The following is a 111,718-nucleotide window of genomic DNA, read 5'->3' on the forward strand; positions in this document are numbered from 1 at the left end:
CGGGCCAGCGCGCGGGCAATCTGCGCCACCTCGAGCGAATGGGTTAGCCGGGTGCGATAATGGTCGCCTTCATGGAACACGAAGACCTGGGTCTTGTATTTGAGGCGGCGAAAGGCGGTGGAATGAATCACCCGGTCGCAATCGCGCCGGAACGGGCTGCGGGTCTTGCTCGGCGGCTCCTCAAACAGCCGTCCGCGGCTGCGGTCGGGATCGCTGGCAAAAACCGAACGAGGAGCAGCCATTCCGACCGACACGGTGTAATAGTCTCCCTGGGGTTTGATTCCGGCGCCAAGGGCACTTAACTAGACTTCAGCGCCGGATACCAAATAATTTGGGTATAGGCCGACGATCGGAGCGAAGTCATGACAGCAGCCAATGTCGCCATCAGCGAGCGGGCGGCCCGCCGCATCGGGGAAATCCTCAAGACTGAGGGCGAAGGTGCGATGCTGCGCATCAGCGTCGAAGGCGGCGGCTGCTCGGGCTTTCAATACAAGTTCGATATCGAACGCGCCAAGGCCGAAGACGACCTGGTCGTCGCGCGCGACAGCGCCGTGGTACTGGTCGATCCGGCCTCGGTGCCGTTTCTGGCCGGCTCCGAAGTCGATTTCGTCGACGACCTGATCGGCGCCTCGTTCCGGGTGGTCAATCCCAACGCGACGGCATCCTGCGGCTGCGGCACCAGTTTCTCGATCTGAACGCCTCGAACGCGTTCGGTCTCCCTTGCCTTGTCTAGGCGACCTGTGCGCTATCGGCTTCGAACTCCCGGCGCATCTTGCGATAGGCGTCGTCGAGTTGCAGAACCGCATCCCGCAACTCGTCGGCGCTGATCACCCAGGACGGAGTTGACGCCAATGACCCCGCCCATCTGTTCGACGATGCGGCGGCTGATGGCGCCGAGTCCGGTGCCGCCGAAGCGGCGATTGATGAGGGCTTTCGGCAGTTTCGGATCGACCTCGACCTTGACCGTCAGTCCCTCTCCCTGCCCCTTCGGCACATTTGCGCCTTTTTCTAAACGGTTATCACGGCCCCGACGCCCGTGGTATGTCATGGAAGCGAAAATGTCGGTTTAGGACCGGGACCTTTTTCATGCGTATTGCAACGTGGAACGTCAATTCGGTCCGGCAGCGGATCGATCACCTCGTGACCTGGCTGAAGGATTGCGCGCCCGATATCGTCTGCCTGCAGGAGATCAAATGCCTCGACGACGCCTTTCCCCGGGAGCCGCTGGAAGCGCTCGGCTACAACGTCGTCACCCACGGCCAGAAGACGTTCAATGGCGTCGCCCTGCTGTCGAAGCTGCCGTTCGAAGAAACCCAATCGGGGCTGGCGGGTGACGACGAGGACGCCCACGCACGGTTTCTCGAGGGCGTGGTGACGCTGAAACATGGCGTGCTGCGGGTCGCCTGCCTCTATCTGCCCAACGGCAATCCGCCGGAAACTGAAAAATACCCCTATAAACTCAAGTGGATGTCGCGGCTTCGCGAGTATTCGAAGCAACGGCTTAAGGCGGAGGAGCCGCTGGTGTTGGCGGGTGACTTCAACGTCATCCCGAAGTCGGCGGACGTCCATAACCCGGCGGCCTGGGTCAACGACGCGTTGTTCCGGCCGCAAACCCGCGAAAGCTTCCAGTCGCTACTTGGACTGGGGCTCACGGACGCACTGCGCGCCGTCACCGACTTGCCCGGCCAGTACACGTTCTGGGATTATCAGGCCGGCGCCTGGCAGAAGAACTGGGGATTGCGGATCGACCATTTACTGCTGTCGCCCCAAGCCACCGACCGCCTGATCGATGTCGGGATCGACAGTTATGTGCGGGCCTGGGAAAAACCGTCGGACCACGTCCCGGTATGGGCGGATCTCGATCTCGAGACGGCGTGAAGCACGACGGCTTGCACCCGGCCGCGCGTTCGCGCGACCCGTTGGCTTTGCCCGCCCTGCGGACTTCGGATTTTGGACCTCAGTCCCTGCGGCCCTGCACCCAGTGCTCGAGCATCTCCAGCGCCATCGCACGGTCATCGTCCGACGCCCTGGCAATGGCCTTGTTGTAGCTTTCCTTGATCCAGGCCTCGTCGGGTCCAGCGCTGTCGCGCGCCAGCGTCAGCCACATCAGCCCGCGCGCTGCCTGCCGCGGCAGCTGGTCGCCGTTGAACAGCATCTGGCCGAGCAAGGCCTGCGCCTCGTGCTGCCCCTTCTGGGCGGCAAGGCCGAGCCAGCGCGCGGCGTAGCGGAAATCATCGCGCGAGGTACCGGCGCTCTTGAGATAGAGCCGCGCAAGATCGTATTGCGCGTCCGCATTGCCGAAATAGGACGCAGCGTAGGAGAACATCTCCCGCGCCCGATCCGGATCCGACTTGATCTTGGAGTTGGGAATGCCGTTGAGATAATACCGCCCCAGCGCCACGAAGGCGTTGGCGACGATCGCCGCCTGCGGCGCGGACGGGCTGTCCTCGGCATGCGCATTGGCGATACGGCTGAAATATTCAAACGCGCGCAGGTCGTCCTGGGTCACGCCATCGCCGCTGGCATACATCCGCCCCAGCTTCCATTGCGCGACGGGATGGCCGCCTTCGGCGGCGTATTGCAGCGAGGTCAGCGAGGTATCCGGGGTCGTCGGCGGTATCGCCTTCTTCAGCGCCGCGGCCGCCCCTGGCTGGGCGGCGACGACGGGAATGGCCGCATCCGAGTTCGCGGGCGCCCCGTCGAAGGCGAATCCGGGCCCGGCCACCGGCGTGGCCCCTAAAATCAACGCAAAAATGGTACGCTTAAATATCCGCATAACACTGTTTCTCATGCGCGCCGCCTGGATGGGTCACCGCGCCATCCACTGCTGGCCCTACCTGTTGGGCGTATTTCCAAAGCGCTCCTGATGTATGGTTAGTCTCCCGAGGCTTCCATTTGGTCTTGCGTTCATCGAGCTCGGCGTCGGTCAACTTTACGTTAAGAGTCCCGACGACCGCGTCGATTTCGATGATATCGCCGTCGCGGAGCAGCGCGATCGGCCCGCCTACGGCCGCTTCCGGCCCGACATGGCCGATGCAGAACCCGCGGGTCGCCCCGGAAAACCGGCCGTCGGTGATCAGCGCGATCTTGCCGCCCATGCCTTGCCCGGTCAGCGCCGCCGTGGTCGAGAGCATCTCCCGCATGCCGGGACCGCCGCGCGGCCCCTCATAGCGGATGACGATGACCTCGCCCTCTTTGTAGGTTTTTTTCTGGACCGCCTCGAAGGCGTCCTCTTCGCGGTCGAAGCAGCGGGCCGGCCCGGTGAATTTCAAGTTCGACATGCCCGCGACCTTCACGATCGCGCCCTCAGGCGCAAGATTGCCCTTCAGGCCGACCACACCGCCGGTGACGGTGATCGGCTTGTCGGCGGGCCGCACCACATCCTGGTGCGGATTCCATTTAACGCTTTTGAGGTTTTCGGCGATCGTGCGGCCCGTGACGGTTAAGCAATCCCCGTGCAGGTGGCCATTATCGAGCAACGTTTTCATCAGAAGCGGTATGCCGCCAACCTCGAACATGTCTTTGGCGACATAACGACCGCCCGGCTTCAAATCCGCGACATAAGGTGTCTTTTTGAAGATTTCGGCGACGTCGAACAGGTCGAACTTGATACCGCATTCATGGGCGATCGCCGGCAGGTGCAGCGCAGCATTGGTCGAGCCGCCGGACGCGGCCACAACCGCCGCGGCGTTCTCCAGGGCGCGGCGGGTGACGATGTCGCGCGGGCGAATATTGGACGCAATCAGCTCCATCACCTTCTCGCCCGCGGTCATGCAGAAGGCGTCGCGGATCTCATATGGCGCGGGCGCGCCCGCCGAATAAGGCAGCGCCAGGCCGATGGCCTCCGATACCGTCGCCATGGTGTTGGCGGTGAATTGTGCGCCGCACGCACCGGCCGAGGGACAAGCCACCCGTTCGATCTCGTCGAGATCCTCGTCCGACATCTCGCCGACGGAATGCTTGCCGACCGCCTCGAACATGTCCTGCACGGTGACCTGCTGGCCACGGAAATTACCCGGCAGGATCGAGCCGCCGTAGATGAAGATCGAGGGCACGTTGAGCCGGACCATCGCCATCATCATGCCCGGCAGCGACTTGTCGCAGCCGGCCAGGCCAACCAGCCCGTCATAGGCATGGCCCCGCATGGTCAATTCGACGGAGTCAGCGATGCATTCGCGCGACGGCAGCGACGAGCGCATGCCGTCATGGCCCATGGCGATACCGTCGGTCACGGTAATGGTGCAGAATTCCCGCGGCGTGCCGCGGGCGGAGGCGACGCCCTTCTTGACCGCCTGGGCCTGCCGCATCAGCGAGATGTTGCAGGGCGCGGCCTCGTTCCAGCAGGAGGCGACGCCAACGAAGGGCTGGTGGATCTGCTCAGTGGTCAGCCCCATGGCATAGAGATACGACCGATGCGGCGCCCGTTCCGGCCCCTCCGTCACGTGACGGCTCGGCAGTCTCTTCTTGATGCTGGTCTTGGCGTCCATCACGACCCTGTTTCCCGCAGCCATCTCTTGTCGGACCCGGAAGGGATTTTCCTTCGCCTTCGCGAGCGCCGTGGCTATCAGCCTACGAAGGATGATTTCATGGAGGGGTGTGGCTAAAAAGCGGCGCGGGCAAGAACTGGCTGCGACGACGGTTAAATCTTCGCTTAGTGTTGCGAAGAGGCAACAATTGTGACACTGCGGCAACCATTACCGGGCCCAGCGAGCGCGCCGGAAACGCTTCCCTCAATCAAAGCGTGTACATTCCGGATCGCCTATCCGCCACACGAGGAGCGCTACGATGGCTCACCGGGTCTAACCGGCAGGCGCTCGATTGCCTTCAAGCCCGGCCGCTCGCGCCATTCAACCTCGGACTCGTCTACCGCGAGCATCAATTTCGGCCACCGCTGAAACAGGGATTTCAGTGCGCATCTGCCTTCGACGCGCGCGAGCTGATGGCCAAGGCAGAAGTGGATCCCGGTGCCGAAGGAGATGTGCCGGTTCGGTTTACGCTGCAAATCGAGTCGCGCAGGGTCGGGATTGGCTTGCGGGTCCATGTTGGCGGCTGCGAGCATGACCATCACCTTCTCACCCTTCCTCAATCCGACGCCGCCGAGTTCAATATCTCTGCGCACGTAGCGCGGCTTGGTGAATTGCACCGGCGTGACGAACCGCAGAAATTCCTCCACGGCGAGATCAACCCGGCTCCAGTCCTCTTCGAGCCAGTCGCGAAGACCGGGATTCTTCAAGAGCTCGAATACCGATCCGCTGATCAGATGTGTCGTGGTCTCGTGCCCGGCAAACAGCAACAGGAACACCATCGACACGATTTCGTCGGGGCTGATTTGTCCGCCATCCGCCCCGAGCCGAACGATCTCGGCAATCAACCCTTCCCCACCCCACCTGCGAATGGTCTCGATATGGCGTCTGATATAGCGCTTCAATGCCAGGAGATTCGGGATCGCGCCGAAAAATCCGAGCGCTCCGGTGAAGCGGGTAAAACCGCTGGCCCATGCAATGAATTTAGGCCGGTCGGCGAGGGGCAGCCCGAGCAGTTCGCAAATCACCGATAACGGCAATTGGCGCGCATAGCGCTCGACCAGATCGGCCGGACTTCCCTTGGCGAACAGCTCGTTGGCGAGTTCGTCACCGATGGCCTGAATGTGAGGCTCCATGCCCATCACGGCGCGGCGGCGAAACGCTTCGTCGACGATATCGCGGAGCCGTTTGTGATCGGGATCGTCCATCGACAGCATATGCCTGGCCAGCGTGCGGACGATGCCCGGCATCCACCAGCGAAAGCCGGCAACGGTGCCGTCCTCCTTTCGAATGGTGAAGGTGTCGGTGTCTTTGAGCACCTGATCGGCCAGCGCCTGCGTCGTCGGCGTCCAGACCCGGCCGACGATCGGAAACCGCACTTCCACGACCGGACCGGCGGCGCGAAGCCTTTCGATCACGGCCGAGGGATTGCGAAAGTAGTCCTGACTGGCGAAGTCCGCTTGCAACGTCATGCGCCATTTCTCCTGAAGTCCGAACATTAGATATGCGAAGCACGTCACAACAATTCCAGATCAGGCGGCACGTCACGCTCGTGGCTTTGGTCGGAAGGGATTGCACGGGGATCGCGGAACCGCGTTCCCGCGGCGCGACGCGTCCGGGTTTTGACCAACTCTTGTCCCCCTTCGAGAGCAGAGGGCGCAGGGAAAGCCGGGTGCACGCTGCACCCGCGGTCTCGCGCGCAAGATGGTGTAGAGAAACGCACACGAGCATACAGGTTCAGCGGAAGCAGTCCGGCCTTCCCTGCGCAATGGTTTTACGGCTTATAACGTACTCTCCCCGGTGACCGGGCTTTCTTGCCACCGTCGCCTGCGGATGTTGCCGCAAACTTGATGCCAGCGTCGGGGCATCAGGACCACCGCCTTCGCCGTCCGCTTCAAGCGCTCTCGTCAGGTGCACCGTCAGCGTCCACCGCATCCCGCTCCGCGTTCGTGACGTTGCGCAACGCCCCTCTGTGTGGAACGGGACGGGCCGGATATAGAACTGATTTGCTGTTTCGGAAAACCAGAATATTTTGTCGAATGGGGCTGGACAGACCTCGTGCGGCGAACGAATTGATTTGCCCGTCAGGCAGACTTGCGGTGACGTCAAAGACGACGAGTTGCGTCCCGGCCGCTCTATTCGACCTTCACATTGGCGGCCTTGATCATCGGCCACCATTTCGCGATTTCGGCCTTCTGCCAGTCGCCGAGTGCCTGCGGCGAGAGCTTGTCCCTGGGCGGCATCTGCAATCCCAAATCCTCGAACTTCTTGCGCACCGCCGGATCGTTCATGGCATCGACCGCCGCGGCATTGAGTTTAGCCACGATATCCTTCGGGGTGTCTTTCGGCACCCAGAGCCCCGACCACAGCGTCATGTGAAATCCGCTCAAGCCCCCTTCGTCGGTGGTCGGAACGTCCGACGCCGACTCGACACGCTTGTCGTCGGTGACGGCATAGGCGCGGATGGTGCGGGCGCGCACCTGGGCGATGGAATTCGAGGTCTGGTCGATGATGATGTCGATCTGCCCCGCGACGAGGTCGGTCAGCGCCGGCGCCGTGCCGCGATACGGCACGTATTGCAGCTTGATGCCCGTGACGTTCTCGAAATAGAGCCCCGCGATGTGGCTTCCCGAACCCGCGCCCGCGGTGCCGGCCGTGGCCGGGCTCGGCTTCGCTTTAAGCCATTCGATCAACTCTTTCAGCGTTTTGGCGGGGACCGCGTTCTTGCTGACGATGATCATGGGATTGCTCGGCAGCAGCACGACCGGCTCGAGATCGGCCACGAGGTCATAGCCGAGCTTGTAGATCGCGCCATTGGCGACGTGGGTGCCGAGATGGCCGATGCTGACGGTGTAACCGTCCGGCGCCGCGCGCACCACGCGGCCGACCCCGAGCGAACCGGCAGCACCGGTCACATTCTCAATTACGAGGTTCTGACCGAGTGTCGTGCGCATATGGTCGGCCAGAATGCGCGCCATCGCATCGGTCGGCCCGCCGGCGGAAAACGGCACCACCAGGGTGATCGGATGCGACGGGTAGTTTTCGGCCAACGCGCTGCCACCGAATGCAAGCAGCGCGGCGAACGCGACCAAAATTGCTTTACGCATCACACTCTCCCCAAACAACACAACCGTCATTGCGAGCCAGCGGTCGCGCGAATGCGCGCCCGATGACAGGCTCCGCGAAGCAATCCAGCGAGCGGCATCGGAAGCATGGATTGCTTCGTCGCAAGTGCTCCTCGCAATGACGATGGTTCTCTTAAAGCTTGGCGTAGTCGATCGGCGCGTGCCGGTCGAGCGTCCGCGTCACCGGCGGCAGCGGGTATTTCAGCCCGGTCGCGCAATTGAACAGCATCACCCGATCGTTTTTCGTGACGCGGCCGTCGGCGAGGCTCTGCTGGTAGGCGGCGTAGGTGGCCGCGCCCTCGGGACACAGCAGCAAACCCTCCTCGCGCGCCACCTCGTTCAACGCAGCAGAAATTTTCTCATCGGGCACCGCGATCGCAAAACCTTTGCTCTCCCGCACCGCGCGCAGAATCAGAAAATCGCCGACAGCCTGCGGCACCCGGATGCCGGATGCGATGGTGTGGGCATCTTCCCAGCGCGGGGCATGTTCGGTGCCGTTCTCGAACGCCCGCACCATCGGCGCGCAGCCCGAGGCCTGCACCGCCACCATCTGCGGCCGCTTGGCGCCGATGAAACCGATCGCCTCGAGTTCGGCGAACGCCTTCCACATGCCGATCAGGCCGGTGCCGCCGCCGGTCGGATAGAAGATCACGTCAGGCACGTCCCAGCCGAGCTGTTCGGCAAGCTCCAGCCCCATCGTCTTCTTGCCCTCGATGCGATAGGGCTCCTTCAGCGTCGAGGTATCGAACCAACCGGCTTTTGTCTTTCCTTCGCCGACGATCTTGCCGCAATCGTCAATCAGGCCGTTGACGCGATAGACGGTCGCGCCCTGCAGCTCGATCTCGCTGACATTCACTTCCGGCGTATCGGCGGGGCAGAAGATCGTGGTCCTGATGCCGCAGCTCGTGGCATAGGCCGCGAGCGCTGCGCCGGCATTGCCGTTGGTCGGCATCGCCATGTGCCTGATGCCGAGCGCCTTGCCCATCGACACCGCCATCACCAGCCCGCGCGCCTTGAACGATCCGGTGGGAAGGCGGCCCTCGTCCTTGACAATGATCTCGCCGCCGCCGATTTTCTTCGCAAGCTTGGGCAGGCGGATCAGCGGCGTCGTCACTTCACCGAGGCTCACGATGTCAGCGACTTTCCGCACCGGCAGCATCTCGCGGTAGCGCCAGAGATCGGCCGGCCGCTCCCTCAGCGCATCCTTGGTCAGAGCCTTCTTCACGCCGGCGAGGTCATAGCGCACCAAAAGCGGCTTGCCTGCCTTGGAGAGGTTATGGATCTGGTCGGCAGGATAGCGATCGCCTTCCATCGCGCATTCGAGATGGGTCACGAACGTCGGACGCTCGATGGTCAGATTGTCATTGTCTTTCACGGATTTTTTCTTTCTTGCTTTGCCGTTGGAGCATCACCGGGCTCGTGCCCCCCGCTCTCATATGTTCAGCACGCGGCCAAAGGCGTCCAGCACCGCTTCCTTCATCATCTCCGACAGGGTCGGATGCGGGAACACGGTGTGCATCAGCTCTTCTTCGGTGGTCTCGAGATTCATGGCCACCACGTAACCCTGGATCAGCTCGGTCACCTCGGCGCCGATCATGTGCGCGCCGAGCAGCTGACCGGTCCTCTTGTCGAAGATCACCTTCACCAATCCCTGGTCCTCGCCGAGCGCGATCGCCTTGCCATTGCCGACGAACGGGAAGCGGCCGACGCGGATCTCGCGGCCGCCTTCCTTCGCTTTTGCCTCGGTGAGACCGACCGACGCAACTTGCGGGTTGCAATAGGTGCAGCCGGGAATGAGGTTCTTGTCCATCGGATGCGGATGCAGGCCCTTGATGGCCTCGACGCAGATGACGCCTTCGTGCTCGGCCTTGTGCGCCAGCATCGGCGGCCCCGCGACGTCGCCGATGGCATAGATGCCGGGCACGCTGGTCTTGCCGTAACCGTCGATTACCACGCAGCCGCGGTCGGTTTTGATGCCGAGTTTTTCAAGGCCCAGATTTTCGATATTGCCGACCACGCCAACCGCCGAAATCACCCGGTCGAACTCGACGGCCTGCGGCTTCTTGCCATCGTCGATGGTGGCGATCACGCTGTCGCTCTTCCTCTCGAGTTTTGTCACCTTGGTGTCTGTCAGGATCTTGATGCCTTGCTTCTCGAACCGCTTGCGGGCGAGGCCCGCGATCTCGGCGTCCTCGACGGGAAGGATCTGCGGCAGCACTTCGACCACCATGACGTCGGCGCCCATCGTGTGGAAGAACGAGGCGAATTCGATGCCGATCGCGCCGGAGCCCACCACCAGCAGCGACTTCGGCATCTTGTCCGGCACCATCGCCTCGAAATAAGTCCAGACCAGCTTCCCGTCGGGCTCCAGCCCCGGCAGTACCCGCGGCCGCGCGCCGGTGGCGAGAATGATATGTTTTGCGGTGTAGGCGCCCTCGCCCAGCGTGCCCTTCGGCGCCTCCGCGTCGGATTTTGTCACCGTGATCTTTCCGGGGGCGTCAATCACGGCCTTGCCCCAGATCACCGTGACCTTGTTCTTCTTCATCAGGAAGCCGACGCCGTCGTTGAGGCGTTTTGACACGCCGCGCGAGCGTTGCACCACCGCCTTGGGATCGTAGGAGACATTGTCGGCGGAAAGCCCATAGTCTTTCGCGTGCTGCATGTAGTGAAAAATTTCCGCCGAGCGCAGCAGCGCCTTGGTCGGGATGCAGCCCCAGTTCAGGCAGATGCCGCCGAGATATGATTGCTCGATGATCGCGGTCTTGAAACCGAGCTGCGCCGCGCGGATCGCGGCGACATAGCCGCCGGGACCGGAACCGATGATGATGACGTCGAAGGAGGTGTCGGCCATGAAGGTTCCCGTCTAGCTCGAAATCGCTGTGCCGCGCGCACGGCGGCTGATGATAAACTTTCTTGTTCCCCATTTCAGCAAGACGATCAAAGCCATGATCGTCATGCCGGTCAGCACGATCGGTCCCCAGATGTTTCGCGACAGTGCTTCATTGGCGAAGAATGCGGCGTGGATCACATCGATGGCGAGGGGATTGAGCGCAATGACGGCTGCGAGCAGCGTCGACATCCAGGGCCATTGCGTTCGGACCTTCAACGTTGCGACCCCACTGGCGCACCCGTTACACCATCATCATGACAGGGTTTTCGATCAGCCGCTTGAACTCGCCGATCAGTTCGGCGCCGAGGGCGCCGTCGACCGCGCGATGGTCGCATGACAGCGTCACGCTCATAATGTGGGCGATTTCGATCTTGCCGGCGCGCACCACCGCGCGCTCCTCGCTGGTGCCGACCGCGAGAATGGTGGCGTGCGGCGGGTTGATCACGGCGGTAAAGTCCTTGATCCCGTACATGCCGAGGTTGGAGACGGCCGTGGTGCCGCCCAGATATTCCTCCGGCTTGAGCTTGCGCGCCCGTGCCCGCGCGGCAAAATCCTTCATCTCGCCCGAGATCGTCGACAATGATTTGGTCTCGGCCTTGCGGATGATCGGGGTAATCAGGCCGCCCGGCATCGCCACGGCAACCCCGATATCGGAATGCTTGTGCTTGAGCATGCCACTTTCAGTCCAGCTCACATTGCAATCGGGAATACGCTGCAGCGCGATCGCCATCGCCTTGATGACGAAATCGTTGACCGAGAGCTTGTAGAGCGGCTTCTTCTCCTTGTCCTTGGGCGCCGAGGCATTGATCTCCTCGCGCGCCTCCAGCAGCTTGCCGATGTCGCAGTCCATCGTCAGATAGAAATGCGGCACGGTCTGCACCGACGCCGTGAGCCGTTGGGCAATGGTGCGCCGCATGCCGTCGTGCGGCACGATCTCGTAAGAGCCCGGCTCAAACAGCGCGAGGATCTGCTTGTCCGACATCGCCGGCGCGATCGCGGGTGCGCCGGCGGGAGCAGCCGCAGGAGCCTTCAGGCCCTTGCCGGATTTGGCGTCCTCGACGTCGCGGGCGACGATCCGGCCATGCGGACCGGAGCCGTTGATGCGCGTAAGCTCAATGCCGGCTTCCTTTGCCAATCGTCGGGCAAGCGGCGACGAGAAGATGCGGGCGTGTCCGTTGGTCTGCGGCGCAGACGCTGCGGCCTGGGGCGCGGGCGCTGCAGCAGGGGTCGCGGCCTTCGGCGCTGGCGCTGCGGCCGGTGCAGGCGTCGTGGCAGGCTTTGGCGCCGGCGCCTCGGCGGCTTTCGGCGGCGCGCTGGCAGCAGCCCCCGCTCCCGCCGCCTTGACGTCCTCGCCGTCGCCAGCGAGCACCGCGATGACGTCGTTGACCGCCACGTCCTGAGTGCCCTCGGGCACCAGGATTTTCGCAATCGTGCCCTCGTCCACCGCCTCGACTTCCATGGTTGCCTTGTCGGTCTCGATCTCCGCGATGACGTCGCCGGACTTGACCTTGTCGCCCTCTTTCTTGAGCCACTTGGCAAGGTTGCCCTTTTCCATCGTCGGCGACAGCGCAGGCATCAGAATGTTGATTGGCATTGTCAGTGACCCTGTTGCGACCGCGGCGTGGTAGAGCCCATGTCGGTCGGCCGCGCGATTTCGGCTTCGAACATGTCGATGATGCGCGTCAGCGCTTCTTCCTCGGTGTACTCGCTTTCGCGCGCATAGGCGCGCGCGGCATGGCGCGCGATATCGACCAGCAGCAGACCCCACATGTCCGGCTCTTCGAAGGCGCGCGTGAAGGCAATGGAAAGTCCGCCATCGAGCACGAACGCGCGCAACACCTCGACGGCATCGTCACGGCCCATCACGTCGGGCGGCAGCGGTTGCTCCTTGGGACCAGCCATGTGTCACCGATAGCAGACGGCTTTGGCGGCTTCGACCACCTCGGCCACCGTGGGCAATGCGAGCTTCTCGAGATTTGCCGCATAGGGCATCGGCACGTCCTTGCCCGACACCCGCAGCACCGGCGCGTCGAGATAATCGAAGGCATGTTCCACAAGGCGGGCGGCGATTTCGGCGCCGACGCCGTTCTGCTGCCAGCCCTCCTCGACGGTGACCGCGCGCCCGGTCTTCTTCACGGAGGCGACGAGGGTGTCGGTGTCCATCGGGCGCAGCGTGCGCAGATCGATCACCTCGGCTTCGATGCCTTCCTTCGCCAGCTCGTCGGCGGCTTTCAGCGCGTAGGACATGCCGTTCGACCAGGAGATGATCGTGACGTGGCCGCCGGAGCGCACGATCCGCGCCTTGCCGATCGGAATCACGTAATCGTCGAGTTTCGGCACCTCGCCGGAATGACCGTAGAGCATCTCGTTTTCGAGGAAGATCACCGGATTGGGATCGCGGATCGCGGCCTTCAACAGGCCCTTGTAGTCGGCGGCCGAGAATGGCGCGATGACCTTCAGCCCGGGGATTTGCGAGTACCAGGCGGAGTAATCCTGGCTGTGCTGGGCGGCGACGCGGGCAGCCGCCCCGTTCGGACCGCGGAACACGATCGAGCAGCCCATCTGGCCGCCGGACATGTACAGCGTCTTGGCCGCGGAGTTGATGATCTGGTCCATCGCCTGCATGGCGAAATTGAAGGTCATGAATTCCACGATCGGTTTCAGGCCAGCCATCGCGGCACCCACGCCGACACCGGCAAAGCCGTGTTCGGTGATCGGCGTATCGATCACCCGCTTGGCGCCGAATTCCTGCAGCAACCCCTGGGTGACCTTGTAGGCGCCCTGATATTCGGCGACCTCCTCGCCCATCACGAAGACGTCGGGATCCCTGCGCATCTCCTCGGCCATGGCGTCACGCAGCGCTTCGCGGATGGTCATCGTGACCATTTCGGTACCCGCAGGCACTTCGGGATCGGGCTCGGCGACGGCCTTCGGCGCAAGCGGCGCGGATTCGTTCCTGGACGCGGGCGCGGATTTGGCTTCCGCCGCGGGCGGCGCTGGTTCGGCGGCCTTCTCCTGCTTCGCCGGCGCGGCTGCCTTGCCGAGATCGGCGGCGCTCTCTCCGTCAGACAGGATGGTCGCGATCGGGGTGTTGACCGCGACGTCGGCGGTGCCTTCCGGGATCAGGATCCTGCCAAGGGTGCCTTCATCGGTGGCCTCGACCTCCATCGTCGCCTTGTCGGTTTCGATCTCGGCGATGACGTCGCCCGATTTGATCGCCTCGCCTTCCTTTTTCAGCCATTTCGAAAGGTTGCCCTTCTCCATGGTCGGCGACAGCGCGGGCATCAGCACTTGAATTGGCATGGTAGCTCCGGAAAATTCACTCTTCAGGCAGGAATGCGCGAGCGACGCTCAGCGATAGACGTCAGTCCACAATTCGGAAGCATCGGGCTCGGGGTCATGCTGCGCGAAATCTGCGGCGGCGTTGACGATCTCCCGCACCTCGGCATCGATGGCCTTCAATTCCTGCTCGCTGACCTTTGCCGCCAGCAGGCGGGTGCGGACCTGCTCGATCGGGTCCTGGTCATGGCGGACCTTGTCGACTTCCTCGCGGGTACGATATTTCGCCGGGTCCGACATCGAATGGCCGCGGTAGCGGTAGGTCTGCATCTCCAGAATGTAGGGTCCCTTGCCGGCGCGGCACCATGCGACCGCCTTGTCGCCGGCGGCCTTCACGGCGCGGACGTCCATGCCATCGACCTGCTCGCCGGGAATGTTGAAGGAGATGCCGCGCTTGGAGAAATCGGTCTGCGCCGAGGAACGCGTCACCGAGGTGCCCATCGCGTAACGGTTGTTCTCGATGATGTAGATCACCGGGAGCTTCCACAGCTCCGCCATATTGAAGCTTTCATAGACCTGGCCCTGATTCGACGCGCCGTCTCCGAAATAGGCCAGGCTGACGAAATCATTGCCGCGATAGCGGTTGGCGAAGGCGAGCCCGGTGCCGAGCGACACCTGCGCGCCGACGATGCCATGGCCGCCGAAAAAATTCTTCTCCTTGCTGAACATGTGCATGGAGCCGCCCTTGCCCTTGGAATAGCCGCCGTGGCGCCCGGTCAGTTCGGCCATCACGCCCCTGGCATCCATTCCGCAGGCCAGCATGTGCCCGTGGTCCCGGTATCCGGTTATGACCTGATCGCCCTGCTTCAGGGCCATCTGCATGCCCACCACGATGGCTTCCTGGCCGATATAGAGATGGCAGAAGCCGCCGATCGCGCCCATGCCGTAGAGCTGCCCGGCCTTTTCCTCGAACCGCCGGATCAGCAGCATGTCGCGCAGCGCGCCCAGTTCCTGTTCCCGGGTGAATTCCAGCGGCTGGTCGGCGCCGTTACCCTTTTCCGGGCCTGTTTCTTTGGTGGCGGTTTTCTTCGGTGCGGCCATGGCTGATCCGGATGAGAGAGCGAATAGCCCTCTCTATCCCAACTCAAACCGCCGTGAAAGGATTGCGTGACGTCGGGAAAGTCTTGCTATGCCGCAGTGCAATGCGACGCGACATTTTCGAAATTGATTTTGTCATGTTTTGAAATTTGCGGACCGACGCGCATCAAAAGCCGTCCTGTCCAAAGGACAAGCCGCCTTCGGCGAGCCTCGACGGCACGTCGCGGTCCGTCCTTCAAGGCGCGCAACCGCGCGCCCCAAGACGACGCCGCTGCCCGCCTCCACGGTTCGGATTCGGTTCAATTCGGAGTGTTGATCCGAACCAGATCGTGCGGATTGGCGTAATCGAGCTGGTAACGCGCGCGCTCGTCCAGCATGTCCGGGTCGACCCGGTCGGACCTCAACAGCGACACGCGCTGCTCGCCCTCGGCGCGCTCCCGCTTCAGCCGCGCCAATTCGGACGTCAAGGCGACGATCTCCTGATCGAGTTCCTGGCGCGCATTGAGCCCATACTTCCCGGTATAGGCATTGACCCCGAAATAACCGATCATCGCCGCCGCTATGGTGTAGAGGGCGAGGCCGGTCAAAAAGGATTTGAGTCGCGAGCGGGAAACCATGGCCGCCAAGATGCGACGGCCCGGTTAACGGAATCCTAAGGGTCGGCCGGCAGTGCCCGGCCCGACCTCTGCCTATTTATGTTGCTTTTCGACGAAGGCGGCAAAGGCGCCGAGATATTGTTGCAACACCGTCTGCAGCGATTCCTTGGTCAGGTTGCCCTTGTCGTCGAAGGCGTCGCCGACGCCGTTCAGATAGATTTCGGGTTGCCCAAGGATCGGGCCGGAAATGCCCGGCAGGATATTCTGCAGCTGCTTGGCGGCACTGACGCCGCCAAGCGGTCCGGGCGAATTGGAGACGATGCCGATCGGCTTGCCGAGGAACGAGCTCTTGCCATAGGGCCGCGATGCAACGTCGATGGCGTTCTTCAGCACGCCCGGGATCGAGCGATTGTATTCGGGCGTGACGAACAACACCCCGTTCGACTTCTGCAGCTTCTCGCGGAACGCCACCCAATCGGCCGGCGGCGCCGCTTCCAGATCCTGATTGAAGAAGGAGATGCCGTTCAGGGTGGTGACGTCGAGTTTCAGGGCAGCCGGCGCCAGCTTGGCCAGGGCGTTGGCGACCTTGAGGCTAAAGGCCTCTTTGCGAATGCTGCCGACGATGACGACGATATTATATGGAGTGGACATCAGATTTCCTTTGGACGCGGGCGCCGGATCGGCTTGGCCGCCACCCTAGCCATGTCGGCAAACGATGCAAGTGCATGAAAGTCCGCTAACCGGCGAATTTTATCCGGCGTCTGGTATATTTGCCGATGCGTCCACCTGCAGGCAGCGTCGAAACTCCGCAACGGCTTGATGGGTCAACCATACGGCCTTGGTCGACAGGCCGCCGAAACGAAAAAGGCCGCCCGATGTCGGCGGCCCGTTCCGCCGAACGATGTCGGTCAACGCTCAGATCACCGGATTCCACGCAATCGGGACCAGCCGGTACTTGGCACCGTCCTTCTCGACATGGCCGATCGAGGGGAAGGTGAAATGGAAGCCCACCACCATCGCCTTCTCGGCCGCCGCCATGTCGTAAAACTTGTGGCGGGTGGCCTGGGCCAGATCGGGATCCGTATCGTAGACGACATGCCAGTCCGGATTGCGCAGGAAAAATTCGGGAATGTTGGTGACATCCGACTGAATCAAAACCTTCGAATTGCCGGAGGCAACGGCGAAGGAGGTATGTCCGGGAGTATGCCCGGGCGTCGCAATCGAGGTGATGCCGGGCGCGACCTCCTTGCCCCATTCATACTGCGTCACCTTGGATTCAATGCCGGCGAAAGTCTTCTTCACGTTGGCGAAGTAGTTCTTCATCATCGTGTTAGATTCGGCCTTGGCGGCGTTCTCGTCGCTCATCCAGAATTTCCATTCGACCGCCGGCACCATGATCTCGGCGTTCGGGAATGCCATCGAGCCGTCGGCGGCACGGATGCCGTTGGTGTGGTCAGGATGCAGATGCGATAACAGCACGATGTCGATGCTCTTGGGATCGGCGCCGGCGGCGGCAAGGTTCTGCAGCGTGCGGCCGACCGCGCCCTTGGTCGGCTCGAGATTGGCGATCCCGTTGCCGGTGTCGATCAGCACCAGCTTGCTGCCGGTATTGATGAGCTGCGGGTTGAACGGCACCGTCACCATGCCCTGCGGCATGTAGGAGGCTTCCGCGGCAGCCAGCGCCTCGTCCTTCTTGACGTTGGTCACGAACGTGTCGGGCAGCGGGAACGAACGCGCCCCGTCATTGATCGAGGTGCATTCGTAGCTGCCGACCTTGTAGCGATAGAAGCCGGGCGCCTGGGCGCCGGCTGGCGGGACCGCGGCACGCGCCGGCGACGCGGCGAATGACGAAGTCAAAGCGGTTGCCGCGCCGGCAGCGGCTGCTCCCGCTAGAAGTTGACGGCGGTTCAGGTCGATCATGAAAGTTTCCCCCTCGGTGTATGCCGCGTTTTGGGCCTGCGAATTCGGCGCGAATGTTCCCCCGCAGCCGGAGGAACGCAAGACCATCTTTGGTTCAATTATCCAACTAGTTTCCGGAACGCCCCGACGACGGCTGTCAGCCCTTGTTCGGGTTGATCAGGTACTTCTCGCCGGTCGCGCGCCTGGCGTAGACGGCAATATGGTTGAGCTGCAGCGTCTCCTGCAGCGACACCACCTGCGTGTAATGGCTGGCGAACGTTGTCTTGAGTTCGTCGACCACTCGCTGGCGCAGTCTTGCTCCCTCGGCCGCCCCGATCTTCATCAGGAACGGAGTCAATAGCCAGCCTCCGATACCCCAGGCCATCCCAAACGCGCGGTTCAGCTCGGTCGGCCGCAAATCGAGGCCGCCATAGATATAGACCTGCTTGTGCACGCTCGATCCGTATCGGCTGTAGACCTTTGCGGTCTTGTTGATTGCCGCCTCCATGCAGGTGAGAATCTGCCCCACCAGCTTGCCGCCACCGATGGGGTCGAACGCCAGCGTCGCGCCGGTTTCCACCAGCGCATTGGTCAGGTCGTCCATAAACGTTGCTGCGGTGGAATCGACGACATATTTCGCGCCGATCTTGCGGAGGATATCGGCCTGCTCCTTGCTGCGCACGATGTTGACCAGGCCGATGCCGTCCTTGAGACAGATCTTGTTGAGCATCTGCCCGAGATTGGAGGCGGCCGCCGTGTGCACCAGCGCCTTGTGGCCCTCGCGCCGCATGGTCTCGGTCATGCCGAGCGCTGTCAGCGGATTGACGAAACAGGAAGCGCCCTCGGCTGGGGTGGTGCCGGCGGGCAGCGGCAGGCATTCGGCAACCTTCAGGCAGCGATATTGCGCATACATCGCGCCGCCGATCATGGCGACGGTTTTGCCCATCAGCGCTTTCGCCGCATCCGACGATCCGGCCCTGATCACCACGCCGGCGCCCTCGTTGCCGACCGGCATGGATTCGTCGAGCCGCGCTGCCATGGCTTTCATGCCGGCTTCCGGGACTTTTGCGGTGATGACCGGCAGGTCCCCGGTGCCGGACGCCCTGGCGGTCGTCATATCGGCAGCGCCGACCAAAAGACCGAGATCCGACGGATTGATCGGCGAAGCCTCGACGCGCACCACGACTTCATCCGGACCAGGCTCGGGCGTCGGCACATCGACCAGCGATATCTCGAGTTCGCCGCTCTTTTTTATCAGCGAACGAAGTTGCAGCCCGGTCTTGGTGTCGGCGCTCATCTTGAACCTCCCTGTTTTCGGCCTGGCCGAATTTGGCCGGCAGTGTTCTCACGTTGGCAGGGAAACGCAAGCCTCAGCGGCTTACACAATTTCGTTTGTTTTTGCTCTGCTGTGCTTTGCGAAATTGGGCGCTCCGGGGTTATGTTACGCGCGGCGCTGAAGGAAATTGCAAATGAGCCAAAGCGAGATCGACGCGGTCCGCGTGCTCCTGGGCTCAAAGCCGCGCCCGGTCGGCTGGCATCAACGTCGTCAGCGCATCGAGGAAGTCGGGGCGGTGTGGCCGGCCGCCAGCGACGTAAAATTCGAAGAAGTGGATATTGCGGGACTGCGGGGCGAGTGGTCGATGGCTCCCGGCAGCGACGCATCGCGCGTCCTGCTGTTTTTTCACGGTGGCGGTTATTGCTCCGGCTCCATCCTCAGCCATCGCAGGCTGGTCACCGAGGCCGGCCGGGCCGCTACGACAAGAACGCTCGCGATCGAATATCGGCTCGCGCCTGAACATCCCTTTCCTGCCGCGCTGGATGACACCTTGGCGGCATGGAATTTTCTGCGCCGATGCGGCATCGCGGCCGAACATATTGTGGTCGGCGGAGATAGTGCCGGCGGAGGCCTGACCATCGCTCTGATCAACCGCCTGCGAGCAACAGGAGAACACACCCCCGGCTGTGCGTGGCTTCTTTCGCCATGGACCGACCTGACACTGTCCGGTTCGACGCTTGCCACCAAGGATGCCGTCGACCCCATCATTCATAAGGCGTATCTGGCCGAACTGATCGAGGCTTATCTTCCCGCCGATGTCGACCGCAAAGACCCGCGCGTTTCTCCGCTCTATGCCGATCTGAAGGGTTTTCCGCCGACGCTGATCCAGGTCGGCGCGTGCGAAACTTTGCTTGAGGATTCCACCCGTTTTGCAGCGGCAGCAGGAAGCGCCAACGTTGCCGTCACGCTCGAGATATGGCCGGATATGATCCACGCCTGGCCGATGTGGAACGCCCATCTGGAGCCGGGACGACGAGCGCTTGCAGACGCCGGCGAATTTGTTCGCCGCCACCTGTTCAAGTTTTGACGGCGGTGCAATCTTATCGCAGCGCCTTCAGTGCCGCCTTCCCCGCATATTTCGCCTGCGTGCCCAGTTCATGCTCGATCCGCAGCAACTGGTTATACTTGGCGGTGCGGTCGGAGCGCGCCAGCGAGCCGGTTTTGATCTGGCCGCAATTGGTGGCGACCGCGAGGTCGGCGATGGTGGAATCCTCGGTTTCGCCGGAACGGTGCGACATCACGGCGGTGTAGCCGGCCTTGTAAGCCATCTCGACCGCGCTCAGCGTTTCCGTCAGCGTGCCGATCTGGTTGACCTTGACCAGGATCGAATTGGCGCGGCCGTGCTTGATGCCGTCGGCAAGCCGGGTGACGTTGGTGACGAACAAATCGTCGCCGACCAGCTGGCATTTGTTGCCGATCAGGTCGGTCAACTCCTTCCAGCCGTCCATGTCGTCTTCGGACATGCCGTCCTCGATCGAGACGATCGGATAGCGCGCAGCCAGATCGGCGAGATATCTGGCCTGCTCGGAACGCGAGCGGGTCTTGTTCTCGCCACCATAGACGTAGTTGCCGTCCTTGAAGAATTCGGTCGCCGCGCAGTCCAGCGCCAGCATGACGTCGGAGCCGGCCTTGTAGCCGGCCTTGCCGATCGCGCCCATGACGAATTCGAGGGCTGCGTCCGCCGACGGCAGGTTCGGCGCGAAGCCACCCTCGTCGCCGACATTGGTATTGTGACCGGCCTTCTTTAATTCCGCCCGCAGCGTGTGGAAGATTTCCGATCCGCAGCGCAGCGCTTCGGCAAAGCTCGCGGCGCCGACCGGCATGATCATGAATTCCTGGAAGTCGATCGGGTTGTCGGCATGCACACCGCCATTGATGATGTTCATCATCGGCACCGGCAGCGTCCGCGCCGAGGTGCCGCCGACATAGCGATACAGCGGCAAGTCCGAGGACTCGGCGGCGGCCTTGGCGACCGCGAGCGAGACGCCCAGGATAGCGTTGGCGCCGAGCCGGCTCTTGTTGGGCGTGCCGTCGAGCCCGATCATGGTGTCGTCGATCTGGACCTGCTGCTCGGCGTCCATGCCGCCGACCGCGTCGTAGATATCGCCGTTCACCGCGTCGACCGCCTTCTGCACGCCCTTGCCGAGATAGCGCGCCTTGTCGCCGTCGCGCAGTTCGACCGCCTCATGCGCGCCGGTGGAGGCACCCGACGGCACAGCCGCGCGGCCCATCGAGCCGTCTTCCAGCACCACATCGACCTCGACGGTGGGGTTGCCGCGGCTATCGAGAATTTCACGGCCGATGATGTCGATGATGGCGGTCATGGGTCACCTCTTTGGGAGCGTCGGGATCGGGTGGTCGCCGCTGCTTCTACAGCAAGGATTCAGGGCGGAAAAGGCCGCCTCCCGCGTGACGTCGACGTGACGATTGTCTATTACGCAGGCAACGGAGACCGCATCATGTCGAAAAAGCCTGGCAAAGCCTCGAAATCGGAACCCCTGCAGCTCGGCCGTGCCGTGGAATGGCCCAAAACCCCGGGCGAGGCCAAACTCGACCGGGTGTCCAATCCGCAAAAGGATACGGATTACGTGGTCCGCTTCACCGCGCCGGAATTCACCTCGCTCTGCCCGGTCACCGGCCAGCCGGATTTTGCGCATCTGGTGATCGATTACGTGCCTGGCCCGTGGCTGTTGGAATCGAAGTCCCTGAAACTCTATGTCGCGAGCTTCCGCAATCATGGTGCGTTCCATGAGGACTGCACGGTCATGATCGGCAAGCGGATCGCATCGGAGATCAAACCGAAATTCCTGCGCATCGGCGGCTACTGGTATCCGCGCGGCGGCATTCCGATCGACGTGTTCTGGCAGACCGGCCGGTTGCCCAAGGGCATGTGGATGCCCGACCAGGGTGTCGCGCCCTATCGCGGGCGGGGCTGATCAGTACGCGCTGAGAAGATCGACCTTGGCATTGGCGAGGATCAGCCGCCGCGCCAACAGCGCCGACAGATTGCGCATGATCTTCATCGCGATCTGCGGATGAAGCTGACGGTAGTCGGCAAATGCATCAAGCGGAAGCTCCAGGCATTTGATCGGGGTATCGGCCCAGACATCGGCGCTGCGCCGTTGCTCAATGATGGCCATCTCGCCGAACTCCATTCCGGGTCCGAGCGAAGCCAGCCGCACGCCGCTGGGTAATTTGACGCCGCTCTGCAGAAAGAACAGGGAATTGGCGGGCTCCCCGGCGCTGACGATGCGCTGGCCGACTTCATACCAGCGCTCGGTCGACAGTTCGGCCAGAGCAGCTATTTCGTCCGCGCCCAATCCAGCGAGCAGGGCCTGCTCACCGAGATGGGAGGTTTCCTTTACGGCGGTGAAGCCGCCATACCGATAGATAATCTGATCCTCTGCCCATTCGATAGCTTCATCGAGCAGCGCGAAGCGCCGCAACCTTTGCGGCTCGGCCGTCCGCGCGAAAACCGCGGTCCAAACCGACGAAAGTGCCTCGACCCCCGTCAGTATCGCAGTGACGCCGGTGTTGCCGAGGGTAGCGAGTTTTTCGCCGAGCAACTGTGCCCCCGCCGCCGTGATGTCGGGAACGCGCCGGAAATCCAGAATCAGAAGCGGCGCGTTCGGCGGCGCGCTGGCGAGCCGCCGCGTGACGTAGTCTATCGCCGCAAAATTGAGCGCACCCACGAGTTCGATCACGCGAATGTCGCTGTGACGATCGTCGAGGATCTGTTGCTCGTGGGGCTGGCGGCTGCGGCGCGAGGAAATGCCGAAGATATCGTAATCGGCGATGATGCAGGTGCGCACATCGGCGCTCCGGTTGAGCATATGCAGATCGAACCGCGCAGACAGCGCCTCACATACCCTAAGCCCCGCGCGCTGTTACCATGGCTGTCGAGGAGCGGCGAGAAAGTGCCCAGTCCGAGTTGCGAAGGCAGCGCCGCGACGATGCCGCCGCCGACGCCGCTCTTGGCGGGCATGCCGACGCGATAGATCCATTCGCCGGCGTAATCATACATGCCCGAACTCGTCATCACCGAAAGCGTGCGGGCAACGATGTGCGGCGTGATCACCTGAACTCCGGTGACCGGATTGATGCCGCGGTTAGCCAATGTCGCCGCCATGACCGCGAGATCGCGCGCGGTGACCAGCACGGCGCATTGCCGAAAATACGTATCGAGCACGGCGTTAACGTCGCCTTGCAGTACCGAGTAATTGCGCAGCAGCCAGGCGATCGCTCGATTGCGGTTGCCGGTGGCGACCTCCGAGGCGTGCACGGCATCATCGACGCCGAGTTCGCGGCCAGCAAACTGACTGAGCTTCTCCCGGATGCGTTCGAATGCGTCAGCGCCATCGACCTGATGGATCAATCCAGAGCACGCGATCGCGCCGGCATTGACCATGGGATTGAACGGCCGGTTGTCGTTGGTGAGCCGGATCGAGTTGAAAGCCTCGCCGCTGGGCTCAACGCCGATCGCGGCGGCGACGCGCTCCTCCCCGACCGTCTCGAGCGCAAGGGCAAACACGAAGGCCTTGGAGACCGATTGAATGGTGAAAGACACGGCGCTGTCGCCGGCTTCATAGACGTGGCCATCGATGGTGACGAGCGCGATCCCGAATTGGGCCGGATTGGCTCTCTGCAGCTCAGGGATGTAGTCGGCAACCGCACCGGTATCATCTGTTTTGAACTCCTCGTAGCAGCGGGTCAGAAATCGCTGCAGCGGGGGTTGTGTGGCGTATCCGGCATTTCTCGCCTTGACGGCGCTGCTGACCTGAAGCGTTACTTGGGCGTCCACGAGTTCATCCTTATTTCGTAAAAAATGAAGCAATCCCCGTGCCATGGATGCCACTCGACTGTGCGCATCAGGCCCATCCCAACGAGACCGTGTGCGTCATCCTGACGCTGCTCGGCAGGTCCTTACCCGGCACCTGAATTGCTTATGGTGAGGAGGCGATTGGCTTGGCCGGAAATTCGACTGCGCATGGCCGAATCCACCGCTGCATCGGTGCGGGGTGTTCGAATGGCGATCAGGAAATTAAGAGAAGCGTCGCCCTTGTGGGTGTGGCTCGCGATCGTGCTGCTGGTTTGCGGCGCCATCGCCTATGTGGCGGCCGTCTCGATCATGGAATATCTCATGGCAGCCGGGACCTGACCGGTTTGGCCTGCGGGTTCGCTGGCAAGCATTTGACGCGATGTGCCGCGGCAAAATTGCCCGCCGGATTTGCCAATCCCGGATCAGCCCACTCAGCGCTTGCACAACCCGCTTTTGAGCTCCCAGCGATCGCCTGTGCGGGCGACGGCGACGATGTCGAAATACAGGCGCTCCTCCGGATCGGCCTTCGATATGAAGGTGACTTCGCAGAGAAATCCGCTGATGGTCGTGCTGCATCAGACCAGATTTGCGATGAACGGCAGCAATGGCGGGGTGTTGCAGGACAACTTTGCTCTCGGCGTTGCGGCGCCCGACGCTTCTATCGCCGACCAGGTGTCCAATAGCCAGAATGGCGTCTGCACCATCTCGCAATGGCGCAGCGGCCACTGCGCATCGCCCGCAAAAGCCTTCGACATCCCGTTCGCCGAACTCGGGGAATTCGTCTACCACTGCCATATCCTCGAACACGAGGACGGGGGCATGATGGCGCGGGTAAAGGTCGTGCCCGCATCCAACTAGGCGAACGCGTGTTTTTGGCGCGGGGCATCCCCCACGCCAATCTTGCCCGCGCCGTTTGGCCGGCTCGTCGTCGGGACGCGGCTTAAGGCTGAACGTCCGGACGCGCGGCCGCGTCGGCCGGCCTCTGCTGCCGCAGCAGTTGGGTGCAGGCGATGCCGAGCGCGACCATCACGGCTGCGGCTGTCAGCAAGGTCGTTACCTTGCCGGCATGTTGAATGCCGAAGCCGTAGGCGATCGGGCCGACGGTCTGGCCCATGAAGAAGAAGAACGAATGCAGCGACAGCGCGGTGGCGCGGGCCTCCACCGAGAGCTCGCTGGCAAACACCTGCATGCAGCCGTGGATCATGTAGAAGCCCCAGCCCATGAAGAGCAGGCTGAGCGCCTGGATTTTCCAGCCGGGGCCGAACGCGATGACGGCAAGTTGCGAGGCGACCAACGAAGCGCCCGCGATCATCATGCCGTTGACGCCAAGCCACGGCAGAAAGCGCGAAACCGTCAGCGTGTAGAACAGCCCGCCGACAGCGAAGCCGGCAATGACGATTCCGGCGATCGAAAGGCTGGTTTCGCCGAGTTCGAACAGGAACGCCGCGAGGTACGGAAACAACCCCAGTACGCAGCACCCCTCGATGAAGACAGCGGCATAACAGACCGCGTTCGGATTGCTGAAGATGGTGCGGTAGCCGTGCCGGAGCGCTTTCAGATTGGTTCGAGGCGGATGCACCAGCGCCGCGCCGCGAAAGCCAAGGGCAACCGCTACCGAGGCCAGAACGACGAGGCCGCCGAGCACCGACAACACCCCGCGCCAGCCGAGGAAGTCGCCGATCAGGCCGGAGGCCGAGGCGCCCAACAGGTTTCCCGTCATCGAGCCCGCGAGCGTCCGCCCGATCGCCACTTGCCGCTTTTCCGGCCCAACCAGATCGCTGGTCAGGCTTAGCGCGATCGGAAACACGCCGCCGGCACCGATGCCAGCCAGAATGCGTGTCGCGAACAACAGCGGGAACGACGTCGACATCGCGCCCAGGATGTTGGCAAGGCCGAGCAGAACCAGGCAGCCGATCATCAGGCGCACCTTGCCGAACAGGTCGGCAGCGGCTCCGAGCACCGGCTGCACGATCGCAAAGGTGAAGGCGAAGACGGAAGCGAAACTGGCCGCCGTCGCGATCTTGATCGTCAAATCCTCGGCAACGTGCGGCAGCACCGGATCGAGCGCCCGGGCCGACAGGCTTGCGGCAAAGGTCGCCAGCGCGATGATGTTCAGGGCCGGCGGCAGGCGCTGCTCATGCGGCCGCAATCCCTTCCGCGGCATCAACGCGCTGCGTTCTTGTCGGGATGCTTCTGCAGGTTCTTGGCGATCGCGTCGAATGCCATCAGCGTCCGCAGCAGGGGTTCGAACTCGCGCAGCGGCACCATGTTGGGTCCGTCCGACGGCGCATGGTCGGGATCAGGATGGGTTTCGATGAACACGCCGGCGACGCCGACGGCGACCGCGGCGCGCGCCAGCACGGGGACGAATTCGCGTTCGCCGCCCGAGGACGTGCCCTTGCCGCCGGGCTGCTGCACCGAATGGGTGGCGTCGAAGATCACCGGCGCGCCGGTTGTGCGCGCCAGGATCGGCAGCGCGCGCATGTCCGAAACCAGGGTGTTGTAGCCGAACGAAACGCCGCGTTCGGTGACCAGCACATTGGGATTGCCGGCGCCGGTGATCTTGGCGACGACATTGGCCATGTCCCAGGGCGCCAGGAACTGGCCCTTCTTGACGTTGACGGCCTTGCCGGTCGCCGCCGCCGCCAGCAGCAGATCGGTCTGCCGGCACAGGAACGCAGGGATCTGCAGGACGTCGACGGCCTGCGCCACTTCGGCGCACTGCGCGGCCTCGTGAACGTCGGTCAGCACCGGCAGGCCGAGCGAGGACCGAATCTCGGCGAAAATCGGCAGCGCCTGTTTCAATCCGATGCCGCGCGCAGCCGCTGAACTGGTGCGGTTGGCCTTGTCGAAGGAGGTCTTGTAGACGAGCCCTAATCCGAGGCGGCTCGCGATCTCCTTCAGCGCCGAGGCCACCTCGAGCGCGTGCGCACGGCTCTCGAGCTGGCACGGACCCGCGATGATCGAAATCGGCAAGCCGTTGCCGAATTTGACCGACCCAACGGCAACGACCGGCGCGGCAGCAATGTTGGCGTTCAAGGGCCCTGTCCTGTTTAAGGCGCGACCATGCCGGGCAGCGGCGGGCCGATCAACCCCGATTTGATGTCTCGAATATCAGGGTTGCGCCCCGGCCGATGCCCGGCGATGCCACGAAATGCCGGTTACTTCACCGTCGAGAAGGCGGTCGGTACCAGCATTTGATTGACGATGTTGCCGACGATCTGGCCGTCTTCCTCGGTCTTGGCGCGCGCCGTGAGCCATTCCGGATCGGTCGCAAAGGCGTTCCACTTCTTCTCGCGCTCGGCGAGCGATTCCCACGCCAGAAAATAGGTCAGTTCCTGATTGGATTCGCCGACCAGCGTGGTGAAGAACCCGGCCGGCCGGATGCCGTGCTTCTCCCACAGCTTCAGCGTCGTCTGCTCGAAGCGTTTCAACAGCGCCGGCAGCCGGCCCGGCACACAGCGGTAGACGCGCATTTCGTAGATCATCGGCTTTGCTCCCTGTTCTATTTTTCTTGCGGTATCGGGAGCGATTTGTCGCAATAATCCGCGCGCTCGTCAAAGGCCGACGATGCAGGGCGTCTATACCAGCCGCGACTGCACCATCGCGGCCTGAATGAACGACGCGAACAAGGGATGCGGTTCGAACGGGCGCGATTTCAGCTCGGGGTGGAATTGCACCCCGATGAACCAGGGATGGTCCTCGTACTCGACGATTTCCGGCAATACGCCGTCGGGCGAGAGCCCTGAGAACTTCAGCCCGTGCTGTTCCAGCCGGTCCTTGTAGGCGGTGTTGACCTCGTAGCGGTGGCGGTGGCGCTCCGATATCTCGGTGGCGCCGCCGTAAACCTCCGACACCCGGCTGCCGCGCTTGAGCGCCGCGGGATAGGCGCCAAGCCGCATGGTACCGCCGAGATCGCCCGATTTCGTCCGCTTCTCCAGCTCATTGCCGCGCAGCCATTCCGTCATCAGGCCGACCAGGGGTTCCGGCGTCGGGCCGAACTCGGTGGAATTGGCCTGTTCGATGCCGACCAGATTGCGCGCGGCCTCGATCACGGCCATCTGCATACCGAAGCAGATGCCGAAATAGGGCACGTCGCGCTCCCTGGCGAACTGCGCCGCGCGGATCTTGCCCTCGGCGCCGCGCTGGCCGAATCCACCGGGCACCAGGATCCCGTTGACGTGCTCAAGGAACGGCGCGGGGTCTTCGTTCTCGAACACCTCGCTCTCGATCCAGTCGAGATTGACCCTGACCTTGTTGGCGATGCCGCCGTGCGACAACGCCTCGATCAGCGACTTATAGGCATCCTTCATGCCGGTATATTTGCCGACGATCGCGATGGTGACGTCGCCTTCGGGATTGCGAATCCGCTCGTTGATCTCGCTCCAGCGTAGCAGCGCCGGCGGGATTTTGGGCGCGATGCCGAATGCCGCCAGCACCTCGTCGTCCAGTCCGGCGGCGTGATAGGCCTCCGGCACCGCATAGATGTTGTCGACGTCACGGGCCTCGATGACGGCGCTTTCCCGCACATTGCAGAACAGGCCGAGCTTACGCCGCTCTTCCTTGGGAATCGGCCGGTCGGTGCGGCACAACAGGATATCCGGTTGGATGCCGATCGAGCGCAGCTCCTTGACCGAGTGCTGGGTCGGCTTTGTCTTGAGTTCGCCGGCGCTCGGGATGAACGGCAACAGCGTCAGATGGATGTAGATGGCGTGTTCGCGCGGCAGGTCGTTCTTGATCTGGCGGATCGCCTCGAAGAACGGCAGGCCCTCGATGTCGCCGACGGTGCCGCCGATCTCGCACAGCACGAAGTCGAACTCATCGTTGCTGTCGAGGATGAAATCCTTGATGGCGTTGGTGACGTGCGGAATCACCTGGATGGTGGCACCGAGATAATCGCCGCGGCGCTCCTTGGTCAGGATGTCCTGATAGATCCGCCCCGTCGTGATGTTGTCGGCCTTGCTGGCGGGGCGCCCGGTGAAGCGCTCGTAATGGCCGAGATCGAGGTCGGTCTCGGCGCCGTCGTCGGTCACGAACACTTCGCCGTGCTGGTACGGCGACATCGTTCCGGGATCGAGGTTGAGATAGGGGTCGAGCTTGCGAAGCCGGACCTTGTAGCCACGGGCCTGCAGCAGCGCCCCGAGTGCCGCCGAAGCCAGACCCTTGCCGAGCGAAGAAACCACGCCGCCGGTGATGAAGATGTACCGCGCCATGGGACTTAACCTTTAAGGCTACCGGCTCGATTCGCCAAAGCGAATCGCCAGACGGCAGCGAACATTTTGTTGAGCTGTGGGTGACTGAGAATTTAAAGCGTTATCAGCAACTTGATGGGGATTTCTGATGCAGGACGCCAGATGCCGTCCTGCATGGCCCCCCTGCTTTATTGCGAACGCGGCGCCTGCGGCCCCGCCGGAGGCGGCTGATTCTGCTGCTGCTCGTCGGCTTTCTTCAGCGAATCCAGGATGCCACCCGAGGTCGGCGGGGCGACCGGGGCTGCTCCGCCCGCCGGCTGCGACTGCGAGGCCGGCGTCGCGCCAATAATCGAACTCGGCTTGCGGTCGTAGCTCGCATACCACGATAGGAAAAGGCTGGTGAGGAAGAAGCCGAACGCCAACACCGCCGTGGTGCGGGTCAGCAAATTCGCTGTCCCCCGGCTCGACATGAAGCCGGCGCCGCCGCCGACGCCTAGGCCGCCGCCCTCGGATTTCTGCAACAGCACCGTCGCGATCAGGGTCGCAACGATCATCAGGTGAATTACGATAGCAACAGTCTGCATCTCGACCTTCCGTCACAAACCGAGAGCGCCGGGGTCCGGCAATTCAGGCGGTTTGCGGGGTTTGAAGTGGCGCGGTGTTACACGATCGGGAGGGGCATTGTCACCCCCAAGGGACTACAAGGGGACGATCATCCCGGGAGTATCATCCCCCCCGCACCGCCTGGCCGTTAGTTAAGGGCAACCGCGCGCAATCGCAAGGAAATCGGCCGCTTTCAGGCTGGCGCCGCCCACCAGCGCGCCATTGACGTTGGCCACTGCCATCAACTCCGCGGCGTTGGAGGGTTTTACCGAGCCGCCATAAAGGATCCGGATCCTGGCCCCCTCCCCCTTAAATCGAGCAATCAGGAGTTCCCGGATAAATCCATGAATTTGCTCGACATCCCACGCGGTGGGGGTCAGCCCGGTACCGATCGCCCAGACCGGCTCATAGGCCACCACCAGATTGTCCGATCGCGCCCCATCCGGCAGCGAGATGTTGAGCTGGCCGCGGCAGATATCGAGCGTTTGGCCCTGATCTCGCTGATGCTGGGTTTCTCCGATGCAGACGATCGCCGTGAGGCCGGCGCGCCAGACCGCTTCCGCCTTTTGCCGGACCTCAACGTCGGTCTCGCCGTGATTGGCGCGCCGCTCGGAGTGGCCGACGATGATGGCGCTGGCGCCGGCGTCCGCCAGCATCTCGGCCGAAAGATCGCCGGTATGGGCGCCCGACGGCTTGGCGTGGCAATCCTGCGCACCGACCCTCAGCGACTTGGAACCACGGGCCCTTTCCGCGAAACTCGCAATCAGGGTTGCCGGCGGGCAGACCAGCAGGTCGGCTTTATCAGCGACATCTGAGGCCCCCGCCAGCATGGCCTCGAATTCGGCCAGGGAGGATTTGAGGCCGTTCATTTTCCAGTTGCCGGCGATCAGCGGCCGGATGGCATCGGTCATGTCGGAATTCCCTAAGGGAGTATGTGGGTCACGATTGCGCTAGCAGAGCCCGGCGGCAAGTTCCAGATACGCACCTGCGGGGCCTTGAGCCGTTAACCGCTTCAATTGGCCTCCCCACGATGGTTGCGACGCCGCCGTTGCCACTTTATGATGCTTTCTCAACCCGGTGATGCCCTTTTGCGGAATTCGATCCCGAATTTCCCTTCGGCGCGACCCGGTTCCCTCCTGCAAACAAGTTGGACCCATGCTTCGAGGAATGCGGAAAGCCTCATCAAACTGGCTCGGCAAGACGATTATGGCCGTGGTGATGGGCGTATTGATTGTCAGCTTCGGCATCTGGGGCATCGCCGACATATTCAGGGGCTTCGGTCAATCGACGCTGGCCACGATCGGCCACACCGAGATCTCGATCAACGAGTTCCGCCAGCTCTACACCGAAAAGCTGCAGCAGATCGGCCGCCAGTTCGGACGGCCGCTGACGACGGACCAGGCCCGGGCCTTCGGCATCGACCGCCAGGTTTTGCAGCAAACCATCGCGGAAGCCGCCCTTGACGAGGAGGCGCGCCGGCTCGGGCTCGGACAATCCGACGCCGAGACCATGCGCGTGATTTTGAACGATCCCAATTTCAAAGGCGTCAACGGCAATTTCGATCCGCAGCGCTTCCAGGCCGTGATCCGGCAGTTCGGCTTCACCGAGCAGCGCTATCTCGCCGACCAGCGCAAGGTATCGCTGCGGCGTCAGATCGCCGGCACGATTTCCGCCGGACTCGAACCGTCGAAAGCGATGATCGAGGCGCTCAGCCGCTTCCAGAACGAGCAACGCGGAATCGAATACGTCAAACTCGACGCCGCGCAGGCCGGAACCATCGATCCGCCGTCGCCGGAGGCGCTGGCCGCCTATTTCGACGACCACAAGGCCCAATTCCGCGCGCCTGAATATCGCAAGATCGTTTTTGTCGCGATCACGCCGGAGGAAATCGGCAAATGGAGCGAGGTCTCGGACGACGACGCCAAAAAGCTGTTTGAGCAACGCCGCGATCGCCTGGGAACGCCGGACAAGCGCGAAGTCTCGCAAATGGTTTTTCCGAACGTGGAGGAAGCCGCCACGGCGCGCAGTCGTATCGCGTCGGGCTTGTCGTTCGACGATCTCGCCAAGGAGCGCGGGCTTGCCGCTGCCGACGTCGATCTCGGCATGGTCGCGAAGTCCGAAATTATCGATCCGGCGGTGGCGGTCGCGGCCTTCTCGCTCAATTCCGGCGACGTGAGCCAGCCGGTGCAAGGCAGGTTCGGCGTCGCTTTGGTCAAGATCGGCAAGATCGAACCCGGCGCGCAACCGACCTATGAAAGCGTGGCCGCCGGCCTGAAGAAGGAGATCGCCACCGAGCGCGCGCGCACCAAGGTGGCCGAACTGCGCGACAAGATGGAGGACGAACGCGGCGGCGGCGCCAGTGTCACCGAAGCCGCGCAGAAACTGGGCCTTGCCGCCGTCACCATCGACGCCGTCGATCGCTCCGGCCGCCTTCCCGACGGCCAGCCGGCTGCCAACATTCCCGTTGGTCTCGATGTCGTCTCCCAGGCGTTCAACAGCGACGTGGGCGTCGACAACGATCCGATTCCGTTCAAGGGCGGCAACGTCTGGTACGACGTTCTCGGCATCACGCCTTCGCGCGAGCGCAACCTCGACGAGGTCAAGGACCAGGTCGAAGCGCGCTGGCATGACGACCAGATCATGAGCAAACTCAAGACCAAGGCGACCGAAATGGTCCAGAAGCTCGATCAGGGCGGCAAGCTTGCCGACGAGGCCGCAACCGCGGGGGTCAAGGTCGAAACCGCCAGCGGATTCAAGCGCGATGCCTCGCTGCCCGGCGTACCCGCCGGGGTGATCGCGGCGGCGTTTCGCACCGCCAAGGATGGCGTCGGACAAACCGCCGGCGCCGCCAACAACGAGTGGATCGTGTTCCGCGTGACCGACGTAACCGTGCCGCCGGTCGACTTTGCCTCGGACGACATCAAGAAACTGAAGGAGAGCGTTCAGCGCAGCCTGACCGATGAACAGATCGCGCAATACGTCACCAAGCTCGAATCCGATATCGGCACGACGATCAATCAAGCCGCCTTCGCGCAGGTCACGGGCGCAAATAACTGAGCATGATCCGGAAAAATGGGCACCGGGTTTCCGAAAAGAGCATGCTCAAATAAATAAGCATTTCGAAAGTTCGCGATGGACGACCTCAAATCTATCATCGGAAAAGTCGCCACCGGCGCGACCTTGTCGCGCGATGAGGCGGCATCCGCTTTCGACAGCATGATGTCGGGCGAGGCCACCCCTTCGCAGATGGGCGGGCTGTTGATGGCGCTGCGCGTCCGCGGCGAAACCGTCGACGAAATCACCGGCGCGGTGTCGGCGATGCGCTCCAAGATGCTGCGGGTCACCGCGCCCGCCGACGCCATCGACGTGGTCGGCACCGGCGGCGACGGCTCCGGCTCGGTCAATGTTTCGACCTGCGCCTCCTTCATCGTCGCGGGCGCCGGCGTTCCCGTCGCCAAGCACGGCAATCGCGCCTTGTCGTCGCGCTCGGGCGCGGCGGATGTGCTGTCGTCGCTCGGCGTCAAGATCGACCTCAGGCCAGAGCAGGTCGGCCGCTGCGTTCAGGAGGCCGGCATCGGCTTCATGTTCGCGCCCTCGCATCATCCGGCGATGAAGAACGTCGGCCCGACCAGGGTGGAACTGGCGACGCGCACGATCTTCAACCTGCTGGGGCCGCTATCCAACCCGGCCGGCGTGACCCGGCAAATGGTCGGGGTATTTTCAAGGCAGTGGGTGCAGCCGCTGGCGCAGGTGCTGAAGAATCTTGGCGCCAAATCGGTCTGGGTGGTGCACGGCTCCGACGGCCTCGATGAAATCACCCTCACCGGCCCGACCTTCGTCGCGGCCCTCGAGAACGGCAATATCCGCACTTTCGAGGTGACGCCGGAGGAAGCCGGGCTTAGCCGCGTCGGCGGCGAGGCGCTGAAGGGCGGCGACGCCGGCGCCAATGCCGTCGCGTTGCAAAGCGTGCTCGACGGGATGCCGAGCCCTTTTCGTGATGTCGCATTGTTGAACGCTGCGGCGGCCTTGATCGTGGCCGGGCGCGTCACAAATCTCAGGGAAGGCGTGGCGCTCGGTATCAAGTCGCTCGACTCGGGCGCAGCGCTGGAAAAGTTGAAACGTCTGATAGCGGTCTCCAACGACTGACCGCAGGGATCGCGATGTCCGACATCCTGACCAAGATCGAAGCTTACAAGCGCGAGGAGATCGCGGCCGCCAAGCGCACCCATCCGCTTGCGAGCGTCGAAGCGCTGGCGAAGGCCGCGCCACCGCCGCGTGGCTTTGTGAGCGCTATCCGCAAAAAGCTTGGTGACGGCGAATACGCACTGATCGCCGAAGTGAAGAAGGCGTCGCCCTCCAAGGGAATGATCCGCGCTGATTTCGATCCGCCGGCGCTGGCGAAGGCCTATGAAGCCGGTGGCGCCGCGTGCCTCTCGGTGCTGACGGATCAGCCGTCGTTCCAGGGCCATCTCGATTTCATGGTGGCGGCGCGTGCGGCCACCAGACTGCCGGTGCTGCGCAAGGATTTCATGTTCGACACCTATCAGGTCGCCGAGGCACGCGCCCATGGCGCCGATTGCATCCTGATCATCATGGCGGCACTCGGCGACAGCGCCGCCCGCGATATCGAGGACGCGGCCTGTGCCTATGGCATGGATGTGCTGATCGAGATCCATGAACGGGCCGAACTCGATCGCGCCTTGAAGCTGCGCTCGCCGATGATCGGCATCAACAACCGCAATCTGCGCACCTTCGAGACCACGCTTGCGACCAGCGAGACACTGGCGCCGCTGATTCCGGAGAATCGCCTGATGGTCGGCGAGAGCGGCATCTTTACGCCCAGCGATCTGGCGCGGCTTTCGCGTGTCGGCATATCGACCTTCCTAGTCGGCGAAAGCCTGATGCGGCAGGCCGATGTGACGGCGGCGACCCGTGCGCTGCTTGAGCGCGGCGCCGCGTCCGGCGCCACCGGCACGCGCTGACCGATGGCGCGAAAGGTTTCCAGGACAGGGTCCGCCCTCACCCACATCGACGCCAAGGGCGAGGCGCGGATGGTCGATGTCTCCGCCAAACCGGCGACCGAGCGCACCGCGGTCGCGGAAGGCCGCGTCGTCATGAGCAAGGCGACGCTCGAGCTGATCATTTCCGGCAATGCCAGGAAAGGCGACGTACTGGGCACCGCCCGGCTCGCCGGCATCATGGCGGCCAAGCGGACCTCGGATCTGATACCGCTGTGCCACCCGCTGGCGCTGTCGAAAGTCACCGTCGATATCACCCCCGACAGCAAGCTGCCGGGCTGCATCGTGCGCGCCACCGTGAAGGTCACCGGCCCGACCGGGGTCGAGATGGAAGCGCTGACCGCGGTGTCGGTGGCATGTCTGACGATCTACGACATGGTCAAAGCGGTGGAGCGCGGCATCCGCATCGAAGCCATCCATCTCGTCGAGAAAAAGGGCGGCAAGTCCGGGCACTATCGCGCCGGCGATTGAGCCATGGCGTGCGCCTTCAGGAGCGAGCGGGCTCGCCGTTAAATTCCTGTTAACCCAACTTCCTAACCCGACTTCCATTTGCCCGTCGTAGCTATGTGCTGGGCCGGGACATTGCGAAACTGCTCCCGGCATTCGGCTCTGACAATGATCAAGACCAATGACGGCAAACGGTAGCGCCACCTTCAACGTCAAAGCCTCCGTCAGCGACAATCCGATCCGCTGGCTCGTCGGCGGCGGGGTGCTCCTGATCGCGGCGATCGCCATCGGCGCCACGATCATGGTCGGAAATTTCCGCGAGCGCGCGCTGGACAACAGCAAGCGCGAGCTGGAGAACACTGTGCTGTTGCTCTCGCGCCACTTCGATCAGCAACTCGATGACTTCGGAGCCGTTCAGAACGACCTGATCGCCTATATGCGATCGAGCGGGGTCGATAGCATCGAGCGTTACAAGTACCGGATGTCCAGCCCTGAGATCCATCTGATGCTCAGAGCCAAGCTGAGTGCGTTGTCCTATGTCGGCGGCGTCAACGTTTTCGATTCCGACGGCGTGCTGATCAATTCGTCGTCGGTCTGGCCCGTTCCGGCGGTCAGCGTTGCGGACCGGCACTATTTCAAGACCTTCAAGAACGACCCGCAATCGCCTGACATGCTGCTCGAACCGGTCTACAGCCGGATCACCGGCGTCTGGACCACCGTGATTGCGCGCAAGATCACCGGACCCCGTGGCGAGTTTCTCGGTGTCATCGGAAGAGGGATTGAACCGGCCAATTTCGAGAAATTCTTCGCCAGCCTGGCGCTCGGCGATGGCGCCGCGATCGCAATGTTCCATCGCGACGGGACGCTGCTGGCCCGTTATCCCCACGTGGATTCGCTGATCGGACAGAATTTCGCCGACGGTCCGTTCTTCCAGAGTGTCTTTTCGAAATCCGATCACGGAACCGTGCGTACGGTCAGTCCTGTCGATGGAAAAGACCGGCTGGGTGCGGTTCGTGCGCTGAGCGAGTTTCCGATCATCGTGGCAGCGACGACGACCGCTTCGGCCGCGCTCGCCGACTGGCGCGCCCAGATCTGGTTTCTGATCGTAGCGGCCGGCCTCGCGATGCTGGTGATCACGGTGATGCTGTATCTCGTGGTGCGCAAGCTGTCGCATCAGCACCGCCTGTCGGAGCAGCGGCTGCGGCTGGAAAAGCAACGTCTGGATACCGCCGTCAACAACATGACGCAGGGCCTGTTGCTGTTTGCTTCATCGCAGCGGCTCATCATCTGCAATCAGCGCTATATCGACATGTACGGCCTGTCGGCGAAGGTCGTGAAGCCGGGCGCGACTTTCCGCGAGGTCATCGCGCATCGCAAGGCCACCGGGTCGTTCGTGGGCGACGTCGACCTGTATTGTTCCCGCGTGCTGCGCGACATCGGGCTCCGGCAGACGATGACCATCCAGACTCCCGACGGACGCTCGATCCAGGTCGTCAACGAACCGCTGGCCGACGGCGGATGGGTCGCGACCCACGAGGATATCACCGAACGCACCCGCGCCGAGCAGCGCATCACGCACCTGGCGCATTACGACGCGCTGACCGACCTGCCGAACCGCGCCCTATTTCATGGACGGCTGAAAGCGGAACTGGCGAACATCGCACCCGGCGGGCAATTGGCGGTGCATTACATCGACATCGACGAATTCAAGAGCGTCAACGACTCGCTCGGCCATTTGATCGGCGATGAGCTCCTGAAATCGGTGGCGGCGAGCCTGAACCGATGCGTCGAAGCTTCCGATTTCGTCGCCCGGCTGGGCGGCGACGAATTCGCCATCGTCCAGACCGCGGTCAGATCCACCGCCGAGGTTACCGATCTCGTTGAACGGGTCTTCGACGCGATCCGGGAGCCCTTTGAATGCCTCGGTCACCAATTGAGCACCGACGCCAGCATCGGCATCGCGCTGGCTCCCGAGCATGGCGTCGACCTCGACCAGATTCTCAAGAACGCGGATCTGGCGATGTATGCCGCCAAATCGGCCGGCCGGCGGACCTATCGTTTCTTCGAGCCCGAGATGGACGCGCAGGTCAAGGCGCGCCGCAGGCTGGAACTGGATCTGCGGCAGGCGATCGCGGACCAGGCGCTGGAGGTCTATTACCAGCCCTGCGTCAGCCTCGCCGACAACACGATCACCGGCTGCGAGGCGCTGGTACGCTGGCGACACCCCGAGCGAGGCATGATCTCGCCCGCCGAATTCATTCCGATCGCGGAAGAGACCGGCCTGATCAACCAGCTCGGCGAATGGGTGCTCGAGACCGCCTGCGCGGAGGCCACCAAATGGCCCGACGACATCAGGCTCGCCGTCAACGTTTCGCCGGTGCAGTTTCGCAGCGGCACGCTGGCGCTGAGGATCGTCGCCGCACTGGCGCAGTCCGGCCTGCCGGCGAGCCGGCTGGAACTGGAGATCACGGAGGCCGTGCTGATCCGCGACGACGATGCGGCGCTCGCCATCCTGCATCAGCTGCGCGGCATCGGGGTCCGGATAGCGCTCGACGATTTCGGCACCGGTTACTCCTCGCTGAGCTATCTGCAGCGTTTTCCGTTCGACAAGATCAAGATCGACCGCTGCTTCGTCAACGACATCGCCGAGGCGAACGGATCGTCCTGCATCGTGCGGGCGGTGGTGAACATCGCCACCGAACGCCACATGACGACGACCGCGGAGGGCGTCGAGACACGGCAGCAGCAGGAACTGCTGCGCGCGCTCGGCTGCTCGGAAATGCAGGGCTATCTGTTCAGCCCAGCGAAACCGGCCGCCGAGATCCGCCGGATGTTTCTCCAGGCCCGCGAGCGGCCGGCGGCCATGCCGCCAAGCCCGGGGCGCAAGCGCCGGCGGCTGCCCTCCACGGCTTAAGGGCCTAGTTCGGAACCGCCGCCTTGGGCGGCGCCGGAACATCCGCATTGACGGTGACGCCGCGCAGGAAGTTGTAGGCCGCGGCCAGCGCCTTGTCGTCCTTCTCGTCGGGCGGAACATAGGCTTGCGACCCCGTCGCCTCCACACCCTCGGCGGCGAGATGGCCGCGCATCGAGGCCTCGCCCTTCAGTTCGACACGGTCCTTCAGTTCGTCCGGCACGGTCTGCAGCACTTCGATGTCGGGCTTGACGCCCTGCGCCTGAATCGAATGACCGGACGGGGTAAAGTACCGTGCCGTCGTCAGCGCCAGCGCGCCGTTGCCGCTGCCGAGCGGAATGATGGTCTGCACTGAGCCCTTGCCGAAGGAACGCGTGCCGATCAGGGTCGCGCGCTTGTGATCGTGCAACGCGCCGGCCACGATTTCGGAAGCCGAGGCCGCGCCGCCATTGATCAGGACCACCAGCGGCTTGCCCTTGGTGAGATCGCCGCCATGCGCGGTGAAGCGCTGGGTTTCTTCCGGGGTGCGGCCGCGGGTCGAGACCACCTCACCGCGCGGCATGAAAGTCGACGCCACCGAGACCGCCTGATCGAGCAATCCGCCGGGGTTGTTGCGGAGATCGACGACATAGCCGGTCAGCTTGTCCTGCGGGATCTGCTTTGAGATATCGGCGATCGCCTTGTGCAGGCCGTCGGTGGTCTGCTCGTTGAACGAGGTGATCCGGATATAGCCGATGTCGCCGCCATCGGTGTGGAACGCGACCGGGCGTACGCGGATTATCTCGCGCTTCAGCGTGACGTCGATCGGCTTGTCGACGCCCTTGCGCTCGATCTTGAGGTGGGTCTCGGTATCGACTGGGCCCTTCATCTTGTTGACGGCCTGCTCCAGGGTCAGCCCCTGAACCGCGTCGGCGTCGATCTGGGTGATCAAGTCGCCCGAGAGGATACCGGCTCTCGCCGCGGGCGTGTCGTCCATCGGCGCCACCACCTTGACCAGGCCGTTCTCCATCATGACCTCGATGCCGAGCCCACCGAACTCGCCCTGGGTCGTCTCCTGCATGTCCTTCCAGGCCTTGTCATTCATGTAGCGCGAATGCGGGTCCAGCGCGGAGATCATGCCGTTGATGGCGCCTTCGATCAGCTTGGGGTCGTCGGGCTTCTCGACATAGTCGGCCCTCACGCGCTCGAACACCTCGCCGAACAGATTGAGCTGCGAATAGGCATCACCGCCGACCGCGGCCTTGGCGATATTGACCGACAGCGCGCCCTGCGGCGTCGTGACGAGCAAGGTCAGACAGGCGCCTGCCGCCGCCCCGAGGAAAAACAACATATTCTTGCGCATCGTTCCAGGAACCTTCTCGCTATCAGTTGTCGCCCGCCACGGACCGGCGCTTCAGTGTCCCGCCATTCGGCTGAATCTACGCCGCAGAATCACAACACATTTCCGGTATCTTTGAGGCCATTTTGCCAAGTTGACGGCTTTGTGCCGAAACCACGCTTTGCGCGGGTGCCCAGCCACCAGCCGAACTGCGGCGGTACTGTTCGAAATGGCCCCTCGATGCCCAGTTTCAAGGCAGCATCCAGCGGCCAGTTTGGATTGTTGAGGATTTCGCGCCCGACCGCGATCAGATCGGCCTGCCCGTCCTCCAGGATCTGCTCGGCCTGGTCGCCATGGATGATCAATCCGACTGCCATGGTCATGATATCGGCCTGGCGGCGGACATATTCCGACAGCGGAACCTGATAGCTGTATTTGATTTCCTTGCCGAGGATCGGCGCCTGGTCGGTGATGCCGCCGGAGGAACAATCGATCACGTCGATGCCTTTGGGCTTGAGGATTTTTGCAAGCCGCGCGCTCTGTTCCGGTCCCCATCCAGCACTGTCTTCCACCGACAGCCGCACGAACAAGGGCTTGTCATCGGGCCATTGCGCACGCACCGCTTCGGTGATCTCGGTGATGAAGCGCATCCGGTTCAATTCGGAGCCGCCATATTCGTCCGTGCGCTGGTTGGAGCGTTCCGACAGGAACTGGTGCACGAGATAGCCGTGCGCGCCATGCAGCTCAAGCACGTCGAAGCCGGCCTCGCGGGCGCGCCGCGCCGCCTGGCCCCAGGCCTGCACGAGGTCCTTGACTTCCTGGCGTGCCAGCGCCTTCGGCACCGGCCATTTGTCGCTGTGCGCGATCGCGCTCGGCGCCACCGGCGACCAGGCGTCCCAGTCCTCGATCTCAGGGGTTTGCTTCAACGGCCCGTCGCCTTCCCAGGGGCGGTTGGCGCGCGCCTTGCGGCCGGAATGGCCGAGCTGGATTCCGGCGACCGAATTCTGCTGCTTGATGAACTTGACGAGACGCTTGAGCGGTTCGACGAAGGCGTCGTCCCAGATGCCGAGATCCCCCACCGTGCCGCAGCCGCGCCGCTCGACCTTGGTCGACTCGACGATGACGAGTCCGGCACCGCCCGCTGCGAATTTTCCCGCATTCATCAGATGCCAGTCGGTCGGGAATCCCTTCACCGCGGAATACTGATGCATCGGTGGCACCACGATGCGGTTCTTCAACTCGACGCCCCGGATCGTCAGCGGCGAAAACAAGAGCATTCCCGTCATGATCGATTTCCTCGTGCGGCGTCGGACGGCGGTGACCCGGTCGCGCCCCCGGTGTTCTCGTGCCGCAACGATATCGCGCAACCGCGCTGCGGCAAAGGCGGAATCCCGCAAGTTTGATGAGCAATTTGTAATGGGAGGCACTCAAGGCGAGTGCTCTCAATGACGGCCTTTGGACATGCGTATAACTCCCGCGGCGCGAGGCGCCCGAGGCTTGCATGTATCTCTCGCCCAAAGAGGGCGTGGGGAATGCCGGGTGCCAGCGCACCCGCAGCCGCGCGTGTAGTGTAGAAAGCACGCGCGTTAGTCACCACGGTTGCGCCGAAACACCCGGCATTCCCGCACGCAATGGTTTTAACGGTTTCCTTCGTACTCTCCCCGGTGATCGGCCTTTCTTGTCACCGTCATCCCTGAGAAGCTTGCTTCTCACGAACTTGACGCCGGCGTCGAGGCGTCAGGACCACACGACTTCTCCGTCCGCAAGCAAAACGCTCTCGTCTCAAGCGCCGCCCGCGTCCATCGCATCCAACCCCGCGTCCGTGACGATCGCGATACGCCCCTCGAGTGGGGGTGGACGGCGGAGGTTATAAGGCGATTTGCGATTTCGGAAAACCAGAATATTTTTTAGAGAGGGACTGGACAGGTAGAAACAGCTTGATCCGCCTTGGGAAATTAGATTTTACGCGCAAATCTCTGGGGGGCAGAGGCCGGCAGCCTGGATCACGCCGAGGTTGGCCCGACGCGCCGAGACGATTGAGTGCACCGTAACTCCGGAAGGCGCGCGACATATCCGCGACGAATTCGTAGCCTGGCATTCGGGCTTCATCCTTAGCTGCCACCTCCCGAACGATCATTCCATCCTGGAATAAGCGCTATTCCATCAGGCCGTCCGGCTGCTGACAGGATGGTGGCAGCAGAGCGCCGCTAGATAAGGTCCTATTCAAGGGAACGGCTCGCACCGGGCCCGACTCCAGCGAATAAGGAAGCAACGATGTCGAGATTACAAAACAAGGTCGCCGTAATTACCGGCGGCACCAGCGGGATTGGATTGGCAGCGGCGCAGCGGTTCGTCGCTGAAGGAGCGTTCGTCTATATCTTCGCCCGCCGTCAAGACGAGTTGGACAAGGTGGTCGCTTCGATCGGCCGGAACATCGTCGGCGTGCAGGGCGACGTCCGCAAGCTCGAGGATCTCGACCGTCTCTATGCGAAGGTCGCCTCCGACGGCCGCACGGTCGACGTGGTGGTTGCCAACATCGGCGCCGTCAACAGCGTGAAGCTCGCCGATGTCACCATCGAGAGCTTCAACCACAATTTCGATGTCAACGCCCGCGGCGTGCTGTTCACGGTGCAGAAGTCGCTGCCGCTCCTGAGCAATGGCGCGTCGGTCATTCTGACCAGTACGGTCGCCTCCCTGCGCGGCTTCCCCGGTCGCAGCGCCTACGCCGCATCCAAGACCGCACTGCGCTCCTATGCCCGGACCTGGACGATGGAGCTCAAGGACCGGGGCATCCGGGTCAATACGATTACTCCCGGTCCTTGCGACACGCCGCTGATTGACGCCGAGGTCAGTTCGCCCGAGGAGGCGGCCGCCGTTCGCGCCAAGCATGCCGCGAACATCCCGCTCGGCCGCATGGCACGGCCCGAGGAGATCGCGGCGGCGATGTTGTTTCTAGCCTCCGAGGACAGCAGCTTCGTCGCCGGCAGCGAACTGCTGGTCGACGGCGGTATGTGCTCCGTCTGAACCAGCCCCAGGCGATCGTTTCCGGCGCGCTCCAACCGTCCAGCGCGCCGTTCTCCCGACAGGCTCAAGGCGCGGCCGTTCCTATCTTGTAAAGAGGATTTAAAATGCCAAAGCTCCAAGGAAAAGTTGCCCTCGTCACTGGTGGCAGTAGCGGAATGGGTCTCGCCACCGCCAAGCGCTTCGTTGAAGAGGGCGCGTTCGTCTACATCACCGGGCGCCGTCAGACGGAACTGGACAAGGCGGTATCGGTGATTGGCCGCAATGTCGCTGCAGTGCGGGGTGACGTGTCCAACCTCGCCGATCTCGACCGGCTCTACACCAAGATCGCCAGCGAGAAGGGCAAGATCGATATCCTTTTCGCCGGGGCGGGCATCGTCGATCCTCAGCCGCTCGCCGAGACGACGGAGGAAAGCTTCGACAAGGTCTTTGCTATCAACACGCGGGGTGTGGTCTTCACGGTGAAGAAGGCTCTGCCGCTTCTGAATGACGGGGGGGCGATCATCGTGATCACCTCGATCGCCGAGAACAAGGGCATCCCCGGCTTCACCGCCTACAGTGCCACCAAGGCGGCAGTCCGCTCCTTCGTCCGCACGTGGACGGCGGAGTTGAAGGATCGTCGCATCCGGGTCAATGCGATCAGCCCGGGGCCCATCGACACGCCGATTTTCGAGCAGCAGGCGCCTACCAAAGAGGGGGCCGACCAAAGAGGGGGCCGACCAAGCCCGCGCGCAGTTCGCCGCGGCCGTTCCGTTCGGGCGGCTCGGCCGCCCAGAGGAGATCGCGTCGACCGCCTTGTTCCTCGTTTCTGACGAAGCAAGCTTCATCGCAGGCGTGGACCTCCCGGTCGATGGCGGCATGACTGCGATTTGAAACCGTCGGCGCAAGCTGGCACCACCATACGTCGGCTCAGGGCCATTCGCGACCGGGCCGAGCCGGCGACAACTCCGGCCATGTCCGCTATGCCACGCTGAAAGCGGAAGTATATTCAGATCCTTAGCGGCTCCGCGACCGGCCATTGCGGCGACAAGTCGGGAATTGGCGTCTCGCACCTGATCTTCAGCGGCCGTAAAGTCCGGTCAGCGTCGCCTTCGCCAGCGTATGGAAGTGCAGATCGAACCCGACCAATGCCGCGGAAGCCATGTCGTTCTTGGCATCCGGCAGCTTGTCGACATCGACCGCAAAAACCGTGATTTGGTAGTGGTGCGGCTTGTCGCCGGCCGGCGGGCACGGGCCACCATAGCCATCGGCGCCGAAATCGGTCCGGCTCTGGATCGCGCCCTTCGGCATCAGCTTCTTCTTCCCGTCACCGGCGCCCTTCGGCAATGACGTCGTGGCTGCGGGAATGTTGAACACAATCCAGTGCCACCAGCCGCTGCCGGTCGGCGCATCCGGATCATACATGCTGAGCGCGAAGCTCTTGGTGCCCGAGGGCGCGTCGCTCCAGTTCAGCACCGGCGAAAGGTTGCCACCGGTGCAGCCGAACCCTTTGAACACCTGCTCATTGGCAATGGTGCCGCCTTCCCTGATGTCGGCGCTGGTCAGGGTCATGGTCTGCGCGTTTGCGGTGCCTACGCCGAGCAGGCTCAGGCCAAACGTCCCCCATAGGGCCAGTCTTGTCATGGCATTTCCTCCCCATCGATGGAAACCGGGATTTCTGCGTGCTTCCCGTTGATACCTGCCATAGCAAATTTCGGGATGGCGCGGAAGCTCGGGAAACGATAGGCGAATGGCTAACGCAAAACTGCCAAGCATCCCCGGGGAGGACATGATGAACGAAGCAACTCGCATCCAAGCGCCAACGGTCGAACTCGGCGCCAGCGGCGAGGAATTCCAGAACCTGCACGAGCTGATCCGCAGGGCCCGCGCCAACCTCAACCAGAATTCCTGGGATTACATCGTCGGTGCCGCCGAGACCGAGACCACCATGCGCCGCAACCGCATGGCGCTCGACGAGATCGCGTTCCGGCCGCGCGTGCTGCGCAATGTTGCAGAGGTCCACGCCTCGGTCGAGCAATTCGGCCGCCGGATGCGGCTGCCGGTGGTGATCGCGCCGGTCGGCGCGCTCGAACTGTTCGATCCAGGTGCTGCGGCCAGCGTCGCCCGCGCCGCCGGCACTTTTGGGGCCGCCCACATGCTGAGCTCGGTGTCGGAGCCGGGCCTGGAAAAAACCGCCGAGGCCGCCCCCGATGCGTTGCGGATGTACCAGCTCTATGTCCGCGGCGGCGACGCCTTTGTCGAGGATGTCGTCAGCCGCGCGGCCGCCAGCAACTACTCGGCGTTCTGCCTGACCGTCGACACCGCCCATTACAGTCGCCGCGAGCGCGACATCGCCAAACGTTATGTCCGCGCCAGCCGCGTCCGTGCCACCGGCGGCGATTTCCAGAAGGGGCTGGAATGGCGCACGGTGAAGCTGATCAAGGACAGGTTCAAAATACCGCTGGTGATCAAGGGCATTGCCACCGCGGAGGATGCCCAGATCGCGCTCGATCACGGCGTTGACTGGATCTACGTGTCGAACCATGGCGGCCGCCAGCTCGACCACGGCCGCGGCGCCTTGCATGTGCTGCCCGAGATCGTCGACACGGTGAAGGGTCGCGCGAAAATCATGGTCGACGGCGGCTTCTGCCGCGGCAGCGACATCGTCAAGGCGATCGCGATGGGCGCCGATCTCGTCGGCATCGGCCGCCTGCAATGCTGGGCGCTGGCCGCCAAAGGCGAAGAAGGCGTGCGGCGCATGCTGGAGCTATTGGAAGACGAAGTGATCCGCTGCCTCGGTCTGCTCGGCGTGAGAAACTTCGGCGAGCTCGACAAATCCTATCTGCACCAGGCGGCGCCGACCAACCTGCCGCATGTGTTCAGCGCGTTTCCGCTGCTGGACATCGAGCCGTACCGGTACTGAGCGGAAGTCCGCTCGGCTGCGGCTTCGTTTTCTTCCCAGAGACATCACCGTCAGATCGGTTACTTCCAGAGAGTGCCCGGACCGGAAGCGCCTCCTGCAGATTGGCGACGCCGAGCGAGATCCCTGTCGTGCGCCTGGTCCGCGCCCAGCGGCGCGAACACGGCCACGCAAGGGTTCCGCGTTTGCATCGCGATCAGAAACCGGGCGCGCCAGTCGCCTCCGTTAACTACAATCCGGTACGGCACTCGACGAAATCCTGTTTCCGATTGCCGATAAGAAAAAATTAAGGTTGATTGAACTCGTTCTTTACCGTCGCGAAGACGCGCGATCGAGCATCGGGGGCGAGATTGACTAGGACGGTCTGGATCGCGGCCTTTAGCCTGGCACTTATTGGCGGGTTGTTCGCTACCAAGGTGACGGCATCGATGGTCGCCGGCGAAGAGCGCGAGCCTGATCCAACGACGGTGAGCACGATCCTCGGGCAGGACACCCTGACGACGTCGGATAAAGGCGCTGCCGCATACGACGTTCCTCCCGCAAATGCGAATTTAGTCCTGCCGATCAGCTCGGCGGCGGTTCTTGAAACCAGGAAGTTCGTGGTCAGCCGAAGCTCGCGGCGGCTGACGGCCCTGAATGCAAATCGAGGCGCCGTGAAGCTGCCCAAACCGCGACCCACGATCAGACTGTCGAAGAAAAACAATCCGGCTCAGAATGGCGACGTGAAAGGTTGTACTCAACCGGACGGCTTGGGTGGCATCTTATTGTCGTTGAGCGGTTCGCTTCGCTGTGGCTGACGAACCGCCGTATGCGTTCAGCGCGTTTCCGCTGTTGGACATCGAGCCGTACCGGTACTGAGGGAAAGCAGGCAGCGACTTCCGTCGCACGCACGACCACAGCCAAGCAAGCTCGCACCGTCCCTTCCCATGGGTCGATCGCCGTGGCGGTCAGCCCTGTGCTTTGGACTTGTTCAAAGTAACCGCGGCGCGGATGAGCGCCTTCAACGCCTTTTCATCGATCCGGTCATCCTCATGGATGTCGATGGCACGCCTGGTGTTGCCTTCGAGACTGGAATTGAAGAGCCCCGTGGGATCCTCGAGCGAGGCGCCCCTGGCGAAGGTCAGCTTTACGACGCTCTTGTAGGTCTCGCCGGTGCAGATTATTCCATCGTGATACCACACCGGCACGCCTCGCCATTTCCAATCCTCGACCACAGAGGGGTCCGCCTGCTTGATGAGAGTTCGGACCTTCGCGAGCATCTCACCTCGCCAATCACCGAGTTCCTTGATTCTGGCATCGATCAGCCGGGATGCAGAGTCTGTTGCTTTTCCTTCTTTCGAGCCGCTCGTCCTCGTTTTCATCGTTCTCGTCATGGTTAGCCGCTCGCTATTCGCTCGGGTATCGTTGGCCATTGGTTCATTCTGATCCGCCGCATCATCCGCTGCGCCATTTGGCGGCATACGGCAGCACGAACAAGTATAGGCCGGTGACCAGGAGAACGGCGAGCGGCAGCAGCGCCAACAGGCCAATCCAGACGGCTTGTTCCTTTTGTACCAAGGCGAGGAAGTTGACGATGACGGCCACCGTAAAAGCAATAGACAGCCAGCGGTGAAGCTGCCGAATCCACGTGTTCCATTTCAATGTGACCTCCTATCGGCGAGCCGCCGGGCGGCGGACTTCCTTGCAACCTTGTGACTCACTCCGTTCGCGCCAGGGCCTGCTCCAGCTTCGCGAAGAACTGCTGCCAGCCGGCCTTGGCGCCCCCAAAGGCCTGTTTCTGATCCGGCCGGAAGCCCGACTGCTCCATGCGCAGGTGGGTGCCCATGCGCGTTGGGGTGAGCGTAAAAGTCACCACGCTCTTTAAATTGTAGGCCGCATCTTCGTGCGCAAAATTCCAGGTGTAGGACAGGGTTTTGTTCGGCTCGACGGCGAGAACCTCGCAGTCCAGCACGCCGCCCCAGTCTCCGCGCAGATTGAAACGGTGGCCCACGACGGCCTCGAAGTCGTTCTTCATGAGCCACTCCTCGATGAGGTGTGGTTGCGTCAGCGCGCGCCAAAGCTTTTCGGGTGGAAAAGGTACCTCCCGCTCGACAACAACAAAGCGCGTTTCAGCCGATGTTTCGTTCATTGGTCCATCCTTTTCAGCAGATCTTCAAGGCGGTCGAATCGATCCTCCCAAATGCCGGCCATCTGGCTCGTCCAGTCGATCAGCGGAGCCAGGGCGCCAAGTTGTGCGCTGTAGTGCGTCTGGCGACCTTCGTGGCGGTCGCGCACCAACCCGGCTTGCTTGAGGACCCCAAGATGCTTCGAAACGGCCGGCTGCGAGACCCCGGCCCGAGCCGTCAGAGCTCCGACGGTCTGCTCTCCTTCGCGGCACAGTCGCTCGAAAAGCGCCCGCCGGGTTGGATCGGCGAGCGTTCTGAAGAGCTCATCGTGAGTCTTAGGCACTTGAGTCTTGGGCACTTGAATCTTGGGCATTTGGGATCAATAACCTGTTAGCTATGGATAGATGTATAACTTTGGAATTATGTATATGTCAAACGGGAAAATGTTCGGCGTAATGATCCTTGCACATGGAACATTACACATCGAGCATCGGGCTATGTGGGTGCCTGTCATCGGTTGAGCGCGGCGACTTCCGCAAAGGATCGGAAAGCGGACGTCTGGTTATTGGCCACACCGGTAAAGCGGCGCGCAAATTGTGTCCAACCTCACTTCTGCGCAACGTCGGCTCAAGCTATTCTGAAGAGCCTGGGGTGGAGAAGAGCCTGGGGTGGAGAATTTGTAGCATGGCGAAGCTCGTCTTTGGAATGAACCAGTCCCTGGACGGTTATGTCGACCACCTTGAAATGAGACCAAGCCCCGCGCTCTTTCGTCACTTCATAGAGCAGGTGCGCGGCCTGACCGGCAGTGTGTACGGTCGCCGCATGTACGAGGTCATGCGCTATTGGGACGAAGACCGTCCTGAGTGGGGCGCGGAGGAACGCGACTTCGCGGCGGCGTGGCGGCGCCAACCGAAGTGGGTCGTGTCGCGCTCGTTGAAGTCAGTCGGCCCCAACGCCACTCTTGTCGAGGATGACCTTGAGGCGGTGATAGGTGGGCTGAAGGCTCAGCTCGTTGGGGAGATCGAAGTCGCCGGACCAGACCTGGCGCGAAGCCTGACCGACCTTGGTCTCATCGACGAGTATCAACTCTACTTCCACCCCATCGTGCTGGGTCGCGGCAAGCCATACTTCGCGGGCCCCCGGCCGCCGCTCCGCCTTGTGGCCAGCGATCTAATTGGCGAGGACGTGATCAGGTTGACGTACGTTCCTGCATGATCGCGCGACTTGTTCGACGGACTGCGCCGACGCATCAGGTCCGCTTTGGGTCCAGGCGGTGTGAAAACTGCACTGGCAACTTTTGCCCGCATTATCGCGCTTGAGAGGTATCTTTCGACAGAACGTTCACGCGTTTGACGGGCTTCTTCAACACGTTCTCCACGATAACGGCGACGTGCCAGCTATACTCGGTGCCGACGACCGCTGCGGTGTCTCCATCCTTCACAAACACCTCGACCGTATCATCGGTCAGCCCGCCGCAGGCAAAACCGAGAAACCATCGATCGTAGGTGTCCGCGCCCAAGACAAAGTTGAGCTTCGCTTCGATAGCCTGTTGCTGGGCTTTCGTGGGGAGCATGGCGGCCCGTTGTTGTGACATCGACCGCTGCAGCTACGAATGACACCCATTTCCGGTTTCAGAAGATCAACCGGAAAATTCAAGCCTCCTTCGGCCGCGGAATCCGGTCGACCCTTCCGACGCGGTTTCTTCACGCACACCGGTTTCCACGCCACTCGAAAGCGCTATAATTCACGTTCGCCGGTGGGTTCAGGGCACATGCAATTCCGTCGACCGTTGTCGTTGCTCGCTCTCGCGCTGCTCGTCGTCGGCCCGCATCCAGTGCGGGCGGACGCTCCCGCGGCAAAGGATATCGCTGTTATCGGCGACTGCCTGCGCAAGCAGGACAAGAAGAGCGGCTCGCAGGAAGCCGACGAGGCGGTCTGCCTCATGGCAGTTGCGAAGCCTTGCATGGGCGGCGATGAAACGGCGGTGACCGCAAGGCGCCAGATCGACTGCCTGGATCGCGAGCGGCTGGTCTGGGACCAGATCGTCAACGATTCCTACAAGACCATGATGAACGCGCTCGAGCCCGATCAGCAGGCCAAGCTGCGCGAGATGCAGCGATCATGGATCCAGACCCGCGATCTGACCTGCGCCTTCTGGTACGATTATTTCCAGGGCACCATGGCCAATCCGATGATCGCGTACTGCAACAACCGGGAGACCGCCCGGCGCGCGATCTTCCTGCGGATATTTGCCGCTGACATCGCGGAGCGGAAATAGCGGATGGCTGGCCCGGTCCACGCCGGCGCATGCCTGACGGATCCGAGACTTATTTTTGTAGCTCTCTCGAACCGGTTTTGATCTGGCACCGTCGAACTCTTGCGCGGGCCATTCCGGTTTCGCCGAACCAGGGGGAATGGAGAGCTCAGATGTCGATACCATCAAAACTATCAGCGACTGCCTTGATTACTCTCGTTGCCATGAGCGCCATGGCAGAGAGCAGCGCCAGCGCTTTTCCGCCGCTCTATCCGAAACCAGTTCATGCCGGGCCGGAATTTCCCGTCGGTCCAGTTTCCACCACGTCCAGGTTTTGTGATGGCGCGGTATCGCGGTCGGCTTGCGGCGACCATCTGGAATATCTGCAGACGCTTCGTTCGCGCCGTCTGGCGGACACGTCGCCGGCTTACATGAGAAACCTCGATCCTCGGTCCAATCAGGCCCTGCTTAATGCCGGCGGTGGAGGTGGAGGTGGTGGCGGGGGCGGCGGAGGTGGTCGGTAGGTCTAGCTGATTTTGCATCGAGCATAACGCCGCCGGCGCGATCCGGCAGCGTTCGAGACGCACGTGTGAAATACGCCACAAGGCGCCTCGCGCACCCGGTCCACCGGGCTTCCGACGCGGTGCCCGGCTTCTGCCGCCCGAGCGATCTCAGCGGCCGACCCTTGCCTGAAGGTGCGCGGGATACCGCTCCCCCTGCACCGTCACCCTGGCGAGGACATCAGCGATTTCGCCGAGATCGCCGGACGTCAGTTCGACGCCGGCCGCACCGATGTTCTCTTCCAGACGATTGAGCTTGGTGGTGCCCGGGATCGGGACGATCCACGGTTTTTGCGCCAATAGCCACGCGAGCGCGATCTGGGCCGGCGTCACTTTTTTCCTGACCGCGATCTCGCCGAGCAGATCGACCAGGGCCCGGTTGGCTTTTCGCGCTTCCGGGGCGAAGCGCGGCACGACGTTGCGAAAATCGGTGCTGTCGAATTTCGTGTTCGCACTGATCGCGCCGGTGAGGAATCCCTTGCCCAACGGGCTGAACGGGACGAAGCCGATGCCAAGCTCCTCGAGCGTCGGCAGAATCTCCTTCTCGGGCTCTCGCCACCACAGCGAATACTCGCTCTGCAACGCCGTGAGGGGCTGTACGGCATGCGCGCGGCGGATGGTCTGCGCGCCGGCTTCGGAAAGGCCGAAATGCCTCACCTTGCCTTCCCCGATCAGGTCCTTCACGGCACCCGCCACGTCCTCGATCGGCACCTCCGGATCGACGCGGTGCTGATAGAACAAGTCGATGACGCCGGTCTTCAACCGCTTGAGCGCGGCCTCGGCGACCTCCTTGATATGCGCCGGCTTGCTGTTGAGGCCGGCCTCGACCTTGCCGGATTCAAAACCGAACTTGGTTGCGATCACGACCTTCTCGCGGAACGGCGCCAGCGCTTCGCCCAGCAGTTCCTCATTCGCGAACGGACCGTAAGCTTCCGCGGTGTCGAACAAGGTGACGCCACGCTCGAAGGCGGAGCGGATCAGCGCGATCGCCTGCGGCCTGTCCGTCGCGGGGCCATATCCATAGCTCAGTCCCATGCAACCGAGCCCGATGGCCGACACTTCCAGGCCGCTATTTCCCAATTTGCGCTTCTGCATTGTTTCTTCTCCTTTTCGCTGAAATCGAAAGAGCCCTCAAGCCCTGGCCCCGTATTGCTCGTCGCTGACCTGCTCCATCCAGTCGACCGGGCTGCCGTTCAGCGCTTCCTGAATGGCGATATGCGTCATCGCCGTGGTGCGGGTGGCGCCGTGCCAGTGTTTCTCGCCGGGCTCGAACCACACGACATCGCCGGGCCGGATGTCCTCGACCGCTCCGCCCCAGCGCTGCACCCAGCCGGCGCCCGACATCACGATCAGGGTCTGACCGAGCGGGTGCGTATGCCAGGCGGTGCGCGCCCCCGGCTCGAACGTGACGCTGGCGCCGCGAACGCGCGCCGGATCGGGCGCCTCGAACAAGGGATCAATACGGACCGCGCCCGTAAAATATTCCGCCGGTCCTTTTCCGGAGGGCCGTGAACCGCTTCGCTTGATTTCCATGGCGCTTTGTTCCTTCGCCTTCCAGCCCAGCCTTGCCGGCTGCCACGGGCTGCAACTTAGGGCGCGCGAGGGGGAACAATTAGATGGTATAATCGGCATGGACTTATTAACAGGATTCATGAATGGCCCGCCACCCGATCGATGATCTCGCAGCCTTCCTGGCCGTGGCGAGAGCGCGCAGTTTTACCCGGGCCGCGGCGAAGCTCGGCGTCTCGCAATCCGCCCTCAGCCACACCATTCGCGGGTTGGAAGAGCGGCTTGGCGTGCGGCTGTTGACCCGGACCACCCGCAGCGTCGCACCGACGGAGGCGGGCGAGCGCCTGGTCCGCACTGTCGGTCCGAGGCTGGAGGAGATCGACGCGGAGCTGGCCGCCTTGACGGAGTTGCGGGAGAAACCCGCCGGCAGCATCCGCATCACCGCCGGCGAGCATTCGGCCGAAGCGATCCTCTGGCCGGCACTGGCAAAACTGCTGCCGCGCTATCCCGACATCAAGGTGGAGCTCATCATCGACTACGGCCTCACCGACATCGTCGCCGAGCGCTACGACGCCGGCGTTCGATTGGGCGAGCAGGTGGCGAAGGACATGATTGCGGTGCGCATCGGACCCGATTTCCGGATGGCGGTGGTCGGCGCGCCCTCTTACTTCGCCAGGCGGCCGCGGCCGAAGACGCCGCAGGAACTCACGGTCCACGACTGCATCAATATCCGCCTGCCGACCTATGGCGGGATCTACGCCTGGGAATTCGAGAAGCGCGGGCGCGGCCTGAAGGTCCGGGTGGAAGGGCAGCTGCTGTTCAACAACACCGCGCTAAGACTGAAGGCAGCACTGGCGGGCCTGGGCCTCGCCTATCTGCCCGACGACCAGGTGGAGAAGCACCTCGCCGACGGACGCCTGATCCGGGTGCTCGCCGACTGGTGTCCGCCATTCCCAGGCTATCACCTCTATTATCCGAGCCGCCGGCAGCCGGCGCCGGCCTTTGCGCTGCTGGTCGAGGCGCTGCGCTATCGGCGGTGATGGATCGCAGGGGGTGGAAGCGCTGACATCCTTCACCGTTGCCTGCCTCCGCTGTTTTTCGTAAACCGCCGCCATGACAAAACCCCTGCTCGCTCCAGGCTCCGCCGATGCGTTGCTGTTCGATCTCGGCCGCGTCGTGCTCGACATCGACTTCAGCAAGGTGCTTGCTTGCTGGGCCGGCCATGCCGGCTGCGAGCCGGCGCAACTCGTCGAACGATTTTCGACGCGCGAGGAATTTTATCACCGGCACGAGACCGGCGAGATCAGCGACGCCGAGTTCTTCGGCGCGTTGCGCGCCTCGCTCGGCGTCGGCATCTCGGACGCCCAGTTCCTCGAGGGATGGAACGCGATCTTTGCCGGTGAAATGCCCGGCATCGCGCCGCTGCTAAAGCGCGCCGGCAAGCGGCTGCCGCTCTATGCCTTCTCCAACACCAACAGCGCCCATGTCGAATATTTCTCGGTCGCCCATGCCGATGTGCTCGGCCATTTCCGTGAATTGTTTTTGTCGTCGAGCATCGGACTGCGGAAGCCGGATGCCGAGGCCTTCGACCATGTGGTCCAGGCGATCGGCATTCCCGCCTCCCGCATCGTCTTCTTCGACGATCTCCCCGAAAACATCGAAGGCGCCCGCGCCCGCGGGCTCGCCGCGGTGCACGTCACCTCGCCCGCCGACGTCGCCGAGACGCTGGCCGCGCTCGGGATTTGAGGACCGTCAACTTCCGACTGCGCAGGCTTTGGCGGACGTCCGCCCCGGTGCGGATGATGGTCTCGAGAGTCGGCCGCCGCGCCGGATCCGAAAGCCTCATTTCCAGACGAATGCACCGCAGCAACGGAGCGAGCCTCCGATGGCATCCGATCTTGGTTAATGGTTATTTAAGATTTGGCCCCGAGGATCGAACCGCACCTTCCCAGGAGCGGGCCGACCAGCATGAATGAGCCTGATATCTTAAGCCGCAAGATCCGAGAGCTGAAGGATTGGCAGAGTGTCGCGTGGCGGCGGATTGCCGATCCCTTGATCACGACGATCGAACGCCGCGAAATTCGATACCATCTCAAAGAAAGCGACGGCGAATTGCGCCGCTACCTGGCGATGATGTCCGAACGGCTCCGCTTCCGGCCTGGCCCGCCGGAAGAAGTCGGCGATAGTCTCGCCCAACTCGAATTCCGGCTTCTCGGCTAGCTAACCTTCGGGAACCGCGATCACCAGCGGCCCTGCAGACGCAGGCTCTCGGCGAGATCTTCGACACGACGGGCGTGATCCGCCAGGCCGAACTGGTGCGGCCGTTGCTGCAGAAGTGATCCGCGACGCTTGAATTTTCCAGGTTTCCCAAGGCCTGCGCCTTTTGCCTCCGCGCGCGCTCTCCGTTAGAACGCACCCGACGATCCGCCGCGCCAGGTTGGGCGCCCTGCGGACCGAGGAGACACGCCGTGGCACTGATGCCGGTTACTGAGGCGCTGAGCGCGGTTCTCGCGGGCGCCGAGCCTTGCCCAGAGGAAAAGGTCGCGCTGGACGCGGCCTTTCACCGGGTGCTCGCGCGCGACGTTCCAGCGCTCCGCACCCAGCCGCCGCAGGCGATGTCGGCGATGGACGGCTATGCGGTGCGCGCGGCGGATGCGTCCCTCCCCGGGACGCGTCTTGCGGTGATTGGCGAGGTCGCGGCCGGCCGGCCGTTCGATCAGGCGATTGGCGCAGGCCAAGCGGTGCGGATCTTCACCGGCGGCCTGGTCCCCGAGGGCGCCGACGCCGTCGTGATCCAGGAAGATACCGTGGCGGACGGCGGCCACATCACCATCACCGAGGCCGCAAGGCTCGGCCGGCATATCCGCCCCGCCGGCATCGACTTTCGCGAGGGTGACGTGCTGCTGGCCGGCGGGATCCGCCTCACCGACCGCGACCTGTCGCTCGCCGCCGGCATGAACCATCCCGAGCTTCCCGTCCGCCGCCGGCCCAAGGTCGCGCTGCTCGCCACCGGCGACGAACTGGTGATGCCGGGCACGATCCCCGGCCCCGGGCAGATCGTCTATTCCAACGGCTACGCGCTGCGGGCGCTGGCCCGCCACGAGGGCGCCGAGGTCGTCGATCTCGGCATTGCCGCCGACACGCTGGAGGCTACCGTCAGGGGTATCCGCCGCGCCCGCGACGCCGGTGCCGAGATCCTTGTCACGACCGGCGGCGCCTCGGTCGGCGACCACGACCTCGTCAAGCGGGCGCTGGAGGCCGAAGGCGTCACCATGGCGTTCTGGAAGATCGCGATGCGACCGGGCAAGCCGATGATGCACGGGCGGCTGGGCGCGATGCGGGTGATCGGCCTGCCCGGCAATCCCGTGTCCTCCTATGTCTGCGGCTTCCTGTTCCTGGTGCCCCTGATTCGTGCTTTGTCCGGGCGATCGGCGGTCCGGCACGTCCTCGAGACGGCGTTGCTGGGACGCGATGTCGGCGCCAACGACGTCCGCGAGGATTACTTGCGCGCACGGCTGGAGCGGCGCGGCGACGGCGCGCTGATCGCTATTCCGGTCGACCACCAGGATTCCTCGCTGCTTGGAAATCTCGCTGCGGCACGGGCCTTGGTGATCCGTCCGCCGTTCGCGCCGAAGGCTTTGACCGGCTCTGCCTGCGACATCCTGCGGCTGCCGGCCTGACGTTTCAGAGTGGGTGCGAACGGGCGCGTCCACGCGAGATGTGGATCTTGTTGACCGGAAATTAAGTGGTTGCGGAACACATATGGAACATATAGTGTCCGTTCATGATTTGTTTCGAGTGCTTGTGTCTGGAAACGAGAGTTACCTTGCTCCGGAGTCCTGATTTCGAGTTTCGAAATCGAGCGGGCACCTGGCAGGCTTGAGGAACGCAAATTAGGGATATGTCGAGATGCTCACGCGCAAACAATATGAACTCCTGCGATTCATCAGCGAACGCCTGAAGGAAAGTGGCGTTCCGCCCTCCTTCGACGAGATGAAGGACGCGCTGGATCTGCGCTCGAAGTCCGGAATTCACCGCCTGATCACCGCGCTCGAAGAGCGCGGCTTCATCCGCCGCCTGCCCAATCGCGCCCGCGCCATCGAGGTGATCAAGCTGCCGGAGCTGTCGGGGGGCGCTGGCGGCAACGGCAATGGCCGCCGCGGCTTCACGCCCAGCGTCATCGAGGGAACGCTCGGCAAGGTGCGCACCTCCAGCGCCGGTCTGGAAAACGATGGCGAGCGCCCGGTTGCGGTGCCGGTCATGGGCCGGATCGCGGCGGGCACGCCGATCGAGGCGCTGCAGACCCGCAGCCACACCATCAGCGTGCCGCCTGACATGCTCGGTTCCGGCGAACATTATGCACTCGAAGTGCGCGGCGATTCCATGGTGGATGCCGGCATCCTCGACGGCGACATGGCGCTGATCCAGCGCAACGAGACCGCCGAGACCGGCGACATTGTGGTGGCGCTGATCGACGACGAGGAGGCAACCCTCAAGCGCTTCCGCCGCCGCGGCGCCTCGATCGCGCTGGAACCCGCCAATACCTCCTATGAAGTCCGCATCCTGCCGCCGAACCGGGTGAAGATTCAGGGCAAGCTGATCGGGCTGTATCGGAAGTACTGATTTCCTTACCCCGGGCCCTTTTCACCCGACCGTCATGCCCGCCACCGGGTCTCGCCTTCGGCGAACCCGATGAGAGGCTCCGGCGGGCATCCAGTATTCCGTGACGATCGTAGGGATCGAGATGCCGGCGTTTACTGGGCCACCCGCTTTCGCGGGTGGTGACGACTTCGGGTGTTCAGCCTTCGGCGAATTCGACGCGGCTGCCCCACCCCTCCAAAAACGTATTTGTGATTTGGGCGCGGCGGGTGGAGCCGCACAATTGCCCACAAGCAGGCAAAAACTCGTGCTTTACTGTCCACTCTGATAGAGGCCTGCGCCTCTAAGCGGCGCGGGTTTGCTATCTCGAACGAGGAGCAATCCGATGTGTGACTACAGTCTGCACGCTGTCGCGACGCGCCCGGCCAAGGTCGGAGAGACGCTAATCACCACGACGTTTCCCGGTACTTCGACGCGCGGTTTCGCCAGCGAAAGCGAACCCAATGTCGCGGTCTGCCTGCTGCAAGGAACCGAACTCGCCTTCGCCCAGAATGTCAGATACGACAACCGCTGGATCTGGACGCGCGAGGTCAATTTCCGCGTCGGCAAATTCGGCGAGATCGATCGGCACGTGGCGGACCGCCATCATGACGCGATCGAGTTTCCGGACGGCAGCCACGTGCTGGTGACGCTGCTCTGCGAGGGACAACACGCCACCGTGCTGCAATTGCCCGTGATAGCGCAACAGCCGAGCGAACGTGCGCGGCCTGCCGCTGCCGACACCGCAACGCCGACGCCGCTTTCCGCCCGTTGACGTGAATTGAATGGGTTCGCGCGGGTACCTGCCGGTTTCGGCCGGCGGGTGAGAGTATTGTGTGCTGAAGAGGGCTGGACGATGGGACTGACGATGGGCCACGGGAAAGACCCGCGGGCCGAAGAACTGCATAATCTCAGGGTAGCGCTGGCGACCTTCGCCTTGCAACTTGACGCGTTCGAAATGCGGGCGAACGGCGCGCTGCGCGTGGCCGGCCGCGCGGCTTCGACGCGCGAGGCTTCGATCCGAAAGGCTTCTGTCGCCGTCCCGTGGGCCGACCGGAAGCGGGATTCCGAGGGGGGAAAATAATTGGGCGTCAATAAAGTCAGCTGGCGACAGGTCGGGCACGTGACGGAACCCGGCCGATACATGTTCAGGTTCGGCTGGCTGACGGTCGCGGCAGACGACCTTGCGGTCTGGGAGCAATTCCCGGACGCTGTGTTCGCGCTGGTCAAGACGGCATCCGCAGCCGCGACCGACGCCAACGAGGAATTCCACCTGGGCGCGTTCGACCTCAAGGAAACTCATTCGATGAGCGAGAAGTGACAATGAACGCCGTCGTCCCAACGCGCCACGGCCGACGAAGATGCGCAATATTTTTTCGCCGGAGCGCTATGATGCCGCAGGCTAATACACGCTAGACCCCGAGAGTATGCGCCCGCCTGCGATTTAGCGCTGCGCCCATAGGGGGAGTTTCCGATGCCGCGGCCGTGGTGCGGAAGATTGTCGGTCGCCCGATAACTGAACCGGTTGAATGTCGCTACTAGCTGGGCGTGCAATTGACCGTGTTTGAACGGACAAGTTTTTGCCGCGATTGCTTTGCACTCTCCACCAGCTTTGTTGCCGCGACGACGCGAGGTTTTTACCATGTGTCGATCTGCTTTGCTTGCCGCTGCTCTGCTTTCCATCGCCCAGGCGACCAAAGCTGAAAGCGGTCTTGCCTCCTACCACAGCGGACACGGCCGCCGGAGCGTGATGACTTGTGCTCATCGCATCCGGCCTTTGGGACGCATCGTCACGGTGACGCGCGCCAGGCATTCGGCTTTCGATTGAGCGCTCGCATCTAGCGGCATTGCTCAAGCTCGCAAGGGCCACTGCCATAGCCCGACGGTTGCACTTATGCGGCAGTGATATTCTAGCGATCGGGTGAAGGGGCGTTCGGATTTTGACGCATGATGAACCGAATTTTATTTGCGGCGTTGGTCTTCACCGCACCGGCCTGCCCGGTCTTGGCGCAGGATGTCAAGATCTCCGTCGATATGATCGGAATAGGCAGCATGAGTTGCACTCATTGGCGGTCAACGCAAGAGCGTCGACTAGAGGGGACCATCTGGATCTACGGTTTCTGGACGGGACTCAATTACGTTGCTGCGGCGAGTGATCAAACGCAGGCGAAAACTGACGCGACGGCGATCGTGAACGAAGTCGAAAGGACATGCGCTCATCGAACGTCGCAGACATTAGCCAGCGCCGCATGGACCACTTATCTTGAGTCTAAGAGGTAGCCATACCCTGAGACCACTCCAGTTCGCTCAAACTGAGTTCCCGAAGGCCCGTCGCCGTAAGCAGCCCCATACTTTCCATCGTGCGGCCATGCTTTGGTCAAGACTTACTGAGTGTTTGGCGGTTGGTCGACCCCCGTGCAAATCTAACTGCCTCCGTCGGGTGATATTAGACGGGAAAGGGAGCAATGAATTCCACGACGGACCCGAAAGCAATTGAACTCAACGATGTCCTGGCCGCGCGTGCGGATGAACGGCTCGTGCACGCTTATGACCAGATCGCGCGCGCGGATCAACAGCTGGCGCGGTTAAATGAACAGCTTGCGAAGCTAGAACACGATGCCGCGAACCAGCCTTCGGCTGTCGTGGGCCACCGGCCACCGCGCGGCAGACCGGCGCTCCGCGGCTTCATCGGCTTGCTGCTGGCCCTGTGCGTCTTCGTCGGTGCTTTCGTTTCGCAGTCCTCCTATGGCGATGCGGCCAGGTTGATTGTCGCCCGGTGGGCGCCGCAGCTCATCTTGACCTCCTCGCTGCCAATGGAAAAGCCGGGCTTTCCCGCGCAGCCGAGTTCTACCGCTCAGGTGGCCGCGGCGACGCCAGTGCTTCCGCAAGCAACAGCGTCGGCTCAAACCGCCCCGCAAGACGTCGCGCCGGCAGCCGCCCCGATATCTCCCGAGCTGACGCAGTTGCTCCAGACGATGGCGCGCGATCTCACAAACGTGGAGCAAGGAATCGAGCAGCTCAAGGCGAACCAGGAAAAAACAGCCCAAGAAAATGCGAAGGCCACCGAGCAGCTCAAGGCGAGCCAGGAGGAAATGACGCGCCTTATCGCCAAGGTCTCCGAGCAGAACCCGCGGCCCAAAATATCGGCGCCTCTGTCGCGGCCGATTGCCACCGCGACGCGTAAACCTGTGCCGACGCATCAGTCGCCACAAGCCGGAGCGCGGCCGCTGGCCCCGGTGCGGTTGCAGCCTGACGACCAGTAGGTGTCCGTCGGTACCGCGACGACGCCAATCGGCTGGCGTTGACGCCTGAGCGTTTTACCGCCATATACAGAGCATGAATAAGCTTCGATCAGCCGCATTGACCATCACGGCGACCGCTTACGGCGGATCGCCTGCTGGTTGCGCGCGCTAGAGACAAGCGTACTTCACCCAGAAAAGGCCCCGCCGGCGACGGACGGGGCCTTTTCTGGTTTTTGATGGTCCCCGTCCGCGCTTATTCCCGTCACAAGGAACACAGCCATGGACGATCTCGACCACAGAAATCTCGGTGTGAAGCTCAAGCTCTGGCACCTTCAGGAAGACGCGCCGGGCATGGTGTTCTGGCATCCGCGCGGCTACGCGGTCTACCGGGTGCTGGAGGACTATGTCCGGCGCAAAATGCGCCGAGCCGGCTATACCGAGGTCCGGACGCCACAGCTGCTGCCGCAGGAACTCTGGGGCCGCAGCGGCCACTGGGACAAGTTCGGCGAGCACATGTTCCGGGTCGATGACGGCGAACTGGCGATGGCGCTGAAACCGATGTCGTGCCCGTGCCACGTGCAGATCTTCAACAAGGGGCTGCGCTCGTGGCGGGAGCTTCCGATCCGCTATGCCGAGTTCGGCGCCTGCCACCGCAATGAGCCTTCCGGTTCGCTCCACGGCATCATGCGGACGCGCGCCTTCGAGCAGGACGATGCGCATGTGTTCTGCCGCGAGCAGGACGTGGAGAGCGAAGTCGCGTGCTTCATCGCCCTGCTGGGCGAGGCCTACCGCGACCTCGGTTTTCCCGACTACGAGGTGGCGCTGGCGACGCGGCCGGCGGCGCGCGCCGGCGACGACGCGACCTGGGACTGGTCGGAGGCGAAGCTCGGCGATGCCGCGCGGCGCTGCGGCCTCGCGCCTCAAATCAATCCCGGCGAAGGCGCGTTCTACGGACCGAAGCTGGAATTCGCGCTGCGCAACCGGCTGGGACGATCCTGGCAGTGCGGCACGGTGCAGCTCGACGGCGTGCTGCCGCAGCGGCTCGAGGCGTCCTACGTCGCCCCCGATGGCAGCCGCGCGAGACCCCTGATGATCCACCACGCCATCTTCGGATCGCTCGGCCGCATGATCGCGATCCTGCTCGAGCACCATGGCGGCGTGCTTCCGTTCTGGCTGTCGCCGGACCAGGTCGCGGTCGCGCCGATCTCGAAAGACCAGGCCGGATACGGCGCGGACGTTCTGGCGGCGTTCGAGGATGCCGGGATCCGGGCCGTTGCCTATGACGGCGCCGATACCCTTTCGCGGCGCATCGTGGCGGCGCATGAAATGGCGGTGCCGGTGATGGCTATCGTCGGCGGGCGCGAGATGAGGGACGGCCGGGTGAGCCTGCGCGAGCGCGACGGCTCACAGGCCGACGTTCCGCTGGCCGAGGCGGTGTCCCGCCTGCGCGCTTGGAATACTCGCGGGCCTGGTGATCCTCGTGATCGCTTTGTTCTGGCTCAATTATTATGATCTTCATGTCCGTTATCGGCTGACCATCGAGGTGCAGGATGGCGATCAGATCAAGACCGGATCGAGTGTTATCGACGCCTCCTACGACATAGACCCGGATTGGATTTGGGAAGGCCCACATAATTATTTTGGACAGGTCCTCGGATATGCGCCAACCGTAGACCTTGGCGAAAAGGGGATGTTCTTCCTAACGTTCGATGAGAGGCAAACCCCTGAGCAGGTGCGCGAGGGGCTTTGCATGCCGAATGACAAGTCTTGGCCCAACCATTGGGGGCACTGGCGTATCACGACGCAGCCTGTCTTTGCACGGGCAGCACGCACTGAAACGTCGCACCCGGCCCCACATTATTGGCGCCCGACATCCGTCCCCCGTGAGCTTCGACGATTGAACGGCAGATCGAGAGTCCCATACCCATGCCGCTGGATTTGGTGGTGAAGAAGGCGTTGAACAGCCGGTCCGCATTCTCGGCGGAGATCCCGACACCGGAGTCCGTTACAGTGACCAGCACTCGGTGTGTTTCGTCCTGGTGCGATCCGATCACCAGTTCGCGGGGTCGATCCGTGACCGATTGCATCGCTTCAATGCTATTCATCACCAGGTTAATAATCACCTGGTGCAGCTGGACCCGGTCGGCGAGAACCGCGGGCAAAGCTGACTCAAGCTCCGTCCGCAGCGACACCTTGTGGTTAATCAACTCGCGCTTCACCAAGGGGACGACCTCGCTAATGGCGCGATTGATGTCGAGTGGCTCCTGCTTGGTTTCGGTCTTGGTCGCGAGCGCCCGGACGCGCCGAATCACCTCGCTCGCCCGATTGCCGTCGTTGATGATACATTCCACCGAGCGGCGCGCTGCGTCCAGGTTGGGCGTTTCGCGGTCGAGCCAGCGCAGACAGGCCTCGGCGTTGGCGACGACGCCGGCGAGCGGCTGGTTCACTTCATGGGCGATGGAGGCCGTCAGCTGCCCCATCGTTGCGACGCGATTGGCGTGCGCGAGCTCCGCCTGCGCCGAGCGCAAGGTCTGCTCGCTCTCGCGGAGCGCTTCCACAGCGCGCCGGAGGTCCTCGATATCGGTACTCACTCCATACCACTTGACGACGTGGCCCTTCTCGTCGCGCAAGGGGGCGGCGCGGACCAGCATGGCGCGATATTCGCCCGTGGCGGTCCGCACGCGCGCCTCGACTTCGAACTCCTCGCCCGTTGCGACCGCCGAGCGCCATTTCTCGACGACGTATTCGCGGTCGTCGGGATGAAACATGGCGACCTCGTTGCCAGGCGAGTCCGCGGCCGATAATTCCTGCCAGCTTCGCTTATAGAACTCACGCGAGCCATCCGGAAGGGCGATCCAGACCGACGCAGGAATCGTATCGATCAACGCTTGTTGCGACGCCTCAGCGGCCTTCGCCGACTTGCGCACCGCCGTGGTGAGAGCCGTCACAATGAGCGACGTCGTCGTAAAGGCTGCTACGGCTATAACGTCCTGCGGAGAGTCTATGCGGAATTCGAACAATGGCTGCGCGAAGAAATAGTTCAGGCATGCCGCGGAAGCGATCGAGAGAACGATCGATGCGCTTAAGCTGCCAAGGACCGAAATCAGCGCGATGAGGATCACATATGCAAAACCCGCCGCGGCAACGTCGAATCCAAGCCGGAAGCAGACGAAGGTCGTCGATATCAGCCCAAGGCCGCCTAAGGCGCATTGAGCGACCCAGATCCATTGAGGCGTCCAGTGAACCTTCATCTCGGATACCAAGCCGCCCTGAACTAACTCTCACGATCGTGGGAGGCGGATAACGCCGCGAACGCGCCGTGCTCTGAGGCAAACTCAACAAGATGCTACATCGCCAGTCTTTTCGGCGGAAGATCTGAATCAGGATCCGGGGGGACCCTTTCGGTTGTTCGACCCGCAATTGCTCACGAACGGCGCGACCGGCCTCCGCTGCGGCGGCGCGGATTGACGGGTCAATCGGGCCCAATGGACCCAAGATCGAAAGGTTCCTGGGCGCCGATCGGCCTCGCTCATCGATGGGATAGCCCTTGGGGAACTGTCCGCAAGTTTGTCACTCTCGCCCGAGGTCGGAGTCGCGGTGGGGACGACCACGTAGGTCGGCTCGCCATCCGCTGCGATCTGACGCGACATGCTCAAACGTCACGGCGATGAGGTGATCGAACAGGCCCGTTATTGGCACAAGACCGACATGGCGCGATGTCTGACTTGCAAGCGGATACGCACCGAGGGCGGCCGCTATCGCCGCGACTCCTCCGCGCGCTCGCCCAGCGCGTCGAAGTCGACGCGCAAGACCTTCTCGGGTCGAAAAGCGAACTGCTGCGCACACTCGTCGCCGCTTCAGGCGAAAAAACGGCGGGTTTTGGCGTGCCCAGTTCTGTACCGAAGCGGCGCGCCGCGGCCGATGAAGATGGGCACTACGGCTTCGCCGTGACGCTATGACGTCGCGGGCTGCCACGCGATCGAAACGCCCATTCTACAATGCTCTGCGATTTCATACTGCGCCTCGCGGCAATCCTCAGAACGCCTCAGTCCGCCCGCTTGGACACTGCTGGCCAACGTGCTCAGCCTGGCGGCAGCCGTCTAGGGCGGGACACGCAGTCCGCTCAAGCCTTGTTCGACGGTGCTTCGAAGAAGCCCGTTGCCTGAACGAGTCGGCCATCGGTGCCAAAGCGGCCGAAGCTGCTCCCCTTCACGAAGGCCCGGCCATCCTTGTCGTACATCGTCCAAATGAAGAGTCCCTGGTCGTGATGTTCCAGAAAGCTGTCGTTTCTGAAGTATGCGCCCGTGAACTTCTGCTGCGATTGCGCGATGCGGACCATGAGTTCCTGTAGACCATGGGTCTGCGACGAAGGATCCGTGTACAAAATATTGTCGCTAACGCTTGATCGAAGCAGCTCTTCGCGTTCCGTCTCATGGACCGGCCCCCAAGCGCGCTGATACGCATTCCACGTTTTCAAGTGAATCTCGCTGTTCACGTGGCTTCTCCGCTTCGCTCGCTTGCGCGCCTTTGACGATATGACATAATACGTAATAATGTCAGATCGCCAATTTGACAACCTTTTTCGAAAGAAAGATGCGAGAAGATGTCTATTCCCGGCAGCAAGCATCAGCGCGTCGTCGAACGCGCGACGGACGTGTTCTGCAGATATGGTTTTGCTCGCACCACAATGGGCGACATCGCGGAGCGCTGCGAAATCTCTCGGCCGGCGCTCTATCTGCTGTTTCCGGACAAGGAGGCCATCTTCACAGCGGTGGTTGAGCGGATGGACCAGGATAAGCTGGCCAGCATCCGTGCGGAGGTAGCGCATCTGAAAGATCTGCGTGGTAAGCTGCTTCACGCCTGCCTGTCATGGGGATGTCACGGCATTGATCTTGCGGCCTCACACCCGGACGCCGCGGACCTGTTCGATCTGCGGTATCCCGTCGTTCAGCAGGTCTATCGAAATTTCCAGGGCCTCGTCGTCGAGCTCATCTCCGAGCGCTTCCGCACTGCGCGTCTGAAGATGCCGACGGAGCAGGCCGCGCGTGCGCTCGTCTTCAGCATAAGAGGTCTGCGCGAGACCGCGGCTGACAGGCGCGACATGCAGAATCTCATCACTTCGCTTGTCGACATCTTTGTTCGGGCGATCGAGCGCTGACCCCCGACTGAGAGCGGAAATGTCCACGGTTTTGAATGCAAATGGCGCGCCTCGACAGACGCGAACCCGGAATGACGCAAGAGCCTCAATCCTCCGGCTGCTGATCGGCTTCCGCAGGCGTGGCATCCACCGGTCGCGCGGCGCCTCCCCGCGGCGTCAGTGTCGTTTCTGTTTCCACAACGCCCGCGACCGCCGGCGACCATGGCCGGTCGACGCCGCGCGGCATGGCCGCGTCGACGGCAAAGCCGTCACGGGTGTGCCACAGCGCGGTGGCGCCCTGCCCGCGCAGCCGATCGCCCGACATCACGGCGGATGAACAGGAAGCCGGCGCCTGCCGCGCCGTCACCACCAAGGTTGCGCGCGCGCAATCGTCCCCCAGCGCCTCGGGCCTGAGCGCCAGCGCCGCAAAGCCGCCGCCGGCAAAAGGCGTCACGCAGCCGGCATCGTCGCAGGAGACGCCGTCGGCGAGCGAGGCATCGGTCGGGAGCCTGGGGTCGGCGTCGGCCGCCATCCATTCCTTGAGCAGGAACGCATCCTTGGCGATGCGCATCAGATGCAGCCGCCCATCCTGGCCGGGGACGCCGACATTATGGCCGTCGGCCGAGATCAGGATATCCGGCTGCTTCACCGCCAGCGCCCAGACCACCGACAGCGCGAGCACTGCCGCGCCCGACCAGCGCAGTGGCGTCCGCAACAGGCCGAGCAGCACGATGCCGATGCTGGCCGCGATCAGCGGCCCGATCCCGAACGCGGCCATGCGGCCGATCGCGCCGGGCAGGTTCGCTACCCACTCCGTCACCACGATCATCCAGTCGATGCCGATGCCCATCAGCCACCAGAACACGCCATCGAACCCGAAGGGCATCGCGGCGAGGCCGAGCAGGCCCGCCGGCATCACCAGCGCCGACACCACCGGCATCGCCGCCAGATTGGCGAGCACGCCATAGGGCGTCACGCGATGAAAATGAAAGGCGGCATAGGGCGTGGTGGCAAGCCCCGCCACCATGGAGGCCAACGCCAGCGTCATGATCTCCCGCCCGCCCCACAGTGCTATCTTCGCGGTCGTCGAGTTGTCGGGCGCAGCGAACAGGCGCGGCATGCCGATCTGCACCAGCGCCACGAGGCCCAGCGTTGCCGCAAACGACATCTGGAAGCTCGTAGCCTGATTCTGAAATCGTTTGCCACGTCAACATTTTAGCCCACTTCGCGAAGCTTCGTTTGGGACTTTTTTTGGGACTTTGCGACGCGTTCGACGGCGGCAGCGACATCCTCATCGAGCACATGCGCATAGCGCAGCGTGCTCTTGATATCGCGATGGTTCAGCGCCTTCTGAGCGAGCTTGAGGTTGCCAGTGTCGCGCAGCACCTTGGTACCAAAATCGTGGCGGAAATCGTGGAAGCGGAAATCTTTCACCCCGGCCAGAGCCCGCATCACCTGCCACGCCGACTTGGCACCGCTGTACGTCAGCGGGTAGCGCTGACCGCGCACCCGCTTGAGCCGCTTGTTGCCGTAGACCGCAACATAGGTAAACACGGACTCCGGATGCTGGCCCTGTAGCGGCCAGAGAATATCCCTGATGCTATCGGTGATCGGAAACACCACGCGCCTGCCGCCCTTGCCGATACGCACGATCTGTCGCGTGCCGAAGTTCACCTCCGACCAGCGCAGCGTCACGCATTCCTTGAGGCGAAGCCCGCTGGCCCGGACGAACGCGAAGAATGGGCCGTAGTCATCGCGCATCGCCTCATCGAACGCTGCCGCCTCGCCATCCTGCAGTTCCCGCACCCGCTCCTCGGGCTCCGGCAGGAACAGTTCCGTCCATTTTGGTTCATGTTCGAACTGCGCTCCTTCGTCCTTGGCGAACGAAAACAGACGGCGCAGCACCGCGATGGTTGAACGATTGACGGTCGAATTAGTGATCAGCGGCAGCGCATCCTTTTCCTCTTTGGTCAGCTTGCCGCGCCGTGTGACCCGATGACCGCGCCGCCATGCCACCATTTGCTTGGCCTTGGCATGGTCGATATCGGTGAGCGGCGTCGATTTGCCGAAGTAGTTCACCAGCCGCGCGAGGTTGGTCGAGGTTGCCTCCGAGTCCACATCGTACTGCGCGCGGTCGTTCCACAAGCGGGCGGCAACATCGTCGATCAAAAGCGACGCGCGGGAACGCTTGATCGCTTTGACAAGCGCCTTGGCTTTCTCGCGCTCTACCGCTTCGATGGCCTTGGCTTCCTTGCGAGTTGTGCATTCCGTAGGGCCGTGAAACCGACTACCGCCGAGCCAGAAGTCGTATCGGTAAAACGATGAGTTTTTGGGTTTCCAGATAGACATACTTCCCGCCTCCGGCGCAGCTCGATGAATTGGTCAAGGTCCTCTTCGGCGTACCGTCGCCGAGGCCGCTTCTTGCCGCGCCCCGTGTTGATATAGGCAATCAGGCCGTCTTGAACGAGCGCGGCGACGCTCCCGCTGGGGCGAGACAGACCCTGCAGTGAGTCAATCCCATGAGCGAAAAACCTGACTTTGTTGCCGGACAGTCTAATCAGATCGACTTGCTGATCGTCGTTGTCGAGGCGGTGCTGACGGCGCTGATCCAGCTCAAGAAGGTCGACATCAGTGATCAAGCAGGGTGTTTGGTCGAGCTTGCTGAATTGATTCAGGACCTTTCCTATAGGGTCGATCAGCTCGGATTGCTCGCTGATAGAATTACGAAGCTGCCGCCTCGATGAAGCTTATCAATGAAGAGGGCAATCGCTACGGCAAGCTTCTCGTTCTCGGCTATGCGGGCGCAAAGCATAGCGGCCGAGCATCGAGGGCGTCATGGCATTGTCGGTGCGATTGCGGTCGGGAGCTTGTCGTGAGCGGCGGACATTTACGCGAGCGATTGATGCAGTCGTGCGGCTGCGCGACACGGTTCAAGGTGATTCGGCCTCTGGCGGCCAAAACCCGGCCCGCGCAAGGGCCAGCCAGTGCGGGGAAACGGGAAAGATGACCCCGATGCCCTTGGCGGGGAAGGGCACTGCACGGGCTCCTAATCGGGTCGGTCCCGGCCGAAGTAACCGGCTGAACTGCCGACCAAAAGTGCAGTTTTAGTTGCGTTTGAGAGTGCGTAAATGGCCCAACTACTGGATGGCAAGGAAGCCGCCAAAAGGCTGAATATCACCGAGGATCCCCGAGCCGGACCGCGCTATCCTTATGGATGATCGTCCCGGTCAGGCTTGGATGAGTTTCGGTGAGGACAGAAAATATTTCATCGAGCTGTCAACCAGTGGCGTGTGTTCCATTTCGTCTCCGGTCGCGGACGGCAATGCTATAAGAGAACTGTTTGAAAGGCTTTCCCGAAACAAGCTTCTGTCAACCGAAAAGGTTGGATCGGAAACGCAAACCATCTTCGCGGTGACGCACCCTGATCGGCGAGGGGCGGACAACGGGCACGCCATCGTTTTGGTTGTGTCGTCCGCACTTCAAAGTGGGGGTGCCGGTCTAACCTCCGTGCCTGAGAAGGCGGCCGAAGCTGAGGGGATAACCGTCCCGCAGGTTTGGCCGTAGGCAATGGCGCATGACCGCAACACGGATGAAGACTTGATGATCGTTGCCCGAGGCGCGGATAAGGAAGACAGGCTGCTGCATGAACACCAACGAGCCCTACATCACCGATGCGGACAAAGCTCACTATCGCAGCTTCGCTATGCATCATCTTCCCTCGGTTGGTCGGGAGCCGGTCACCGAAGTATGGCACTACACCACCGCACAGGGCCTGATCGCGATTTTAAACGATGGAAAGATGTATTCGACGCAAATTAGCTGCCTAAATGATAGTCTTGAGCAACGATACTTCGGCGATTTAGTCCACGCTGGCGTGAAAAAGCTCATCACCACGAACAACGAACAAGCGGTGGGCATTTTGTTGCAAGCCGCTGACAACCTTCTTTCGAATCGAGATTTCGCCGCGCTAGGGCATTTCGTAATCTGCTTTAGTGAAGTCGAAGATGATCTGGGCCAATGGCGGGGCTACGGCGGCGGTCAGTGCGGTTATGCAATTGGTTTCGATTACTTGAAACTGTTTTCCGCGTTGCCCAGCATCAGGGCTGACGCGTTGTTGGCTCCGATGAATTATGATCTCGCGAGACAGACTTTTGTGGTCGATGATCTTTTGAGAAACGCTCAACTTTTTTTCACGGCGGGATTATCGGGAAGAGATGTTCAACGCTGGGCAAACGAATTTTTAGCTGCGTTTTCTGGAGAAATGGATATTTTCGCTTGCATAACAAAGCACCCAGCTTTTGCTGCAGAAAAAGAGCGGCGTATCATTACCCGCTTGAATAACGGTGAAACGAACCTCCTAGAATTTCGCCAAAAGCAAACGTTACTAGCAAGACACCTTCCAATTGATCTGCGGGTCAGTGCAGGCTTACTTCCGATCACCCGCATTTGTGTCGGCCCGGGGCCAGCGCAACGTGTTTCCCAAGTAAGCGTCGGAGACTTACTCATCAAAGCAGGGTATTCAGACATTCCAGTGACTTTGAGTACTGTCCCATTTCGCATTCCGTAGAAGCGGAATAAGGATCGGCAACCGTTTCCATTTCTCTTGTGCCGGATTTGCCTATGAACAAATTTATCGCATGGCTCGAAACTCCCTCGCGTTGGAGCGAGCTGCGCGAACTCGGCCAATCGAACCTTGTCAAGGCATCACTGCTGATGCCCGTTTTCGGCTACCTGCTGCTTCTCAACGAGCATGTTCATGACTTCCTAACAATCCGATATGATGGCGATTGGCCGTTTAATCGCCTTCCCTCAGTCTGGCGGGTTTGGATGCTGTTTTACGGCAGTTTCCTTCTTGCGATGGGGTCCATCGCTTTTGCGTGGCGCTGTCCCGTGGAGATTAAGCGATACGCCTCCGCGTTCAACCTCGTTGATACGGAGCGCAATCATTTTACTGCCCATCACAACGAAACTCAGAAAATCGCTGACAAGCTGAAATTGCTCTATCGCAACATGTCGAGATGGGAATGCTTACTTTTCTTGCGACCTAGACTGGAACCAGAGCTACCTAACTTGGGCGCCGGGACGTCTCCTGATTTGCAAACGGGTGACCAATGGGGCCTCGGCTTGATTCATATTTGGGAAATAAACAACGTAAAACGTCCAACATTGCGTATCGCAATATACGTCCTGTTCCGGGTCGGAATATTGCTGCTGGCCATCCCGGCCGCATTCACGTTCTTGCAGGTCACCTTGGTGCTTGCGAGGCATCTGTTGGCGCTCATCTAAGATCGATCTTCCTCGCGCGCAGCTTCCCACGGCCGCGCTAGCCTCGCCCAAGCGATTTGGCGGAGCGGCCCGGGAAAGGTACAGCGGGCGGGCAAGACCGCTCCAGCGAGGCGCGCTAGGCCTCGACCATCGCGCGAAATTTCTTCGCACTCGCTTCACGCGCACGCCAATCGAGGCGACGTTCACGCTCATCGGCGACCGCCTTGTTCGCGCACACACCTCGGATAACTTCATCGATCTCGCCGCTGTCGAGCGTCCTTTTTTTCAAAAGCTCATCGGCGAGCGCGCGAACGACATGCGCGTGAGTGCGGAGCAGGTGTTCTGCCTCGCGCCTCGCGAACGCGACGAAAGCCTCGATGCTGTCCGGCGAGCTGGCGACGAGCGAGGCGAGCGCGCGCTCCTGCGCCCTGTCGCTATCGGCAGGCCATGCCGACCCGAGGAAAAGCAGCTCACCAAGCGAGCCCGAGACAAGCTCGACGACCCTGTTATGGCAATGCAAGACGATCTCGGAAATGCATTCGCGATTTTCGCCGGGGATCGGCAACAGCGGCGTGATCTGCTCGCATAAGCTCCGCACGGGCGGGCTGGGTGTGAATCTCGATTGGAACGTCGGCCCCCAACACAACCCGGAAAATGTTGGCCCGGGTACGATGGTGCAGCCGCCGAGCGGCGAGCCGAGCAGTCTCCCGGTCGTCGCGTGCGACGCTTCATGGAGCGCGATGCGATAATCATCAGCCGCCGCGCGACCTCCAGCGCGGGAGATTTGGTCGCTGGCGGCCGGTGGCTCTACAGGCGCGGCAGGAGAACGCTCCGCGCTTTCGAATAGCGGCCGGGCACCCACACCAAGCGGTGCCCGGCCCCTGCGCGCACGGCTAAAAGGAGCAAACTTGCCGTTGTCGCCGGATTCAATTTTAGTCATCGCATTCGATCTGTCTGTCGAGCGCCGCCGATTGCCGCGCTTGCATCGCCTGCCGCGCCTTCATCCGCGCGACAATATCGGCAACGCTGCTGCCGTTGCGCGAGAGCGAATTTGCCCATCGGACCGCGCAGGGCGGTCCGCCGTTAACATCGAGCCGATCAAAATCGGCGGCGCGGATCGCCAACATGAATCACCTCGCGAGTTTGAGCACAAACGGCGGGCCACGGTCGACGCGCTCAAATTCCGAATGCACAATCGGGGGCTCGGCGACGTGTTCCGGCTCGGGTGACGCTTCGGCGTCGAGATCGAATGCCGAGGAAGCATGCGGCACCGGTCCGCCCTGCGAGCCGTGCTGTCGGCGCAACGGATTGTCGAGCGACACGACCGCGCCGCTCTGCAATGCCCTCGCGGCGAGGCGCTGCGGCACCTCGACATCCTGAAACTTTCCGCCCATCCGCTGCTTCCCGAATTCATCGCGCCATTTGATCGGCCGAAGCGCGAACAGCATCGCGGTCAGCTCCCTCCCCGGGGCCGATGGTTGGATGTAAGGCTCCGGCACCACCGGCATTCGCGGAGGCGCGCCGCCGGAAAGCACCTGCTCGCGATTCTGGCGAACGAGTCGCGCGATCAACTCCGCACCTGACGGAATTTCAACCCGCGCCATTTCCGCGAAGGTCGCGAGACCGGCGGCTTCTGGCGCGATGGTCGCGGCCTTGGCCATGACGACATAGAGCCGGTCGACAGCGGCGCGGACCGCCTCCGCGCTTTCGACGACTTCGCGCGCAACCAATTCGAGCGAGGAAGCGACTTCCTCGCGCCTTGCTTTGTCGGCGGCGTCGGCGCGCGCCTGTTCAAGGCGGTTGACCTCGACCGTGGCCTTCGCGAGCGCGGAGCGCAACGTCTGCGCCCGGTCGGAAGCCGCGCGCATCCGGCCCTCGACCTTATCCAGCTCGGCGTCCGGCAGATTGTCTAGCGCACACCGTTCGGCTTCGGCCGCAAGATCGGCGATGTTGGTTTCGCTGTCGGCGAGACGCGAGGTGAGCCGGTCGCGCGCATCGATGGCGGCGGCGAGCTGTTTATCGATGCTCGGTTTGAAAATGCCCATGGTGCTCTGCCTTCTATGAGACGCGGTCGACGATACGCTCGACGCGGTCGCCTGTCGTGCCGCCCGTTCCACCACAAAACCTCACCGGTCTTGCGAGCGAGCGATATATTCCTGCAGCGATGCGAGATCGACAAAGACGCGCCCATGGTCCTTTCGCGCCACGACAGAGCCGCGCATCGTCCATCGCCGCGCCGTTTCGTATCGAACGCCTTCGTGACGAGCTGCGGCTTTGAGCCCCATCCACCGCCGGGGCGGCTTTTCGATCTCCGCGATCAGCGCCTTCGCCACGGCGAGCATTTCGCGCGTGGCGACCAGCTCAGCGGTCAGTGCCGCGATCCTTGACGCGGGCTCGGGCGGATCGGCGGCGGCCGGAGGATCGGCCTCGGGTTCGTTGATGGCGCGGTCGGGGACCATGGCGATCAGGCACCGAGCGCGGCGGCGTCCGCCGCGATTTCGGCTTTGACCTCGTCGACACAGTCCCACAGGTCGAGCGCGTCGACGAGCTTCGATCTCGCCATGCCGCAGAGCTTGTCGGTCACGATCTGCATCAGGCAGCCGGATTCGGTGTCGAGCCGGTTGGTCTCCGCGAACGTCGCCTCGATGACGTTGATCGTCGCCCCAATCTGCATTTCGAGCGACAACTCGCGGCGCTTTTCGATATCTGGCTGTGCCTCCAATCGCGCGAATTGATCGTCAAGCTTAGCATAGCTGGTTTCGAGCGTATCGATCAGCGCCGCGAGCTGATGATTGCCGCCGCCGGTGTCGTAGCCGCGCAAATGCGCCTCGACCGCCCGGCTCGCCGTCGACAGCTTCCATTGCGGCTTGCCCTTCACCATTCGATCAGGCGGGATATTCCTCAGCGCCTTGATGCAGGTCGAGCGATCTCGTTCAAGCCGTTCCGCGATGCCGTTGGCGCTGAATGTCTGCATCATCGGTTCCTTAAAGAGTTGTCGCCCCTTGGAAAAATATCGGCGCTGGTTATAGCGAGCGGGCGAGCGCCACCCGCACCCCACCGGGGCACCGGAAGGACCCTGCGCAAATGCAGGGTCACCATCTTGTGGCTTTCGATCCATGGTCCGATGGTCACCATCGGCGCGCGCTTCGATTGCAAGATGCAAGAGTTGTGCGCGGTGTGCTGCCAGTGCGCTCATCGCGGCGAGGATGGTCGCCGTAGAGCCAGCGCTTCGATCTCTCTCAAGATGATCTCGATGTCGAGGGTTGGCAAGTGCCAGTCATAGCGCAGTCGATGCAGCGCATCGATCCTACTTCACGCATCAACGTATTTTAGATATTGCCTGCCGTAGGTGGGCCGCCAGCGCCACCCGCGAGTCCACCAATCCCAAGAGTGGAATTGCGTTCTTGATTTTTGCTTCTGCTCTGCCCGTGCTCAGCCTGCGCCTTGGCGACATCCGCGCTTGAGAGTCGAGCCCGTATCCGCCTCCAAGCGGTTTTGAACTCGGCCTTGCAGTCCTCAAGATCGGTGCCCTGTCCGCTGTCCTCCCGGGCCGACTGTTGACCGTAAACGTTGCAGCCCCACGACCATTGAGCCACATGATCAGGGAGACCGGGATTTTTTCTGATCCGGCCAATCGGCAACCCTCGCCAGATGACCGTATAGTCGTCGGGGTAGCTTTGCCCGTCGATTTCGGTCGCGTGAATGGTGAAGCTTTCGTGGCCGGGCATCGGAATGCACTTTGCGTAAAGCGAATCGCATATCGCCAATAACGCAAGTGAGATCGCAACTTTGTCAGATTTGCGATGCGAGCTATTCGTCCTAGAAAGCGACTTACCGAAACGGACCATCAGCTTGCCGCTGATACAGCGTAACACTCGCGACAAGACGCAAGCGCGAACCGCCAAGGTTTGCCCTGACGGCTCGCTAATTGACGTCCACGTCGGTATGCTTCGATCCGCCGAAACGCATATTGCTCGCGCCGACCGACGCGGGCAGCATCGTCCAACCAGTGGCAGGTTCAACTCACAAATTATAAACTCGCCGGGCATAGCCGAATCAAATGCCGCAACCGCACGGTTGCAAACTGTCAAAAACTTGGTGGCTTTTGGGCTTTCTGCGGCATTCCCTGATCTTCGACCCACATCACCTTGGCAACATCGTCCAAAGCTGGATTGTTCTATCAGCCGTCAGCCGCATCATTGCGCCTTCCGTGGTGTCATCGAACTCATGGGCTTTCAGGATCATGCGTGCGGTCGAGATGATGCGGCCGATGTTGGCGTCTATCTCGCGTTGGCGACCGACGACGCGACGAGGCGCGTCACGGCGCTTGATGATACCGATCCTTGACGGCTTGCGGTCTTTACGATTTAGCCTCTGCGTTGCACCTTGCATTTTGAGCCTCCTGCCGATCTGTGGCGCATTTCCAACCAGCTAGATTGCCTCGCGTTAAGTAACACTGCGCTACCAGACCCGCCAATAGCCCTTCCGAGATGGCGGGCCGCCCAAGGCCGCGCAATGAGGCTTGGTGCGCTAGCGGGATGGCGGTGGCCACAGACACCGGCCCCGGCCCAACCCCCCTCTGCAGCGCGCAGTGCCCGGCGACCATCACGAGCCGCCAATAGTCGGCCGTCGCCCACATTGAGCAGAACTATACCGATCTGCTTCGCGAGCGCGGCATCTATTGGGCGCACACCGACAAGGACGACGACAACGAGCGCTCCCGCTTTCGGGAGGTGGTGCAACTGATCAAGGAAGCAGAAGCAGCCGAGAAGGTTCGCCGTGGACTCGGTGACACTCTCGAAACTGTATGGTTTGTTTGTCGGTTTCCGTACTGTGATGGCGGTCTCGGTGTGACAGCCTAAGCGTATGTCCGAGCCACTGATTCGAATATACAAGCGCTGCAGCGCACAAATGGGCCACCTTGGTACGCTCCCGGCGGTCGACGGCAAGCCAGCCTTGGAGGTCTTCCGTTGCTATACCTGCAACAGCATGGAGACCGATTCACGGGCAAAGGCTTCCATGTCGCGGCGATGAGGCGCGTCGAGCAACAAACCTCATTCACGACCATGTCACGGATTTTCCGCGCCGGGATCAGGAGGTGAGACTATCCCGCGATTTGTTTGGCTTTCTTCGCAACGGCAGTTTTCCTGCAGCTCGCAATCGGCAAAGTAACAGAGGCAGCGGCGAAGCGCCGGGCGAGCACGACGCTAATTTGAGCTTCTAACTTCCCGACGCGGATTCGATATTTTTAATCTGTTCTTTGATCCTCCCGACGAACCAAGCCTGTGTTTCATCATCCAATTGCCCGTCTGCGCGAAGTTGGCCGATTTGAACAAGCCACGCCTCAAGTGCGGCGAGCACCGAGCCATCCGGGTCATTTGTGCGGTGTGTCGGTTGCGTCATGTTGCTCCTCCACAATTCAGTAACGCTTTTGTCCGCAGCTTGAAAAATTGCCGTCACATGATGGCGGCTTCGCCCGCCGCTTGCGATGGCGCGCGCCGCGCGCGCAAAGCCCGCCGATGCGATGCAGCGGGTTGGTCGGGACAATGTACCGGCCATGATCCCAAACCGCTCTGTGCGGCCCGCTGTGGCCCACGCGCAAGTGTGCCAACGTGGCATGTTTCGATCATCACGCTGCCATCCATAGGTCGGTGCGCCAATTTCCCCTCGCGATGAACACCGCCAGCGGCCGAAGCCTGTCGGGCGCAATGTTGCGGGCTGCGATGGTGGTGACCGCGTCGAGTAACATTCGCTGCACCGCCTCCGGATCGTCGACCTCGGCGAGCATTGCATCGAAGGCGACGAGCGCCGCTTCGCCGTCGTCGAGGAGCGGATAGCGGTCGCGGATGGCGAAGAACATCCGAAGTGTCTGCCGCCGGGCCTCGCGTGCGGCGATGCGGTCGGCGCGGGCTTTCTCGGTGGCCTCGTCGGTTTGCCGTGGCATGATTTCCTCCGTTGTCAGAACCGGGCCGATCTCGCGCGATCCGGGCAACATTGTTAAGTTGCCTGCCATGAGATGGATTTTCGTTTTGCTCTGATCAATTTCTATCGATGCGCCGTAAGGCGCGCATTTCGGTTGAGAGGTTTGGCACTGATCAGCGGCGTCGTGGCCGGTTTGGAAAGCCGGGCAAGGTGGTGATGGCTCGCTCAGTCCCGTTACCTCGCGCGGCAACAAAGGGACTCTATCGGTGAGAGCGGGCCTATCGGCCCTCTCCGTAGTAGTTATAGAACTGGATGCTTCAACAGTCTTCGTTGCTTCCTCTTCCTTGTTGCTCTTAGACCTTAAGACAGTCGCAGCAGTGCGACCGTTGGCTGTTTCGGCATCGGCCGGATTTGCGACCGTTGCGACATCAAATTTGCGACCGTTGGAACCAACAGGCAAAAGCAGCTCAAAGGCGTTGCTCACCCGTCCGTCACTGTGTCGTTTCTTGCGCACGATCCCGATCTCTTCAGCGACATTGACAGCACGGATCACAGTGGCCTTGTGGCATCCCGCCGCCTTGGCAAGCTCGGCATAGGTCGGTTCGATCAAGAGCCCGCCATCGCCATCGCCGCGCGCGCAGAGGGCGAGCGAGCGCAGCACATGTTTGTGCATCAGCTTGACGCGAGGATCACGGGCGATCTTGCGCGACCATTGATCACGCTGCTTGAAGGTCGCTACTGCAGTTGTGATTAGGGATGGTGCGGTTGCATCTTGCGCGGCTAACGCAACGCGCCTATCAAGTGTCCCGTGCATCGATGTACTCCTTCGATGTGTTCCGGCCGCCAGAGCCGGTTGCTGTTGGTCAAACTCTGTTTCGAAATATCGCGCCGTCACGGAGTCGAGCCTGTGACGGCGCATTCGTTTTAGATCATGATCTCGTTTGCAGGCAGTTGCAAATCACGACAGCGCGCTTCCTTGTTCACTTCCTCCGCATCGCATTGCTGCATCGCCTGCACCGCCAGCTCACCTTGAGCGGCTGCATCGAGAGCACTGGCCCGACGCAGATGTTCTTGCTGCTTCCGCAGAGCGCACATGGCTTGCGTTCGATCTCGTCGTTCGAAAGCGCGCGCGTGACAGCCGCGAGCTGCGTTTGTCTTTCCGGATTGTCGAGCCGACAGCGAGAGACGCGACGACATGTTTCCGCGCGCTGCTTCCGGTCGGATGGGAGTTTGAGCGGGAGACGGAGCTGCACGCCCCTGTCATTGCAAAGCCTCTCGACCATGGCGTCGACCGCTCGAGCCACGCCAGCATCGCGACAGGCGGCACGCGGGGTGCAGCCGTCGCGCTCGATCATGTTGACGGCGCGCGCGAGCTTGATGCGGAGTTGCGCGGTGAGCTGCTGCGGTGTCGGCGGCTCGGGAAATTTCGGTGCTGCGGTCGGGCGCGGAATTGTGCGCCAACGTTGCGGCCATGGTGCGGATTGGTATTGCGCCCCGGCGTGCTCGTCTGTAAGTGTGGTCATGACGGTGGCCTTCTTGCTGGTCGGTCTCGTCGCTTCGATCTGCGCCGCTCGGTGGTTGCTCCCGGGCGGCGCTCTCGTCTCAGATTATGATCACCGGCATCGCCGGATGCAACGGCGACGTTCCGCCCCAAAAACACACCCCACATTTTTCGGTGTCCACTTTTGGACACCTCGCAGCATTGGCAGCGCGGCGTTTTTCGATTGCGCGACCTCCCTTTCCTGCGCTTCAATGTGCGCATGAACGAGCCCCAACTCACCCGCCGCCGATCTCCCGACCATCGCAACGAGCGCTGGGAAATTTATTTCGGCGACGTGCGCGCCGGGGTGATCTCGGTGCGCAGCGGCAACCCGCATGACACCGATCCGTGGGATTGGAGCTGCGGCTTTTATCCCGGGTCGCATCCGCGCGAGTGCACCAACGGCACGGCGGCGACCTTCGACCAAGCCCGCGCCGACTTCGAAGTCGCGTGGCGGGTGTTCCTCGCCAACCGAACCGAGGCGGACTTTCAGGAGTGGCTAGATCAGGAGGCTTGGACAGCGCGTAAATCTGCGATGTGGAAAGCTGGCGAGCGGTTGCCGTCGCAGCGACCGAGCAGCATTATGCGCTGCGCCTGCGGCGAAGCCTTCGACAGCCATCAGCCCGGCGCTGTTCTGATCCACGTCCCCCATATCACCGCTGCACGGCGATCCGCGTGACGGCGGCCAAGGGGTGGCAGCGGCTATGAAAATTTTAACAATCATTGCGGCCCTCGGCGTGATCGGGGCCGTGCTTGTCGTGGCTCTTTTCGGCACCGCATCGCCGTGCGGCATACTTCGAGAGGTCACCCGGCAGCGTGAGAAAATTCCGGGGATCATGCCTGACGTGGTCGTGGATACTTATCTGACCAACAAACATGGTTCGCTTACCCCCGCGAAATGTCTCGGTTTGCTGTTTAGCCGCCATGCTCCTCAGTCGAGGTGACCAATGAAATTTATCGAGCTGAGCGTCTTTGCCGATCCCGACAGCGCTGCCCGCAAGTTGGTCGAGATCGCCAACGCAGCCGAGGCGGTGCAGGACGGCCGGATTTACATCGAGCTGATCAACGGCCCGTTTCTCAAAGATGGCGGCACACCAGAACAGTACCGGGCCGCCCTCGCCCGCGCGATCACGTCGGGCTGGCTGTCGCAGCACGAGTCAGGGACCTATGTGCGGTTCACGCCAGCCGGTGCCGAGCTGTTCGCGTGACAGCCAGCGGAGATCGATATGGAGCCGCAATGCACGAAGCTGGTCACGTCGCGATGGGGTTTGGAAGGCCTCGTCTCTAAGCGCCGGAATCGTCCCTACCGCGCCGGACGGTTTACGGAGTTGAATTGCGATTACGCGGTTTCAACTCAAGCAATCCGGAAGACAACGCGACAGTGTATCGAGAGAGGAAACTCATTCCGAGCAGGCCGTCAACTCCCCGACCAAACGCATCCGTACTCCCGATAGCAATGAGAACGGGCACATTTGCGGCCGTCGCTGTCCCGACCTGCAAGATTTGCGCATAGCCAGTTGCCTGCTTTAACAGACCTCCGACCACCTTTACTTCTATTAGATCGGTCGCGTCAGGCACAATCCTTGCGCGAACGGCCATTCCGGGTGTCAGTGATACCAGTGAAGCGCCGGTATCTATGATCATTCGGGCAGGTACACCATTTATAAAAACATCGACCAATTTATTTGGCGGGATGACTACCCGGGCTGACCCGTTCGCATAGGTCGCGGCACAATTTCCTTTTCGTGAGTAATCCGAAATGAGTTTTGCGATTTGCTGACTTTGGCGCTCCCTAACGTTGTAGGAAATGAAAGTTTCCAGAGGACCTATAGCGTCGCATGGCTTGCCTAGTTTGTCGTACATTGTTGAAACTTGATAAAATTGTGATCCGTCAACGTTCGAGAGATCAGGAAATAGGTCCAGCGTGCTGATATAATCCGCGAGAGCAGCCTTGTAATCCCGGTCATGTTCGTGCGCGCTGCCTCGCATGAATCTGTAATCGTAGCTTGCTGGATCGAACTTTACGAGTTCGTCGGCCACGCCGATTGCTGCTTTGTGATCGCCAATTCGCGTGTAAGCCGCGTAAGCAGATTGCAACATTTCCTCGGAAAACGTGCAGCTTCGATTGTAAGCTTCAAGGCTCTTGGCACTCTCGCGAGGGTAGCCAGCAGCTTCCATACGTTTAGCGAGCGCCGTGAAAGCAACATTATCGCAAGGCTCGCGGGTTACTTGATCCAGATATTTCGAAGCTAGCTCAAACCTCTCGAACGAGCGCGGAAGATCAATCCCAAGTTTTTCATAGGTCTTCTTGTAAGGATTAAACATTTCGGCGTTGGTATAAAAATAATATCCAGCAGACCCCATCGCGACGACGATTGCGACAATTCCCGCGATTATGGGAACCACGATATTTCGTTCTTCGACGTAAGCGCCACTGCGGTCCGTTCGAGTTGCGGTAAAGTCTCGTTCGATCATAGAAGACCCCGTCTTTAAGCGACGCCGCCAGCGGCAAGGCGGTCTTACTTTTCGGGTGGGGGAGTGTACCAATGAAGAGTTAGTAGCGCTCCGAACGAACCTGTTAGGAGCAGGACAATCGCCATGAACTTAGCATACTTACGGAGGCGCTTTGCGCTGCCGGTTTGGATCACAAGCATTGTAGCTGCGTTGGGAGTTGGTGGTTGTGGCGGCCAAGGCGCATTGATACCCCCCTGTTGAAACGCCCCAAGATTACACGCTAAAGTAAATAAGGACATCCCCAACTATCGAATTCGGACAAACACCGACATTGCCATGGGTCGCCGCGATCAACGGAACGGCACCTTATTGCGACCGTGTAAGAGGGCGCCGTCCCAGCCCAGCTCTGCGCAGCGAGATCGAGACCGGCCGAAGCTACCGTTGTTCGGTCTCGTCGTTGGTAGGCGATGACGGGATCGAACCGCCGACATCTTCCGGTCCGGCGTCCCAAATTCCCCAAAAGGCTTGCCACTCGCGCGCCTCGCGCGGGGCCTCTTGAGACGGCCGGAAAACCTCGACCGCTGCGGCTGGAACGGCACGCGAACATCCAAAACCGGTTTGGGACTTTGTTTGGGACTTTTCGGCACCAAATGCCGGATTCGCCGGGTTTTTGATCGGTTTTTGTTCGCCGCGACGGGTCGCGGTAGTTGGCTCAACCCGTTGAAATAAAAGCAACTTTGCTCGCGAATGCCGCTCTAGTACGGATGCGCGCCCAATTTCTGGAAGCTCGGATGCACCAGCGCTTCCGGCGCGATCGCCAGCACGATCATGGCGGCGACCGCGAGCGTGCGGAAGGTGATCGCGCGGCGGTCGACCATGACAGCGATCAGCACGACGGCCGTCATGAAAAACGAGCGCTGGGTGGCGACTTCGGCACCCGACAGCAATAGATAAAACAGCGCCGCGGCGAGTGCTGCCGCCGCCGACCATTTCTTGATCGGAAAGCCCGACGCGAGCTGAGGAATCAGCGCCAGCAGCGCCCGGACCGCGAAGAACACCACGCCCGCGACCACCGCCATGTGATAGCCCGAGATCGAGAGCACGTGGCCGAGGCCGGAGATGAACATGGCGTCGTTGACCGGCGTGGTGATCGCGTCGCGGCGGCCGGTCAGCAAGGCGGTGGCGATGGCGCGCTTGTCACCCTCCAGCGTCGTGCGGATCCGCGCGTCGATCGCGTCACGCAGATTCTGCATGACGGCGGCGTAGCGCAGCGACAGCCCGCCGCTCTCGGGCGGCTCCACGGTCTTGATCGAGCCCGTGACAAAACCGGAGGCGCCGATGCCTTGAAAAAACATGTCGCGGCCGAAATCATAGCTGCCCGGCCGCAATGGCGAGAGCGGCGGCTGCAGCCGCGCCTTCAATTCGACGAAGCTGCCGACCTCCGGCGCGGTGCCCTTGCGCACCGACAGCCGCACGCGCTCCAGTCTCACTTGCGATTTCGGGCTATCCATCTGCGCGACGCGCAGCACAAAACGATCGGTGCGCTCGCGGATATCGCGGGTCTCGACAAAGCCCGACAGCGAAACCCCATACATCGGCCGCGCCAGCACGCCATGCGCGATCCGCGCCGTCCTCCAGGTCGCGGTGGCAAAACCCGCGGCCATCGCCGCGATCAGGACCACAATCGGAAATAATTTCTGCCGCCGCGAGAAAAACGCCGCCACGCAAAGCACCGCAGCCGTGGCTGCCGCGACCGGCAGCAGCGGCTCATGAGCGGCTGCGAAATAGAAGGCGATGCCGGTGCCGAACGCCACGGGCACCCAGGGCAAAAGCCGTCCGGCGCCGGCTTCCGCGCGCGCCCACGCGCGCAATTTTTCCGCAAGCGACGACCATGTGGAAAAGCCGGAAGGCGCAAGACCGCCGGCATGCGCTGCGCCGCGCGGTGGCCACGTGCCCGCGATCCCCTGCGTCCGGGCCCTGCTCCCCTCCGCCATCCCGGTACACCCACTGATCCCGTCCGGACCCCGATGCTATCGGAAGCTGCGAGCCGGCGGATAGCGGAACGAATCCAGAATTCAGCGGAAAAATCTGCTTCAACTCCAGCCGTCGAAACGAGGAACCAAAGAACGTTCTTGCGCTTCTAGAATCCCATGACCGACAACACAGCGCCATTCGCCCATCTCGGCCTTGAGCGAGCCATCGCGCTGCGCTGGACGCTTCGTGACATCAAGGCCAAGCGCCTGAAACTCTCGCCGGTCAGCGCGGGCGATCTGAACATTCTGACCGAACTCGGCCTGATCGAGATGCGCGACGACGTGCCCGTGCTGACCAATGCCGGCCACGCCGTGCTGGACTGACGGCGAACCATCCGGCGCGCTCGCCCTGGGACGCTCTTGAACCGAAAGACTGCAAGTTTCCTCAGGCCGCGGCGAGCGGTCGTTAATCTTTGCTAACGCCATGCGGCTAGGATTCCCGAATCAACAAGGGAATTGGCAATCGGGGACTTGGCCATGCCGCGCAGGATCATGCTGTCCGTTTTCGCTGTGCTCGTCACCGCAGTAACCGCCGGCGCCGCCGATCTGCCGACGCAGAGCCGGCTGGGCAGGATCTTTGCCGAGCCCGCCGAGGCCCGGGTCGAAATCCCTGCCGTTCGAGCGCGCGAATATATTGGGCCGATTATTCCCTACAGCAATCTGCCCAATCCGGTCTGGAATCGCGGCATGTACAATTACGGCTCGTCCTGGTCCTGGTACAATCCCGGCCCCTATTACGGCGGCCCGTATGTTTCCTACGTCTTCCGCCTGCCCTATGTCTGCGGGCTCTATGGCTATTGCAACTAGGATGTTGCCGGCTCATCGCTCAACAGCGGCGTCTGCGACGAGACGTGATGGCTGACGATTTTCCAGTCGCCGTCTTCGCGGGCGATCACCCAGGTGATCTTGACCGACAGCGGCGCGGCATCTTCATCGACGACGAACGACGCGGTCGCGGCGAAATTGATCAGATCGGAATTGACCTGCGCGGTCGCGCGGTCTGTGAATTGAACGGTGGGCGAACTCCAACGCGGCAGCGCGTTGAAATAGGCCGCTACACCTTCGTTGCCGCGATAGAGCTGGGATTTGGAGCCGAAGAAGAACGCGTTTCCCGAGTAAAGCCGCGCCAGCGCATCGGCGTCGAGCCTGTTGAACGCGGCCGACCATTTCGCGATGACGCCTGACACCGTTTCGTCGGCCACGCATTGCATCAGTCTCAGCCCTTGCCGCCGACTTCCTTGGCAAAGGTATCGCGCAGGCCGATGGTGCGGTTGAACACCGGATGGTCTCGCGTCGAATCCTTGTCGCGCACGAAATAGCCCTGGCGTTCGAACTGGATGACCTCGTTCGAATTGGACTCCGCGACGGCGGCCTCGATTCGGGCGTCGGTCCAAATTTCCAGCGACTGCGGATTGATGTCGGCGGCGAAGTTGGCCGCATCCGGCGAGGGTTTTGAGAACAGCTGGTTGTAGACGCGAATTTCCGCGGGCTTCGACTGCGCGGCCGGCAGCCAGTGCATGGTGGCCTTGACCTTGCGGCCGTCGGGCGCGTTGCCGCCCTTGGTCGCGGGATCGTAGGTGCAGCGCAGCTCGACCACTTCGCCCGATGCATCCTTGATGATGCCGGTGCACCTGATGAAATAGGCATAGCGCAGCCGCACTTCGGTGCCGGGCGACAGCCGGAAAAACTTCTTCGGCGGGTTCTCCATGAAGTCGTCGCGCTCGATATAGAGCTCGCGGCCGAATGCGATGCGGCGGGTGCCGGCGGTGGGATCGTCCGGATGGTTGATCGCTTCGATCTCCTCGAGCTGCCCTTCCGGATAATTCTCGATCACCACCTTGAGCGGCCGCAGCACCGCCATGCGGCGCTGCGACGTCCGGTTGAGCTCCTCGCGAATGCAGAACTCCAGCATGCCGACATCGACCACGCTGTTGGCCTTGGCCACCCCGATGCGCTTGACGAATTCGCGGATCGCCGCCGGCGGCACGCCGCGCCGCTTCAGTCCGGCGATGCTCGGCATGCGCGGATCGTCCCAGCCGGCGACATGGCCGTCGCGCACGAGCTGGGTGAGCACGCGCTTGGACAGCAGCGTGTAGGTGAGATTGAGCCGCGCGAATTCATACTGATGCGGCGTCGACGGCACCGGCAGCTTTTCCAGGAACCAGTCATAGAGCGGCCGGTGGTCCTCGAATTCCAGCGTGCAGATCGAATGCGTGATGCCCTCGATCGCGTCGGACTGGCCGTGCGCATAGTCGTAGCTCGGATAGATCGACCATTTGTCGCCGGTGCGCGGATGGGTGGCGTGCAGGATGCGGTACAGCACGGGATCGCGCAGGTTGATGTTGCCGGCGGCCATGTCGATTTTCGCGCGCAGCACGCGGGCGCCGTTTGGAAACTCGCCCGCTTTCATGCGCCGGAACAGATCGAGGTTTTCCTCCACCGGGCGGTCGCGGAACGGGCTGTTCTTGCCGGGTTCGGTCAGCGTGCCGCGCGCGATCCGGATCTCTTCCTGGGTCTGGTCGTCGACATAGGCAAGCCCGGCGCGGATCAATCCCTCCGCCCAGTCGTAGAGCCGTTCGAAATAATCCGAGGCATAGAACAGGTATTTGCCCCAGTCGTAGCCGAGCCAGTGCACGTCGGCCTGGATCGAATCGATATATTCCTGCTCTTCCTTGGTCGGATTGGTGTCGTCGAAGCGCAGATGGCAGCGCCCGCCGAATTCCTGCGCGATACCGAAATTGAGCGCGATCGACTTGGCGTGGCCGATATGCAGATAGCCGTTCGGCTCCGGCGGGAACCGGGTCACGATCGCTGAAAGTCGCTTGGCGTCCAGGTCGGACTGGACGATGTCGCGAATGAAATCGCGCCCCGCCTCTGCCGCTACCGATTCTGTCGTCATTTTTGTTCCTGTTCGGGAAATCAGCGGACGTTCTGCCAAATCCGCCCGCCCCACGGAAGGCTTTAGTTATTAACGGTTCCTGCTATACACCACCGCGCTTCCCGCATGCCCCCCTTAGTTCGTAGCCCGCTCCAATCATGACCGATTCCGTCGTCACCCGCTTTGCCCCCTCGCCGACCGGCTTTCTCCACATCGGGGGGGCCCGCACCGCGCTGTTCAACTGGCTCTATGCCAGGAAGCTCGGCGGCAAGATGCTGTTGCGCATCGAGGACACCGACCGGGAACGATCGACCGATGCCGCGATTGCCGCGATCCTGGATGGCCTGAAATGGCTCGAACTCGACTGGGATGGCGACGTCATCTACCAGTTCAGCCGGGCCGCGCGGCACCGCGAGGTCGCCGAGCAATTATTGGGCAGCGGCAAGGCCTATCGCTGCTACGCCACCTCGGAACAGCTCACGGCGATGCGGGAAAAGGCCCGCGCGGAGGGGCGCACCCGCCTCTATGACGGCCTGTGGCGGGACCGCGACCCTTCCGAAGCGCCCGCAGGCGTAAAACCCACGATCAGGCTCCGGGCGCCCCAGACCGGCGAGACCGTGATCGAGGACCAGGTGCAGGGCCGTGTGGTCTGGCAGAACGAGAACCTCGACGATCTCGTGCTGTTGCGAGGTGATGGCAATCCGACCTACATGCTCGCGGTGGTGGTCGACGACCACGACATGGGCGTCACCCACGTCATCCGCGGCGACGATCACCTGATCAACGCCGCCCGCCAGAAGCAGATCTACGATGCGCTGTCCTGGGAGGTTCCCAGCATGTCGCACATCCCGTTGATCCACGGGCCGGACGGCTCGAAGCTCTCCAAGCGCCATGGCGCGCTCGGCGTCGACGCCTACCGCGCCATGGGGTATCTGCCGGCGGCGCTGCGCAATTATCTGGTCCGGCTCGGCTGGAGCCATGGCGACCAGGAGATCTTCTCCACCGAGGAAATGATCGCCGCGTTCGATCTGTCCGGCATCGGCCGCTCGGCCGCCCGCTTCGATTTCGCCAAGCTGGAAAGCCTCAACGGCCACTACATCCGCCATTCCGACGATCAATCCCTCGTGACCATGTTCGAGGGCGTACTGGACTATGTTCCCGGCGGCACCGACCTGAAGGCCAAGCTCAACGACATCACCCGCGCCCAATTGCTGCGGGCGATGCCGAGCCTGAAGGAGCGCGCCAAGACGCTGATCGAGCTGATTGACGGCGCGTATTTCATCTTCGCCGACCGCCCGCTCGAGCTCGAGCCGAAGGCGCTGGCGGTGCTGACGCCGGAAAACCGCGAGCTGATCGGCCGGCTTCGCCGGGCGCTGGAGGCCGTCGACCCCTGGACGGCGGAGACCACCGAAGCCGCGATGCGGGCGTTTGCGGAAACGAACGACCTCAAGCTTGGCGCGGTGGCCCAGCCGTTGCGCGCGGCGCTGACCGGACGGACTACCTCGCCCGGCATCTTCGACGTCCTGGCGGTACTGGGGCGGCAGGAATGCCTTGGCAGGCTGGGCGATCAGGCCCCCTTATAGGGTTGCATCGGGGGCTCACCGTGCCCATCTTGCAGTGCAAACAGCAATAAGATACCCATCTTATAAGTGCTCCTAGCATACCCGGCCTCCCACGCCCTTTGGCTAACCATGGCGTCCGCGGCCGCCTTCATTTTGCAACGATCTCATCGGGGACTTCACGATGGACGCAACATCCAAAACCAAAACCGCTACCTTGACGGTCGGCAACAAGACCTACGATTTCCCGATATTGAGCGGCACCGTCGGGCCCGATGTCATCGACATCGCCAAGCTCTACGCCCAGTCCGGAATGTTCACCTACGACCCCGGCTTTACCTCCACCGGCAGCTGCCAGTCCAAGATCACCTACATCGACGGCGACGCCGGCGTTCTGGAATACCGCGGCTATCCGATCGAGCAACTCGCCGAAAAAGGCGACTTCCTGGAAACCTGTTACCTGCTGCTGTACGGCGAACTGCCGACCAAGGCGCAGAAGGAAGATTTCGACCAGCGCGTGATCCATCACACCATGGTGCACGAGCAGATGGCCCGCTTCTTCCAGGGCTTCCGCCGCGACGCCCATCCGATGGCGATCATGGTGGCGGCGGTCGGCGCGCTCGCGGCGTTCTACCACGACTCCACCGACATCACCGATCCGAAGCAGCGGATGATCGCTTCCATGCGCATGATCGCCAAGATCCCGACCCTGGCGGCGATGGCCTATAAATACACCATCGGCCAGCCCTTCATCTATCCGAAGAACTCGCTCTCCTTCGCCGAGAATTTCCTGCACATGTGCTTCGCGGTACCCTGCGAGGAATACAAGATCAACCCGGTGCTGGCCGACGCGCTCGACAAGATCTTCATCCTGCACGCCGACCACGAGCAAAACGCCTCGACCTCGACGGTGCGGATCGCCGGCTCCTCCGGCGCCAACCCGTTCGCCTGCATTGCCGCCGGCATCGCCTGCCTGTGGGGCCCCGCCCATGGCGGCGCCAACGAGGCGGCTCTGGCGATGCTCGCCGACATCGGCACGGTCGACAAGATTCCCGATTTCATCCGGCGCGTGAAGGACAAGAACAGCGAAGTCCGCCTGATGGGTTTCGGCCATCGCGTCTACAAGAACTACGATCCGCGCGCCAAGATCATGCAGAAGATGTGTCACGCGGTGCTCAAGGAAACCGGGCACGGCGACGATCCGATGCTGAAGGTGGCGCTGGAACTGGAAAAGATCGCGCTCAGCGACCAGTATTTCATCGACCGCAAGCTCTACCCGAATGTCGATTTCTACTCGGGCATCACGCTGAAGGCGATGGGCTTCCCGACCTCGATGTTCACCGTGCTGTTCGCGGTGGCGCGCACCGTCGGCTGGATCAGCCAGTGGAGCGAGATGATCGAGGACCCGCAGCAGAAGATCGGCCGTCCGCGCCAGCTCTATACCGGCGTCGCCCGCCGCGACTACATCGACATGGACAAGCGCAAGTAAGGCGCGCAAGTTACGCTTGAGTTAACGGCCGGATGCACCAGCGTCCGGTCGTTATTTTTTTGACCGTAGGGTGGGCAAAGCCGCATTCGCGCCGTGCCCACCATCCCGCCAAACCATTATCTTTAGTGGTGGGCACGCTTCGCTTTGCCCACCCTACGATCCTAGACCGGCCGCCTCGATTTGCGCATCGTCGCCAGCACGATGTCGGCGGCGCGGACGCTGGGCGGCTGGTTGCCGGTCGACATGATGCCGTCGAGCTTGGCATACGCCTCGAGCTGACGCCGGCGCAGCGGCGTATCGCCGAGCACCTCCCGCACCGCGCGCGACAGGTTTTCCGACGTGCAATTCTCCTGCAGATATTCCGGCACGACGTTCTCGCCGATCACGAGGTTGGCCAGAATGACCGAGCTCACCTTGATCGCCCGCCGCATGATCCATGCTTCCGCCGCCCCTACCTGGTAGGCCGTGACCATCGGCACGCCGGAGATCGCAAGCTCCAGCGTCACCGTGCCCGACTTGGCGAGGGCTGCGCGCGCGATCCGGAACGCCGCCCGTTTTTCCGGCTCGCCGGTCACGATTTTCGGGACGACCTTCCAGCTCCCGACGCCCTCGGTCACCGCTTCCTTCAGATGCGGCATGGTGGGGAGCACGGGTTCGAACGCCACGCCTTCGGCGTGCAGCCGATCCAGCGTTTCGCCGAACACCGCCATGTGGTGCCTGATCTCGCTGCGGCGGCTGCCCGGCAGCACCAGCAGTACCGGCGGCGCTTCGTCCCGGCGTTTCTGCTCCGCAAGCCTGGGCCGCAGGCTGCCGATCTGCTCGATCAGGGGATGACCGACATAGCTGCAAGGCGGCCCGCGCAGCCGACGGTATTCCTCCGGCTCGAACGGCAACAGCGCCAGCACATGATCGACATAGGCGCGCATCGCCCGCGCCCGGCCCGGCCGCCACGCCCAGACCGAAGGCGAGACATAGTCGACGATCGGGATCGAGGGATCGCGGGCGCGGACGCGTTTCGCCACCCGGTGAGTGAAATCGGGACTGTCGATGATGACGAGAACATCGGGCGAAGATTCCGTCACCGCGGTCGAGGTCATTCGGATCAGTGTCAGAATCTTCGGCAGTTGCTTCACGACCGCGGCCAGCCCCATGATCGAGAGTTCCTCGATCGGAAACAGCGAGGCGAGCCCTTCGCGGGCCATCGCCTGGCCGCCGACGCCCTCGAAGCGGACAGCGTCGCCGAGACGCTGGCGCAATATCTTCATCAGGTTGGCGCCGAGCCGGTCGCCGGATTCCTCGGTGGCGATCAGGAAAATCCGTCGCCCGGCATTTGCAACTGCGCGCGCGGCCATCACGCGGGCAGACCGGTCACGAACAGCCCGGCGGCGTCGGCTTTCTCGATCATGGCCTGCGGCTCGACCACGATGGTGTTGCCGGCGACAACCGCGATCCCCGCAAGCTCTGCGGCGGCCGCGCCTTCGACCGTGCGCGGTCCAACCGTCGGCAGATCGAAGCGCAAATCCTGGCCGCTTTTCGGCGCCTTCACCAGCACGCCGCGGGAGGCCTTGGCGCGAATCCGCCCCTCCTTGCGCAGCCGCGCCACGCGCGCCAACAGGCCATCGGTGCCTTCGATGTCCTCGACCCCGACCACGTGACCGTCGATCACTACCGCGGCCTGGCCGATGTCGAAGGGGCTGAGCGCGCGCAGCACCTCGCGGCCCCTGACGATATCGGCGGCGGCATTTTCACCGGGCATGGTCCGGGTGAGACATCCCTCCGGCACCAAAAGATCCGGGGCGACATCCCTGATCCCCACCATGCGAAAACCGTCCTGCTCGAGAATGCGGCCGATACCGGACAACAGATGATCGTCGCCGCCGCGGAACGCCGCCCACACCCGCCCCAGCACGCGCAGCGTGACCCAGTCCAGCCTGATCTCCGAGAGCGCCGGTCGCACCAGTGTGCCGATGAAAACCAGATCGCGGCAGTTCTCGGCGCGAAACAGTTTCATGGCCCTGCCGACCTGGCCGACCGAAATCCAGTGATGACGAAAGCGCTCGACGGCGACGGGATCGCAGGCGCCCTTCAGCGCGAACAGCACCGGTTGGATGCCGCGCGCGCGCAGGGAATCGGCCACCGCGAACGGCATGACGCCGCCGGCCGCGATCAAGCCGATGGGCGATGAAGCATCCACAACCTGGCTTGTCATGGTTTGCCCCGGGGGTCGCGTCATCGACCCTTTTTGCCGGACTTCAACGGCTGACACAGCTCGCGATTTTTTCCGGCATCGATGAAGTTGAGGATTTCCGCGATCGCGGGATCCGTATCGGCGAAGCGCCGCACCTCGGCGAGCCGATCGGCGTATACACCGGGACCGTGAAACAGCCTTTGATAGAACGACCGGACCACCGCGAGCCGCTCACGTGTGAAACCGCGCCGCTTCATGCCGACGACGTTGAGGCCGGTGAGCGTGGCGAACTGGCCGCTCGCCAGCGCAAACGGGATCACGTCGCTGCGGATGCCGCTCATCGCGCCGACCATCACCTGGGCTCCCACCCGGGTGAACTGATGCACGGCCGAAAGTCCGCCCATAAAGACAAAATCGCCGATCTCGGCGTGGCCGCCCAGCGTCGCCGAGGTCGCGAAAATCACGTCGTTGCCAACGATGCAATCGTGAGCAACATGGCTGCAATTCATGAAATAACCGCGATCGCCGATCCGGGTGATTCCGCCGCCGGCCGCGCTCCCGGCGTTCACGGTAACCTGCTCGCGGAAGGTGCAGCCCTGACCGATCTGAAGTTTCGTCAATTCTCCACGATAGTTCACGATTTGCGGCGGGGTACCCAAGGACACGAACGGATAAATCGTGCAGCCGTCGCCGATCTTGGTCTGCGCGGTGATGTGCACATGCGCCACCAGCTTGCAATTGGCGCCGATCACGACGTGGGGGCCGATGACGCAGTAAGGACCGATCGAGGTGCCCTCGCCGATCACAGCGCCGTCCTCAATCCGCGCCGTGGGATCGATCCTGCTCATGGTTCGCTATTCGCCCAATTTCCGTTGAATTAGTTCGGGTTTTGGGGTGGTTAGCCCGACATCCCGGGACTGTCCAGTGACGTATGGTTACGCCGTGTTTCGTCATCCGAGCGGAATAAAAGCCGCCGGCTGGCCCGGCAACCGGACTACGGGCTGTCTCGTCAATCCGTCAGCATCGCGCCGACATCGGCCTCGGCCACCGTGGTGCCATTGACCTTGGCGTCGCCGTGAAACCACCACATGGTCTTGCGCCGGCCGATACTGCGCATGTGATACTCGATGGTATCGCCGGGCATCACGGGCTTGCGGAATTTGCATTTGTCGATGGTGAGAAAATAAACCGCGCGCGGCTTCTCGGTGCCCTCGACCGACTTGATTCCGATCACGCCGGCGGTTTGCGCCATGGCCTCGATCATCATCACGCCGGGATAGACCGGGCGGTCCGGAAAATGCCCGAGAAACGGCGGCTCGTTGAAGGTGACGTTCTTGATGCCGATTCCGGAATAATCGGTGCGGATGTTGATGACCTTGTCGATCAGCAGCATCGGATAACGGTGCGGGAGCGTCTTGAGGATCTCATTGATATCCACGAGTTCGAATCTGACCGATACCTCCCCCATCACTCCCGCCCTTCGCCCTTCGGATCGGTCGAACTGTCGCGCACCAGACGCTCCACCGCGATGATCTCGCGGAACCACTGCTTCGTCGGCTTGGCAAAGTGACCGCCCCAGCGCCCGCCTGCCGGGATGTCGTCCTTGACGGCGCTCATCGCCGTCACCTGGGCGCCGTCGCCGATGTGAAGATGGTTGTTGATCCCCACCTTGGCCCCCAGCGCCACATTGTCACCGATCGTCAGACTGCCGGCCAACCCGATCTGGGCCGCCAGCAGGCAATGCCTCCCGATCGTCACATTGTGACCGATCTGGACCTGATTGTCGATTTTGGTGCCCTCGCCGATCACGGTGTCGCGCAGGCTGCCGCGGTCGATGGTCGTTCCCGCGCCGATCTCGACGTCGTTCTGGATCAACACCCGCCCGGTTTGCGGCACCTTCAAATGGCCGTCCGGTCCGAAGAAGACAAAACCAAAGCCATCCTGGCCGATGCTGCAGCCGGGATGGATCAGGACGTTGTTGCCCAGCAGCGCGAACTGAATGGCGGTCCGGGCGCCGACATTGCAATCCCGACCGATCCGGACATTGGCCCCGATCACCGCGCCCGCCCCGATCACCGTGCCGGCGCCGATCTCGACATTGGGGCCGATCACCGCCAGGGGATCGACGATCACGCCATCCTCCAGATGCGCGCTGGGGTCGATGATGGCGGAGGCCGCGATGCCGGTATGGCCGAACCAGGATTGCGGACGCAGCGCGCTGGCATAGAGCTCGCGGGCGATCGTCACGAAGGCGCGGAACGGCTGGGCGGCCCGCAACACCGCGACGTGGGGCGGCACCCTGACTTCGAAACGCGCGCTGACCATGCACGCGCCGGCCTTGGTCGAAGCGAGCTGGTCGGCATATTTCAGATTGTCGAAAAACGCCAGATGCATCGGGCCGGCCTCGTCGAGCGAAGCCAGGCCCCGGACCTGTTGACCGCCGCGGGACGGATCGAGCAAATGCGCTTTCGTCAACGCGGCGATCTCGGCCAGCGTCGAGGTAGGCGGTTGCTCGAAGAAAGTCGGTTGCGCCATTCCACCCGTCGCGGTCCGGCCGATGATCGAACCAGAGCTTCGGTCCCGATCGATCAGAACCGAAGCCTCTCTTTGTTGTGACGCGTTTCCTTCACGCGCACCAGTATCCACTTGGCTCAAAAAGGCTTTTAGAACGATGTTCCGCCGCCAAACTTGAACTGCTGCACCCGGTCGAACTGACCCTTGGTCAACGGGACCGCGTAATCGAAGCGCAGCGGACCGAACGGCGAGGCCCAGATCAGGCCGACGCCCACCGACGAGCGGACCGTATTGCCGCTGTCGTACTGCAATCCCAGACAGGTGCCGGGGGTCGGCGGATTGGTGGTCGGACGAATACAGCCGGGCACGTTGACTTCGCCGGTGGCGGCCCAGGAGGTCGGCCCCTGGTAATCGGACAGGCCGCCCGCGTCGGCATAGATCGCACCCTTCAAGCCGACTTCCTTTGGCAGGAACCAGAACGGCATCTGCAGCTCCGCCGACGCACCCCAATATTTGGTGCCGCCGAGCGCGTCCATCGTGCCGAAGGGATTGATGTCGCGCGGACCGATGCCGTTCGGCGCGAAGCCGCGGACAAGGTTCGGACCCATCTGGAACTGATCCAGCATGCGCAGGTCCTTGTTGCCGACCTTGTTGAGGATGCCGCCCTGCAAGTGAATCAGCCCGACGATATCGGCGACCAGCGGGGTGTAGTATTTCGCGTCGAACGCGCTCTTCAGGTAGCTCACGTCGCCGCCGACGCCGGCGAAGTCCTGCTTGAAATCGATCAGCAGGCCGTCGGTCGGGTTCTTGTTGTTGTCGAGCGTATTGTAGTCCAGCGAGTAACCAACCGCCGAGGTCAGCGAGCTGCCGCTCTGGAGTTCCTTGCGGACCGGCAGCGAAGCCTCGCCATCGCTGTAGCACCACAGACCCGTGCCGGAGGCATCGGTCGCGGTTTGGCCCCCTGACGTTATCGATCCGCCGGGACCGACGCCGGCCAGATTCGCAAATGCGGGTGACGGATTGAACGCGAGCAGCGGGTTATTCGGATTGTTGTTACAGTTCGCCAGATAGTTCGGCAGTGAGATCTTCTGCTGATAGATCGAATATCTCAGCTGCAGCGAAAGATCTTCGCGCAGCGCAAATCCGAGCCGCGGGCTGAAGCCGAGCGTCGAGGTGCCATAGGCGATATAATTGTTGGCGAGTTGCTGGCGCTGGTAAAAGTCGAGGCCAAGCGCGACCCGATAGTCGAGCAGATAGGGCTCAACGAACGACAGCGAGTAGCCGCGGGCGTACTGGCCGTAGGTCACCGACGCCTTCGCGAACAGACCGCGTCCGAGGAAGTTGCGTTCGGAAACACTGACCTCGGCCAGCGCGCCGTCGGTGGTCGAATAACCGCCCGACACCGAGAAATCGCCGGTCGACTTCTCTTCAAGCTCGACGTTGAGAATGACCCGATCGCTCGACGAGCCCGGTTCGGTCGCGATCTTCACGCTCTTGAAGTAATCGAGGTTCTTCAGGCGGCGCTCGGCCCGATCGACCAATGCGCGATTGTAGGCATCGCCTTCCGAAATATCGAATTCGCGGCGGATCACGTATTCCCGGGTGCGGGTGTTGCCGCGCACGTTGATGCGCTCGATATAGGTCCGCGGACCCTCGTCGATGGCATAGGTGATGGTAACGGTGTGGTTCTCGAAATTGCGATCGCCGCGCGGGCGCACCACCGCGAAGGCGTAGCCGCGCCGCGACGCTTCGATCTGCATCTCCTCGACCGACTTCTCCAGCGCTTCGGCGTTGTAGGTCGACCCGACACTGACGCGGGAGAAGCTGCGAAGCGTGTTGGCGTCAAAACTCGGGATGCTGGATTCGAGGTTCACCGCAGCCACGCGGTACTGCTGGCCTTCCTCGATCTTGAAGGTCACCAGGAAGCCCTTTTGCTGCGGATCGTATTCCGTCAGGGCGGCCACCACCTGCACGTCGGCGAAACCGTGCTTCAGATAGAAGCGGCGAATCAGATCGCGGTCGGCTTCGACCCGGTCCGGGTCGTAGACGTCGCCACCGCCGAGGAAGCTCAGCAGATTCGATTCGTGGGTCTTGATGATGTCCTTCAGCCGATACGACGAATAAGCGACGTTGCCGACGAACTCGACCGACCTGACCCCGGTCTTCTGGCCTTCGGTGATCTCGAAGACGAGATCGACGCGGTTGTTCGGTTGTTCAATGATCTGGGGATTGACGCTGACGTCATAGCGGCCGGCATGGCGGTAGATGTCGGCGATGCGCTGGGCGTCGGACTGCACCATGGGGCGCGACAGCGTGCCGCGCGGTTTGGACTGCACTTCCGCCGAGAGCTGTTCGTCCTTGACCTTCTTGTTGCCCTCGAAGGCGACGCGCCCGATCACCGGGTTTTCCACCACGGTCACCAGGATGCCGCCGCGGGTCTGGCTGATCTTCACGTCCTGGAACAGGCCGGTCTCGATCAGCGCCTTCAGGCCGTCGTCGATTTGCGCCTGATCCAGGCGCCCGCCGGGACCCGGCTTGAAATAGGACCGGATGGTGTCGATTTCGACCCGCCGGTTCCCTTCGACCTGAATCGAAGCCACGGTCTGGGCGGCAACGGGCGACGCCAGCACGCCGGCCAACGTGGCGGCGACCGGCACGGCAAACATGATCAGGGCAGCGAACAAGCCCCCCCGGACTCGCATTCCAAAATTCATGCGCCAAGCGCCCTTGTCATTCCAGTGCCGGACCGCACCCCACGAACCGGCAGATTCCCATGTGTTGCACAGCTTGTAACCAACTTTGCCGGGCCGGCAAACGTCCGATCGCAGTGCAATTTCAATTTCATTCCAAGACGTTGCCTATTGGCCACGTCACAAAAAAGCCGTTTCAGGATGCCGCCAGATGCAGGATGTCGTTATAGGTCGCAAACACCATCAACATCAGCACCAGACCGAGCCCGATTCGGAACCCCATTTCCTGCGCCCGCTCGGACAAAGGCCGCCCCCGCACGGCTTCCACCGCATAGAACAAAAGATGACCGCCATCGAGCAGCGGAACCGGGAACAGGTTCAACAGCCCGATCGATATCGAAAGCACCGCCGCCAGATGCACCAGTGCGGCGAGGCCGATGGTGGCCACCTGCCCCGAGATCTGGGCGATTCGCAGCGGCCCGCCGACCTGGTCGGCGGCTTCGCGGCCGGTGAAAACGCCGCCGATATAGGACAGCGTCCGGTCAACCACGAACCACGTTTCCTTGACGCCGAGCCACAGTGCGGTAGCGGGATCGACGCGCTCGGTGGTGACATCGCCGGCCGCGGTCTTGCGGGTAATGCCGAGCACCCCGAGCTTATGGGCATTTCCGAAGGGGTCTTTGACTTCCTTCAGTTGCGGCGTGCCGTGCAGTTCCAGCGTTGAGTCGCCGCGCTTGATGGTGAACGTCATCGGCTCACCGGCGCGAACGCTGACAATCCGCTGCATGTCGGAGAAACTGTCGATCTTGGAGCCGTCGATCGCGGTCACGGTATCGCCGACCTGGAAGCCGGCGGTGGCCGCCGCGCTGCCCGCCTCGACCTGATCGACGCGCGCGCTCGTGCTCGGCTTGCCGAAGAAAGTGAACAGGCAGGTGAAGATCACGATCGCCAGAATAAAATTGGCGATCGGGCCGGCGGCGACGATCGCCGCGCGCGGTCCGACTTTCTTGTGATGGAAACTGCCCTGGCGCTCTTCCTCGCTCATGCTGGCGAGCGCTTCGGACGATGGCGTCGAAGCCTCGCTATCGTCGCCGAAGAACTTGACGTAGCCGCCGAGCGGCACGGCCGAAATCTTCCAGCGGGTGCCGTGGCGGTCGTTGAAACCGGCGAGTTCCGGACCGAAGCCGAGCGAGAACGTCAACACCTTCACGCCCGCCCAGCGGGCAACCAGGAAATGCCCGAGTTCGTGGAAGAACACCACGATGGTGAGCACGAACAAAAAGGGGATCACGTAGCCGATGAGCCCATGGCTCAACGTATTGAAACTATGCAGGAAAAACTCGGACATTCGAATCCCCTTAAGCAGAGCCGAAAGCCCCGTCCCCAGTCATCTAAGATGCCTTTAAGGCAATTTGAGGCAAGAGGGTGGCAGCTTTCTTTCGCGCGTTATGGTCAACGGCAATGGCGTCGTCCGCGGATGTCAGGGGCGCCAGGTTCCCGGAGCGAATCCAGTCCTCGACCGTCGCCTCGACGAGGCGCGCGATGGCGCCAAATCTGATCTGGCCGGCGATGAAGGCCGCCACCGCCACTTCGTTGGCGGCATTGAATACCGTGGTGGCGCCACGGCCGGTGCGCAAGGCGTCATAGGCCAGGCGCAGGCCCGGGAACCGCTGGAAATCCGGCGCCTCGAACGTCAGTTGCCCGATCTTGGCGAGATCGAGCCTGGCGGCGGGACCTGTGATTCGATCCGGCCAGCCGAGGCAATGCGCGATCGGCGTGCGCATGTCGGGCGCTCCCAATTGCGCGACCACCGAACGATCGGAGAATTCCACCATGCCGTGGATGATCGACTGTGGATGCACGAGAACGTCGATCTCGTCCGGCTTCAGCGCGAACAGATAGGCGGCTTCGATGACCTCGAGCCCCTTGTTCATCATCGATGCCGAATCGATGGTGATCTTCTGTCCCATGCTCCAGTTCGGATGCTTGAGCGCCTGCGCCAGCGTTGCCTGCTCGATGTCGGCGCTGGCCCAGGTCCGGAACGGCCCGCCGGAAGCGGTGATGATGACGCGAATCAGTTCCTCGCGGTTGCCCGAACCCAATGCCTGAAACAGTGCATTGTGTTCGGAGTCCGCCGGCAGAATGCACGCTCCGGCCTTCGCCGCGCGCTCCATGAAGAAGTCGCCGGCGCAAACCAGGCATTCCTTGTTGGCGAGCGCGACGGTCGCGCCACGATCCACCGCCGCGAGCGCGGGCTTGAGGCCGGCCGCGCCGCTGACGGCCGCCATTACCCACTCCGCAGGCCGGGCCGCGGCCTCGATCACGGCGCTTTCGCCGGCGCCGCATTCGATGCGGGTTCCGGCCAGCGCCTCCTTTAGTTCCGTGAAGCGCGCCGGATCGGCGACGGCCGCAAATCGCGCGCCGAATTCCTTGGCGAGCTTCGCCAGCCCCTGCACATTGGTATGCCCGGTCAGGGCCTCAACCCGATAGCGGTCGCGCGAGGCCCGCAGCAGATCCATGGTGCTATCACCGATCGAGCCGGTGGCGCCGAGGACGGTGACCGAACGCACGGCAGACGCCGCGGCTTTGTTGCTACGCAAGGGAACTGCGCTCATGTTTTTCACCAAACCATAAGACCGCGGCCGACGCCATCCACGCCGCCCCGCAAAAGGCCAAAAATCGCGGCCATGATTACCGCGGCGACGAAGCCGTCCAGACGATCCAACAGCCCGCCATGGCCGGGAATCAGCTGGCTGGAGTCCTTGACCCCGAATCGCCGTTTCACTGCGGACTCGAACAGGTCGCCGAGCTGCGAAGCGATCGAAAGGCCTGCGCCCAGCAGCAGAATCGGGCCCAATTTGAGCACCTGGGGCGGTTCCACCCGGGCAAAGCCAATCGCGACAAAACCCGCGGCAACCGCCAGACTGGCCGCAAAGCCGCCGATGGCGCCGGCCCAAGTCTTCTTCGGGCTGACCCGCGGCCAGAGTTTCGGTCCGCCAATACCGCGGCCGGCGAAAAAACCGCCGATATCGGTCACCCATACCACCAGCAGGATCAGGATCAGCGCGACAAATCCCCAGACCTGATCGAGGCGTACCAGCACCGATGCGGCTTCGGCGGCAGCAGCATAAAAATAACCCGCCGCCGCCCAGAGACGCCGTTCCCGCGAGAGCCAGGCTACCGCAACACCGCCGAGCGCGAGCACGCCGAGCGAAGCATCGATTCGCCCCAAGGCGAGACAAAACCCTGAAATGGCCAACGCGACGCCGCCGGCTGCGACCACGCGCCGCTCGCGCGCCACGCCGACGATCATCAGCCATTCCACAAAAAGACCGATCGAAGCCAGCGTCACCAAAGCGGCCCACAGCCACCCGCCGGCATAGGCGATCGCAAGTGCTGCCGGTGCGAGCACCATGGCGGCGGCGACGCGCAACAAGAGATTGCGCGAACCCTGCTCAGCCGTCGCCGCCGGCGCGGCTTCGTGCTCCGTCACGATCCGGTTTTCGCGGCCAGACCGCCGAAACGGCGCTCCCGTCTGGCATATTCGGCGATCGCGTCGCTAAGCGCGGCCTTGTCGAAATCGGGCCAGTGGACCGGAACGAACACGAGTTCGCTGTAGGCCGCCTGCCACATCAGGAAATTCGACAGCCGCTGTTCGCCGCTGGTGCGAATGATCAAATCGGGGTCGGGAATATCGGGCGCATCGAGATAGCGGCCAAGCGTGTCGGCGTCGATCGAGGCGGCGTCGCGCTTGCCCTCGGCGACCTCGCGCGCGAGCCGCTGCGCCGCCTGCGCGATTTCCTGCCGCGATCCATAGTTGAACGCGACCACCAGCGTGAGCTTGGTGTTATTCCCCGTCAGCTCCTCGGCTTCGTTCAGCAGCGCGCAGATGTCGCTCTCCAACCCGGAGCGCTCGCCGATCACGCGCACCCGAACGCCGTCGCGGTGCAACGAGGCAAGGTCGTTGCGGATGAACCGCCGCAGCAATCCGAACAGGTCGCCGATTTCGGTCGCCGGACGCGACCAGTTTTCCGAGCTGAAGGAGAAAATCGTCAGATAGCGAATACCGAGTTCATGCGCTGCGCGAACGACGCGGCGCAGCGCCTCGACGCCGCGGCGATGGCCTTCGGCGCGCGGCAGACCGCGCGCCGCCGCCCAGCGTCCGTTTCCGTCCATGATGATCGCCACATGCGAGGGACCATCGGCTCGATCCGGTTTGGTCGCGGGGGCTGTGGCGTTGGACATTGGTCAATCCCAGGAGCGTTTTCGAGCGAAGTGGAACCGGTTCGCTTGAGGAAAACGCGTCAGAACAAAAAGCAGCGGGCTAAACGGTGAGGATTTCTTTTTCCTTGGCCGCCAGCAATTGATCGATCTCCGTGATCGTCCCGTCGGTCGCCTTCTGAACTTCAGCGGCCAGGCGCTCCTGATCGTCCTCGGATATCTCGTGATTCTTCTCGAGCTTCTTCACGGTATCCAGGCCATCGCGGCGGACATGCCTGACCGCGACGCGCGCGGCTTCGGCGTATTTGTGCGCCACCTTCACCAGTTCCTTGCGGCGCTCTTCATTGAGTTCGGGAATCCGCAGCCGCAGCACCTGTCCTTCGGTGGCGGGGCTCAAGCCGAGGTTGGAATCGACGATCGCCTTTTCCACCGCCTTGACCATCGACTTGTCCCACACCTGCACCGAGAGCAGGCGCGGCTCCGGCACGCTGACGGTCGCGAGCTGGTTCAGCGGCATGTGCGTGCCGTAGGCGTCGACCTGCACCGGCTCCAGCATCGAGGCCGCGGCGCGGCCGGTTCGCAAACCGCCGAGTTCATGCTTGAGAGCCTGCGATGCGCCCTGCATGCGGCGTTTCAATTCGTTGACGTCGAACTTACCCGTGGGCATAGCGCACTCTCCTCTTGAAAACTCGCAGCCAAGGCAGCCGAACCCAGCGCAGTCCCATCCTTTGCAAAGCTCAGCCGGCGACGATGGTGCCGTGACCGGTACCCCGCAGGATCGAGCCGATCGAACCCGGCTCGGCGATCGAGAACACGATGATAGGCAGCGACGTCTCGCGGGCAAGCGCGAATGCGGTCACATCCATGACCTTGTAGCCGCCTTCAATCGCCTGTGAATGGGTCAGGCGGTCAAACCGCTTGGCGGCCGGATCCTTTTTGGGGTCGGCGCTGTAGACGCCGTCGACATTGGTAGCCTTCAGCACCGCCTGGGCGCCGATTTCGGCCGCCCGCAATACCGCGGTGGTATCGGTGGTGAAGAATGGATTGCCGGTGCCGCCGCCGAGCAGCACGATCCGGCCCTCGGCGAGATATTTGTGCGTTGCACCCCGGGTGTAGAGTTCGCAGACCTGCGGCATCACGAACGCCGAAAGCGCCCGCGCTGGCGCGCCACGCCGCTCGATCGCGGCCTCCAGCGCCAGGCAGTTCATGACGGTGGCGAGCATGCCCATGGTGTCGCCGGTGGGCCGCGACACCCCGCGCGAGGATACTTCCACGCCGCGGACCAGATTGCCGCCGCCGATGACGACGGCCACTTCGACCCCCAGCTGCTGGGCGGCGATCAGGTCGCTGGCGACCCGGTCGATGGTCGGCTGGTCCATGCCCGATGAATTCGGGCCGGCCAGATATTCGCCGGAGAGCTTGATCACCACACGACGATAGACCGGCTCAGCCATAGCGAATCGCTCTCCTTCCCGCGCGGGCTGCTCCCGGCGCAAACGGGCCGGGAGCACCGTTTGCGCGGTTATTTCTTGCCGCTGGCCGCCGCGACTTCGGCGGCGAAATCGGATTCCTGCTTTTCGATTCCCTCGCCGAGAGCATAGCGCACAAAGCCGGTGATCTTCACAGCCCCGCCGATCTTGCCCTCAGCTTCCTTCACCGCCTGGGCCACCGACTTGGCGTTGTCGTGGATGAAGGCCTGCTCGAGCAGGCAGACTTCCTTGTAGTAGGTCTTCAGGCCGGACTCGACGATCTTCTCGATCACGTTCTCGGCCTTGCCCTGCTGACGGTACTTGTCGGCCAGCACGTCCTTTTCGCGCTTCACGACGGCGGGATCGAGTCCCGCCGGATCCAGCGCCTGGGGATTGGCGGCGGCGACATGCATGGCGAGCTGACGGCCGAGCGTTGCGAGCTCGTCGGTCTTGCCGGCCGATTCCAGCGCCACGATCACGCCCATCTTGCCGGCGCCATCGATCACGGCGTTATGCACGTAGCTCGACACCACGCCCTTGCCGACTTCGAGCGACGTCGCCCGGCGCAGCGTCATGTTCTCGCCGATGGTGGCGATGGCGTCCGAAATAGCGGTCTCGACCGTGACGCTGCCGGCCTTGGCGGCCTTGATCTTCTCGACGTCGGCGCCGACGGCGAGCGCGACCTGGGCGATCATCTTGACCAGTCCCTGGAACTGCTCGTTGCGGGCCACGAAGTCGGTCTCGGAATTGACCTCGACCACGACGCCCTTGTTGCCGGAGGTCAGCGCGCCGATCAGGCCCTCCGCCGCGACGCGGCCGGCCTTCTTGGCGGCCTTCGACAGGCCCTTCTTGCGCAGCCAGTCGATCGCCGCCTGCATGTCGCCGTTGTTCTCGGCAAGCGCCTGCTTGCAGTCCATCATGCCGACGCCGGTGGTCTCGCGAAGGTCCTTGACCATCGCCGCTGTGATCGTTGCCATCGTTGCTGTCCTTTGCCTGTCAGGGCGACCGCGGCGGGCCTTTGCCACCTCGCCGCCGTCCACCCTCAGCAATTACGGAAATTGAGAAGCGGTGGCCGGAAGGTTCCGGCCAGCGCGCATATAAAGCTATTCGGCTTCCGCGGTCATCGCCTTGGCCTGGGCTACCCAGCCATCGGCGCGAGACGGAAGTCCGACTTCTTCGCCGATCTTGTGGGCGGTGTCGTGATCGAGTTCGGCCAGCTGCCAGTAGTGGAAGATGCCGAGATCGTTGAACTTCTTCTCGATCGCGCCGGACACGCCGGTGAGCTTCTTGAGATCGTCGGCGCTGCCGCGCGGCCCGGCGAGACCCTGGAACCCGGTCGGCTGCGGCGCCGCCGGAATCGCCTCGCGCAGCGGTTGGGCGGACGCGCCGATATCGATCCCGGAATCGCCCTGCGCGCGCGAGATGCCGTCGATGGCAGCACGCGCGATCAGATCGCAATACAACGCGATGGCGCGGCCGGCGTCGTCATTGCCGGGAATCACAAAGCTGATGCCCTTCGGATCGGAGTTGGTGTCGACGATCGCGGCGACCGGGATATTCAGCCGCTGTGCTTCCTGGATCGCGATGTCTTCCTTGTTGGTGTCGATCACGAAGATCATGTCGGGCAAACCGCCCATGTCCTTGATGCCGCCGAGCGAGCGGTCGAGCTTGTCGCGCTCGCGCTGCAGCGTCAGCCGCTCCTTCTTGGTGTAGGCGCTGGCATCGCCGGAATTGAGCACCTCTTCGAGATGCCGCAGCCGCTTGATCGAACCGGAGATCGTCTTCCAGTTGGTCAGCGTGCCGCCGAGCCAGCGCGAATTGACGAAATACTGCGCGGAGCGCTTGGCGGCCTCGGCAACGCCGTCCTGCGCCTGGCGCTTGGTGCCGACGAACAGGATACGGCCGCCCTTGGCGACGGTATCGCTGACGGCCTGCAGCGCCCGGTGCAACAGCGGCACGGTCTGGGCGAGGTCGATGATGTGGATGTTGTTGCGGGCGCCGAAAATGAAATCCGCCATTTTCGGATTCCATCGGTGCGATTGGTGGCCAAAGTGGACGCCAGCCTCAAGCAGTTGACGCATAGAGAAATCGGGTAGCGACATCGTTTAAGTTCTCCGGTTGGTTCCTCCGGAAACGTGTGAGCAGACGAGCCTTATGGCCCGGCTGCCACCGGACGGCCTTTTGAGCCATGTTTCCGTGTGAGATGGGCCGCTATATAGCGGTATTTTCAAAGGAAGCAAGGAAATTGGGCCAGTTTTGGCCAACGGACACGGTCATGCGGCCGCAGCCCCCCGTTTCAGGCCCTCATGGGCGCTTCCATGAGCCCAAGATGCTGTGCCATCGGCCGAAAATCGCTGTCATTGTGCAGCAATGGCCGGCGGTTTTCGATGCACCACGATCGATGGTCTTCCGAACGGTGATGCCGCGCCGGCGCAAGGACCGGAAGTTGCGGGCCGCCGCGATTGCGACCGCCTCGCCGGCCATCGAAGCGATTTCGAAGCGGCGCAAAAGCCCCTCGCCCCTGTCGAGCGGCCCGCTCGCTGGCGAGGCCCTGGAGCACCTCGCATAGCATCAGATCGCCAACGGCAATCTCCTCGTTGCCAAGGATTGCCTGCTGGCGCGCAACACGGGGCGCTTTGCGGCCATTGAGGAAGTCGATCCAGACGCTGCTATCGACAACGATCACCCCGTTGCCCGCCCCTTGCGGCTCTGCGCAAGGTTGCCGCGCCAGCGGTATTTGCCCAAAGCGGCGCCAACCTCCTGCTGTCGACGCAACCTAATCATCAGGCGAAGTGCCTCTCTACCGTCTGCTTCTTGGTTGCATGCCCGGAAGCCTTCTGGGCTTCCGCCATCAGCGTGTCATCGATGTCGATATTGGTGCGCATCGCGCGGTCCGCCATTCATTGTGCGCAAATGTGTAAGGCGGCATCGTACTATACACATGACACGTCCGCAGCGGCCGGCGTGATGTCAACGCGGGCCGGCATAGCCGCCCCCATCCAACCCTTCCCGAGGCATGAATTATCGGGCTGTTCTTTGCCACGACGCATGAGGTTCCCCGATGCCATCTCAGACGGCAGGCGACATCAGGCCGACTCTCAAATCTTTGGCGACATAAACGCTTGAGTCGTCAGCGAATACTCGGCCATTCGCAATACCCAGAACCAACTTGCCGCGCCGTACCTGATGCATATCAACCTCGTAACGCACGCGCTTAATGTCTGGCGTGATGTGCCCCCTGAACTTTACCTCGCCAACGCCGACGGCGCGGCCTTTGCCCGGTGAGCCCGACCAGCCAAGCCAATAACCGACGATCTGCCACATCGCATCCAGGCCTAGACAGCCCGGCATCACGGGGTCATCGATAAAATGACAATCAAAGAACCAGAGCTCTGGCGTGATATCCAACTCACCGACGATATGGCCTTTGCCAAATTCGCCGCCGTCCATACTGATCTGCGTGATCCGGTCCATCATCAACATCGGCGGCGCAGGTAGCTGGGCATTGCCCGAACCGAAATAGCCTCCTTTGCTGGATTTGAGCAGTTCTTCCTTTGTGTAGGACGATTGTGGCGTGTGAAAACCGTGTGGATCTGACAAAGGCGACACCTTCTTGTTAAATTGGGTTCTTCTTATCAGCATCAGGGTGGCGGCCTTGCCGGCGGTGGCGCCGGTTTTGACAGCGCGGGTTACCTCCCGCCGCGCTATTCCGCCAATTGAAGCTCCGCGATCGTTGTCCGGGCGGCTGCTTCGTCCAGTTGGACGAAGTCGATCGGTCCGGGACTATCACTGCCGGTGGTGACCGCAGAGCCGACCAGCATGCCAGCCAAACCACCGGCCATCGTCATTCCCATCACCGCATTGTGCCTGTCGCTCGTCCTCGCGAGGTAGAAATACGTGCGGCCGGATTCGGTCGTGACGTCATGCTTGCTTTCGCCCGGAAACAAGTTCTCCGAGGCCCACAACTGGTGCCGACCGGCCGGACGATCGGCGTAGACATAGGTTCCGGGTTTGAGCCGGCCCATCGGGCCGCCGTCGACCTTGACGTCACAAACGGTGGCGGAAAGGCCACTGGCTTTCTCCTCAAGCACAACGATGCGCGTCTGCCCCGGTCTTGGCGGGCCGACCTTTTGCATCACCCCCGCATAATCGAAACCAGTTCTTTGGCTCGCACAAGCCGACAAACAAACCGCGGCAATCCCCAGCACCACCCAACGCCAAAACGTTCCGCCCCCCAACACCCCAATGCCCTGGGCGGCAGGCTAACCAAAAACACGGTGTGGTTGCAACTGCCTCGGCGCTTCTGCCAGACTGTGGATTTTCCCCGGAGATTCCTCAGGCGGCGATATCGACCCTGCCATCCCTGAGCCGGTAGATGCCGCCGACCACTTTGAGTTTGTGCTGTTCGACCGCCGCGCTCAGGATCGGCGTCGCGGTGCTTAAGGTGGCGACGTTGTCGAGTACGTTCTGGCGGATCGCCTTGCCGAGCGTATCCCCGCCTTGTGGCAATACAGCCTTTACCGAAGGCGCGATGCCGGCCACGAGCGACGGCATATGTCCCGGCAGGGTCGTGTTATCCTTGAGGGATTTGATGGTGGCATCGACCGCGCCGCAGGCATCGTGCCCCAGTACCAAGATCAGGGGCACACCGAGCACGGCGACGGCATATTCCAGACTGGCGACCGATTCTTCGCTGGCGAAGTTTCCGGCCACGCGGCAGACGAAAAGATCGCCCCGGCCGCTGTCGAAAGCGTATTCCGGGGCAATGCGCGAATCGGCACAGCTCAGGATGGCGGCGAACGGGTTCTGGCCGCCGGCCAACGCTTCCCGCTCGTGCTTGAAATCATGACGCAGCGACACGCCTTCGACGTAGCGCGCATTGCCTTTCAGCAGGCGTTCGAGCGAAGCGTCGGGCGACAGGACGTTTTGCGGTTTCGGCGGCGGCTTTTTCTCCTTGGCCCCGGCCGCGTTCCCGAAAAGCAGCGTCGCGGTGGCGCCGAGGATGAGCCCGCGGCGCGAGGGTCGAAAAGAATTCTGGAGGCACGTTACACACATCGGACAGCTCCTTTGCGTCGTTACAGCGTCTGCACGTCGACCACGCCCGACACCGCCTTGATCGCGCCGGCGATCTGCGGCGAGACCTTGAAGCGGCCGGGCAGCTTCATTTCGACCTCGGTTTCGAGGTCGAGCATCATCACCAGCGACACGTCGCCATCGGCGCCGCCCATCGGCGCCGGAGCCGGTTTTGCCTGAGGGCCGCGGGGCGGCGGCGTGCCCTGCCCTGCCTCGGGCATCTGCAGCCGCTTGGCGATGGATTCGAGCGGCTTGGTGTCGCGCACGAAGATTCGAAGTCCCTTCTGGGTTTTCGACGCAGCATCATCCAGCGGCTCGGCGTGCAGCACGCGGGCGCGGACATCCTCGCCCTGCAGCTCGGCACCCAATTGCAGCAGCACCGCGGCCCCCGGCTCCAGCACGTCGCGATATTGCGCGAGCCCTTCGGAAAACAGCACGGCCTCGAAATGGCCGGTCGGGTCGGACAGGCCCATGATACCCATCTTGTTGCCGGTCTTGGTGCGCCGCTCCATGCGCGACACCACGGTGGCGGCAACCTTGCCGGCGGTGGCGCCGGTTTTGACCGCGCGGGAAAATTCCGCCCAGGTCTGCACCCGCAACCGCTTCAGCGCGGTGGCGTAATCGTCGAGCGGATGGCCGGACAGGAAGAATCCGATCGCGTCGTATTCGCGCCGCAGCCGCTCCGCCGGCAGCCACGGTTCGATTTGCGGCAGCATGATGGTCGGCGCATCGGCGGCGCCGCCGAACATGTCGTTCTGCCCCATGGTTGCGGCCTCATGGCTGCGCTGGCACGCGGCGAGAATGGCCTCGGCGCCGGCAAACACCCGCGCACGGTTCGAATCCAGCGTATCGAAGGCGCCGGCCGCGGCGAGACTCTCGATGATGCGCTTGTTGATCGCGCGCGGATTGACCCGCGCGGCGAAATCAGCGAGCGAGGTGAACACGCCCTCCTTGCGCGCCTCGACGATCAGTTCGACCGCCTGCTGACCGACGCCCTTTAGCGCGGCCAGCGCGTAATAGATGGTGCCGTCGGCTACCTCGAAGGTGGGGCCGGAACGGTTGACCGAGGGTGCTTCGACCTTGATGCCGAGCCGCTGCGCTTCGGCGCGGAATTCCGAGAGCTTGTCGGTATTGTTGAGGTCGAGCGTCATCGACGCCGCAATGAACTCGACCGGGTAATGCGCCTTCATGTAGGCGGTATGGTAGGACACCAGTGCGTAGGCTGCCGCGTGGCTCTTGTTGAAGCCGTAGTCGGCGAATTTCGCCAACAGTTCGAAGATGGTTTCGGCCTGCCCTTTCGGCACGTCGTTCTTGACCGCGCCGGCGACGAAGATCGCGCGCTGCTTCTCCATCTCCGAGCGGATCTTCTTGCCCATCGCGCGCCGCAACAGGTCGGCGTCGCCGAGCGAGTAGCCGGCCATCACCTGGGCGATCTGCATCACCTGTTCCTGGTAGATGATGACGCCGAAGGTCTCCTTCAGGATCGATTCGAGGATGGGATGGAGATATTCCGGCTCTTCGTCGCCGTGCTTGCGGGCACAATAGGTCGGAATATTCGCCATCGGGCCCGGCCGATACAGCGCCACCAGCGCGATGATATCCTCGAAACGGTCGGGCCGCATATCGACCAGCGCGCGCCGCATGCCCTGGCTTTCAACCTGGAACACGCCGACCACGTCGCCTTTGGCCAGCATCTGGTAGCTCTTGGCGTCGTCGAGCGGCAAGGTCGCCAGATCGACCTCGACGCCGCGCTGCTTGAGCAGTTTGACCGCGACGTCGAGCACCGTCAGCGTCTTCAGCCCGAGGAAGTCGAATTTGACGAGGCCCGCAGGCTCGACCCATTTCATGTTGAACTGGGTCACCGGCATGTCGGATTTCGGGTCGCGATAGAGCGGCACCAGCTCGCTCAAGGGGCGGTCGCCGATCACGATGCCGGCGGCGTGGGTGGAGGCGTGCCGCGTCAGACCCTCGAGGCGCTGCGCGATGTCGAAGGCGCGCGCCACCACCGGATCCTCGTCGCGGAACGCCTGCAGCTTCGGTTCGCTGGCGATCGCGGCCGCCAGCGTCACCGGCGCCGCGGGGTTTTGCGGGACCAGTTTAGTCAGCTTGTCGACCTGTCCGTAAGGCATCTGCAGCACGCGCCCGACGTCGCGCAGCACGCCGCGCGCCTGCAGGGTTCCAAAGGTGATGATCTGCGCCACGTGGTCCCTGCCGTAGCGCTGCTGCACGTAGTCGATCACCTCGCCGCGCCGGTCCTGGCAGAAGTCGATGTCGAAATCGGGCATCGAGACGCGTTCGGGATTGAGGAAGCGCTCGAACAGGAGGCCGAACCGGATCGGATCGAGATCGGTGATGGTCAGCGCATAGGCGACCAGCGAGCCCGCGCCCGAGCCGCGCCCCGGTCCGACCGGAATGCCCTGCGCCTTCGCCCATTTGATGAAGTCCGCGACGATCAGAAAGTAGCCCGGATACTGCATGCGGGTGATGACATCGAGCTCGAAGGCGAGCCGTGCGCGGTAGTCCTCCTCGGTGGTGCCCTGCGACAGGCCGTGAACCCGCAGGCGGTTGGTCAACCCCTCCTCGGCCTGCCGGCGCAACTCCGCCGCTTCTTCGCTGACGGCGTCTGCGCTGTTGGCGGAGGCCCCCACCGTGAAGCGCGGCAGGATCGGCTTGCGGGTGAGCGGGCGGAACGAGCAGCGCTCGGCGATCTCGACGGTGGAGGCGAGCGCCTCCGGCAGGTCGGCGAACAGCACCGCCATCTCGGCGCGGGTCTTGAAACGGTGATCGGGCGTCAGCTGGTCGCGTTCGGTATCTGCGATCAGGCGCCCGCCGGCGATGCACAACAGCGCGTCATGGGCTTCGTAATCGTCCGATGCCGCGAAATACGGCTCGTTGGTCGCCACCAGCGGCAGGCCCTTGGTGTAGGCGAGATCAATCAGGCCGGCCTCGACGCGGCGCTCCTTGTCGATGCCGTGGCGCTGCAATTCGACATAGAGCCGGTCGCCGAACAGGCCCGCCAGCCGCTCGCAGCGCGATGCGGCGAGGCCGGCATGATCGCCGGCGATCGCCAGCGAAATCGGCCCGTCGGGACCGCCGGTCAGGGCGATTACATCCTCGGCACAGCCATCGAGCCATTCGAACTTGATATGCGGAGCCTGGTGAACCGGCGTTTCCAGGAAGGCGCGGGAATTGAGCCGCATCAGGCTGCGATAGCCGCGTTCGCGCCCGGCCAGCAGCACGATCCGCGATGGCGCCGACGCCAGCGCGTTACGCGTGTTGGGGTCCTGATCGCCGAAATCGACGGCGAGTTCGAGGCCAACGATCGGCTGGATGCCATAGCCCGCCATCTTGTCGGAGAATTCCAGCGCGCCGAACATGTTGTCGGTATCGGTCAGCGCCAGCGCCGGCTGGTGGTCCGCTTTCGCCAATTCGCCGAGCTTGGCGATCTTGATCGACCCCTTCAGCAGCGAATAGGCCGAATGGACGTGGAGATGGACGAATCCGGCATTGGACATGGCTGCCGAAGGTTTTGCGGTCATGGAATGGGGCGATCACTGGGGCTTGAGGGGACGTCAGCCCGCCCCTCAAGGGCCGACTCGCTCCCAATGGTGGTGCCTTGGGCGCGAGGAGTCCATGTGGAACGCGCGACTTCCCCGCGCCGTCCGGCTTTTCCCCAAGGAGCTGCCCCAAGGAGCTGCCCCAAGGAGCTGCCTCAAGAGCTTCCTCAAGGCGCTTCCCGAGGCCGCCAAGCCCGATTTCAGAGCTGGGGGATGAGCTGGGCCCAGACCGCGATCATCCCAACAAACAGCGCGATTGACGCCAATGCGGCTGCTTCTTCGACGAAAACCTTCAACATGCCGGCCTCCTCAAATATGGAACATATGAAGAACATTGTTCCCATTTTGTTCCTTGAGTCAAGGCGGGCAAATTGGCTGGTTTCGAAAACAACCCCTGTGGTTAATTCGCGCGGTAAACCGGCCGGCGTCCTCAGAGCGCTTGGGGGCAATCTGCGGGTCTGAGTTTGAATTTCAGCGCCGCCTTCGCAGGCTCGGCGGTCAACCTAAGGCGCGACGAAATGAAGGACAAAAGCGGCTGCGACGCATGTCGCGATGGCAATGATTCCACCCCGCCGCCTATCCGGGAAAACGCCAAAGGTAAGTATCACCAGGACAGCCAGTATGGCGATTTTGGCAACGATCAAAGCCATGGGACGCTCCTTCCCTGCGACGCATTCGGCGCTGCCATCACCCGAATATGAGCCGCTCGTGACGCATAATCCAGCCCCGGAACCTTGCCCCAATCAAACTGACCCACCACCCACAGCTGGAAAGCGGGTAGCGAAACGCGAACGGGAAAATTGGTGCCATCCGCCCCGGTCGCCTCTGGCACCCCCGAATGTGAGTTGACGCAAAGCCGCCGCTGCGGCTTGGGTTGGCGCAGCAAAGAATCGGTGAAGAGGCGGCCGCGGCCGATGGGAGATCTTGATGCGCAACCTTACTCTCGCACTGCTGGCCGCGGGCGGATTGGCTTTTGCCGGCACCGCGCCGGCCGAGGCCGTCGGAACCCGCTATCCCTTTTGCATCCAGGGCAATGAATATCCGGGTTTGAGCAACTGCACCTTCACCAGTTACGCGCAATGCCAGGCGACCGCTTCGGGACGGCTTCTGCAGTGCATCGAAAATCCCTATTACAATCCCGGCGGCGATATCGATCCACGCGGCTATCGCGGTCCGCGCGCGAGGTCGGTCTATCCGGTCCCCCGCTGATCTATCCGGTCCCCCGCTGAAAGGTGCACGACATGCGCCGCGCCTGCGCCGACTGGCGCGCGGACGTGAAGAGATCCCGATCAATATGGGCCGTCTGATTCCGTGCCCTCATTCCTGCCGCCTACCTTGAAGGAGTTTTCGATGCGTGTTCCGGCTTTGGCAATTTTGGCGATCGGGATGGTCTGGGCGGCCGCGCCGGCCCAGGCGCAAACCTATGATCCGGCCTATCCGGTTTGCATGCACGTCGTCGGCCCACTGGGAGGCGATTATTACGACTGCAGCTTCTATTCGATGAATCAATGCAGGGCGACGGCTTCGGGCCGCCCGGCCCAGTGCGACATCAATCCGTATTACGTCGGCGCCAGTGCGCCGCTGCCACGCGACCGGCGGCACCGCCGTACCTACTGATTTCAATCCAGTTCGACGACCTGGCCGTCCACCAGCGACACCCGCCGGTCCATGCGGCCGGCCAGCTCCATGTTGTGGGTCGCGATCAGCATCGCCACCCGCGTCGCCTTGACCAGCTGCATCAGCGCCTGGAAGACGTGATCGGCGGTGTTCGGGTCGAGATTGCCGGTCGGCTCGTCCGCGAGCAGCGCCCGCGGCGCGTTGGCCACCGCGCGCGCGATCGCCACCCGCTGCTGCTCGCCGCCGGACAGTTCCGCCGGGCGGTGCTTGATGCGATCGCCGAGGCCCAGATAGGCCAGGATTTCGGTGGCCCGTTTGACCGTCTCGGAGCGCCTCAGGCCGCGGATCATCTGCGGCAGCATGACATTCTCCAGCGCCGAGAATTCCGGCAACAGCCGGTGCGACTGATAGACAAAGCCGATATCGGTGCGGCGGATCTGGGTTCGCTCGACGTCGGACAATCCAGACGTCGCGGAACCTCCGACATAGACCTCGCCGTCGTCGGGGCTCTCCAGGAGGCCGGCGATATGCAGCAGGGTCGATTTGCCCGCTCCCGACGGCGCCACTAGCGCGACCGACTGCCCCGCCCACAGCGCGAGCTTGGCGCCGTCGAGGATCGTCAGCGTCGTCTCGCCCTGCATGTACTGGCGCCTTATCTCGTGGAGATAGATGACCGGTACATCTTCCGCCCCCTGCTCCATCTTTTCCCTCACTCGTACCGGAGCGCTTCGACGGGATCGAGGCGCGCGGCACGCCAGGACGGATAGAGCGTGGCGAGGAAAGACAGTGTCAGCGCCATGATCACCACGGCGGCGGTTTCGCCGAAATCG

At 62.6% G+C, this 111,718-nt stretch carries 114 protein-coding genes and 5 pseudogenes (2 of these 119 only partly in view); 44 read left to right on the top strand and 75 right to left on the bottom strand.

Annotated features, from left to right (window positions below; genetic code table 11):
• Nucleotides 1-254, bottom strand: the start of a protein-coding gene (locus B5525_RS32550) for a deoxyguanosinetriphosphate triphosphohydrolase (RefSeq protein WP_154073582.1). 955 nt of this gene lie to the left of the window's left edge; the window shows 254 of its 1,209 coding nt (coding positions 1-254); the start codon lies at nucleotides 252-254; its stop codon lies off the left edge, out of view.
• A gap of 108 nt (nucleotides 255-362) precedes the next feature.
• Here B5525_RS32550 and erpA point away from each other — a divergent pair, with 108 nt between their 5' ends.
• Nucleotides 363-695 carry an iron-sulfur cluster insertion protein ErpA gene (gene erpA / locus B5525_RS32555; protein ID WP_079569825.1) on the top strand — a complete coding sequence of 111 codons (333 nt, stop codon included), beginning with the start codon at nucleotides 363-365 and terminating at the stop codon, nucleotides 693-695.
• Nucleotides 696-729: 34 nt separating this feature from the next.
• On the opposite strand, the gene B5525_RS47355 is transcribed toward erpA, so the two are convergent.
• Entirely contained in the window at nucleotides 730-852 is a 123-nt protein-coding gene (locus B5525_RS47355) for a hypothetical protein (protein ID WP_276328816.1), read from the bottom strand.
• A gap of 234 nt (nucleotides 853-1,086) precedes the next feature.
• Here B5525_RS47355 and xth point away from each other — a divergent pair, with 234 nt between their 5' ends.
• Complete coding sequence (xth, locus tag B5525_RS32560) at nucleotides 1,087-1,878, top strand: exodeoxyribonuclease III (RefSeq protein ID WP_079569827.1); 792 nt, start codon at nucleotides 1,087-1,089, stop codon at nucleotides 1,876-1,878.
• A 79-nt stretch (nucleotides 1,879-1,957) separates the two neighbouring features.
• On the opposite strand, the gene B5525_RS32565 is transcribed toward xth, so the two are convergent.
• From B5525_RS32565 to B5525_RS32635, 15 genes are all read right to left on the bottom strand, one after another.
• Entirely contained in the window at nucleotides 1,958-2,776 is an 819-nt protein-coding gene (locus B5525_RS32565) for a tetratricopeptide repeat protein (RefSeq protein ID WP_079569829.1), read from the bottom strand.
• Complete coding sequence (gene ilvD, locus B5525_RS32570; RefSeq protein WP_079574089.1) at nucleotides 2,763-4,487, bottom strand: dihydroxy-acid dehydratase; 1,725 nt, start codon at nucleotides 4,485-4,487, stop codon at nucleotides 2,763-2,765. The genes B5525_RS32565 and ilvD overlap by 14 nt, the downstream gene beginning before the upstream one ends.
• 293 nt (nucleotides 4,488-4,780) lie before the next feature.
• Complete coding sequence (locus B5525_RS32575; protein ID WP_079574090.1) at nucleotides 4,781-5,995, bottom strand: cytochrome P450; 1,215 nt, start codon at nucleotides 5,993-5,995, stop codon at nucleotides 4,781-4,783.
• 663 nt (nucleotides 5,996-6,658) lie between these two features.
• A complete protein-coding gene (locus tag B5525_RS32580; RefSeq protein WP_079569830.1) occupies nucleotides 6,659-7,630 on the bottom strand; it encodes a tripartite tricarboxylate transporter substrate binding protein BugD in 972 nt (323 codons plus the stop codon).
• Nucleotides 7,631-7,781: 151 nt separating this feature from the next.
• The gene (locus B5525_RS32585) at nucleotides 7,782-9,023 is read right to left on the bottom strand and encodes a threonine synthase (protein WP_079569832.1); all 1,242 of its coding nucleotides are present in this window, start codon (nucleotides 9,021-9,023) and stop codon (nucleotides 7,782-7,784) included.
• A 57-nt stretch (nucleotides 9,024-9,080) separates the two neighbouring features.
• Nucleotides 9,081-10,499 (bottom strand): dihydrolipoyl dehydrogenase, encoded by a 1,419-nt coding sequence (gene lpdA / locus B5525_RS32590; protein WP_079569834.1) that lies wholly within the window; start codon nucleotides 10,497-10,499, stop codon nucleotides 9,081-9,083.
• A 12-nt stretch (nucleotides 10,500-10,511) separates the two neighbouring features.
• On the bottom strand, nucleotides 10,512-10,727 hold the full coding sequence (locus B5525_RS32595) for a hypothetical protein (protein ID WP_079569835.1): 216 nt from the start codon (nucleotides 10,725-10,727) through the stop codon (nucleotides 10,512-10,514).
• A 52-nt stretch (nucleotides 10,728-10,779) separates the two neighbouring features.
• Complete coding sequence (locus B5525_RS32600) at nucleotides 10,780-12,132, bottom strand: pyruvate dehydrogenase complex dihydrolipoamide acetyltransferase (protein ID WP_079569837.1); 1,353 nt, start codon at nucleotides 12,130-12,132, stop codon at nucleotides 10,780-10,782.
• Between the two features lie 2 nt (nucleotides 12,133-12,134).
• The gene (locus B5525_RS32605; protein ID WP_079569838.1) at nucleotides 12,135-12,440 is read right to left on the bottom strand and encodes a DUF5076 domain-containing protein; all 306 of its coding nucleotides are present in this window, start codon (nucleotides 12,438-12,440) and stop codon (nucleotides 12,135-12,137) included.
• A 3-nt stretch (nucleotides 12,441-12,443) separates the two neighbouring features.
• Nucleotides 12,444-13,841 carry a pyruvate dehydrogenase complex E1 component subunit beta gene (locus B5525_RS32610; protein WP_079569840.1) on the bottom strand — a complete coding sequence of 466 codons (1,398 nt, stop codon included), beginning with the start codon at nucleotides 13,839-13,841 and terminating at the stop codon, nucleotides 12,444-12,446.
• A gap of 48 nt (nucleotides 13,842-13,889) precedes the next feature.
• A complete protein-coding gene (gene pdhA, locus B5525_RS32615; RefSeq protein WP_079569841.1) occupies nucleotides 13,890-14,918 on the bottom strand; it encodes a pyruvate dehydrogenase (acetyl-transferring) E1 component subunit alpha in 1,029 nt (342 codons plus the stop codon).
• Between the two features lie 296 nt (nucleotides 14,919-15,214).
• A complete protein-coding gene (locus tag B5525_RS32620) occupies nucleotides 15,215-15,532 on the bottom strand; it encodes an FtsB family cell division protein (protein ID WP_079569843.1) in 318 nt (105 codons plus the stop codon).
• A gap of 72 nt (nucleotides 15,533-15,604) precedes the next feature.
• The gene (locus tag B5525_RS32625) at nucleotides 15,605-16,162 is read right to left on the bottom strand and encodes an NADPH-dependent FMN reductase (protein ID WP_079569845.1); all 558 of its coding nucleotides are present in this window, start codon (nucleotides 16,160-16,162) and stop codon (nucleotides 15,605-15,607) included.
• Between the two features lie 264 nt (nucleotides 16,163-16,426).
• Nucleotides 16,427-17,431: an MBL fold metallo-hydrolase gene (locus tag B5525_RS32630; protein ID WP_079574092.1), complete on the bottom strand. Its 1,005-nt coding sequence runs from the start codon at nucleotides 17,429-17,431 to the stop codon at nucleotides 16,427-16,429.
• A gap of 136 nt (nucleotides 17,432-17,567) precedes the next feature.
• A complete protein-coding gene (locus B5525_RS32635) occupies nucleotides 17,568-18,707 on the bottom strand; it encodes a zinc-binding dehydrogenase (RefSeq protein WP_079569846.1) in 1,140 nt (379 codons plus the stop codon).
• 172 nt (nucleotides 18,708-18,879) lie between these two features.
• Between B5525_RS32635 and B5525_RS32640 the strand changes: the two genes are divergently transcribed.
• On the top strand, nucleotides 18,880-19,773 hold the full coding sequence (locus B5525_RS32640) for an alpha/beta hydrolase (RefSeq protein WP_079569848.1): 894 nt from the start codon (nucleotides 18,880-18,882) through the stop codon (nucleotides 19,771-19,773).
• Between the two features lie 13 nt (nucleotides 19,774-19,786).
• On the opposite strand, the gene eno is transcribed toward B5525_RS32640, so the two are convergent.
• Nucleotides 19,787-21,070 carry a phosphopyruvate hydratase gene (gene eno, locus B5525_RS32645; protein WP_079569849.1) on the bottom strand — a complete coding sequence of 428 codons (1,284 nt, stop codon included), beginning with the start codon at nucleotides 21,068-21,070 and terminating at the stop codon, nucleotides 19,787-19,789.
• A 135-nt stretch (nucleotides 21,071-21,205) separates the two neighbouring features.
• Here eno and queF point away from each other — a divergent pair, with 135 nt between their 5' ends.
• Nucleotides 21,206-21,682, top strand: coding sequence for a preQ(1) synthase (gene queF / locus B5525_RS32650; protein WP_079574094.1), 477 nt, complete (start codon nucleotides 21,206-21,208; stop codon nucleotides 21,680-21,682).
• On the opposite strand, the pseudogene glsA reads toward queF, so the two are convergent.
• A pseudogene (glsA, locus tag B5525_RS32655) lies at nucleotides 21,683-23,472 on the bottom strand (glutaminase A).
• 261 nt (nucleotides 23,473-23,733) lie between these two features.
• Here glsA and B5525_RS44755 point away from each other — a divergent pair.
• Nucleotides 23,734-23,904 (top strand): hypothetical protein, encoded by a 171-nt coding sequence (locus B5525_RS44755; protein ID WP_154073583.1) that lies wholly within the window; start codon nucleotides 23,734-23,736, stop codon nucleotides 23,902-23,904.
• A gap of 153 nt (nucleotides 23,905-24,057) precedes the next feature.
• The gene (locus tag B5525_RS45910; RefSeq protein WP_197687860.1) at nucleotides 24,058-24,423 is read left to right on the top strand and encodes a multicopper oxidase domain-containing protein; all 366 of its coding nucleotides are present in this window, start codon (nucleotides 24,058-24,060) and stop codon (nucleotides 24,421-24,423) included.
• Between the two features lie 82 nt (nucleotides 24,424-24,505).
• Here the strand turns inward: B5525_RS45910 and B5525_RS32665 are convergent, their stop codons facing one another.
• The 6 genes from B5525_RS32665 to tpiA all read right to left on the bottom strand — a co-directional run bounded on the left by B5525_RS32665 (nucleotide 24,506) and on the right by tpiA (nucleotide 30,271).
• On the bottom strand, nucleotides 24,506-25,729 hold the full coding sequence (locus B5525_RS32665) for an MFS transporter (RefSeq protein WP_079569851.1): 1,224 nt from the start codon (nucleotides 25,727-25,729) through the stop codon (nucleotides 24,506-24,508).
• On the bottom strand, nucleotides 25,729-26,604 hold the full coding sequence (gene kdsA, locus B5525_RS32670) for a 3-deoxy-8-phosphooctulonate synthase (protein WP_079569853.1): 876 nt from the start codon (nucleotides 26,602-26,604) through the stop codon (nucleotides 25,729-25,731). The genes B5525_RS32665 and kdsA overlap by 1 nt, the downstream gene beginning before the upstream one ends.
• Nucleotides 26,605-26,726: 122 nt before the next feature.
• Complete coding sequence (locus B5525_RS32675; protein WP_079569854.1) at nucleotides 26,727-27,053, bottom strand: NIPSNAP family protein; 327 nt, start codon at nucleotides 27,051-27,053, stop codon at nucleotides 26,727-26,729.
• A gap of 93 nt (nucleotides 27,054-27,146) precedes the next feature.
• Nucleotides 27,147-28,778, bottom strand: a complete 1,632-nt coding sequence (locus tag B5525_RS32680; RefSeq protein WP_079569856.1) for a CTP synthase — start codon at nucleotides 28,776-28,778, stop codon at nucleotides 27,147-27,149.
• A 167-nt stretch (nucleotides 28,779-28,945) separates the two neighbouring features.
• The gene (gene secG / locus B5525_RS32685) at nucleotides 28,946-29,341 is read right to left on the bottom strand and encodes a preprotein translocase subunit SecG (RefSeq protein ID WP_079569857.1); all 396 of its coding nucleotides are present in this window, start codon (nucleotides 29,339-29,341) and stop codon (nucleotides 28,946-28,948) included.
• Nucleotides 29,342-29,512: 171 nt separating this feature from the next.
• The gene (gene tpiA, locus B5525_RS32690; protein ID WP_079569859.1) at nucleotides 29,513-30,271 is read right to left on the bottom strand and encodes a triose-phosphate isomerase; all 759 of its coding nucleotides are present in this window, start codon (nucleotides 30,269-30,271) and stop codon (nucleotides 29,513-29,515) included.
• A gap of 244 nt (nucleotides 30,272-30,515) precedes the next feature.
• On the opposite strand from tpiA, the gene B5525_RS32695 reads away from it, so the two are divergent.
• The 5 genes from B5525_RS32695 (at nucleotide 30,516) to B5525_RS32715 (ending at nucleotide 37,739) form a co-directional block, all read left to right on the top strand.
• The gene (locus tag B5525_RS32695) at nucleotides 30,516-32,417 is read left to right on the top strand and encodes a peptidylprolyl isomerase (RefSeq protein ID WP_079569860.1); all 1,902 of its coding nucleotides are present in this window, start codon (nucleotides 30,516-30,518) and stop codon (nucleotides 32,415-32,417) included.
• Nucleotides 32,418-32,492: 75 nt separating this feature from the next.
• The gene (gene trpD, locus B5525_RS32700) at nucleotides 32,493-33,506 is read left to right on the top strand and encodes an anthranilate phosphoribosyltransferase (RefSeq protein WP_079569862.1); all 1,014 of its coding nucleotides are present in this window, start codon (nucleotides 32,493-32,495) and stop codon (nucleotides 33,504-33,506) included.
• 14 nt (nucleotides 33,507-33,520) lie between these two features.
• Complete coding sequence (trpC, locus tag B5525_RS32705; protein WP_079569863.1) at nucleotides 33,521-34,342, top strand: indole-3-glycerol phosphate synthase TrpC; 822 nt, start codon at nucleotides 33,521-33,523, stop codon at nucleotides 34,340-34,342.
• A 3-nt stretch (nucleotides 34,343-34,345) separates the two neighbouring features.
• On the top strand, nucleotides 34,346-34,849 hold the full coding sequence (gene moaC / locus B5525_RS32710; protein ID WP_079569865.1) for a cyclic pyranopterin monophosphate synthase MoaC: 504 nt from the start codon (nucleotides 34,346-34,348) through the stop codon (nucleotides 34,847-34,849).
• 157 nt (nucleotides 34,850-35,006) lie between these two features.
• Nucleotides 35,007-37,739 (top strand): bifunctional diguanylate cyclase/phosphodiesterase, encoded by a 2,733-nt coding sequence (locus tag B5525_RS32715; protein WP_079569866.1) that lies wholly within the window; start codon nucleotides 35,007-35,009, stop codon nucleotides 37,737-37,739.
• A 4-nt stretch (nucleotides 37,740-37,743) separates the two neighbouring features.
• Here the strand turns inward: B5525_RS32715 and B5525_RS32720 are convergent, their stop codons facing one another.
• The gene (locus tag B5525_RS32720) at nucleotides 37,744-39,078 is read right to left on the bottom strand and encodes a S41 family peptidase (RefSeq protein ID WP_079569868.1); all 1,335 of its coding nucleotides are present in this window, start codon (nucleotides 39,076-39,078) and stop codon (nucleotides 37,744-37,746) included.
• Nucleotides 39,079-39,167: 89 nt separating this feature from the next.
• Nucleotides 39,168-40,340 (bottom strand): NADH:flavin oxidoreductase/NADH oxidase, encoded by a 1,173-nt coding sequence (locus B5525_RS32725; RefSeq protein ID WP_154073584.1) that lies wholly within the window; start codon nucleotides 40,338-40,340, stop codon nucleotides 39,168-39,170.
• Nucleotides 40,341-41,328: 988 nt separating this feature from the next.
• On the opposite strand from B5525_RS32725, the gene B5525_RS32730 reads away from it, so the two are divergent.
• Nucleotides 41,329-42,078 carry an SDR family NAD(P)-dependent oxidoreductase gene (locus B5525_RS32730; RefSeq protein WP_079569870.1) on the top strand — a complete coding sequence of 250 codons (750 nt, stop codon included), beginning with the start codon at nucleotides 41,329-41,331 and terminating at the stop codon, nucleotides 42,076-42,078.
• Between the two features lie 104 nt (nucleotides 42,079-42,182).
• Nucleotides 42,183-42,948, top strand: a pseudogene (locus B5525_RS32735) (SDR family NAD(P)-dependent oxidoreductase).
• A 186-nt stretch (nucleotides 42,949-43,134) separates the two neighbouring features.
• Here the strand turns inward: B5525_RS32735 and B5525_RS32740 are convergent.
• Nucleotides 43,135-43,698 carry a YbhB/YbcL family Raf kinase inhibitor-like protein gene (locus B5525_RS32740; protein WP_425305225.1) on the bottom strand — a complete coding sequence of 188 codons (564 nt, stop codon included), beginning with the start codon at nucleotides 43,696-43,698 and terminating at the stop codon, nucleotides 43,135-43,137.
• 148 nt (nucleotides 43,699-43,846) lie between these two features.
• Between B5525_RS32740 and B5525_RS32745 the strand changes: the two genes are divergently transcribed.
• Both B5525_RS32745 and B5525_RS32750 read left to right on the top strand, forming a co-directional pair.
• A complete protein-coding gene (locus tag B5525_RS32745; RefSeq protein WP_079574098.1) occupies nucleotides 43,847-44,977 on the top strand; it encodes an alpha-hydroxy acid oxidase in 1,131 nt (376 codons plus the stop codon).
• Nucleotides 44,978-45,324: 347 nt separating this feature from the next.
• Nucleotides 45,325-45,771, top strand: a complete 447-nt coding sequence (locus B5525_RS32750) for a hypothetical protein (RefSeq protein WP_154073585.1) — start codon at nucleotides 45,325-45,327, stop codon at nucleotides 45,769-45,771.
• 150 nt (nucleotides 45,772-45,921) lie between these two features.
• Here the strand turns inward: B5525_RS32750 and B5525_RS32755 are convergent, their stop codons facing one another.
• The 4 genes from B5525_RS32755 to B5525_RS32770 form a co-directional block, all read right to left on the bottom strand.
• Nucleotides 45,922-46,347, bottom strand: a complete 426-nt coding sequence (locus B5525_RS32755; RefSeq protein WP_079574100.1) for a DUF1801 domain-containing protein — start codon at nucleotides 46,345-46,347, stop codon at nucleotides 45,922-45,924.
• Between the two features lie 61 nt (nucleotides 46,348-46,408).
• The gene (locus B5525_RS32760; protein WP_079569873.1) at nucleotides 46,409-46,615 is read right to left on the bottom strand and encodes a hypothetical protein; all 207 of its coding nucleotides are present in this window, start codon (nucleotides 46,613-46,615) and stop codon (nucleotides 46,409-46,411) included.
• 55 nt (nucleotides 46,616-46,670) lie between these two features.
• The gene (locus B5525_RS32765; protein ID WP_079569874.1) at nucleotides 46,671-47,102 is read right to left on the bottom strand and encodes an SRPBCC family protein; all 432 of its coding nucleotides are present in this window, start codon (nucleotides 47,100-47,102) and stop codon (nucleotides 46,671-46,673) included.
• Entirely contained in the window at nucleotides 47,099-47,452 is a 354-nt protein-coding gene (locus B5525_RS32770) for an ArsR/SmtB family transcription factor (protein WP_154073586.1), read from the bottom strand. Before B5525_RS32770 ends, B5525_RS32765 begins: the two co-directional genes overlap by 4 nt.
• Nucleotides 47,453-47,763: 311 nt before the next feature.
• Between B5525_RS32770 and B5525_RS32775 the strand changes: the two genes are divergently transcribed.
• Nucleotides 47,764-48,294, top strand: coding sequence for a dihydrofolate reductase family protein (locus B5525_RS32775; RefSeq protein ID WP_079569876.1), 531 nt, complete (start codon nucleotides 47,764-47,766; stop codon nucleotides 48,292-48,294).
• A 91-nt stretch (nucleotides 48,295-48,385) separates the two neighbouring features.
• On the opposite strand, the gene B5525_RS32780 is transcribed toward B5525_RS32775, so the two are convergent.
• On the bottom strand, nucleotides 48,386-48,673 hold the full coding sequence (locus B5525_RS32780; RefSeq protein ID WP_079569877.1) for a hypothetical protein: 288 nt from the start codon (nucleotides 48,671-48,673) through the stop codon (nucleotides 48,386-48,388).
• 177 nt (nucleotides 48,674-48,850) lie between these two features.
• Between B5525_RS32780 and B5525_RS32785 the strand changes: the two genes are divergently transcribed.
• Nucleotides 48,851-49,357 (top strand): lysozyme inhibitor LprI family protein, encoded by a 507-nt coding sequence (locus B5525_RS32785; protein WP_172900023.1) that lies wholly within the window; start codon nucleotides 48,851-48,853, stop codon nucleotides 49,355-49,357.
• 647 nt (nucleotides 49,358-50,004) lie between these two features.
• Here the strand turns inward: B5525_RS32785 and B5525_RS32795 are convergent.
• A complete protein-coding gene (locus B5525_RS32795; protein WP_079569882.1) occupies nucleotides 50,005-50,988 on the bottom strand; it encodes an aldo/keto reductase in 984 nt (327 codons plus the stop codon).
• Nucleotides 50,989-51,024: 36 nt separating this feature from the next.
• Nucleotides 51,025-51,426 (bottom strand): (R)-mandelonitrile lyase, encoded by a 402-nt coding sequence (locus B5525_RS32800; RefSeq protein ID WP_079569883.1) that lies wholly within the window; start codon nucleotides 51,424-51,426, stop codon nucleotides 51,025-51,027.
• 122 nt (nucleotides 51,427-51,548) lie between these two features.
• Between B5525_RS32800 and B5525_RS32805 the strand changes: the two genes are divergently transcribed.
• From B5525_RS32805 to thrS, 10 genes are all read left to right on the top strand, one after another.
• A complete protein-coding gene (locus tag B5525_RS32805; protein WP_079569885.1) occupies nucleotides 51,549-52,442 on the top strand; it encodes a LysR family transcriptional regulator in 894 nt (297 codons plus the stop codon).
• A 73-nt stretch (nucleotides 52,443-52,515) separates the two neighbouring features.
• Nucleotides 52,516-53,148 carry an HAD-IA family hydrolase gene (locus tag B5525_RS32810; protein ID WP_079569886.1) on the top strand — a complete coding sequence of 211 codons (633 nt, stop codon included), beginning with the start codon at nucleotides 52,516-52,518 and terminating at the stop codon, nucleotides 53,146-53,148.
• A 222-nt stretch (nucleotides 53,149-53,370) separates the two neighbouring features.
• On the top strand, nucleotides 53,371-53,622 hold the full coding sequence (locus B5525_RS32815; RefSeq protein ID WP_079569888.1) for a hypothetical protein: 252 nt from the start codon (nucleotides 53,371-53,373) through the stop codon (nucleotides 53,620-53,622).
• A gap of 248 nt (nucleotides 53,623-53,870) precedes the next feature.
• Nucleotides 53,871-55,082, top strand: a complete 1,212-nt coding sequence (gene glp, locus B5525_RS32820) for a gephyrin-like molybdotransferase Glp (protein WP_079569889.1) — start codon at nucleotides 53,871-53,873, stop codon at nucleotides 55,080-55,082.
• A 229-nt stretch (nucleotides 55,083-55,311) separates the two neighbouring features.
• Entirely contained in the window at nucleotides 55,312-56,025 is a 714-nt protein-coding gene (gene lexA / locus B5525_RS32825; protein WP_079569891.1) for a transcriptional repressor LexA, read from the top strand.
• A 361-nt stretch (nucleotides 56,026-56,386) separates the two neighbouring features.
• A complete protein-coding gene (locus B5525_RS32830; protein WP_079569892.1) occupies nucleotides 56,387-56,815 on the top strand; it encodes a hypothetical protein in 429 nt (142 codons plus the stop codon).
• Between the two features lie 81 nt (nucleotides 56,816-56,896).
• On the top strand, nucleotides 56,897-57,124 hold the full coding sequence (locus B5525_RS32835; RefSeq protein WP_079569894.1) for a hypothetical protein: 228 nt from the start codon (nucleotides 56,897-56,899) through the stop codon (nucleotides 57,122-57,124).
• Nucleotides 57,125-57,361, top strand: a complete 237-nt coding sequence (locus B5525_RS32840) for a hypothetical protein (protein ID WP_079569896.1) — start codon at nucleotides 57,125-57,127, stop codon at nucleotides 57,359-57,361.
• A gap of 1,144 nt (nucleotides 57,362-58,505) precedes the next feature.
• Nucleotides 58,506-59,303 carry a hypothetical protein gene (locus B5525_RS32850; RefSeq protein WP_079569899.1) on the top strand — a complete coding sequence of 266 codons (798 nt, stop codon included), beginning with the start codon at nucleotides 58,506-58,508 and terminating at the stop codon, nucleotides 59,301-59,303.
• A 258-nt stretch (nucleotides 59,304-59,561) separates the two neighbouring features.
• Nucleotides 59,562-60,794, top strand: a complete 1,233-nt coding sequence (gene thrS, locus B5525_RS32855; protein WP_079569901.1) for a threonine--tRNA ligase — start codon at nucleotides 59,562-59,564, stop codon at nucleotides 60,792-60,794.
• Between the two features lie 284 nt (nucleotides 60,795-61,078).
• Here thrS and B5525_RS32860 read toward each other — a convergent pair whose 3' ends face one another.
• A complete protein-coding gene (locus tag B5525_RS32860; protein ID WP_079569902.1) occupies nucleotides 61,079-62,533 on the bottom strand; it encodes an ATP-binding protein in 1,455 nt (484 codons plus the stop codon).
• Nucleotides 62,534-62,998: 465 nt separating this feature from the next.
• On the opposite strand from B5525_RS32860, the gene B5525_RS32865 reads away from it, so the two are divergent.
• A complete protein-coding gene (locus B5525_RS32865) occupies nucleotides 62,999-63,241 on the top strand; it encodes a hypothetical protein (RefSeq protein WP_197687861.1) in 243 nt (80 codons plus the stop codon).
• A 164-nt stretch (nucleotides 63,242-63,405) separates the two neighbouring features.
• On the opposite strand, the gene B5525_RS32870 is transcribed toward B5525_RS32865, so the two are convergent.
• Nucleotides 63,406-63,777 carry a nuclear transport factor 2 family protein gene (locus B5525_RS32870; protein WP_079574104.1) on the bottom strand — a complete coding sequence of 124 codons (372 nt, stop codon included), beginning with the start codon at nucleotides 63,775-63,777 and terminating at the stop codon, nucleotides 63,406-63,408.
• Nucleotides 63,778-63,885: 108 nt separating this feature from the next.
• Between B5525_RS32870 and B5525_RS32875 the strand changes: the two genes are divergently transcribed.
• Nucleotides 63,886-64,440, top strand: coding sequence for a TetR/AcrR family transcriptional regulator (locus B5525_RS32875; protein WP_079569905.1), 555 nt, complete (start codon nucleotides 63,886-63,888; stop codon nucleotides 64,438-64,440).
• 85 nt (nucleotides 64,441-64,525) lie between these two features.
• Here B5525_RS32875 and B5525_RS32880 read toward each other — a convergent pair.
• Together B5525_RS32880 and B5525_RS32885 are read right to left on the bottom strand one after the other, a co-directional pair.
• Nucleotides 64,526-65,596, bottom strand: a pseudogene (locus B5525_RS32880) (ComEC/Rec2 family competence protein); the annotation flags it as partial.
• Between the two features lie 38 nt (nucleotides 65,597-65,634).
• Nucleotides 65,635-66,768 (bottom strand): tyrosine-type recombinase/integrase, encoded by a 1,134-nt coding sequence (locus tag B5525_RS32885; RefSeq protein ID WP_079569908.1) that lies wholly within the window; start codon nucleotides 66,766-66,768, stop codon nucleotides 65,635-65,637.
• Nucleotides 66,769-66,938: 170 nt separating this feature from the next.
• Between B5525_RS32885 and B5525_RS32890 the strand changes: the two genes are divergently transcribed.
• The 4 genes from B5525_RS32890 (at nucleotide 66,939) to B5525_RS32905 (ending at nucleotide 69,705) form a co-directional block, all read left to right on the top strand.
• On the top strand, nucleotides 66,939-67,163 hold the full coding sequence (locus B5525_RS32890) for a hypothetical protein (protein WP_079569910.1): 225 nt from the start codon (nucleotides 66,939-66,941) through the stop codon (nucleotides 67,161-67,163).
• Nucleotides 67,164-67,656: 493 nt separating this feature from the next.
• Complete coding sequence (locus B5525_RS48000; RefSeq protein ID WP_425305332.1) at nucleotides 67,657-67,983, top strand: hypothetical protein; 327 nt, start codon at nucleotides 67,657-67,659, stop codon at nucleotides 67,981-67,983.
• 79 nt (nucleotides 67,984-68,062) lie between these two features.
• The gene (locus tag B5525_RS32900) at nucleotides 68,063-68,986 is read left to right on the top strand and encodes a DUF2971 domain-containing protein (protein WP_079569913.1); all 924 of its coding nucleotides are present in this window, start codon (nucleotides 68,063-68,065) and stop codon (nucleotides 68,984-68,986) included.
• Nucleotides 68,987-69,039: 53 nt separating this feature from the next.
• Nucleotides 69,040-69,705 carry a hypothetical protein gene (locus tag B5525_RS32905; protein WP_079569914.1) on the top strand — a complete coding sequence of 222 codons (666 nt, stop codon included), beginning with the start codon at nucleotides 69,040-69,042 and terminating at the stop codon, nucleotides 69,703-69,705.
• 115 nt (nucleotides 69,706-69,820) lie between these two features.
• On the opposite strand, the gene B5525_RS44760 is transcribed toward B5525_RS32905, so the two are convergent.
• The 10 genes from B5525_RS44760 to B5525_RS32960 form a co-directional block, all read right to left on the bottom strand.
• Entirely contained in the window at nucleotides 69,821-70,624 is an 804-nt protein-coding gene (locus B5525_RS44760) for a hypothetical protein (RefSeq protein WP_154073587.1), read from the bottom strand.
• Nucleotides 70,617-70,811: a hypothetical protein gene (locus B5525_RS32915; protein WP_079569917.1), complete on the bottom strand. Its 195-nt coding sequence runs from the start codon at nucleotides 70,809-70,811 to the stop codon at nucleotides 70,617-70,619. The genes B5525_RS44760 and B5525_RS32915 overlap by 8 nt, the downstream gene beginning before the upstream one ends.
• A gap of 3 nt (nucleotides 70,812-70,814) precedes the next feature.
• Nucleotides 70,815-71,729: a hypothetical protein gene (locus tag B5525_RS32920; RefSeq protein WP_079569919.1), complete on the bottom strand. Its 915-nt coding sequence runs from the start codon at nucleotides 71,727-71,729 to the stop codon at nucleotides 70,815-70,817.
• Between the two features lie 81 nt (nucleotides 71,730-71,810).
• The gene (locus tag B5525_RS32925; RefSeq protein WP_079569921.1) at nucleotides 71,811-72,143 is read right to left on the bottom strand and encodes a hypothetical protein; all 333 of its coding nucleotides are present in this window, start codon (nucleotides 72,141-72,143) and stop codon (nucleotides 71,811-71,813) included.
• A 5-nt stretch (nucleotides 72,144-72,148) separates the two neighbouring features.
• Entirely contained in the window at nucleotides 72,149-72,658 is a 510-nt protein-coding gene (locus B5525_RS32930; RefSeq protein WP_154073588.1) for a hypothetical protein, read from the bottom strand.
• Between the two features lie 355 nt (nucleotides 72,659-73,013).
• Nucleotides 73,014-73,412, bottom strand: coding sequence for a hypothetical protein (locus tag B5525_RS32935; protein ID WP_079569924.1), 399 nt, complete (start codon nucleotides 73,410-73,412; stop codon nucleotides 73,014-73,016).
• Between the two features lie 415 nt (nucleotides 73,413-73,827).
• Nucleotides 73,828-74,076: a hypothetical protein gene (locus tag B5525_RS32940; RefSeq protein ID WP_079569925.1), complete on the bottom strand. Its 249-nt coding sequence runs from the start codon at nucleotides 74,074-74,076 to the stop codon at nucleotides 73,828-73,830.
• A gap of 828 nt (nucleotides 74,077-74,904) precedes the next feature.
• A complete protein-coding gene (locus B5525_RS44765; RefSeq protein WP_154073589.1) occupies nucleotides 74,905-75,243 on the bottom strand; it encodes a hypothetical protein in 339 nt (112 codons plus the stop codon).
• A 70-nt stretch (nucleotides 75,244-75,313) separates the two neighbouring features.
• Complete coding sequence (locus tag B5525_RS44770; RefSeq protein WP_154073590.1) at nucleotides 75,314-76,420, bottom strand: helix-turn-helix domain-containing protein; 1,107 nt, start codon at nucleotides 76,418-76,420, stop codon at nucleotides 75,314-75,316.
• Nucleotides 76,421-76,586: 166 nt separating this feature from the next.
• Nucleotides 76,587-77,129 (bottom strand): hypothetical protein, encoded by a 543-nt coding sequence (locus B5525_RS32960; protein ID WP_079569931.1) that lies wholly within the window; start codon nucleotides 77,127-77,129, stop codon nucleotides 76,587-76,589.
• A 162-nt stretch (nucleotides 77,130-77,291) separates the two neighbouring features.
• Here B5525_RS32960 and B5525_RS32965 point away from each other — a divergent pair, with 162 nt between their 5' ends.
• Genes B5525_RS32965 through B5525_RS32975 form a run of 3 tightly spaced genes read left to right on the top strand, consistent with a single transcriptional unit; the run spans nucleotide 77,292 to nucleotide 78,354 of the window.
• Nucleotides 77,292-77,825 (top strand): hypothetical protein, encoded by a 534-nt coding sequence (locus B5525_RS32965; protein ID WP_079569933.1) that lies wholly within the window; start codon nucleotides 77,292-77,294, stop codon nucleotides 77,823-77,825.
• A gap of 25 nt (nucleotides 77,826-77,850) precedes the next feature.
• Nucleotides 77,851-78,090 carry a hypothetical protein gene (locus tag B5525_RS32970; RefSeq protein ID WP_079569934.1) on the top strand — a complete coding sequence of 80 codons (240 nt, stop codon included), beginning with the start codon at nucleotides 77,851-77,853 and terminating at the stop codon, nucleotides 78,088-78,090.
• Nucleotides 78,091-78,093: 3 nt separating this feature from the next.
• Nucleotides 78,094-78,354, top strand: a complete 261-nt coding sequence (locus tag B5525_RS32975; protein WP_079569936.1) for a hypothetical protein — start codon at nucleotides 78,094-78,096, stop codon at nucleotides 78,352-78,354.
• 112 nt (nucleotides 78,355-78,466) lie between these two features.
• Here B5525_RS32975 and B5525_RS32980 read toward each other — a convergent pair whose 3' ends face one another.
• Together B5525_RS32980 and B5525_RS32985 are read right to left on the bottom strand one after the other, a co-directional pair.
• Complete coding sequence (locus B5525_RS32980; RefSeq protein ID WP_079569937.1) at nucleotides 78,467-79,621, bottom strand: retroviral-like aspartic protease family protein; 1,155 nt, start codon at nucleotides 79,619-79,621, stop codon at nucleotides 78,467-78,469.
• A 758-nt stretch (nucleotides 79,622-80,379) separates the two neighbouring features.
• Nucleotides 80,380-81,594 (bottom strand): annotated as a pseudogene (locus B5525_RS32985) (ComEC/Rec2 family competence protein); the annotation flags it as partial.
• 156 nt (nucleotides 81,595-81,750) lie between these two features.
• Here B5525_RS32985 and B5525_RS32990 point away from each other — a divergent pair.
• Both B5525_RS32990 and B5525_RS32995 read left to right on the top strand, forming a co-directional pair.
• Nucleotides 81,751-81,957, top strand: coding sequence for a hypothetical protein (locus B5525_RS32990; protein ID WP_079569941.1), 207 nt, complete (start codon nucleotides 81,751-81,753; stop codon nucleotides 81,955-81,957).
• Nucleotides 81,958-82,110: 153 nt separating this feature from the next.
• Complete coding sequence (locus tag B5525_RS32995; protein WP_079569942.1) at nucleotides 82,111-82,440, top strand: hypothetical protein; 330 nt, start codon at nucleotides 82,111-82,113, stop codon at nucleotides 82,438-82,440.
• Here B5525_RS32995 and B5525_RS33000 read toward each other — a convergent pair.
• Together B5525_RS33000 and B5525_RS33005 are read right to left on the bottom strand one after the other, a co-directional pair.
• On the bottom strand, nucleotides 82,437-82,844 hold the full coding sequence (locus B5525_RS33000; protein ID WP_079569944.1) for a YybH family protein: 408 nt from the start codon (nucleotides 82,842-82,844) through the stop codon (nucleotides 82,437-82,439). The genes B5525_RS32995 and B5525_RS33000 overlap by 4 nt on opposite strands.
• A 5-nt stretch (nucleotides 82,845-82,849) precedes the next feature.
• A complete protein-coding gene (locus B5525_RS33005; RefSeq protein ID WP_079569945.1) occupies nucleotides 82,850-84,532 on the bottom strand; it encodes a glutamine--tRNA ligase/YqeY domain fusion protein in 1,683 nt (560 codons plus the stop codon).
• Between the two features lie 137 nt (nucleotides 84,533-84,669).
• Between B5525_RS33005 and gltX the strand changes: the two genes are divergently transcribed.
• Complete coding sequence (gene gltX, locus B5525_RS33010; RefSeq protein WP_079569947.1) at nucleotides 84,670-86,094, top strand: glutamate--tRNA ligase; 1,425 nt, start codon at nucleotides 84,670-84,672, stop codon at nucleotides 86,092-86,094.
• A gap of 160 nt (nucleotides 86,095-86,254) precedes the next feature.
• On the top strand, nucleotides 86,255-87,559 hold the full coding sequence (gene gltA, locus B5525_RS33015) for a citrate synthase (RefSeq protein ID WP_079569948.1): 1,305 nt from the start codon (nucleotides 86,255-86,257) through the stop codon (nucleotides 87,557-87,559).
• A gap of 161 nt (nucleotides 87,560-87,720) precedes the next feature.
• On the opposite strand, the gene lpxB is transcribed toward gltA, so the two are convergent.
• From lpxB to B5525_RS33085, 14 genes are all read right to left on the bottom strand, one after another.
• Entirely contained in the window at nucleotides 87,721-88,911 is a 1,191-nt protein-coding gene (lpxB, locus tag B5525_RS33020; protein WP_079569950.1) for a lipid-A-disaccharide synthase, read from the bottom strand.
• The gene (locus B5525_RS33025) at nucleotides 88,911-89,768 is read right to left on the bottom strand and encodes an LpxI family protein (RefSeq protein ID WP_079569952.1); all 858 of its coding nucleotides are present in this window, start codon (nucleotides 89,766-89,768) and stop codon (nucleotides 88,911-88,913) included. Before B5525_RS33025 ends, lpxB begins: the two co-directional genes overlap by 1 nt.
• A gap of 20 nt (nucleotides 89,769-89,788) precedes the next feature.
• The gene (gene lpxA / locus B5525_RS33030) at nucleotides 89,789-90,595 is read right to left on the bottom strand and encodes an acyl-ACP--UDP-N-acetylglucosamine O-acyltransferase (RefSeq protein ID WP_079569953.1); all 807 of its coding nucleotides are present in this window, start codon (nucleotides 90,593-90,595) and stop codon (nucleotides 89,789-89,791) included.
• A gap of 161 nt (nucleotides 90,596-90,756) precedes the next feature.
• Nucleotides 90,757-91,215, bottom strand: coding sequence for a 3-hydroxyacyl-ACP dehydratase FabZ (gene fabZ / locus B5525_RS33035; protein ID WP_079569955.1), 459 nt, complete (start codon nucleotides 91,213-91,215; stop codon nucleotides 90,757-90,759).
• Entirely contained in the window at nucleotides 91,215-92,282 is a 1,068-nt protein-coding gene (lpxD, locus tag B5525_RS33040) for a UDP-3-O-(3-hydroxymyristoyl)glucosamine N-acyltransferase (protein WP_079569957.1), read from the bottom strand. Before lpxD ends, fabZ begins: the two co-directional genes overlap by 1 nt.
• Before the next feature lie 128 nt (nucleotides 92,283-92,410).
• Nucleotides 92,411-94,975, bottom strand: coding sequence for an outer membrane protein assembly factor BamA (bamA, locus tag B5525_RS33045; protein ID WP_079569958.1), 2,565 nt, complete (start codon nucleotides 94,973-94,975; stop codon nucleotides 92,411-92,413).
• A gap of 172 nt (nucleotides 94,976-95,147) precedes the next feature.
• Nucleotides 95,148-96,299, bottom strand: coding sequence for an RIP metalloprotease RseP (gene rseP / locus B5525_RS33050; RefSeq protein WP_079569960.1), 1,152 nt, complete (start codon nucleotides 96,297-96,299; stop codon nucleotides 95,148-95,150).
• Nucleotides 96,300-96,342: 43 nt separating this feature from the next.
• Nucleotides 96,343-97,566, bottom strand: a complete 1,224-nt coding sequence (gene dxr, locus B5525_RS33055) for a 1-deoxy-D-xylulose-5-phosphate reductoisomerase (RefSeq protein ID WP_079574105.1) — start codon at nucleotides 97,564-97,566, stop codon at nucleotides 96,343-96,345.
• 5 nt (nucleotides 97,567-97,571) lie between these two features.
• Nucleotides 97,572-98,444 carry a phosphatidate cytidylyltransferase gene (locus B5525_RS33060; RefSeq protein WP_079569961.1) on the bottom strand — a complete coding sequence of 291 codons (873 nt, stop codon included), beginning with the start codon at nucleotides 98,442-98,444 and terminating at the stop codon, nucleotides 97,572-97,574.
• Entirely contained in the window at nucleotides 98,441-99,196 is a 756-nt protein-coding gene (locus tag B5525_RS33065; protein WP_079569963.1) for an isoprenyl transferase, read from the bottom strand. Before B5525_RS33065 ends, B5525_RS33060 begins: the two co-directional genes overlap by 4 nt.
• 79 nt (nucleotides 99,197-99,275) lie before the next feature.
• The gene (gene frr, locus B5525_RS33070) at nucleotides 99,276-99,839 is read right to left on the bottom strand and encodes a ribosome recycling factor (protein WP_079569964.1); all 564 of its coding nucleotides are present in this window, start codon (nucleotides 99,837-99,839) and stop codon (nucleotides 99,276-99,278) included.
• Between the two features lie 70 nt (nucleotides 99,840-99,909).
• The gene (gene pyrH / locus B5525_RS33075) at nucleotides 99,910-100,626 is read right to left on the bottom strand and encodes a UMP kinase (protein WP_079569966.1); all 717 of its coding nucleotides are present in this window, start codon (nucleotides 100,624-100,626) and stop codon (nucleotides 99,910-99,912) included.
• 68 nt (nucleotides 100,627-100,694) lie between these two features.
• Nucleotides 100,695-101,618, bottom strand: a complete 924-nt coding sequence (tsf, locus tag B5525_RS33080; RefSeq protein ID WP_079569967.1) for a translation elongation factor Ts — start codon at nucleotides 101,616-101,618, stop codon at nucleotides 100,695-100,697.
• Nucleotides 101,619-101,744: 126 nt separating this feature from the next.
• Complete coding sequence (locus B5525_RS33085) at nucleotides 101,745-102,743, bottom strand: 30S ribosomal protein S2 (protein WP_079569969.1); 999 nt, start codon at nucleotides 102,741-102,743, stop codon at nucleotides 101,745-101,747.
• Nucleotides 102,744-102,886: 143 nt separating this feature from the next.
• Between B5525_RS33085 and B5525_RS45590 the strand changes: the two genes are divergently transcribed.
• Nucleotides 102,887-103,210 (top strand): hypothetical protein, encoded by a 324-nt coding sequence (locus B5525_RS45590; protein WP_172900024.1) that lies wholly within the window; start codon nucleotides 102,887-102,889, stop codon nucleotides 103,208-103,210.
• Nucleotides 103,211-103,231: 21 nt separating this feature from the next.
• Here the strand turns inward: B5525_RS45590 and B5525_RS47615 are convergent.
• The 6 genes and pseudogenes from B5525_RS47615 to dnaE form a co-directional block, all read right to left on the bottom strand.
• Nucleotides 103,232-103,327, bottom strand: a pseudogene (locus B5525_RS47615) (type II toxin-antitoxin system VapC family toxin); the annotation flags it as partial.
• A gap of 97 nt (nucleotides 103,328-103,424) precedes the next feature.
• Nucleotides 103,425-103,526, bottom strand: coding sequence for a type II toxin-antitoxin system VapB family antitoxin (locus B5525_RS46760; RefSeq protein WP_244567667.1), 102 nt, complete (start codon nucleotides 103,524-103,526; stop codon nucleotides 103,425-103,427).
• Nucleotides 103,527-103,710: 184 nt separating this feature from the next.
• Nucleotides 103,711-104,241 (bottom strand): bifunctional 3-hydroxydecanoyl-ACP dehydratase/trans-2-decenoyl-ACP isomerase, encoded by a 531-nt coding sequence (gene fabA / locus B5525_RS33100; RefSeq protein ID WP_079569970.1) that lies wholly within the window; start codon nucleotides 104,239-104,241, stop codon nucleotides 103,711-103,713.
• A 104-nt stretch (nucleotides 104,242-104,345) separates the two neighbouring features.
• Entirely contained in the window at nucleotides 104,346-104,777 is a 432-nt protein-coding gene (locus B5525_RS33105; protein WP_172900025.1) for a DUF2846 domain-containing protein, read from the bottom strand.
• 199 nt (nucleotides 104,778-104,976) lie between these two features.
• Nucleotides 104,977-105,696 (bottom strand): carbonic anhydrase, encoded by a 720-nt coding sequence (locus B5525_RS33110; protein ID WP_079569972.1) that lies wholly within the window; start codon nucleotides 105,694-105,696, stop codon nucleotides 104,977-104,979.
• Between the two features lie 20 nt (nucleotides 105,697-105,716).
• Entirely contained in the window at nucleotides 105,717-109,229 is a 3,513-nt protein-coding gene (dnaE, locus tag B5525_RS33115; protein WP_079569973.1) for a DNA polymerase III subunit alpha, read from the bottom strand.
• Nucleotides 109,230-109,789: 560 nt separating this feature from the next.
• On the opposite strand from dnaE, the gene B5525_RS33125 reads away from it, so the two are divergent.
• From B5525_RS33125 to B5525_RS33135, 3 genes are all read left to right on the top strand, one after another.
• On the top strand, nucleotides 109,790-109,972 hold the full coding sequence (locus B5525_RS33125) for a hypothetical protein (protein WP_154073591.1): 183 nt from the start codon (nucleotides 109,790-109,792) through the stop codon (nucleotides 109,970-109,972).
• A 226-nt stretch (nucleotides 109,973-110,198) separates the two neighbouring features.
• Nucleotides 110,199-110,480: a DUF3551 domain-containing protein gene (locus B5525_RS33130; RefSeq protein ID WP_079569976.1), complete on the top strand. Its 282-nt coding sequence runs from the start codon at nucleotides 110,199-110,201 to the stop codon at nucleotides 110,478-110,480.
• Between the two features lie 141 nt (nucleotides 110,481-110,621).
• Nucleotides 110,622-110,888 (top strand): DUF3551 domain-containing protein, encoded by a 267-nt coding sequence (locus B5525_RS33135; protein ID WP_079574109.1) that lies wholly within the window; start codon nucleotides 110,622-110,624, stop codon nucleotides 110,886-110,888.
• Between the two features lie 2 nt (nucleotides 110,889-110,890).
• On the opposite strand, the gene B5525_RS33140 is transcribed toward B5525_RS33135, so the two are convergent.
• Nucleotides 110,891-111,589, bottom strand: coding sequence for an ABC transporter ATP-binding protein (locus tag B5525_RS33140; RefSeq protein WP_079569978.1), 699 nt, complete (start codon nucleotides 111,587-111,589; stop codon nucleotides 110,891-110,893).
• Between the two features lie 8 nt (nucleotides 111,590-111,597).
• Nucleotides 111,598-111,718, bottom strand: partial view of a lipoprotein-releasing ABC transporter permease subunit gene (locus B5525_RS33145; protein WP_079569980.1) — the 3' portion only. The gene runs 1,160 nt beyond the window's last position; only the last 121 of its 1,281 coding nucleotides appear in the window; its start codon lies off the right edge, out of view — the gene reads right to left on this strand; its stop codon occupies nucleotides 111,598-111,600.

The organism is Bradyrhizobium erythrophlei, assembly GCF_900129505.1.
Lineage (GTDB): Bacteria > Pseudomonadota > Alphaproteobacteria > Rhizobiales > Xanthobacteraceae > Bradyrhizobium > Bradyrhizobium erythrophlei_D.

Coding starts and splice junctions, on each gene's coding strand:
- B5525_RS48000 (WP_425305332.1), top strand. CDS start 67,657: ATGAGTTTCGGTGAGGACAGAAAATATTTCATCGAGCTGTCAACCAGT.
- B5525_RS32785 (WP_172900023.1), top strand. CDS start 48,851: ATGCAATTCCGTCGACCGTTGTCGTTGCTCGCTCTCGCGCTGCTCGTC.
- B5525_RS32970 (WP_079569934.1), top strand. CDS start 77,851: ATGAAAATTTTAACAATCATTGCGGCCCTCGGCGTGATCGGGGCCGTG.
- B5525_RS32695 (WP_079569860.1), top strand. CDS start 30,516: ATGCTTCGAGGAATGCGGAAAGCCTCATCAAACTGGCTCGGCAAGACG.
- eno (WP_079569849.1), bottom strand. CDS start 21,070: ATGACCGCCATCATCGACATCATCGGCCGTGAAATTCTCGATAGCCGC.
- B5525_RS33110 (WP_079569972.1), bottom strand. CDS start 105,696: ATGTGTGTAACGTGCCTCCAGAATTCTTTTCGACCCTCGCGCCGCGGG.
- B5525_RS33130 (WP_079569976.1), top strand. CDS start 110,199: ATGCGCAACCTTACTCTCGCACTGCTGGCCGCGGGCGGATTGGCTTTT.
- B5525_RS32865 (WP_197687861.1), top strand. CDS start 62,999: ATGTCTGACTTGCAAGCGGATACGCACCGAGGGCGGCCGCTATCGCCG.
- B5525_RS32795 (WP_079569882.1), bottom strand. CDS start 50,988: ATGCAGAAGCGCAAATTGGGAAATAGCGGCCTGGAAGTGTCGGCCATC.
- B5525_RS32835 (WP_079569894.1), top strand. CDS start 56,897: ATGGGACTGACGATGGGCCACGGGAAAGACCCGCGGGCCGAAGAACTG.
- B5525_RS32900 (WP_079569913.1), top strand. CDS start 68,063: ATGAACACCAACGAGCCCTACATCACCGATGCGGACAAAGCTCACTAT.
- lpxD (WP_079569957.1), bottom strand. CDS start 92,282: ATGGCGCAACCGACTTTCTTCGAGCAACCGCCTACCTCGACGCTGGCC.
- B5525_RS33085 (WP_079569969.1), bottom strand. CDS start 102,743: ATGTCGCTACCCGATTTCTCTATGCGTCAACTGCTTGAGGCTGGCGTC.
- B5525_RS32630 (WP_079574092.1), bottom strand. CDS start 17,431: ATGATCGACCTGAACCGCCGTCAACTTCTAGCGGGAGCAGCCGCTGCC.
- B5525_RS32935 (WP_079569924.1), bottom strand. CDS start 73,412: ATGCCCGGCCACGAAAGCTTCACCATTCACGCGACCGAAATCGACGGG.
- B5525_RS33135 (WP_079574109.1), top strand. CDS start 110,622: ATGCGTGTTCCGGCTTTGGCAATTTTGGCGATCGGGATGGTCTGGGCG.
- bamA (WP_079569958.1), bottom strand. CDS start 94,975: ATGAATTTTGGAATGCGAGTCCGGGGGGGCTTGTTCGCTGCCCTGATC.
- tpiA (WP_079569859.1), bottom strand. CDS start 30,271: ATGACCGATGCCATCCGGCCGCTGATCGCCGGCAACTGGAAAATGAAC.
- B5525_RS33000 (WP_079569944.1), bottom strand. CDS start 82,844: ATGCAATGCGTGGCCGACGAAACGGTGTCAGGCGTCATCGCGAAATGG.
- thrS (WP_079569901.1), top strand. CDS start 59,562: ATGGACGATCTCGACCACAGAAATCTCGGTGTGAAGCTCAAGCTCTGG.
- B5525_RS32580 (WP_079569830.1), bottom strand. CDS start 7,630: ATGCGTAAAGCAATTTTGGTCGCGTTCGCCGCGCTGCTTGCATTCGGT.
- gltX (WP_079569947.1), top strand. CDS start 84,670: ATGACCGATTCCGTCGTCACCCGCTTTGCCCCCTCGCCGACCGGCTTT.
- B5525_RS32725 (WP_154073584.1), bottom strand. CDS start 40,340: ATGACGGGAATGCTCTTGTTTTCGCCGCTGACGATCCGGGGCGTCGAG.
- B5525_RS32780 (WP_079569877.1), bottom strand. CDS start 48,673: ATGTCACAACAACGGGCCGCCATGCTCCCCACGAAAGCCCAGCAACAG.
- B5525_RS44755 (WP_154073583.1), top strand. CDS start 23,734: ATGGCCGAATCCACCGCTGCATCGGTGCGGGGTGTTCGAATGGCGATC.
- gltA (WP_079569948.1), top strand. CDS start 86,255: ATGGACGCAACATCCAAAACCAAAACCGCTACCTTGACGGTCGGCAAC.
- B5525_RS32730 (WP_079569870.1), top strand. CDS start 41,329: ATGTCGAGATTACAAAACAAGGTCGCCGTAATTACCGGCGGCACCAGC.
- B5525_RS33065 (WP_079569963.1), bottom strand. CDS start 99,196: ATGTCCAACGCCACAGCCCCCGCGACCAAACCGGATCGAGCCGATGGT.
- B5525_RS44770 (WP_154073590.1), bottom strand. CDS start 76,420: ATGCACGGGACACTTGATAGGCGCGTTGCGTTAGCCGCGCAAGATGCA.
- B5525_RS32975 (WP_079569936.1), top strand. CDS start 78,094: ATGAAATTTATCGAGCTGAGCGTCTTTGCCGATCCCGACAGCGCTGCC.
- trpC (WP_079569863.1), top strand. CDS start 33,521: ATGTCCGACATCCTGACCAAGATCGAAGCTTACAAGCGCGAGGAGATC.
- B5525_RS32770 (WP_154073586.1), bottom strand. CDS start 47,452: ATGCCCAAGATTCAAGTGCCCAAGACTCAAGTGCCTAAGACTCACGAT.
- ilvD (WP_079574089.1), bottom strand. CDS start 4,487: ATGGACGCCAAGACCAGCATCAAGAAGAGACTGCCGAGCCGTCACGTG.
- B5525_RS32740 (WP_425305225.1), bottom strand. CDS start 43,698: ATGACAAGACTGGCCCTATGGGGGACGTTTGGCCTGAGCCTGCTCGGC.
- lpxB (WP_079569950.1), bottom strand. CDS start 88,911: ATGGCCGCGCGCGCAGTTGCAAATGCCGGGCGACGGATTTTCCTGATC.
- B5525_RS32850 (WP_079569899.1), top strand. CDS start 58,506: ATGAATTCCACGACGGACCCGAAAGCAATTGAACTCAACGATGTCCTG.
- B5525_RS32680 (WP_079569856.1), bottom strand. CDS start 28,778: ATGGCGCGGTACATCTTCATCACCGGCGGCGTGGTTTCTTCGCTCGGC.
- B5525_RS32815 (WP_079569888.1), top strand. CDS start 53,371: ATGAATGAGCCTGATATCTTAAGCCGCAAGATCCGAGAGCTGAAGGAT.
- B5525_RS32960 (WP_079569931.1), bottom strand. CDS start 77,129: ATGACCACACTTACAGACGAGCACGCCGGGGCGCAATACCAATCCGCA.
- pyrH (WP_079569966.1), bottom strand. CDS start 100,626: ATGGCTGAGCCGGTCTATCGTCGTGTGGTGATCAAGCTCTCCGGCGAA.
- B5525_RS32925 (WP_079569921.1), bottom strand. CDS start 72,143: ATGGTCCCCGACCGCGCCATCAACGAACCCGAGGCCGATCCTCCGGCC.
- B5525_RS32830 (WP_079569892.1), top strand. CDS start 56,387: ATGTGTGACTACAGTCTGCACGCTGTCGCGACGCGCCCGGCCAAGGTC.
- queF (WP_079574094.1), top strand. CDS start 21,206: ATGTCGAAAAAGCCTGGCAAAGCCTCGAAATCGGAACCCCTGCAGCTC.
- B5525_RS32810 (WP_079569886.1), top strand. CDS start 52,516: ATGACAAAACCCCTGCTCGCTCCAGGCTCCGCCGATGCGTTGCTGTTC.
- B5525_RS32860 (WP_079569902.1), bottom strand. CDS start 62,533: ATGAAGGTTCACTGGACGCCTCAATGGATCTGGGTCGCTCAATGCGCC.
- B5525_RS32600 (WP_079569837.1), bottom strand. CDS start 12,132: ATGCCAATCAACATTCTGATGCCTGCGCTGTCGCCGACGATGGAAAAG.
- B5525_RS32640 (WP_079569848.1), top strand. CDS start 18,880: ATGAGCCAAAGCGAGATCGACGCGGTCCGCGTGCTCCTGGGCTCAAAG.
- lexA (WP_079569891.1), top strand. CDS start 55,312: ATGCTCACGCGCAAACAATATGAACTCCTGCGATTCATCAGCGAACGC.
- B5525_RS32620 (WP_079569843.1), bottom strand. CDS start 15,532: ATGGTTTCCCGCTCGCGACTCAAATCCTTTTTGACCGGCCTCGCCCTC.
- B5525_RS32940 (WP_079569925.1), bottom strand. CDS start 74,076: ATGCAAGGTGCAACGCAGAGGCTAAATCGTAAAGACCGCAAGCCGTCA.
- B5525_RS33025 (WP_079569952.1), bottom strand. CDS start 89,768: ATGACAAGCCAGGTTGTGGATGCTTCATCGCCCATCGGCTTGATCGCG.
- B5525_RS32890 (WP_079569910.1), top strand. CDS start 66,939: ATGAGCGAAAAACCTGACTTTGTTGCCGGACAGTCTAATCAGATCGAC.
- moaC (WP_079569865.1), top strand. CDS start 34,346: ATGGCGCGAAAGGTTTCCAGGACAGGGTCCGCCCTCACCCACATCGAC.
- fabZ (WP_079569955.1), bottom strand. CDS start 91,215: ATGGGGGAGGTATCGGTCAGATTCGAACTCGTGGATATCAATGAGATC.
- B5525_RS32885 (WP_079569908.1), bottom strand. CDS start 66,768: ATGTCTATCTGGAAACCCAAAAACTCATCGTTTTACCGATACGACTTC.
- B5525_RS33005 (WP_079569945.1), bottom strand. CDS start 84,532: ATGACGACAGAATCGGTAGCGGCAGAGGCGGGGCGCGATTTCATTCGC.
- erpA (WP_079569825.1), top strand. CDS start 363: ATGACAGCAGCCAATGTCGCCATCAGCGAGCGGGCGGCCCGCCGCATC.
- secG (WP_079569857.1), bottom strand. CDS start 29,341: ATGCAGACTGTTGCTATCGTAATTCACCTGATGATCGTTGCGACCCTG.
- B5525_RS32565 (WP_079569829.1), bottom strand. CDS start 2,776: ATGCGGATATTTAAGCGTACCATTTTTGCGTTGATTTTAGGGGCCACG.
- B5525_RS44760 (WP_154073587.1), bottom strand. CDS start 70,624: ATGACTAAAATTGAATCCGGCGACAACGGCAAGTTTGCTCCTTTTAGC.
- B5525_RS46760 (WP_244567667.1), bottom strand. CDS start 103,526: ATGCGCACCAATATCGACATCGATGACACGCTGATGGCGGAAGCCCAG.
- B5525_RS32980 (WP_079569937.1), bottom strand. CDS start 79,621: ATGATCGAACGAGACTTTACCGCAACTCGAACGGACCGCAGTGGCGCT.
- dnaE (WP_079569973.1), bottom strand. CDS start 109,229: ATGTCCAATGCCGGATTCGTCCATCTCCACGTCCATTCGGCCTATTCG.
- B5525_RS32915 (WP_079569917.1), bottom strand. CDS start 70,811: ATGTTGGCGATCCGCGCCGCCGATTTTGATCGGCTCGATGTTAACGGC.
- B5525_RS33105 (WP_172900025.1), bottom strand. CDS start 104,777: ATGCAAAAGGTCGGCCCGCCAAGACCGGGGCAGACGCGCATCGTTGTG.
- B5525_RS33125 (WP_154073591.1), top strand. CDS start 109,790: ATGAAGGACAAAAGCGGCTGCGACGCATGTCGCGATGGCAATGATTCC.
- B5525_RS32755 (WP_079574100.1), bottom strand. CDS start 46,347: ATGACGAGAACGATGAAAACGAGGACGAGCGGCTCGAAAGAAGGAAAA.
- B5525_RS32715 (WP_079569866.1), top strand. CDS start 35,007: ATGACGGCAAACGGTAGCGCCACCTTCAACGTCAAAGCCTCCGTCAGC.
- B5525_RS32765 (WP_079569874.1), bottom strand. CDS start 47,102: ATGAACGAAACATCGGCTGAAACGCGCTTTGTTGTTGTCGAGCGGGAG.
- trpD (WP_079569862.1), top strand. CDS start 32,493: ATGGACGACCTCAAATCTATCATCGGAAAAGTCGCCACCGGCGCGACC.
- B5525_RS32665 (WP_079569851.1), bottom strand. CDS start 25,729: ATGCCGCGGAAGGGATTGCGGCCGCATGAGCAGCGCCTGCCGCCGGCC.
- B5525_RS32610 (WP_079569840.1), bottom strand. CDS start 13,841: ATGCCAATTCAAGTGCTGATGCCCGCGCTGTCGCCGACCATGGAGAAG.
- B5525_RS32745 (WP_079574098.1), top strand. CDS start 43,847: ATGAACGAAGCAACTCGCATCCAAGCGCCAACGGTCGAACTCGGCGCC.
- B5525_RS32990 (WP_079569941.1), top strand. CDS start 81,751: ATGACCGACAACACAGCGCCATTCGCCCATCTCGGCCTTGAGCGAGCC.
- B5525_RS32800 (WP_079569883.1), bottom strand. CDS start 51,426: ATGGAAATCAAGCGAAGCGGTTCACGGCCCTCCGGAAAAGGACCGGCG.
- B5525_RS32905 (WP_079569914.1), top strand. CDS start 69,040: ATGAACAAATTTATCGCATGGCTCGAAACTCCCTCGCGTTGGAGCGAG.
- B5525_RS32920 (WP_079569919.1), bottom strand. CDS start 71,729: ATGGGCATTTTCAAACCGAGCATCGATAAACAGCTCGCCGCCGCCATC.
- xth (WP_079569827.1), top strand. CDS start 1,087: ATGCGTATTGCAACGTGGAACGTCAATTCGGTCCGGCAGCGGATCGAT.
- B5525_RS32930 (WP_154073588.1), bottom strand. CDS start 72,658: ATGCAGACATTCAGCGCCAACGGCATCGCGGAACGGCTTGAACGAGAT.
- lpxA (WP_079569953.1), bottom strand. CDS start 90,595: ATGAGCAGGATCGATCCCACGGCGCGGATTGAGGACGGCGCTGTGATC.
- B5525_RS32720 (WP_079569868.1), bottom strand. CDS start 39,078: ATGCGCAAGAATATGTTGTTTTTCCTCGGGGCGGCGGCAGGCGCCTGT.
- tsf (WP_079569967.1), bottom strand. CDS start 101,618: ATGGCAACGATCACAGCGGCGATGGTCAAGGACCTTCGCGAGACCACC.
- B5525_RS32775 (WP_079569876.1), top strand. CDS start 47,764: ATGGCGAAGCTCGTCTTTGGAATGAACCAGTCCCTGGACGGTTATGTC.
- B5525_RS32875 (WP_079569905.1), top strand. CDS start 63,886: ATGTCTATTCCCGGCAGCAAGCATCAGCGCGTCGTCGAACGCGCGACG.
- rseP (WP_079569960.1), bottom strand. CDS start 96,299: ATGTCCGAGTTTTTCCTGCATAGTTTCAATACGTTGAGCCATGGGCTC.
- B5525_RS32625 (WP_079569845.1), bottom strand. CDS start 16,162: ATGTCCACTCCATATAATATCGTCGTCATCGTCGGCAGCATTCGCAAA.
- B5525_RS32635 (WP_079569846.1), bottom strand. CDS start 18,707: ATGAGCGCCGACACCAAGACCGGGCTGCAACTTCGTTCGCTGATAAAA.
- B5525_RS32605 (WP_079569838.1), bottom strand. CDS start 12,440: ATGGCTGGTCCCAAGGAGCAACCGCTGCCGCCCGACGTGATGGGCCGT.
- B5525_RS32805 (WP_079569885.1), top strand. CDS start 51,549: ATGGCCCGCCACCCGATCGATGATCTCGCAGCCTTCCTGGCCGTGGCG.
- B5525_RS32595 (WP_079569835.1), bottom strand. CDS start 10,727: ATGTCGACGCTGCTCGCAGCCGTCATTGCGCTCAATCCCCTCGCCATC.
- B5525_RS32675 (WP_079569854.1), bottom strand. CDS start 27,053: ATGATCTACGAAATGCGCGTCTACCGCTGTGTGCCGGGCCGGCTGCCG.
- lpdA (WP_079569834.1), bottom strand. CDS start 10,499: ATGGCCGACACCTCCTTCGACGTCATCATCATCGGTTCCGGTCCCGGC.
- B5525_RS45910 (WP_197687860.1), top strand. CDS start 24,058: ATGTCGAAATACAGGCGCTCCTCCGGATCGGCCTTCGATATGAAGGTG.
- B5525_RS32575 (WP_079574090.1), bottom strand. CDS start 5,995: ATGACGTTGCAAGCGGACTTCGCCAGTCAGGACTACTTTCGCAATCCC.
- pdhA (WP_079569841.1), bottom strand. CDS start 14,918: ATGGCCGCACCGAAGAAAACCGCCACCAAAGAAACAGGCCCGGAAAAG.
- B5525_RS44765 (WP_154073589.1), bottom strand. CDS start 75,243: ATGGCCGGTACATTGTCCCGACCAACCCGCTGCATCGCATCGGCGGGC.
- dxr (WP_079574105.1), bottom strand. CDS start 97,566: ATGAGCGCAGTTCCCTTGCGTAGCAACAAAGCCGCGGCGTCTGCCGTG.
- frr (WP_079569964.1), bottom strand. CDS start 99,839: ATGCCCACGGGTAAGTTCGACGTCAACGAATTGAAACGCCGCATGCAG.
- B5525_RS32995 (WP_079569942.1), top strand. CDS start 82,111: ATGCCGCGCAGGATCATGCTGTCCGTTTTCGCTGTGCTCGTCACCGCA.
- B5525_RS33140 (WP_079569978.1), bottom strand. CDS start 111,589: ATGGAGCAGGGGGCGGAAGATGTACCGGTCATCTATCTCCACGAGATA.